Source organism: Sphingomonas rhizophila, assembly GCF_014396585.1.
Taxonomy (GTDB): domain Bacteria; phylum Pseudomonadota; class Alphaproteobacteria; order Sphingomonadales; family Sphingomonadaceae; genus Sphingomicrobium; species Sphingomicrobium rhizophilum.
Genome location: NZ_CP060717.1, coordinates 225,426 through 340,768 on the forward strand (window position 1 = coordinate 225,426; position 115,343 = coordinate 340,768).

Consider the following 115,343-nt stretch of genomic DNA (forward strand, 5'->3'; position numbering starts at 1 on the left):
CACGTTTCATTCGATTGGAGGGGCGCCGTTCTGGCTAGCGTGCGATCATTTTGTTTCTGGAATTGAAATTGTCGGGCCCAAGTGTGTGCGAGCGCGATTGGCCGGGGTCCGACCGATGGATGCAGCCGTCTATCTGGTCCGTCGGAAGCATCGGAGGATGCCCGACATCCGGGTCAGCGGGGTCGGCGGAAGTGACGTCCGCTTCCTGCGCAAGGATGCCGACCGGGTCGACTATCGCGTTCCGGCCGGTGGTGCCTTCGAGGTCAGATGGACGTAGCGACGGTCTTCGACTCCCGAAGCTTTGACAGGATCTGGTCCAGCTTGTCGTGGTTGTGGGGCTGCGCATGGCCATGGTCGCGCAGGTAGTAACGGTCGATTTCCTCGATCAGGACCCGACCCTTCTCTCCATGGAGATGAAGCAGCGCATCTACCTTCGCTTCGGTGCGGTCGTCATTTTCTTTCGAGGCCGGCGACCCGACGTAGAGGAAATAGGCGAGACCAACGACCTGCCACAGCAATTGCAGAAATTCTGACTGCCAATTCTCGAATGTGTCTCTAGCCATCTCGTTTAGATAGGCGACTGTCTCGGGCACCTGCCCGTGGCTTCGCGCGTCAGCGGCAAAGGCCTGCCACCCGAAATACCAATGAAGCACTAGGGAAATCGAGAAGAATCCGAGCGTGATCCAAGCGTAAGCGTACTTTCGCATGGCCAGTTCCTCTCTAGCGGTCGCCCTTGTCACCTTCCCCGCGGCTCGGCTTGGTCGCGGAGTCTCGCTTCTGGTCTTGAGCGGCGCTTCGGCCCACATCGTCGCTTTCGCTGAAGCGGCCCTCGTCGTCCCGCCGGATGTATCGTCTGTCAGTGCCAGTATCGATCAGTTCGCGAGGCATTTCTCTCTCCTTTCCGTAACGTAACGGCGCCCATCACGGGCGCGTTCCCAAGGTGCTGTGAATGTTTGCCGGAGACAGGCGCCGGCAGCGGGTCGGCGCCAGGCGCGAGATACGCCAATTGCGCTAGTCCCCGGGGCAAGATTCGTGAGGGTGGGAGAAATGGGGACATGGGATTACGAGCCAAGCTGCGCTTTTCATACGTTCCGAAGCTTGACCTGGCAGGGCGCGGGCGGCCGGAAGTGGTCGGATCTCAAGGAGCCCTCCGCAACCCATCCGCGTTATAGCCACATGGCAACAATCGAAGAGCTCCGTCGAAAAATGGAAAAGGCCGCACTCGCCTTGGATTTCGAAGAGGCAAAGCGATGCCGCGATCAAATCGCAATTTTGCGCGGTGGAGCGACGATCGACGACCTTGAGCAAGCCGATTTCAATGGGCTGGAAAGACAGAAGCCGGGCGCCATGGGATTAGGAACGAGCCAGCAGAAACTGAAACCCCCGCCAGGCTGGAAGCGACCCTCGAAGCCTGATCCGATGACAACAGGGCGATCCTTGCGAGGAAGGCGAACCAAACGATGAGGCCAACGCCGCGCCACCAAGTCGACATGCAGCGCATAGGGCAGGGGGCTTTGTCAGACCAAACGCGTCTCTGGGTAAGGATGGCGGTACGGGGAATTCGAAACGCTGCTTTCGCCGCTACTCGACAGTGACCTTGTCGTGGTCGACGGGAGCTAAAGAACTTTTTGAGGTTTCGCGTGTTGGTCAGCCGGGCTGGCGTCGAATTCGCCCCGACGAACAGGGAGATGGACTTGGCACAAACATCGCCGGCGAGACTTCGGGTTTTTCATCCCAAATGCACGCCGTCCTCCTCGCGGACGTGCTGCCGCGCGGCCTGCTGCCGAGCATGACCATTGCCAAGCCGGACGGCTGGGGCGATCGACGGCCGACAATGCCGGCCGGGTATTAGGTCGCGTCGAGGTGACATCGACTAGCGATTGGCATCCCTATTGCGGCGAAGCGCCAATTCCTCCCGACTGGCTCTGGCGGTGGAATTTCGACGTCGCGCTTTTGATGGTGCTCGGCGCGATCGGGCTTCGCGCGTGGCGCATTGCCGAAGAGAGTTCGCAGCGGCGCATGCTGCTCGGTGCGGCAGGCATCTGCCTGCTGCTTTTCATCTCACCCTTTTGCGCGCTGACCTCGGCGCTGTTTTCAGCGCGGGTCGCGCATCATGTGATCCTCGCGGCGGTGCTCGCGCCGCTGATCGTTCATGCCTTGCCAGCCGGTACGACCCGCTGGCCGGGCTCGCTCGCGGTGTGGACCGCGGTGCAGGCCATCGCCTTCTGGCTGTGGCATGCACCGGGATTTTACGCGGCAGCCCTGTCGAGCGACGTCATATACTGGCTGATGCAGGTTACGATCACGGGACGGCGGCCGGGTTCTGGGCGGCGCTGCGCCGGTCCGAACGGCTTCCGGGGATCGCTGCCTTGCTGGTCACGACCGTCCAGATGGGATTGCTTGGCGCGTTGATCACCTTTGCCGCAAACCCGCTTTACGCGCCACACTTCTCGGTGACGGCGCCGTGGGGGCTGAGCCCGCTTGAGGATCAGCAGATGGCCGGCCTTATCATGTGGGCGCCATCGGCCGGCCTTTATCTCGCCGCAGCCCTGTGGACGGCCGCGCGCTGGTTCGAGCGTGAGGAGCGCGGTGCCGCCACATGATCGAACGACTTCGCGCCTGGGCGGAAAGCTATACGAAACGCGGGCGCTACTCGCCGGTCGGCTTCCTGTTTCACTGGGTGATGGCGGCGCTCGTCCTGTTTCAACTCGGCTGGGGATTTTGGGCCGACTGGGTGATGCCCGGTGGCGACAAGCAGTTCGCCTACCAAGTGCACAGCGCGGCCGGTCTGCCCGTGCTGTTGCTGGCCATTGCGCGGATTTTCTGGAGGATGCTCGTCCCAAGTCCCTTCAATGATGCCGACCGGCAGGGACTGCAGACCAAGATCGCCCACACCACGGCCATCCTCTTCTATATCAGCTTCTTTTCCCTGCCTCTCAGCGGCTGGGTGATGTGGTCCTCTGTGGCTTCGGGCCCCCTATATGTTGCCGGCGTCATGCCTTGGCCGCAGTTGCCGCTCGGTGATCTCGCGCCAATGTCCCGGTTCGCGCTCCTCGACCTTGCCGAGGACATCCACGTCGCCTCCGTCATTCTGCTGCTCGTGCTTGTTCCGGCACATGTAGGGGCGGCCCTGAAGCACCACTTCTGGGATCGCCACGACGTGCTTCGCGGGATGCTTCCGGAGGTGGCTGACTGGACGGACACCCGAAAGGGCGGCGGAATAGGCTGCCAGCGCCCGAGCCTCGGCAGGAGTCAGAAGCTGGCTGATCCGAAGCATCGCCTCGCCGGGGTCGCTGCGCCTCTTGCCCAACCGCCACAGCCGCAGCTGCTCGGCGAGGTAGGGCGCGGGCTGCCCGACAAGGGGAGGGTTGCCGGCGCCGATGCCCTCGCCCCTGTCGCCGTGGCAGGCCGCGCATGCGGGCAAGCCCCGGCGGGATCGCCACGGTGATACAGGTCTACCGTTTGAGCCGGGGCAAGATTGCCGCCCTGCCAAGGAAGCGCCGAGTAATACACGGCGACAGCCTTGCGCTCGTCCCCAGTCAATCGCTGCGCGATCCAGGCCATCTGCGCGTGGCTGCGGCGCCCATCGGCATAAGCCTGCAGCTGTCGTTCGAGATAGCCGGCATCGAGGCCGGCCAATCGCGGTGTGCCGGCCCCGTTGCCCCGTCCGTCGAGACCATGACATGTCGTGCAGGCGTTAGGGGCGCTGGCGCCCGCGCCGCTCAGCGCGATGATGCGCCCGTCGCTGGAGAAGCGGTCGAGCGATGCCGTGTCGGCCTCGATGCAGCCGACGAGAAGGGCTGCCGAGGCCGCAAGGACGAGACTGCGCACCGGGAGGCAACTTCTCGTTCCCTTTTCTTGTTCCGCATCGTGCCCGTCGTCTTGTTGGCCGCATGCAAGCCGCCTCCCGCGCCCGGTGAGGCCTTGGCAGGGGCGGACCCGGCGAATGGAAAGGCGGTGATCGAACGCGTCGGATGCGGCGCTTGCCATGCTGTGCCCGGTGTGCGCTGGCCGCAAGGGAAAGCCGGGCCGGCGCTGGACGGCCTGTCCGGCCGGGCGCTGATTGCGGGCAAGCTTGCCAATCGACCGGATGTGCTTTCCGCCTATATCCGCGATGCACCGGCGATGGTGACGGGGTCCGCGATGCCGGCAATGCCGGTCAGCGAAGCCGAGGCGCGGGACATCGCCGCCTACCTTTACGAACAGGGGTCTGATTGATGTTTGAAGGCTGGCCGCCACCGGTACTCGACCCCGCGGGACCCTACGCCACGTCGGTCACCCTGTTGAGCTGGATCTTGTTCGCCCTCGGAGCGCTCGTGCTGCTGACCGTGCTCGTCGCGCTGTACCTGGCGTTGTTCGGGCGTCCTTCCGCGCAGGAAAGATTGGGCGGGAAGAAGATCATCTTGCTTGGCGGTGTGGCCTTTCCTCTCGTCGTGCTGACCACCTTGTTGATTTACGGGCTCGCGCTGACGCGGCACCTGTCCGAACCCGCCGGTGGCAATGAACTCAGGGTCCGCGTGACCGGCGAAATGTGGTGGTGGCGCGTGTCTTATCTCGACGACGGGGGCGGGAGATCGTCCACGACGCGAACGAACTTCATATCCCGGCCGGACGGCCGATCGTCCTCGAACTGGAATCCGGAGACGTCATCCACAGCCTGTGGGTGCCGCGCCTGTCGGGCAAGCTCGACATGATCCCGGGCCGCCGCAACCTGATGCGCATCCAGGCCGACGAGCCGGGCGTGTTTGGCGGACAATGCGCCGAATACTGCGGAGGACCCCACGCGCTGATGGGCTTCAGGGTGATCGCACACAGGCCCGCCCAATTTGAGCAGCTGATGCGGTTCCGGATGGCCCGACAATCGCCGGATCCAGCGCCGGCCGCACCGTCCGCTGGGGAAGCATTGTTCGAAAGCGCCGGGTGCTCGGCCTGCCATCGTGTCGCGGGCACGGCCGCGAATGGCCTTGCCGGACCCGACCTCACTCACGTCGGCAGCCGCCGATCCCTGGGGGCGGGTATCCTGCCGAACAACCGCGGGACCATAATGGGATGGATCGCCAACAGCCAAGCGATCAAGCCGAACAACCGGATGCCCGCCTACGCCAACCTGACGGCGCAACAATTGACCGACCTCGCGGCCTATCTCGAGACGCTTCAGTGACGTCGGAGACCGGCTTCGACCCCGCGCTGCTCGATCGCTTCCCCACCGCGGAAGCCCGGCCGGACGCTGAGGTCGAGGATCTGAAGCGGATCTGGGCGGCGCCCACCGGCTGGGCCCGGCTGACCATCGTCAACAACAACTATATCGGCCTGTGGTACGTCGCGGCGGCTTTCCTGTTCTTCCTGCTGGCGGGCGTTCTGGCGCTCGTCATTCGAACGCAATTGTCGCTGCCGCTGCTCGGCGTGCTGCCGCAGCAAACCTACAACCAGTTCTTCACCATGCACGGCACGGTGATGATGTTCCTGTTCGCGGTCCCGATCATGGAAGCGCTGGGCGTCATGTTGCTGCCGCAAATGCTCGCTGCCCGCGACCTGCCGTTTCCCCGGCTGTCGGCCTACGCATTCTGGGCCTATTTCGTCGGCGGACTTTGCTTTTTCGCCTCGCTGTTCTTCGGCCTCGCGCCGAACGGTGGCTGGTTCATGTACCCGCCACTGACCAGCACGACCTATTCGCCCGGAATCAACGCCGACTTCTGGCTGCTCGGCATTGGCTTTATCGAAATTTCCGCCATCGCCGGGGCGATCGAAATATTGGTCGGAATCCTGAAGACACGGGCGCCTGGGATGACGCTGGCGCGGATGCCCCTGTTCGCCTGGGCTATGCTGGTGTTCGCCGGCATGATCCTCATCGCCTTCCCGGCCGTCATCTTGGCGACTCTGCTGCTGGAACTCGAGCGGGCGCTCAACTGGCCGTTCTTCGACGCGGCTCGCGGCGGCGACCCGATGTTGTGGCAGCATCTGTTCTGGTTCTTCGGCCACCCGGAGGTCTACATTATCTTCCTGCCGGCGGCGGGTTTGGTTTCGATGATGGTCGCCACCCTCGCGAAGACGGAATTGGTCGGATACCAGCTCATCGTCCTCGCCCTGCTGGCAACGGGCTTCATCAGTTTCGGAGTGTGGGCGCATCACATGTTCGCGACGGGCATGCCGACCCTGTCGGTCGGTTTCTTTTCGGCGGCCAGCATGGCGGTCAGCATCCCCGCCGGAATCCAAGTTTTCAGCTGGATCGCGACGCTCGCGGTGGGCAAGCCAAAGTTCAACACGCCGACCCTGTTCGTGATCGGCGGACTCGTGACCTTCGTCATCGGGGCCTGACCGGGGTGATGGTCGCGATGGTACCGTTCGACTGGCAGGCGCACGACACCCACTTCATCGTCGCCCATCTTCATTATGTGCTGATCGGCGGGGCGGTGTTCCCGGTGTTCGCGGCCTTTTACTATTGGAGCGGCATGACGAGCAGCCGCGCCCTTTCCGAGCGGCTCGGCAGATGGGCCTTCTGGCTGATGTTCGTTGGGATGCAAGTCACCTTCCTGCCGATGCACCTCACCGGGCTGATGGGGATGCCGCGGCGGGTCTATACCTACCTGCCAGGGATGGCATGGGAATGGACCAACCTTCTTTCGACCATTGGCGCGTTCGTCTTGGCGTCCGGCGTCGCCCTTTTCCTGTTCGACCTGGCCCGCAATTTCCGTTTCACCACCGACGATGACGCGGGCAACCGATACGGCGGAGGCACGCTGGAATGGCTCCCGACCGGCCTCTATTCGACACGGAGCATTCCGGTCGTCCGCAGCCGCCATCCCCTGTGGGACAATCCGGAACTGGCGCGCGAAGTTGAAGAAGGGCGGCACTTGCTGCCCTACTCGGCGACCGGTCTTCGGGAAACGCTGATCACCAGCCCGGTCCGCGCCGAGCCGCAATATCTGCAGATCATGATGGGTCCGTCGATATGGCCCTTGCTCGGCGCAATGTTCACCGCCGGATTCTTCCTGTTGCTGACGGTCCAGGCCTATGCGGCGAGCCTCGCCTGCCTGCCGCTAGCCATCCTTTCGATCCTGAGGTGGCTGTGGGACACGGACCGCCCGGTCCCGGAGAGGACGGTCGATGTCGGTGCCGGCATCATGGTGCCAACCTATGTCACGGGTCCCAGCAGTCATGGCTGGTGGGCGACGATTTGCGTGCTGGTCGTGGCCGGGATGATCTTCCTGATGGCGATCTTCGGCTACCTTTTCCTGTACGGGATCCACCCCAGCTTCTGGGTCGTGCCGACGAACCGCTGGTGGGCGTGGATCGTCGTCGCGACGTATGGCGTCGGTGCGGTATCGACGCTCTACGGCCGGCGTTTGCTTCGTCGCGAGGGCTCTACGAACTGGAGCCCAACGGCCGCGGCGCTCTTCGCCTCAATCTTCATGGTCGCCGCGTTCGCCCTCGACTGGCGGAGCTGGCAGGGACAGGGCCTCGATCCCGAACTGACGGGGCAGGGCGCGATGTCGTACGCCATGTTGGCGCTCCAGTCACAGTTGTTGGCCGTCGCCGTCCTGATGGTCATCTACTTGGCGGCCCGGACGGCGCGAGGCCTGGTAACGCGGCCGCGGAACACGACCTTCGACGTCGTCAGCCTGTTCCTGCTATACAGTTGCTTCCAGGGCGCTGCGACGGCGCTCCTCATTCGCTATTTCCCGGCCGGCGGCTGATGCGGACGTGGCTGGCGTTGCTGGGCGGGCTACTCGTTTGGGCGGCGCACTTCTTCGCCGTCTACGGCGTGGCGAGCATCTATCCGGGCAGCGACCGGGCGCGCTGGCTGACCGTCGTCGTTACCTTGATGGCGCTCGGGGCACTTGCCATCCAGTATCGATTAGTCGCGGGCCGATTCCAGGTGGAGGCCCGTTCCGAACTTGACCACTGGTTTCGGGGCCTCGCCAATCTGGGCCTAGCGCTGGCGGCGATTGCCGTCCTTTATCAAGGCTTGCCGGCCCTGCTGTCCTGAAATTCAGCGCCAGCAACGCGATCCGTCAGACGGGCTCTGTCAGACCAAATGCACCTCTGAGTAAGGATTGCAGGGTAGGGCGTTGCCATGCCCCGTCGACGCAAAAGGTAAAGCGTCGGGCTTCGAACCCGAAGGTTGGGGTTCGAGCCCCTCGGAGCGGGCCACCCACATCTGCTATCGGTTTGCCTGGCGGTGATGCTGTACGTCAAATATCCGCTCAGCCTCAGGAACGTCGAAGACCTGCTGGCCGAGCGGGGCATCGACGTGAGCTACGAGACGGTCCGCCACTGGTGGAACAGGTTCGGCCCGATGTTCGCCGCGGACATCCGGCGGCAGCGGGTGAGCGCGATGCGCGGCATGCGCCAGTGGCGGTGGCACCTCGACGAGATGTACGTGAAGGTGAACGGCGAGATGCGCTACCTTTGGCGCGCCGTCGATCACGAGGGCGAGATCCTCGAGAGTTTCGTCACGAAGGAGCGGGACAAGGGTGCTGCGCTGAAGTTCATGAAGAAGGCGCTTAAGCGCTACGGCTCACCCGAGGCCATTACCACCGACGGTCTGCGCTCGTACAAGGCCGCCATGACCGAGCTCGGCACCCGGGATAAACAGGAGGTCGGACGCTGGGCCAACAACCGGGTCGAGAACAGTCACTTGAGCTTCCGAAGACGGGAGCGATCGATGCTCAGGTTCCGACGAATGAAGACCTTGCAGAAGTTCGCATCCGTCCACGCCAACATCCACAACCACTTCAACTCCGAACGTCACCTCGTCGATCGACAAACCTACAAGGCACTCCGCTCGGCCGCCCTGGCCGAGTGGCGGCAGCTTGCCGCCTAAAGCCGCGCCTCAAAGACCGGACTGCGTGCAATCGGAGAATTGTGCGACTTAGTCTGACAGCACCGCCACAGGCCCCTGATCGTTATCTGCCGTTTTCGGCAAACGCTTTGACGCATTGAGCATAATATTCGGACGAAGAATCCCGTCACCTTTCACTATGCTTGCCCGATGAGCCTTGCCGACCAGATTGCCGAGCGAACGCTTCCTGCCGGCCGGATCCGCGGAACCCGAAGCGAGGGGATCATGCGCTTCCTCGGAGTTCCGTATGCCGCGCCCCCAGTGGGCGAAAATCGCTTCAAGAAGCCACTGCCCGTCGAGTCGTGGGTCGGATATCGCGACGCCCGGGATCCCGGTCCAAGCGCTCCGCAGGTCATTCGCGACTTTCCCCGGCTGGACGTGAAATCGCTCGTCGGCGATGGCGGCGAACGCGGCGACGATTATCTGACACTGAATATCTGGGCGCCCCACGACGCCGAGGGCCTGCCGGTGATGGTCTTCATTCACGGCGGCGGTTACGTCGTCGGGAACAAGGATGCGCCGGTTCATGACGGCACCTCGTTCGCGCGCAACGGTGTGGTCAGCGTCGCCATCAACTATCGGCTGCACATCGACGGCTTCCTGCCGATCCCGGGCATCCCGACCAACCTTGGCCTACGCGATATGATCGCCGCGCTCGAATGGGTGCGCAGCAACATCGAGATCTTCGGCGGGGATCCCGCCAACGTCACCGTCTTCGGCGAATCCGCCGGCGCGATGGCGGTCGCCAACCTCATCGCCTCGCCACTGGCGGTCGGCCTGTTCCAGCGCGCCATCGTCCAGAGCGGCCATGGCTCGATGGTCCGGCCGATCCCGGTCGCGCGGCGCCTTGTCGCCAAGTTGGCCAGGATCCTGCGCATCCCCGACACCGCGGAGGGCTTCGCCTCCGTGCCGTTCGAGCGGGCGTGGAAGGCGATGGAGAAAGTGTCGAAGCCGTGGCCCGGCATCGACCTTCGCGACGACAGCGGCCTCGAGCCGGTCTACGGAATCAGCCGCTTCATCCCGGTCATCGGCGACGATGTCCTTCCCGACCATCCATTGAAAGCGCTGGGCAAGGGCGCGGGCAAGGACGTCGACCTGTTGATCGGCACCAACGCGCACGAGATGAACCTCTATTTCGTGCCCACGAAGGTGCGCGACCGGATCCCGGCATTCTTGGCCGGCTGGATGCTGGGCAAGTCCCATCCGCAGGCGCGCAAGGCGATGCAGGCCTATGGACTGGGCCAGAAAGGCCGCCGCCCGGGACAGGCGATGACCGACGCCATGTCCGACCTGGTCTTCCGCTGGCCGGCCCGGCAATTTGCCGCCGCGCACCAGGGGCGGACGCACATGTATGAGTTCGAGTGGCATTCGCCCGCGTGCAACGGCCAGCTTGGCGCCGCCCACGCGATGGAGATGCCGTTCGTGTTTAACACGCTGGCGACCGCGACGGGGCCGAAGGGCATTGCCGGCGAGGATCCGCCGCAGGACCTGGCTGACCGGGTCCACGCGACATGGATCGGTTTCGCCCGCGACGGTTCGCTGTCCTGGCCGGAATTCGACGCCGAGCACCGCCAGGTCCACCTGCTGGCTGCCGACAGGACCATCAGCGAGCCGGTCATGCCGGCGGCCGACTTCCTTCCGCGATAGGGGGACCTCCGATGTATCTCGACAAGTTCCGGCTCGACGGCCGCGTTGCCTTCGTGACCGGCGGGGCGCAGGGCATCGGCCTCGCCGTGGCCGAGGCGCTGGCGGAGGCGGGGGCGTCAGTCACCATCGGGGACCTGACGCAGGGCGCGCTGGACGGGGCCAAGGCGGCACTGTCGGACAAGGGCTACGACGTCGACGGCGTTCTGCTCGACGTCACCAATTCGCAGTCGGTCGACGAGGCTGCGGACGATCTCGTCGCCCGCCACGGCCGGGTCGACATCCTGGTCAACAACGCCGGCATCGCGCGCAGCGAAACGGCGGCGGAAAATGTTGCCGACGAACATTGGCTCAACGTCCTCGACGTCAATCTGAATGGCAGCTTCTGGTGCGCGCGCGCCTTCGGTCGCCACATGCTGAAGGCGGGTCGTGGAGCCATCGTCAATGTCGGGTCGATGTCAGGTTTCATCGTCAACCGGCCGCAGCCGCAAAGCTACTACAACGCCTCGAAGGCGGCGGTTCACCAGCTAACCAGGTCGCTGGCCGCCGAATGGGCGCTGCGCGGCGTGCGCGTCAATGCGGTTGCGCCGACCTATATCGCCACGCAGTTGAACGCCTTCGCCGACAAGACCAGCGAGATGTATCGGCGCTGGATCGACGGGACGCCGATGGGGCGGCTTGGCGAGAGCGAGGAGGTCGCATCGGTCGTCCTGTTCCTGGCCAGCGACGCGTCGAGCCTGATGACCGGGAGCATTGTCCTCGCCGACGGCGGCTATAGCTGCTGGTGAGCGATGGCGCGGCGGATCGCGTCCGCGGTGGCCGTCGTCCCCGCTTGGGTGGGATGGAACGGCGCGATGCCGCCATTGGTCCAGCCGCTGACCCACGGCTCCGCCGAGCACGCGTGATGCGCCGCTGCTAGCCCGTACATGTCGACGACCGCCGCCCGGGCGCGCCTAGCGGCTGCGGCGGTGACGGCGGCGAGCCGGTCGCCGACCCTGCGCATGGCCTGCGCTTCGGCCGCGGAGATCGACAATAAGGCGCAGGTCCCGGCGGGCGGAAGGATGGTCGGATAGGTCGCGACGACGATTCGGGCCGCCGGCGAACGTCGACGGATTGCGCCGAAAACCTCGCCGAGCTCGCGATCGAGACGCGCGAAGTCGCGATCCGCCCACGCCTTTGGCCCAACCCACAGGTGACGGACCAGCCAGCCATAGACCCCGGGCGATCGCCGGGATGCGAGCATCGACAGGTCGCCGATGTAGCCGATGTCGTTGCCACCGACTGTGATGGTCACAAGGCGAGTGGCCGGGCCGACGACCCGCACCTGCGGACCCTGGAACAGCTGTCCGCCGTGGTAAAGGTGGCTGGTCACGGCCCCACCGCAGCTCATATCGACAAGCGACAGCCTGGCGGCCCGCGCCAGCTTTTGCGGGTAACTGTCGATCGTGCGCGCACACATCAGCGGACTATTGTCCTGCAGCGCGCCGAGACCGGGTCCGGCCGCGAACGAGCTTCCCAGGGCGACATATTATGGAACGCCGGGCGGCGTGCGTTGCGCCTGCACGTAGACGAAGGCGGCGGCGATCGCTGCCAATCCGGCGGCCACGCCCGCGATCCCCAGGCACCCGGTCTTCCAACGGCGACGCGGCACGACGATTTCCTCGATGGACTGTTCCGTCGCCCATACTGGCCTTTGCCCGTAGCGAGACGTGTCGTGCGGATCGGCAAACTGATCGAACCGGCCGGCATAGCGAATTACCTATCGGATAGGTTACCTATCATATAGCTTTCCCCAATCAGCCCAAGTGACCGGAAGAGTCGCCACGGCCAGGGAAATCACTGAGAGGACGTCCAATGCACCGCACTTCGACCCTGCTGATCTCGGCCAGCCTGTTCGCGTTCGCCACGCCCGTCTTCGCGCAGGAAGCGGCGCCCGCGACGGACGCTTCGGCGGCGACTCAGGTTGCCGATGACGAGACCGGCTCGGTCGAAGTCGTCGTCACCGCCCGTAAGCGCGAGGAACAGTTGAAGGACGTCCCGATTGCCGCGACCGCGGTCACCGGCGATACGATCGAAAAGCGCGGCCTGACGTCGGTCAAGGAAGTTGCCGCGCTTACCCCCAGCCTCAACATCAACAGCGACGGCGCCGGCCGCGCCTTCGTCTCGATCCGCGGTGTCGGCACCACGCTGATCGACACAATCCAGCCAGGCGTCGGCATCTTCGTCGATGGCATTTACCAGCCGAACACGTCGTACCTCAACAACCCGCTGACCGACGTCGAGCGGGTCGAGGTGCTTCGCGGCCCCCAGGGCACGCTTTACGGCAAGAACACGTTGGGCGGCGCGATCAGCGTCATCACGCGCCAGCCGACCAACCAGTTCGAAGGCAAGGTCATCGGAAGCTTCGCCGGTCCCGACGATGCCTGGACGGCCGGTGCTTCGGTCAGCGGACCGATCATCGCCGACAAGTTGCAGGCGCGGATCTCCTTCACGCACCAGCAGCAGGACGGCTTCATCCGCAACACGCTGATCAACGAGGACCAGAACCCCCTTAATACGGACGCGCTGAGCGGCACTATCGTTGCTCGCCCGGCGGGCGATGTGAAGCTGACCATCAACGGCTATTACACCTGGCTGAAGGGCGGCTCGGTGCCGTACATCTTTGTCGACGGGCCCACCGACTACCGCGACGAAATCAGCGTCAACGCGAACAACTATCAGTATTTCAAATACCGCGGACTCAACGCGAAGCTGCAGGCTCCTCTTGGCGACACGACCGATGTCACGCTGATCGGCTCCTACGATCGGCGCGGGGTCACCACCGACAACGCAGATCCGGATTTCACGCCGTTCGACATCCTTCGCCAGGATGCGACCGACGATCTCAAGACCAGCGCCGCCGAATTACGCTTCGACAGCAAATGGTCCGACAAATTCTCGACGCTGGTGGGCTTTTACTACAGCCACGAAACACGCGTGAAGAACGGCCTGATCGTCGCCCGCGCCAACGTCCCGCCGTTCGGCGACATCACCCAGGTCGTCGCTTCGAACGACGATCGCAAGGGCGACGCCTATGCGGCCTTCGCCAACGCCTTCTTCAAGCCGAGCCCGGACCTCGAAATCGCGCTCGGCCTTCGTCTCGACCATGAAAAGCGCAAGTCGAACGGCGGAACGGGCGAAGCGCTTCTGTTCGGAAGCTTCGAAGTCGACGAGGTCGACCGCCCGGACCTGGTTCCCAACGACGAACTGACCATCAAGTCGACCAAGCTCCTCCCGAAGGCGACGGTGACCAAGTTCTGGAACGACCAGCTGATGAGCTACGTCTCGGTCGCCAAGGGCTATCGCGGCGGCGGCTTCAACGGCCCGGACGTTCCGGCGGCGATCCGCACCTTCAAGGGCGACAGCGCGTGGACGTACGAAGTGGGCGCGAAATACTCGTCGCTCGACCGCCGCGTGTCGCTGGCCGGTGCGCTCTTCTACAACGACTACAAGGATTACATCGGCCTCAACACCATCCTCGGACTCGACGTCGGGTTCACCACGATCGACCTCAACTCGGGCGACGTGAAGAGCTATGGCGTCGAGCTGGAAGGCGTGTTCCGCGCTACGCCGGAGTGGACGCTTAGCGGTGGCGGCTCGCTGATGCATGCCCGCCTGTCGAACACCGACATCTATACCGAAACCACGGGCCGGACACTGGCGTCGGACCGGCTATCGTTCCAGCCGGACTGGAATTTCAACCTGAACAGCAACTATGTCGTTCCGGTCGGCAACGGTTCGCTCGACTTCTACGCCGGCCTTGTCGGCAAGGGCAGCCGCATCCCGGCCAGCATCCGCCAGGAAATCGATGAGCCGGGCTTCCAAGGCAGTCACCCACCGCTGCGTCCGCTCAAGGCCTACGTGCTGGCGAACACGTCGCTGACTTACAAGATCGGCGATGTCGAGATCACCGGTTTCGTCAACAACGTCTTCAACACAAAGTATTTCGAAAGCTACATCGAGCGCACGACCCTGATCCTTGCCGGCCTGCCGAACAGCGACGTGGGCATCATCGGTGACAAGCGGCGTTACGGCATCCGCACCCGCGTCCGGTTCTAGTCCGATGATCGGCATCCCGGCGGTGTCGAACAGCCGAAAGCCGCTCCCGGTTGACCTGGTCGGTGCGCTTTCGGAGCGGTTCGGCGCCCGGTTCCAGATGGGTGAGGCCATTCGTCTGGAACATGGCAAGAGCGAGACCCATTTCGCGCCGATGCTGCCTGACGCGGTGGTGTTCGCGGAATCGACCGACGATGTGGTCGCGGTCGTCAACCTGTGCCGCGACGCGCGGGTGCCGATCATCCCGTTCGGCGCCGGTACCTCGGTCGAGGGCAATACGCTGGCGGTCCATGGCGGCGTGTCGCTCGACCTGTCGCGAATGATGCGGATCATCGCCGTCAACACCGAGGATTTCGACTGCGTGGTCGAGGCCGGCGTCCGCCGCGAGCAACTCAACGAATATCTCCGCGACCAGGGCCTGTTCTTCCCGATCGACCCCGGCGCGAACGCCACTCTTGGCGGCATGGCGTCCACCCGTGCATCAGGGACCAATGCGGTGCGGTACGGCACCATGCGCGACGCGGTGCTTGCCCTCACCGTGGTGACCGCCGACGGGCGGGTGATCCGCACCAGCCGGCGCGCACGCAAGTCTGCGGCGGGCTACGACCTAACCCGCCTGTTTGTCGGCTCGGAAGGCACGCTTGGCATCATCACCGAGGTCACGCTGCGCCTGCACGCCATCCCCGAAGCCATATCGGCGGCGACGTGCAGCTTCGAGACGATCGGCGGCGCGGTCGATACCGTCGTGCAATCGATCCAGCTCGGCATTCCGCTGGCCCGGGTCGAAATTCTCGACGACATGCAGATTCGCGCGGTCAACCGCTGGTCGAAAATGGACCTGCCGGAACTGACCACCCTGTTTTTCGAGTTCCACGGCAGCGAACGCTATGTCGAGGAGCAGGTTGAGACGGTCAAGGAATTGGCGGCGGCCAACGGCGGCGGCGAGTTCCGTTGGGCGCACCGCACCGAAGACCGCAATGCGCTGTGGAAGGCACGGCACGAGGCGTACTACGCCGCGGTCAACCTTCGCCCGGGCGCGATCGGCTGGGCGACCGACGTGTGCGTGCCGATGAGCCGCCTGGCCGAATGTATCGGCGAGACCAAGACGGACCTGGAGCGTAGCACGGTTCCGGCAACGATCCTGGGCCATGTCGGCGACGGCAATTTCCACGTCGTCTTCTCGATGGATCCGAATTCTTCCGCTGAACAGGACGAGGTGGCGACCATCAACCGCCGCCTCGTCGAGCGCGCGCTGGCGATGGACGGGACCTGCACCGGCGAGCACGGCATCGGCCTCGGCAAGCAGGAATATCTGGTCGAGGAACTGGGTGAGGCGGTCGACCTGATGCGGTCAATCAAGAAGGCGCTCGACCCACAAGGGCTGCTCAATCCCGGCAAGATTTTTCAGTGAGCCGGTCGCGGCACCTCGTTGATCCGGCTCTGGCGGGTTTGCTCGAGGCGTGGCCGACCGTGACCCTGACCGCCGAGAACCTGAGCGAGCTTCGCAACCGCGATCTTCCATTGCCGCCGGTCGAGGATTGTGGCGTGGACTGGGCCGAGGAGCAGGTTCCCGGACCGGACGGCGCGCCTGACGTTACGGTGCGGATTTACACCCCGCGCGACGGCAAGGGCCTGCGCGGCTGCATATTGCACATCCACGGCGGCGGTTTCGTTGGTGGATCGGTCCGCGAAATCGAGTTCCTCCATCGGCCGCTCGCGGCGGCGCTGGATTGCGTCATCGTCACCGTCGAATACCGGCTGGCGCCCGAGAGCCCTTTTCCGGGCGCCATCGAGGACTGCTATTCCGCGCTGGCGTGGACGCACCGCAACGCGGCCGGCCTTGGCATCGATCCGCGGCGTATCGGGGTCATGGGGGAGAGTGCGGGGGGAGGGCTCGCCGCGGCCCTGGCGCTACTGGCGCGGGACCGCGGCGAGTTTCCGCTCGCGTTTCAGCACCTCGTTTACCCCATGCTCGACGACCGGACCTGCGTTCGCGACGAGCATCCGTTCGCCGGCGAGTTCATCTGGCATCCGACCAACAACGCGTTCGGATGGTCGGCGCTCTTGGGACATGAGCCGGGCCGGGACGATGTCTCGCCCTATGCCGCCCCGGCGCGCGCGACCGACCTGTCGGAATTGCCGCCGAGCTATATCGCGACTGCGGCGCTCGACCTGTTCGTCGACGAGGACATCGATTACGCGCAGCAGCTGATCCGCGCCGGCGTGCCGACCGAATTCCACATCTGGCCGGGCGCCTATCATGGTTTCGACCTGATGCCGGGCGTCGCGGTCGCGGACGCCGCGCGTGCCTCCAGCGAGGCCGCGCTGCGCCGCTTTCTGGAGAAACAGCCATGAACGCCGACGCCTTGATCGTCGATGCCGCACCGGCACCGAGCATTGGTCGCTCGATCGCGCCGCTGCTGCTCATTTCCTTCGCCATCGCGATCGGCTTCTGCGCGATGCAGAGCTTTAGCATCATGGCGGAAAGCGCCAAGGCGGAACTGCAACTGTCCGATTACGCGCTGGCCTTTGTCCAGGGGTTCGGCAGCGCCATTCCGATGGTGTTGTTCTCGGTCCCAATCGGGATTCTCGTCGACCGTCACAACCGGGTGCGGCTGCTGATCGCGCTCGCGGCGATCTGGACGCTCGGGACGTTCGTCACCGCCATTTCGCCCAACGCGACGATCCTGTTCATCGGCCGGATGCTGACCGGCATCGGCACCACCGGTGCGTTGACCGCGGTGCTGTCGCTGTCGGCCGACCTGTGCCTTCCCGACCAGCGCGGTCGCGGGATGCTGATCAGCACGCTCGGCAAGACGATCGGCATGGCGGCGGGCTTCGCCGTCACCGGGGCGCTGATGACCATGTTCGCGGCCGCCGACGGCCCGCGCTGGTTCGGCGACATCTCGTCGTGGCGGGCCGCGCAATGGACTTTGGGCATCGCCAGTGCGGCGTGCATCCTGCCGCTGTTCCTGCTTCGGGAGCCGGCGCGGCACGAGGTCGAAGCTGGCCCGAATGCCCCGTTCGGGGTCGTGATGGGTGAGCTTTGGACTCGCCGGCGTTTCCTGATCCCGCTGTTCGTGGGCCAGGTCAGCGTCGTCATGGCCGATGCCGCCGCGGGCATCTGGGCCGCACCGGTGCTGGAGAGGGTCTACCAGCTGAAGCCAGGCGATTTCGGCGGCTGGTTGGGTGCCATCATCCTGTTCACCGGACTGTTCGGCGCGATCCTCGGCGGCCTGTTCGCCGACTGGGGGCAGAAGTCGGGCCGTCGCGGCGGCCTGTTGATCGGCGCCGTCATCGCGGCTGCCATCGGCACGCCCGCAGCGTTGTTCCCGATCATGTCGAGTGTTCCCGGCTTCGCCGTCCTGATCGGCGTGCTGATCCTGGCGGGCACGATCACCGGCCTCATCACTTCCGTCGCGCTGACGGTGATGCTTCCGAACGAGCTCCGTGGCCTGTCGATCGGCCTGTTCATCGCCATCGCCGGCCTGGTCGGCTTCGGGTTCGCGCCGACACTGGTAACGGTCGTCAGCTCGATCTTGGGCGGCGAGCAGCATCTGGCGCCCGCACTGTCCATTGTCGGGGTCGTTGTCAGCCTGATCTCGACGGTCGCCTTCTGGTTGGCGATGCGCAATGCGCCGCTTGCCATCGCGGACGAAGCTCACGAACCTATCTGACAGCTCTTGACCAGCTATCAGATAGGTGTCACAAGACTGCATCCTTTGGAGAGGATGCCACAAATGTCCGATTCGCAGTTCGCGCTGGTCGATGTGTCCCATGAGATGACGACGATCATTGGGTGCGGTGACGTGCCGGAGATCAAGCTGCCGATCGAGTCCGCGGTCATGCGCATCCAGTTGTCGACCTCCCCGCGGGTGCGGATCTGCGCCGAATTCGACCCTCATTGTCTTCCGGCCGAAGGACAGGGGCGCTTCGTGACCTTCGTCGTGATGCGCGCTGCGTTGCACCGGCTCTTCGGGTGGTCCCCGCCGATCACGACGGTGAGGAATTCCACCTGTCGCACGACCTCGTCGCCATCGCCGAGCGCATCTGGGACGCCGGTCCGACGCCAGGGGTTACGCAGACTTATCGCCTGGCCAAGAGCATCGAACTGCTGTGCGATATGGTCGGCGCGATCCAGCGGGGTTCGCTGATGCCGTACCACGACCAGGGATCGCTATCGCTCGGCGATGCCCGGCGGCTGCTGGAAGCGCGCAGGATGATCGATGAGGAGTGGGCGGAAAAGCTCACCCTTGGCCAGATCGCACGACGCTGCGGGCTCAATCGCACCAAGTTGTCGCGCGGTTTCCGCGAGCTCTATCATTGCTCGGTCAGCGAGGCGCTGGCCGACCGCCGGTTGCTCGAGGCGCGGCGTCAATTGCTTTCGACCGACCTTCCGATCGGGGTTATCGGGTACCGCAGCGGCTATTCGAACAATGCCAGCTTCACGAGGGCCTTCGGGCGCCGCTTCGGCGTCCCGCCCAGCGACTTCCGCAACGCAGCGCCGGTGGCGGCATGAACGACCCTGGAAGCATCGGTGGCAAGTCGCTGGTCAAGACCGCGATCGACGCGGTCAAGGCGCACATTCGCGACCATAACCTCCACGTCGGCGATCCGCTGCCGAGCGAAGGCTTTTTCGCCAAGGAGCTGGGCGTCAGCCGTGCGGTAATGCGTGAGGCGTTCGGGCCTTGGGCGCGCTGAAGCTGATCGACGTCGCCAACGGGCGCCGCGCGCGGGTCGGCGCGCTCGACGGATCGATCATCGCGGACTCGCTCGATCATGCGATCTCGACCGCCCAGATCGACGTCAAGGACGTGTGGGTCGTCCGGCGCACCATCGAGGTGGAGACGGCGGCGCTCGCTGCCCGTCACGCCACCGCGGAGCAGGCGGCGCGCATCGTCGACCTGGCCGACCGCATGAGCCGCGCCGACGAGCAGGATACCCACACCACCGAGGACGATATCGCCTTCCACCTCGCCATTGCCGAGGCCAGCGGCAACGCGCTGTTCCGCCAGATCGTCGTTTCGTTCGTGCCGCTGATGCGGGTCGCGGTGCCCAAGGCGTGGGCAACGCGCCGCACTCCTGAAGAGCGGGCCGACAGCCTCGATCGCCATCGCAAGCTTGCCCACGCCATCGCCGATCGCGATCCTGAAGCCGCACGCCACTGGATGAGCGCTCACTTCGACGAATCCATCGGAGCGTTGCTGGCAGATCGGGTTTAGCCTGCGATCCCTGCTCATCGGTGCATTCCGTCTGGCACCTCCGGAAACTTCGAGACCAGGTCGCACCAATCTCCGAATGGTCCTAGTCGCAACCGAGTGGCTCCGCGAAAGCACTGATCGGCGGCCCCGTCGCTGCGGTGCGGAAAGCGTCCAGACGCTGAGGGCGGTTCTTGCGGCGGGGCTGTCCTTCGTCAGCTCGGGGAGAGGTTCGGGGCGCAACCCCGACGCCGCACCGTCCAAGACGACCGGCGAGGAGCTGTCGAAGCCGGGTCAAAAGCGAAGAACGTCCCGACCCAGGCACGTCAACCGATACCATCGCATCTTCGGAGGTCAGGGCTTTCCAACGAGGGGTTGCGCAGCAAGGAAAAAGGCATCGCAATCGCGATGCCTTTCCCAGCCCGGCACTGTTCCAGCTCGCTAGGCGAGCTGCAAAAGATCCGGTGCGGTCCGGCGGCGACGCAGGCCCGCCCGATAGCCCGAATCCCAGGAGCATCATCGCCCACGTGCCGGGTTCCGGCACGGCTGCGACGGCAGCGGTGAACGTAATGTCATCAATCGCTTCGTTGAGGGTGCCCACGCCGTTGGCATTCCCAAAGGCGAACGTCGCGGAGTTGAAGACGACCCCGTCGATACCAATCCGCTGGTCGGCGATATTGTTCTGGTTGAACAGGACAAACGTGCTCGCGACCTGGGCCCCGTCCAGGAAAAGGGTCAGGATCGCGCGGTCGGAATTCCAATAGCAGTTTCCGGGCACGCAAGCCTCGTCGTTCCCAAAGGCGAGCGACAAGTCGGTCGAGAGGCCCGCGAAGACCATCTGGATGTAGCTCGCGCTGTCTGCGCCGGCCAGCAGGCCGCGTGTCCCGTTAACCTCGGAGCCGCTATAAACGTACGGCGATCCGCCGCCGATTGCCGAAAAGGATACGCCGCCCAAGGCATAGCCGTTGGCTTTCGAGCCTTGAGTTTCACTCTCGAAATTGATCGTCGTGGAGGCGGACGCAGCGCCACTGAATGACAGCAGCGCCGACGCCGCTACCAGAGCCTTAAGGCCGAATTTCATATTGAACCCCCCTATCACGCAACGAAGAACTGATTCGCCAGGGGTTAAACAGAAAATTAACGAGCCACCAGCCGTCTTAGGAAAGGTCGTGTCCCGCAACGGGAGCCGTCATTGGCGACGGGAGCCGAAGAACCTTTTGAGGTTTCGCGTGTTGGTCAGCCGGGCTGGCGTCGAATTCGCCCCGACGAGCAGGGGAGATGGACTTGGCGCACACATCGTCGGCGAGGCTTCGGGTCCTTCATCCCGTGCATGCCGTCCTCCTTGCGGGCATGCTGCCACTGTTCCTCGGCGCGCTGCTCGGGGACTGGGCATATTCCAATAATTTCGACGTCCAGTGGATCAACTTCGCCGCCTGGCTGAATGCGGGGGCGATGGTCTTTGCCGGTGGTGCGTTGCTGTGGGCAGGAGTCGATTTCCTGCGCAGGGACGTCGCGCGCGACGGCCGTTCGACGCTGTTCGTGCTGTCATTGGTGGCGACCTTCGTCATCGGCTTCGTCGCGGCGCTCCAGCACGCGAAGGACGCTGGCGCGACGATGCCCGGCGCGCTGATCTTTTCCGTCCTCACCCTGCTCCTTGCCGCCGTTTCGGTTTGGCTGGGCTTTTCCACCCTCCGCTCGGGAGCTGGCCGATGAACCGCCCGCAGCTTTTGGCCATCGCGGCAACGGCAATATGGCTTGCCGGCTGCGGCAGCGACCCCGCACCCACGCAGTACGGTCCCAACCCCGACCTGCCCCATCCCAGCCGCGGGCTGCTGCCGAGCATGACCATCGCCAAGCCGGAGGGCTGGGGCGATCGACGGCCGACAGTGCCGGCCGGGTATCAGGTCACGGCGATCGCAACCGACCTCAAGATTCCGCGGCAGACGCTGGTCCTTCCCAACGGCGACATCCTGGTCGCGGAGGGCAAGGGCGGCGGCGATGCCACCGTGAAGCGCCCGAAGGACATGATTGCCGGCTACCTCAAGAAGAAGGGCACCAGTTCGGTGAAGGGCGGCGATCGGTTGACCCTGCTCCGCGATTCTGACGGCGACGGCGTCTATGATGGGCGGACCGTTTTCGCGGAGAACCTCAACGCTCCCTACGGCCTGGCGTTGGTCGGCAATGAGCTCTACGTCGCCAACCAGGACGCGCTGGTCCGGTTCGACTACCGGCCCGGACAGACCCGGAGAAGTGGGCCGCCGGTGGTGGTCGCGAAGCTTCCCGCCGAGATCAATCACCACTGGACCAAGGCATTGGCGGCCAGTGCGGACGGTCGGACGTTGTTCGTCGGCATCGGGTCGAACAGCAACATCGGCGAGCGCGGCATGGCGGTCGAAGAAGAGCGCGCGATGGTCTGGCGGGTGGATGCGCGGACCGGGGCTCACCGGCGCTACGCGACCGGGCTGCGCAATCCGACGGCGCTCGCCATCCAGCCCGGAAGCAACCAGTTGTGGGCCGTCGTCAACGAGCGCGACGAGTTGGGGCCGAACCTTGTGCCTGACTATCTGACGTCCGTCAGGCAGGGCGCGTTCTACGGTTGGCCTTATGCCTATTGGGGTCCGAATCCCGACCGCCGCGTCCGGCCGTTCAAGGAGGACATGGTCGGGCAGGCCGTCCGGCCCGACTATTCCCTGCAGTCGCATACCGCGCCGCTGGGGCTGGCGTTCTCAGCGCCTGCCATGGGCGGCCCGTTCGCCGATGGCGTCTTCATCGGGCTGCACGGAAGCTGGAACCGCGAAAAGCCGGTCGGATACAAGGTCATCTTCGTGCCGTTCCGCGGCGGACGCCCGTCGGGGGCACCGGTCGACTTCGTGACCGGCTTTCAGGCCGACGGGAAGACGTTCGGCCGCCCGGTCGGAGTGACGGTCGATCCGCGCGGGGCGCTGATCGTCGCTGACGATCTGTCGAACACGATCTGGCGCGTGACGCCGACTTCGGCCCGCGCTGCCGAGCCGGCGGTCGCGTCGCGGTAACTTCGGCCAGCGCCCGGTATCTCCGTCACCACGTCCCGCCCAACGCCTTGAACAGGTCGATCTGGCGGTCGGCGAGGTCGGCTTCGACCGCGCTGAGCGCCGCTTGGCGCTCGGCGTAGGTGCGCTCTGCATCGAAGAGCGACAGGGCGTCGACCGTGCCCTCGCGCTGCTGGGCACGGACGATCCGGGCGGCGCGGGCGGCGGCGTCGTTGGCCTGGGCAAGGTCGCGGCGACGTTCGATCGTCCGGCGATAGGCGGACAGCGCTGTTTCGGTTTCCTGGAGCGAGCGTAGCACCGCCCCGTCGAACGCCGCCAGCGCACCGCGCGTATCGGCTTCCGCCCCGGCGACGCGGGCGCGGGCGAGGGCGTGATCCTGGAACGACCAGCTGATCAACGGGCCAAGCAACCATCCGATCGGCCCGCCGCTGAAGAGATTGCCAAGGCTGCCAGCGGTGGAACTGGCGGAGCCGCCAAGGCTGATGCGGGGGTATAGTTCGGCGGTGGCGACGCCGATGCGCGCGGTCGAGGCGGCAAGCCTCCGTTCGGCTGCGCGGACATCGGGGCGGCGCGCAATCAGTTGGGCCCCGTCGCCGACCGGGATGGGCCGGTCGAGCGACAGGGCGGCCGACCGGTCGCCCGCCGCGGCCGGGAGTTCCCGTGGCGGACGGCCGGTCAACAGGGCGAGGCGAAACAGCGCGGCCTCGCGCTGGGCCATCAACTGTGGAATCTGGGCGGCGCGCTCGTGACGGAGCGCGGCAATACGCGCGGTGTCGAGGTCGGTGGTCAGGCCGACCTCGGCGCGGCGACCGGCGACCCGTTCGCTGCCGGCGAGCAGGTCGACGATCTTCTGCGCGATCTGGATCTGGGCGGCGGCACCGGCGGCGTCCGCGTAAGCACGCGCGGTTTCGGCTGCGACCGCGATGCGGACGGCGCCAAGGTCGGCATCTGCGGCGGCAAGATCACCCCCTGCCGCCTCGATCCCACGGCCGATCCGTCCGAACAAGTCGACTTCATAGGATGCCGTGAGGCCGGCATCGAATCGCGCGCCCGTCCGGTCGTCGCCCGGCGCAACCTGGTCGGCTGGCGCGCGAGCGTAGCTGGCGCCGGCGCTGGCGCCGACATCGGGCAGGCGCTCGGTCTTTTGGGCGCGGAGCAGGGCTCGCGCCTTGTCGAGCCGTGCCACGGCTTCGCGGACGTCGGTGTTGTGGTTGAGCGCGTCGGTGACGAGGCCGTCGAGGACCGGGTCGTCGTAGAGCCGCCACCACTGGCCCTCGGCAGGCCTGGACGGATCGACCGCCGGTCCGACCGCCGCCACGAACGGCGCCGCGGCACTGGCCGTCTGCGGGGGCGCGACATAGTCGGGGCCGGCGGCGCAGGCGACGAGCGCAAGCGACGAGGCGGCCGTCATCAATATTGTTGGTTTCATGGGGGCTTCCTTATTCGGCCGGGACGAGCGCGGGGTCGGCAAGATCGTCGTCGCGGCGGCGGCCGAGGCGATCGCCGAGCGCACGGCAGGCGACGTAGAACATCGGCGTGAAGGCGAGCCCGAAGGCGGTCACCCCGATCATCCCGAAGAACACCGCGGTGCCGAGCGCCTGGCGAAGCTCCCATCCCGGGCCGCTCGCCAAGACCAGTGGCAGCACGCCGAGGATGAAGGCGAAGCTGGTCATCAGGATCGGGCGAAGCCGGTCGCGGGCGGCGGCGACTGCCGCGTCAATGGTCGACAGGCCGCGATCCTCCGCCTGCTTGGCGAATTCGACGATCAGGATGGCATTTTTCGCCGCCAGCGCGATGAGGACGATCAGGCCGACCTGGGTCAGGATGTTGTTGTCCAGCCCGCGCAGGTTCACGCCGGTCATTGCCGCCAGCAGCGTCATCGGCACGATCAGGATGATCGACAGCGGCAGCAGCAGGCTTTCGAATTGCGCCGCAAGGACGAGGAAGACGAATACTACCGACATGCCGAACACCAGCATGGCGATGTTACCCGCCGCCTTTTGCTGGAAAGCGATGCCAGTCCATTCGGTCGAGAAACCGGAGGGCAGGGCCGAGGCCAGCTTTTCCATCGTCCCGATCGCCTGGCCCGTCGACACGCCGGGTGCGGTTTCGCCGTCGACCTCGACCGCCGGGTAAAGGTTGTAGCGGGTGACGCGGTACGGTCCGGTCTTGTCGACGAAGGTCGCCAGCGCGCCGACCGGCACCATCGCACCGCTGTCCGAGCGGGTCTTCAGCTGGCCAATGTCGGCGGGGTCGTCACGCGACGCGGCTTCTGCCTGCGCGGTCACCCGGAAGGTGCGGCCGAGCAGGTTGAAATCGTTGACGTAGGCGGAGCCGAGATAGACCTGCAACGCCTCGAACACCCGCGCCGGGGGCACGCCCAGCATGTCGGCCTTGGCCCGGTCGATGTCGGCGTAGACGCGCGGCGTCGCGGTGTTGAACAGGGTGAACACGTTGGCGAGGCTGTTGTCCTGATGGGCCGCGCCGATCAGGCCACCGGTCGCCTGCTCCAGCGCCTGGTAACCGGCACCCCCGCGGTCCTGGACGATCATTCGATAGCCGCCGCCGTTGCCGATGCCCTGGATGACGGGCGGCGGGATGACGAACACCATCGCTTCGTCCATGTCGGCCAGCGCGGCGCGCATGTCGCTTTCGATATTCTGTTCGGTGCGGTCCGTGCCGGCGCGCTCGGCGAACGGCTTGAAGGTGACATAGGCCGCGCCGGCGTTGGACGCCTGCGTCCCCGATGCGCCGTCGAAGCCGCTGAACATCACCGCCGCCTCGACGCCAGGCACCTTCAGCAGCTTGCCGACTGCCTTCTTGAGCACCGCGTCGGTGCGCTCGATCGAGCTTCCCGGCGGCAACTGGATGGCGGCCAGCGCATAGCCCTGGTCCTGGGCCGGAACGAACCCGGCGGGAGTCGCCGCGAACAGGGCGACGGTCACCGCGATCAGGCCAGCGTAGATTCCGAAGCCGCGCCTGGTGGCGCCCGCCGCGCGGGCGACGAAGCGGCTGTAGGCCTCGCTCAACCGGCCGAAGGCGGTGTTGAAGCGGTCACCGGCGTTGCGGATGGTGCGCCCGAACGCGGTGGTCGGCACGTCCTCCGACTTGGGCTTCAGCAGGCGCGCGGCCAGCGCCGGCGACAGGGTCAGCGACATCAGCAGCGAGATGATCGTCGCCGCCGAGATGGTGACGGCGAACTGGCGATAGAATTCACCGGTAATGCCGGTGAGGAAGGTGGTCGGCACAAACACCGCGCACAAGACCAGGACGATCGCGACCAGCGCAGTCGACACTTCGTCCATCGACCGATGCGCCGCCTCGCGCGGGCTGAGGCCGTGTTCCAGGTTGCGCTCAACATTCTCGACCACGACGATCGCGTCGTCGACGACGATTCCGATCGCCAGCACCAGTCCAAACATCGACAGCGTGTTGAGGGAGTAGCCGAGCGCGAGCAGCACCGCGAAGCTTCCGACGAGCGACACCGGAATGGCGATGATCGGGATGATCGCCGCGCGCCAGCTTTGCAGGAAGACGAGGATGACCAGGACGACCAGCAGCATCGCCTCGAGCAGCGTTTCCTGCACCGCGGTCATGCTTTCGCTGATGAATTCGGTCGGGTTCCAGACGATGCGGTATTCCAGGCCCTTGGGGAAAGACTTGGCGGCGTCGGCCAGCTCGGCCTTGATCCCTTCGGCGGCGGCGAGCGCGTTGGTGCCCGGCCGTTGGCTGATCCCCATGATGATGGAATCGGTGCCCGACAGGTAGGCGTTGACGCCATAATCGTCGGCGCCGAGCTCGACCCGCGCGACATCGCGGAGGCGGGTGATGGCGGCGGTCGTGGGATCGGTTCGGATGACGATGTTGCCAAACTCGTCCGCGGTCTTGAAGCGGCCCTGCGTCTCGACGTTGAGCTGTTGCGCCGCGCCGGTGTCGTAGGGCGGCTGGCCAACCACGCCGGCGGCGACCTGGACGTTCTGCTGGCGCAGGGCCTGGACGATCTCACCGGCGGTGAGGCCCAGCGTGGAGGCGCGACCCGGGTCGATCCACACGCGCATCGCATAATCGCGTGCGCCGAAGATCTGCACGTCGCCGATGCCGTCGACGCGGGTCAGCCGGTCCTTGATCTGGGTCAGTGCGTAGTTGGAGACATAGCCGCGATCGAGCGAACCGTCGGGAGACAGGACGTTGACCGCCATCAGCCATGACGGCGAGGTCTTGCGAACGACGACGCCCTGGCGGCGCACTTCTTCCGGAAGCGCCGGTTCGGCCAGCGCCACGCGGTTCTGCACCAGCACCTGCGCGGTATCGAGGTCGGTGCCGAGCTTGAAGGTAACGGTGATTGTCACCCGCCCGTCGCCGGTCGATTGCGAGGACTGGTAAAGCATGTTGTCGACGCCGTTGATCTGCTGCTCGATCGGCGCGGCGACGGTGTCGGCGACGGTCTCCGCCGACGCGCCCGGATAGGCGGTGCTGACGGTGACGGTCGGCGGGACGACGTCGGGGAATTGCGAAACCGGCAGGCCGAAATAGGCGAAGGCCCCGACCAGGGTGATGATGATGGCGATCACCCCGGCGAAGATCGGCCGCCGGATGAAGAAATGACTGAAGCGCACGCGGCGTCTCCTGGATCTGGAATTAGTTCGCCGAGGCGAACGTCGCCTGCGACGCGGCAGGGGCCTGCGCCGGGGCGGCGCCCTGACCAGCGGCCGGATCGACGGTGATACGGGTCGGCTTGGCGTTGACCTTGGCACCCGGCATGGCGAACTGGACGCCCTGCACGATGACCCGGTCGGTCTTGCTAAGGCCGCTGCGGATGGCGCGGAGGCCGCCGACCAGCGGACCGGTCTCGACCGGCTTGGCCGCAACGGTGCCGTCCTTGCCGACCGTCAACACGATCTTGCGCGCCTGGTCGGTGCGGATCGCGGCGTCGGGCACCAGCAGGGCATTGACCGTCCCGCCATCGCCCAGCCGCATGTTGCCGAAAAGCCCGGGGGTCAGGAAATAGGTCGGGTTGGCGACGACGGCGCGGGCGCGGATCGTGCCCGACCCTTGCGTCAGCCCGTTATCGGTGAAGTCGAGCTTGCCGCGCCACTGATAACCGGCCTCGTCCTGCAAACGGATTTCGGCGGTCGGCGCGGTGCCGGCGCGGGTCGCGCGCGACGTTTTCAGGTAAAGCGACTCCGGCACGTCGAAGGTGAAGTAGATCGGATCGAGCGCGTTGATCGTGGTCAGCAGCGTGCCGCTGGCGTCGCCGGCCGACACGAGGTTGCCGCCGTCGATGCGCCGGTCGGAAATGCGGCCGCCGATTGGGGCGCGAACCCGGGTGAACTCGACATCGAGTGCGCGGGCGCGGACCCGGGCCTGGGCGGCCGCCAGCGCTGCACGCGTCGCCCGAACGCGGGCGGTCAGCCGGTCGACGTCGCTGCGGGACACCGCGCCCTCGTCCAGCAGGCGTTGGGCGCGACCGAGATCGGCCTGGGCCAGGGCAAGATCGCTCGATGCAGTCGCGACACCGGCCTGCGCTTCGGCCAGCGCCGCTGAGTAGGGGCGCGGGTCGATGGTGAACAACAATTGCCCGGCGCGGACGACGTCACCGTCTCGGAAGTGGATACCGGTGATCTGGCCGGACACGCGCGGGCGCACCTCGACCGAGCGGCTCGCCTCGAAGCGGCCGACATAATCGTCCCACTGGTTGATCGGGCGTTCGATCGGCTGGGCGACGCTGACCGTCGGCGGCGGGGCGGGGCCGCGGCGGCCGGTTCGTCGCCCAGCAGCTTCCAGCCGGCGACGGCCAGAAGAACGGGTGCCGCGACCAAGGCCGCGCGCTTCGCCGTCCGCTTTCGCGGGGCGTCGTCTGCGGTCACCGGATCGGCGTTGGCGTTGGTGAAGGTGGTGATCATGTTCATCGTGCAGTCCTGAGCTGGAGGCTGAGGGCGCGGATTCCTTCGACCATCAGTTCATATTGCTGGATCGAAAAGCCGGCCTTCAGGAATCGGGCGACGTCTTCGCCGGGGACGGTGAAGCCGTAATGCCAGGTGAGCAGGGCGACCTGCCGAAGCGTCTCGAGCCGCTTGCTGGCGAGCTTCGGGTTGGTGGTGCGGTTGGTCAGCCAGTTGACGAAGCGGCGAAGCCGGCCGGCCGGCCGAAGGGTCCACAGCGGGTCGCGCCGCGCGTCCCTGATGACCCCCCATTCGAGGGCGGAGAAGGCGGGCGCGAGATCCTTGATGGGCTTCGAAGCCGGTCCGACCGGGACGGCCAGCGACATGTCGATGGGGGCGAGGTAGGCCATGGCAAAGATCTCCCGCGCTCTGGACGAGCGTCTCCTGCGACCGCGGCGCCACGCCGACGGCCTCGCTGTTTGAAAGTCAGGACGGCCTGTTCCGGCGGACACCTGTCCGACGGTCGAGGGCAATCCGGGTTCTGGAAAAGTTACTGGCGGGCTTCTGGCTCGCGGTAAGTGATGGTCATTCGCCTGTTCCCCGTTGCTTCGCTCGAAAGCCCGCGGAAAGGCGGAACAGGCTTTCTATACCGCTTAGTACAAAGTGCCCCGCGGCAGGTCAATCGCTTTTTTATACCAATCGATAAAAAATTCTTGCGTGCGCTATTTGGACGGCCACATTGCAAGGCCGGTATCGACCAGACGATCAAGTTCTTCCTTCGTCGCGCCATTCCCGGCCTGCATCGAAATGCCCTGAATCAGCGCGAACAGCAGGCTCGTCAGTCCTTCGACGTCGGTGCCCGCGGGAAGATCGCCTTGGTCGAGTGCAAGTTGGAAGCGGTCGACGATCGCCTGGCGGACGACCTTGCCGCGCTTTAACACCTCGCTGCGGATACCCTGCGCTTCGGCGCCGCACTGCATGGAAGCGATGACGCCCATGCAGCCGTGGGGTTCGTTGCAACTGGTGGCGTTGTCGACGCTGCCGCGAAGGAATGACTCGGCGACCTCTCGCGCCGTCGGCTTCGACAGCGATGCGCCGACATATGTCAGCTTTTCCTGCTCGTAGAGGTCGAGGGCCTTTCGGAACAATTCTTCCTTGTTCCCGAAGGCCGCGTAGAGGCTGGGCCGGGTGATTCCCATGGCGTCGGTAAGGTCGGTCAGGGACGCGCCTTCATAACCCTTGCTCCAGAAGACGCGCAGCGCCTTGGCCAGGGCGGCGTCGACACAAAATTCCCGCGGCCGGCCGCGGGAAACCAGGGATTCGGGTTTATTCATATCGTTCGGTATAAAATGAGTCTTGGCGAAGTTCAAGCACGCAATTTCGGCGACATGCCAGGGGACGGCCGCTCACCCTCGACGTAAATCTGCAGAATCCGGTCAGTTTTGCATTTTTGCATCGCTCGCCGCCGTTTTGCGCCCATGGGTTGTGACGCCCTCAAAACTGACTAAGGGGTAGCCGCGCTCGGTACGGATTGCGCTGCCTTGCTGGTCGCTTGCGACCCTGCAAGGCGCCACGACATCTGGGAAGCCTGCCTCGATCGATGCGGTCGAGGGCCACCTTCCGTCTGACGCCAGCAAATGTTTGGAGTGACCCATCCCCATGAATGAAAAGATCGCGATCGTCGGCCTTGGTTATGTTGGCCTGCCGCTGGCCGTTGCACTGTCGAACAAGGCCGATGTCCTCGGTTTCGACGTCAACCCGCGCCGCGTCGAGGAACTGAAGAGCGGTTTCGACGGAACCAACGAGATCGCGGCCGACGTCCTTGCCAGCTCCTCCCTGCAGCTGACGAACGATGCCCAGGACCTCAAGGGGCGAAGCCTTTTCATCGTCACGGTGCCGACCCCGATCGACGACGCCAACCGTCCCGACTTCGGCGCTATCATGGCTGCCTGCAAGCTCGTCGGTCCGGCCCTGACGAAGGGGTCGGTCGTCGTGTTCGAAAGCACGGTCTATCCTGGCGTCACCGAGGACATTTGCGGACCGGCGCTGGAAGCATCGTCGGGCCTGGATTGCGGATCGGACTTCACGCTTGGCTACAGCCCGGAGCGGATCAATCCGGGCGACAAGGAGCATCCGCTCGAAAAGATCGTCAAGATCGTCGCCGCGCAGGACGACGCCACGTTGCAACGCCTGACCGCCGTCTACGGATCGATCATCACGGCGGGGCTCCACCAGGCGCCGTCGATCAAGGTCGCCGAAGCGGCCAAGGTGCTCGAAAATACCCAGCGCGACGTCAACATCGCGCTGATGAACGAAGTGTCCAAGATTTGCGACCTGGCCGGAATCCGATCGGGGACGTGCTGGCCGCTGCGGGCACCAAGTGGAACTTCCTCAAATTCTACCCGGGCCTGGTGGGTGGCCACTGCATCGGCGTCGATCCCTATTACCTGACCGCCAAGGCGGAGGAGATGGGCTATCACCCCGAAGTCATCCTGTCGGGTCGCCGGGTCAACGACAGCATGGGCGCCTATATCGCGCAGCGGCTCATCAAGCTTCTGTCCAAGCACGACAAACCGCTGAAGTCACTGCGTGTCGGCATCCTAGGCTTAACGTTCAAGGAGAACGTCCCCGACATTCGCAACAGCAAGGTCGTCGACATCTACCGCGAGTTGTCGTCGTTTGGATTGCAGCCGATCGTTCACGATCCCCATGCCAATCCCGGTGATGTCAAATCGGAATATGGTGTCGAATTGTCCACAATAGATAATTTTCTTAACCTCGACGCCCTAATACTCGCCGTCCCGCACTTAACTTATCAGAGCTTTGATGTTAGCGGATTTGCCAACATGATTGCCGAAAACGGCATCCTGATCGATGTTCGCAGCTCCATTCGTTCGGACCAGCTGCGAAACGACATCGATTATTGGAGCCTTTAATTTGGGCGAGTAAAGGTAATTTTAGCGCATCATGCAGAAACTTCGCGTCACCCCGATCGGCACCTGCAGAATCCATAATCCGCTTCGGCAGGCCTCGACGAAGTTTCCGATCGCGCTCGAGCGCGCGGGCATCTACGGTTTCACGCACACCAGTGGCGAAGCGCTTCAGATGCTCCGTTACCTGGCCGGTGAAAAGTCGTTCGACGAACGCGCCAAGGCCGTCATTTTCCGGCCGGACCGGGCCGAGGGTGCCGATTCCGCCCCGGCCGGCTGGACCCCTGCCGACCTGCAGATCGTCGAGATCAGTTCCGCCAAGAACATCAGCGTCGGTGAAGACAGCGTCCAGGTAAATTATCTTTACCGGCAGTTCGCGGACTTCTTCTCGAGCAGCGCGCGCACGCAGCAATATTGGTCGCTGGTCAAGCGTGGAGATCGCGCCGCCCTTCGCGACTTCCTGCGCGGCGAGGCGACGTACAATATCCTGAAGACCGACGATCGCGTCCTGTTGCTCAATCTCCGCATGGAGCAGCAGGACTTCGCGAGCATCAAGTCAGACATGGCGGAGATCGTCGAGCGGACCGGCCGCGACGCCGTCCTGTTCGTGACCCATGTTGACGCCAGGACCGCGGACGGCTCCTTCATCCCGGCGCGCAAGCGGGTCATCCAGTGGGTGAAACTCGCAGCGGGGCAGCTGGACGTGCCGTGCTTCGATCCGACGGCGGCCATGACCGACTTCGGCCAGGAACGCGCGCTGGAGCGCGGCGGGCTCGACCTCACCCATTTCACGCCTGCCTTCGCCGATCGGGTCTATGCGGAGATGCATCGCGAGCACATCGGCCAGCTGATGGAAAGCAAGCCCGGACTGGACCGCGAGAGCGAGGCGCTGGGCCGTCAGCAGATGCTCGCGGACAGCATCGATGCCCTGATGCGGTTCGACGATTTCATCGTCGGCACCCGGCGGCTGCACAGTGCTCTGCGCGCCGAGCCAGGCGCCGGCCCACTCCTCGAGTTGCGCGGCAAGGGGCTCGCGCACCTGGGCGATTTCGAAGGTGCGATCCGCGATCTCGAGCCGCTGGAGCAGGCGGCGAGCCTTTCCCCGGAAGGGCGGGTCGCGCTGGTCGAGGCCTACACCGCAACCGAGCAATGGCAGGCGGCGCTCGCGCTGGCGGAAATCCTTCTTGGTGACGAGTATGAGAATGCCGCCATCTATGCCTGCGCGGCGACGTCGGCCGAGCGGATTGGGCGGATCGACGCAGCCATCGGCTTCTGGAAGCAGGCTTTCCGCCTCGACCATTCGGACCTCAATGCGGCCCTTCATGCGCTGACCCTCCTGGCGCAGCTCGGCCGAAGCGACCAACTGGATACCTGGCGGGACGAGGTCCTGGAAAACAGCGTCGGCGGTTCGGACGGCGCGTTCGACCTAGCGCGATGGTCGGTCGATCACCGCGACGATGGCATGTTCGCAAAGGTGTTCCTGAGCCTTGCGTCGGCCGATGCGGACAGCGCGGAACGGCAACTCGAAACGGCGCTGTCCGTCGGCATGTTCGAGGCCAGCGCGGTCGGCGTCCGGTCGCTGTCGGAAAACCAGGTCGAACTTCCGGCGGCGACGAGGGCGCGGATTGCGGCGCTGGCGGGAGAGGCGTCGGCGGACCGGCTGGAAAAGGAGGACTTTGCGTCCGCCTACCTGCTTTCCAATGCGTCGGTGGCCCTCAAGCCCAATCGGGCCGCCAAGGTGACGCATCGGCGGGCCGAGCGTCATTATCGCGACCGAATCCGCGAGGCGTATCGCGCAGCCCGCTTCGAGGACGTCATCACGGCATGGCAAGACGCAGGCAACGCCCTGGTCCAGTTGGGCGACGCCGCCCGGCTTGCGGCGATGTCCTATCACAAGCTGGGGCAGAACGAGGAAGCGCTCGACCTGCTGCTCGGCATGAATGCGCGCCAGCCCGAGGACCCCGTGACGTTGCGGTGGATCGGGCGAACTTCGGCGCTGCTTGGCCGATTTGAGCTGGCCTATCCGAGCTACAGGGAATTGCTGGATTCGGCGGATCCGGCGGCCGAACGCTTCCGCGATGAAGCCGAACGCTTCTTTGCGGGGGCCGACCGCCGCGCCCTTCGCCTGCTCCGCGTGATGATGGTGGAAGGACAGCTTTCCGAAGCCTTGACGTTGATCGACGCCATCCGGCCTCACTTCACCGACACCGGCCGGCTGCAGGTTGAAATCGATCGTGTCGCGCGACTGCTGCGTCAGCGGCTGCGCGACGTGGAGTCCGGGCTTGCCGAGGAGGACGAACGCGAGCGGACGTTGGCGTTGCTCCTGCGCCTCGCGCCCGACGATCCCGCCATCCTTCGCCGCATGGCCCTGGAGTTCATGCGACAGCAGCGCTTCGAGGACGCAATCGCGCCGTGGACCCGGCTCAACCAGCTGGTGCCGGATACCGAATCCACCCTTCGCAACCTGGAGCGCTGCCGCGTTCTTGCGGCGCGTCAAAGCAAGCAACGTGCCGGCCAGTCGCCGGCGTTCGCGCAATAACCTCGCTGAAAGACCGGTAAGTCATGTACAAGAGTAACATCGCGTCTCTCGGCGGCACGTTCGATCCACCGGAATCGGGAGTACCCTCGTCGCCTGATGAAGCCGCCGCCTTCCTGGTTGCGATCGAGGGGGATGATGAATTCGACGCCTATTGGGCGTTGTTCGAGCAGATTTTCCCGCACGACGAATCCATCAGCCTTGCCCGGATCCGGCGTCTCATTCGCGCGAAATCCTATGCGAAGGCCATCGAACTGATCGACGGCCATGCGTTCAATGAAGACATTGATCCGCTCGCGCTGCAGACCAAGGCTGACCTGCTCTACGATGCCCGCGAGTTCGATCGATCGCATGCCGCGCACTGCCAGCTGATCGGTCACTTCCCGGAGCGAAGGGACATCACCGTCAACTATGCCAAGCGCCTCGTCGCCGACGGCTTCCTGACGCGCGCGTTCGACCTGCTCCAGCCGCTTGAAGGGACATTTGCCGCGGGCTCGAAGAGCGAAGCGTTGTGGATCAAGACATGCAGCACATTCGAGCTGCTGTGCGAGCTCGAGCAGCGGCGCCTCTCCGACGATGAGGACGCCCGGCTGATGGCGATGAAGCATGCCATCCTGTGGTTCGCAGACCGCGAGGTGCCCGCGGCCAACGCCCCGGGCCTTGGCCGGTTGAGCCTCATTACCGGCAGCCTTGGTCCGGGCGGCGCCGAGCGCCAGCTGACACGGGTCGCCATCGAACTTGAACGGGCCCGCAAGGCCGGCCGGACGATCGCGGATCACGAGCTATCGCGCCCGGTCGAGATCATCGTTCGCTCGCATGGCCCGGAAAAGCAGAACGACTTCTACCTGCGTGAAGTGCAGGCGGGCGGCGTGGAGCTAGTCCAGCTGAACGAGGCGACGCCGGTATCTTCTCGAATGCTGGGCGTCGAAAACGAGACGCTCAAGCTGCTGCTCGACTATCTTCCGCCAAGTGTGAACTACGGCGTCAAGCGCCTGTCGCAGCATTTGGTGAATTCGAAGACCGATACGGCGTCGGCCTGGCAGGATGGTGCCTGCCTGTTCGCCGGGCTCGCGGCGCTGGTTGCCGGCGTGCCGCATATCCAGCTGGCGATCCGCGGCCTTCCGCCGATCCTTCGCAAGCACATGTTCCGGCCGGAATATGAAGTGATGTACCGCGCCATGGCGCAAATCCCGGGCGTTACCTTCCTCAGCAACAACCGCGCTTCGGCGCGCGCCTATTCGGAATGGCTCGATATTCCCGTCGACCGCTTCGCGATCGTCTACAACGGGGTCGAGCCGATGCAGGTCCGCGGCACCGAGGAGTGCGAGCGCAAATGGGCCGGGTTCCTGGCCGCGACGTCCGATGCGACGCATACGATCGGGAGCGTCTTTCGGTTCGATACGGACAAGCAGCCCAATCTGTGGATCCGCTTCGCCGCGCGCTATCTCAAGGCCCACCCCAAGACGCGCATCGTCATGGTCGGGGCGGGCGTCTGCTCCCCGGCGCGATCAAGCTGGCGGAAGATCTCGGGATTGCCGACCGGATCCTGTTCACCGACCGGTCCAGCACGGTCGGCTACTGGGTGGCGAAGATGGACGTCTTCCTGCTTCTGTCGCGGTACGAAGGCCTGCCCAACGTGCTGATCGAAGCGCAGTATATGGGCGTCCGCGTGGTCACAACGCCGGCGGGCGGCGCCTCGGAATGCCTGATCAATGGCACGACGGGCTACGTGCTCGAGTGCTGTGAACAGCCGTGCCTCGATAATCTGGTGATGCGAGCCCATGAACTGGCGAACCGCGCCGGGGATCGCTCGCTGTTCGCGCTCGACGGCGCCGGCCGCCGCTTCCTCGACGAGAATTTCTCCATCCCGCAGATGCTGAAGAGCTTTGTGTCGTGCACGGCGTCCACTTGCGCGAGCGAGGCCGACCAGCTTCAATCGCAGGCCGCTTAGAGGGTTGCCCATGATTTGCCGTCTCGGCGCGCTCGCCGCGCTTTCCCTGATGATTGCGGGCTGCGTCATGCCGCGCGCGGGCAGCTCCTACAGCGAGGTGCAGGAGGCGTCGGCGCAAGGCCGAATCAACCTCGTCCCGGTCACGCCGTCGACCCTTCCCGCGGCGCCTGCCGCGACCGGCTCGTTCCCGGCAGAGTTCGTAGCCGCCGAACCGGTGGCGCAGGACGCGCTCGGACCGGGGGATACGGTCAACATCCGGGTCATCGAAGGTGGGACGCCGACCGTTTTCACGGCGAACAACGGTGACCTTGGCGAGATTCCGGTGGACGAGCGCGGACGTGTGTTCGTGCCGTTCGCCGGCAGTTTCCAGGCCGCCGACCGTACCGCGGCCGAGCTTCGCGTGGACATCGCCCGGCGATTGCGCACCGTCGTCCGCAACCCGCAGGTCGACGTCCGGCCGGTGAAGGTTCGAAGCCGCCTGGTGAGCGTCCAGGGCAATGCCGCCAAGGCTGGAACCTACCCGATCGAGCGCGGCCGCACGCGGCTCGGCGAACTGCTTGGTGAAGTCGCACCCGATCTCAAGACGCCGGAGATGATGGACGTCACCGTTCGCCGCGACGGTCGGGCAGGGACGGTGCGGATGGCCGATATCCTCGCCAATCCGTCCCTGGACATCGCGCTCAGGCCTGGCGATTCCATCGTTCTCAACGCCATCGTGCAGCAGGTGACGGTGCTCGGCGCCGCCGGGGCGCAGGGCCAGGTCCGGATCGAGCGCCGCGATTTCAGCGTGGCCGACGTGCTGGGGCAATCGCGTGGATTGAATGACGATGCGGCCGATCCGCGCGGCGTCTACCTTATCCGCGCGACCGGCCAAGGCACGCCGGTGGTCTACCAGTTCGAAATGCGTGACCCTCAAACCGTCGCCCTCGCGGGGCGCTTCCGCGTACGCGACAAGGATACGGTCTACATCTCCAACGCGCCGTTCACCCAGACGCGGAAGGCCCTCGGCGCCATCACCCAGTCGCTCGGCGGAATCCGTTCGGCGGTCACGGTCGTTCCGTAAATGCTCGATCGCGGCGCGATCTCCAAGGCGCACCACGGCCGGGGCCTGGCCGAATGGTGTCGGGTGCAGGTCGACCTGGTGCTTGCCCTCATCGAGCGGGACGTACGGTCGCGCTTCGGTGAAACGGGTGCCGGATACGGCCTGGCGTTCCTTGCCCCACTGGCCTGGATTGGCGCCACCTACCTCGCGTTCTGGCTCATCGGCCGGACGTCGCCGGTCTACGCCGACACCATCACCTTCATCATCTCCGGACTGATCCCCTATGCGCTGTTCCGCTATGCGGTGACGGCGGTCGGTCGTGCCCGTTCGCTGGCGCGGCCACTGATGATCTACCCGACCATCACCGAGGGGCATGTCGCGGCCGCCGCCGCCGTCCTCGAATTCGTCAACGGACTGGTGTTGCTGGGGATCGTCCTGGCGCTGAACTGGGTCGTCTTCGGCGACTTCGAAATGGCAGATCCGTTCGCGTTCCTGTGGGGTATGGTCCTTTGCTGGGCGCTGGGGGCAAGCTACGCCTACGCCCTGCTCAGCTTGTCGCGCATCAACAGCCGGATCCAGTCGATCGGCCTGGTGCTCATCCGGCCGACCTTCTTCCTGTCCGCCATCCTGTTCACTGCCAACGAACTGCCCGAACGGATCCTGGAGGTGCTTGGCTGGAATCCCTTGCTTCACGCCGTCGAGATCGCGCGTGACGGCATGCTATTCCACTATGAATCGCGCGTCGCCTCCGCCGGCTACGCGCTGGCGTGCGTCGCCGGACTGCTTTTGCTGGCGGTCGCCGCCAACGCCGCGCGGCGCGACTGATGTGGGGCTTCGTCAATTGCTCGCGCTACTTCCGCACGGGCGGCGCGCCGATGATCGTCCTCCACGACGCATCGCTGCGCGTCGACACGACGGAAAAGGTCGCCGTCCTCATCCGCGCCGGGCAGGGGAAGTCGACGATCATCCGGATGCTTGCCGGGCTCGAGATGCCCGACAGCGGCACCGTGCTGCGCGACGCCGGCGGCTGGCCGCTTGGCTATTCCGGCGGAATGAACGCCGAAATGACGGGTGAGGCGAACATCCGCACCCTTGCGAAATTCGCCGACGTCGACCCGCTGGAACTGTCGGCGTTCTGCTACGACTTTTCCGAGCTCGGCAGCGCCTATCACCAGCCGGTGAAAACCTATTCCTCGACGATGAAGGGACGACTGGGGATGGCCGCAAGTCTCGGCCTTCCGGCGCGGACCTACCTTGCCGACGACCGGCTGGTCAGCGGCGATGAGGCGTTCCGCGCCAAGGCCGGCGCCGCGCTGGCGGAACGGCTGCAAGACACCGGCCTCATCTTCGTCGCTTCCAATCCGCGGCAGGCGAAGGACGTCTGCGACCGATATTATGTGGTCAATGACGGCGCGTTCGTTGCCTGCGACGATTATGACCACGCCTGCGCGATGCTGGACGCCTCGCAGGTCGACGACGCGGGCAGCCCGCTCGACGCCGACATCCCGCTATTCGACTTGGTCTAGTGCGGCCCCTAATAGGATCAGACGATGAATGAAGACCGCATCCGTAACTGGCAGGAGCGACGCAAGTTCGCGGCCGAGGCCGCAGACCCGGTGGACGCGGCACCGTCGGCAGACGACAAGGAATCGGGACCCGAGAGCCGCCTTGACCAGGCGCGTCGCGAGATCGTCGAGCGACGGCGCCTGCGGTGGCGGTCGAACCTTCGGTTGCTCGCCCTGCTGGTCCTCGCGCCGATTGGCGCGATCATGCTTTACGTCGGCCTGGTCGCGACGCCGCTCCATGAGGGCGAAGCGGTCTTCACCGTGCAGACGAGCAGCAATTCGGGCGCCGCGGCCGGGCCCGGCCTGTTCACCGTGACGTCCGCCAACAGCAGCATCGCCGACGCGTTCAAGGTCCGCGCCTTCATCCTGTCACGGCCGATGCTTGATCATATGGAGAAGCGTCACGGCTTTCTCGACCATTTCGCCGGACCTGAAATGGATATGCTGACGCGGTACCGGGGGCCGTTCGGGCTCAACCGCGATCCGTTCAAATATTACCTCAAGCGCGTGTCGGTGATGGTCGACGTGCAGGAAGGCATCCTGCGCCTGCGGGTGGAGGCCCGCACCCCGCAGGACGCGATCCGCTTCGGCAACGGGATCCTGGCGGCGGCGGAGCGGCATGTGAACGCCGCCTCCGACAAGATCGGCGCCGACCAGGTCGAGGCGCTGACCCGCGACGTCCAGGATGCGGAGCGGCAGGTCGCAAGCTCGCGCCAGTCGTTCGCGGCGGTGCAGGCGCGGCGCGGCGACATCGCGCCGGAACAGACGGTCGCCGCGGTTTACCAGCTGATCAGTTCGCTCAACCTGCAACTGTCCGAAGCGCGGCGGCAACGCGATGCGCTCCGTGCGGAAGGGCTGGTTGACAGTCCGTTGCTGCCCGGGCTCGAGCAGCGCGTTCGCGACATCCAGGCGCAAATCGTCGAGCAGCGCGGTCGCCTGGCCAACCCGTCGGGCGGTTCGCTGTCGCGGACGCTTAGCGATTTCGAGGGCGCGTCCAGCCGCAAGGAAATCGCGCAGGCCCGCTGGCAGTCGACGCTCAACACGCTCCAGCAGGCATACCTCGACCTGATCCAGCAGCGCCGTTATTTCGTCCTCATCGTCGGCATGTCCGCCGACACTTTCGCCCGCGTGCGTGACGTGCCGTCGATCGCGGGGCCGATCCTGCTGTTCCTGGCGATCATCGCGCTCGTGACCCTGCTCGTGCGGCGTTACCGGACGGGCGAGATTTCCGCCGGGGCGCTTCGCGAGCGTTTGCCATGGTAGGCCTCGCCCGGCGCACCGACGACCTTGATCTGCCGATTGCCGCGCTGATCCGCGAAGAGCGCTGGTCGGATGCGTGCCGCCACTTCGAGCGCGACCTCGACCGAGAGGAGAAATTGCAGGCGGAGCAGCGACTGCCCTATGCCATCGCGCTGATCCGGTCGGGCCGGGTCAGTAGCGGAATGGCCGTCCTCGCCGAACTGCCGTTTTCGACCGAAGCCCGGTTGGCGCTCCGCCGCCATGTCATCCCGACCCTGATCCGCGACAAGCGGCTCGACCTTGCCCTGACCTTGACCGGGTGGATCGTCGATCATTCGCCGGAACCGGTCGAGGACCTTCGCCTGCGTGCCAGCCTTCTCGGCCGGCTTCGCCGTGGTGACGAGGCAATGGCCGACCTGGTTCGGTTGATCGAGTTCGATCCCACGGATGCGGTGGCGCAAACATCGCTGCTCCAGCTCTTCCTGCAATCCGACCGGGTCGAGGAAGCGGGGGCGCATGCCGCCACGCTTGGCGCGATGGTGCTTCGGCACGAACGGCTTTGCCTGATGGCGCTGCTGGCCCTGTCCCGGTCGGGCCGTCAGGACGCGGCGTTGGCGTTGGCCGGGCAGGCCGAAAACTTGTGGGACAACGACCCGGAGGTCGCCGCGGCGATTGCGCGGATCTACGTTGACGCCGGGCGGTCCGCCGCCGCCATCGACCTGGGTGAGCGGAGCCTGGCGATCGAACCCGACAACGGCCGGCTTCGCCAGTCGACCGGCGAGGCCTATCTGGCTGGCGAGCGTCCTGACCGCCTGGCCAAGGCCCTTGCGCATTTCAAGGAGGCCGCTCGCCTGCTTCCGCGGGATAGCGGCGCCCAGGCACAATATGGCGAAGCGCTGTTGCGCAGCGGGCAGGCGGCCGCGGCCATCGAGCCACTGGCATTAGCGTGCCGCCTGCGCACCGACCTTCCCAACGCGCGCGCCTTGCTTGCCCGCGCCTACAAGCAGGACGGCCGCCACGCCGACGCGGCCCGTGAGTTCAAGCGGCTGCTCGACCTGCAGCCCCAGTCGCAGCGTTGGCACCGCTTCGCCGCCGGCGCGCTTAGCCAGGCCGGCCACCGGAAGGAAGCGGCAGCACTGTTCGAGACCTTCACCGAGGCGCGGCGGCAACGGCTTCCGGATTCGTTCGAGGACGGGCTGCGCGCGTTGCAAGACGGTGTCGATGACATGGAGATCCCGCAGGCCCGGCTCGATTGGGCCTGGACCCTTCGCCGCGATCAGGGCTTGGACCGGGCCGAATGGGAACGCCGGGCGCGTTGGGGAAACCTTGCCGATCATTACATCCTCGACTGGCTCGAATGTCGCGATGCGCAGGTCCACGAAGCCATGGGGCGATTGGCAGACCTGACGGAAGCGGAACAGGTCCTCGCCACGGTCGACCTTTCGCGTGGCGCGATCCTCGCGTCGGCGCACATCGGCCCGATGTACGCCGGGCCATTGGCGCTGGAATTGCTGGGTGTCCGGTCACAATGGCTGGCGTCGACACCGAGTGTCGCCCGTACATCCTACGCCCGCTCGCTGATCTCGACCAGCGACCAGACCGGGGCGGAAGTCGCCCGCCAAGTGCTCCAGGGACTGCGCGAGGGCAACGCCATCGTCATCGCGGTCGACGGCGCGCTCAGCCTGTCGGCGCCGCGAACGACCTTTGAAGGACAGGAGATCACCTACTCCGACTTCGCGGCGCGCATGGCTCATCGCCAAAAGGTCCCGTCGCTCTTCGTCGCGCCGTACTGGAAGGAAGGCTCGATCCATTTCCTTCTGGAGCGGATGCCGGATCCCGGCGAGGGCGAAGCGGCAGATGATCATGCGGAGAGGTGGCGGACGGCCTATCTCTCATCGTTGCGGAATTACCTCGGGGGGGCGCCCGAAAACCTGCGGCTGAGCGGCGGCATCTGGCGGCATATTCGGTCGGCGGATCGGTCGAGCCAGCGGTGACCCCACTGCGAATCACGGTCTTCACCCGTTCCTACCCAAGCGCTGACGACCTTTACCAATATCCGTTCGTCCACCGGCGCGTGCTGGCTTATGCAGCGGCCGGGCATGAGGTGCAGGTCGTTCGGCCGTCGACCGAACCGGGCCTCACGGAGCACCGGTTCGACGGCGTTCGATGCCTGACCGGCGATGGACCCGCACTTGCCGGGGCGATCGCGAAGTTCGCCCCGGATGTCATCGCCGCACACGGGATCAGTGAGGTGCAGTGGCCAATCCTGACGGCTTCTGCAGGCACGGTCCCCGTCTGCAACTGGCTGCACGGGTCCGAAATCCCCGCCATTGCCCGTGGCAAGGCAGCGCTCGATCTGTCGGGAGACGCCCTGCTCGCTGCCCAGCGCGTGATCGAGGCTCGGTGCAGCTTCTGGCATGACCTGCTGGCGGCGGAGCGCGTGCGGCTATGCACGGTCTCGATGGCCGCTCGCGAAATGACCAGGCCGGACTGGGGGCATCGTGCCGATAGGCTCGCCGTGGTTCCGAACCCCATCGACACCGACCTGTTCGCCTTCGAGGAGAAAGGGCCGGACGATCGCTTCAACATCCTGATGATCAGGCCATTCGATTCCCGCGGCTACGGCAACGACATGGCGGTCGACGCCATTCGGCTTCTCGCCGGCCAGCCGGGCTTTTCCCGGCTCACCTTCACCATTGTCGGTGACGGTCCGCTGTTCGAGGAGACGCTTTCGCCGATCCGCGACCTGCCGAACGTTCGGGCTCATCGCGGCTTCCTGACGCAAAGTGAGATCGCGGCGCTCCATCGCCGGCATGGCATCTTTCTGGTGCCGACCAGGCTCGACACGCAAGGGGTATCGCGCGACGAGGCCATGTCGTCGGGACTGGTGCCGGTGACGAACGCAATCCCGGCAGTGCTGGAGTTTGCCGATGATGCGTGCGCCGCTCTTGCAGAGCCCGAGAGCCCCGCGTCGATTGCCGCTCAATTGTGGAGCCTGATCGACGACCCGGTTCTGTTCTGCGGCAAATCACGGGCGGCGGGCGCGCGGGTCCAGGCGCAGTCGTCCGCAGATCTCGTTATCCCGCGGGAACTGTCGCTGCTCGAGGACGCCTGCCGTGGCTGAGGACTTCCTGCCCGATGGAGTCGCGCCGCCCGACTTCTATATTGCCGCGATGGGGCGGTCGGGCAGTACGCTGCTCTGCAACTGGCTGAGCCGGCCCCCGAAGAAATGGTGTTCATCGAGCCGTCGTTCCTGTCCACCGTCAACACGCGGCTGCTGCGGACCCAGTTGGCCGATTTCGGGATGCCGGTTCCGGACGACGATTGGCAGGCTAAGGACCCGACCGCGACCTCACGATTCCGACGATTGATGGGGCCACGCCTTCGCGGTCGCCGGTGGGCCGTGAAGGAGGTGCTGTGCAGCGAACATGAAGCGGCCATTTCCGTCCTCCGACCGCCGAAGGTCATCATTTCCGTCCGCTCGATCGATGATGTCGCCTTGAGCTTCTTCGAAAAGCATCGGGTCCAGGACAATCTCGATCGATTCAGTGACGAGTGGGTCGTCGATTATTGCCAGCGCGAGGCGGCGGGCCTGGTCGACCTCCATGATTCGCTGGCCGCGCGAGGCATTCCGGCACTGGTCGTGCGCTACGAAGACTTCAGCTGCAGCGATGTTGCCAGGCGGTCGGTCGCCGATTTCACCGGCTGGCGAGGTCATGGGAAAACCGATGCGCATCTCGCCGCCATGGAACGCGGGTTCGAGGTCGAACGTCACGGAAGCTCGATTTCCGGGCGATCGATCCGGGCCGCCGACCGTCGGGTCGATCGTCATCACCTTGAGATGGCAGGGAATCTGCGGGAGCGCTGCCGCGTTTACCAATTAACTTTCGGTTATTAACCGTCTCAATACTTTGCCCGTAGATTAGTCGACTTCGTCTCGATCGGTCGGAAATCGGGCTACAGTTAACAACTTCGCAAGTTGCATCTTTGCAACGGGGACGTGGATTTTCTTCTTTTTACCTCCCGGCGGTGGATCAAGTCCGCCGTTGGAGTATTTCACCCCCAGAAGTAAAGCGAGGAGGAATTATGAATTTGCGTATTAGTTTGCTGGCGGCGGGTGCTGCCATGTGCCTCGCAACGCCGGCAATGGCGCGCGATGGCTCGCCGTACGTCGGCATCGAGGGCGGCGTCATGCTGCTTCGTGACGGCAACTACGAATATCAGGGAACCGACGGCTCGCTCGACGGCCCGTTCACCGTCGACCACAAGCTTGGCTTCGATGGCGACGTGATCGGCGGTTACGACTTCGGCATGTTCCGCGGTGAGCTCGAGCTTGGTTTCAAGCGCGCGGGCATCAAGGACGTCACGCTTCCCGACGCGTTCGATGCGTCGCTGGGTGACGGTGGCCGGGCGCGCAGCGTGTCGGCGATGGCCAACCTGCTGTTCGATTTCGGCGCTGATGACGCCACCAGCTTCTATGTCGGCGCTGGCGTCGGCGTCGCCCGTACGTCGTATCGCATCAATGCGCTGTCGCTCGGCGGCACCGACAGCAACCTTGCCTACCAGCTGATCACGGGCGTTCGCACGCCGATCACTCCGAACCTCGATGCGGGCCTGAAGTATCGCCTGTTCCGCAGCAAGTTCAACGTCGAGGAAGGCAGCGGCGAAGAGGCGCTCGGCAAGTGGCGTTCGCACTCGCTGCTCGCCAGCCTGATCTACAACTTCGGTGGCGCGGTCGCCGCTCCGCCGCCGCCGCCGCCGCCGCCGGCGGCGCCGGAAACGCAGACCTGCCCGGACGGGTCGGTCATCCTGACCACGGAAGTCTGCCCGGCGCCGCCGGCTCCGGAGCCCGCTCCGCCGCCGCCGCCCCGGTCACGGCCGGCGAACGCGGTCTCTAAAGGATCAAGTCGATCGACAAGGGAAGGGCGGGCCGATGGGTCCGCCCTTTTCCTTTGGCTGCCGTATTCAGAAGATGAAATCGCTGGCGACGAGGCTGTGAAGTCCGTCGACCTGGATGGCGACGTCCGCGACCAGGTCTCCATCGGTGTCGGCCCACAGCATCGTGTTGCCGCCGCTCTGGTCGTACCGCAGCTGTCCGGCGACTCCGGTGAAGCTTCCGGTCCCGATGAAGACGAAGTCCTGGATGCCGGCGACCGTTGAATCCGCGTCGGCCAGGTCCAGGCGGATCTTGTCGCCCTCTGCACGGCTGAAGTCGCGGATGATGTCCGCTGCGGCTTGCGTGGCACCACCGAAATCGCCTGCTCGAAACACGAACCGGTCGCTGCCGCTTCCCCCGCTGAGCTGGTCGGCACCGGCGCCGCCTTCGATCCAGTCGCTGCCCTCGCCGCCAAGGACGATGTCGTCACCAAGGCCACCGTACAGCTTGTCGTTGCCGACCAGGCCCGACAGGATGTTGGCGCCATCATTGCCCTTGATGACGTTGGCCAGCCCGTTGCCGGTACCGTCGATCGCGGACGAACCGAGCAGCGTCAGTTGTTCGAAGTAATCGCCGAGCGTGTAGCTGATCGAGGCATTAATCCGGTCGGTTCCTTCGCCCGCCAGCTCGGTCGCGCGATCGCCGGCGCTGTCGATTCCGTAGACGTCGTTGCCGGCCCCGCCGACCAGCGTGTCGTCCCCGCCGCCGCCGTCGAGCGTGTCATTGCCGGCCGCGCCTATGATCGTGTCGTTCCCGCCAAGGCCGTACAGCTTGTTGGACCCGCTGTTGCCCGTCATCGAATTGTCGAGCGCATTGCCCGATCCACTGATCGACAGGACGCCGCTCTGGACCAGGTTTTCGACGTTCGCCCGGAGTGTGTAGGCCACCGAGGCGACCGCGGTGTCGGTGCCTTCGCCCGCCACTTCGACCAGCGCGTCGCTGGAATGGTCGACGATATAGGTGTCGTCGCCCGTGCCGCCCAACATTGCGTCCGCATCCCGGCCGCCGTCCAGCGTGTCATTGCCGGCATATCCGTACAATCGGTCGACGCCGACACCGCCTTGCAGCACGTCTGCGTATGCCGTCGCCTGCAGCGTGTTGGCGCCGCTGTTGCCGACCACGGTGACGGCGTTGGTTAACAGGCGCGCGTCGACGTTGAGTGCCGTCGTTCCGGACAGGGCGGCCGTCGGCCCGGTCCCGGTGCCGACGACGATTTTCTCGATTCCTGTGTCGCCTGCGAACAGGGTCAATGTCCCCGGGGTCGTGGCGGAATAGCGAACTTCATCGATTCCGTCGGCACCGCTGTCGGCGATTTCCGCCGCGCCGTGCTCGCTCGCGCTGGCCATTAGATAGAGATCACTGCCTTCGCCGCCGTCCAGGAGGTCGACGCCCTCGCCGCCGCTAAGAACGTCATTCCCGGCCATTCCGGAGAGCCGATCTGCCCCGTCGAGGCCCGTCAGGCGGTTGCTGGCAAGATTGCCGGTGATCTGGTTGTCGGCGCTGTTCCCGGTCCCGTTGATGGCGTCGGTTCCGGTCAGGACGAGGTCGAATTCTCCCGCGCCGAGCGTCCGGCTGACGTTGCTTTCGATTGTCTGCGGATTGCCGGAGTAAAGAACGAAGCTGCTCGCCGTCAGGACCGTGCCGGGCGCGAGCAGCGCAATCCTGACCCCGCTGACGGTGCCAAGCCCATCGGCATCGTAGAAAAGTTCGCCGGTGGACGAATTGTACGAGATGCGGGTGTCGTTTGCGTAATATTCCCCGTCGAAGCGGAAGGTCGTGGGCGTGAGAACCCCGCCCGCCAGGCCAGTGAATACCGACGTGTCGAGATAGATCCGGTCGACCGCTTCGAAATCGGAAATCCTGTCGGCACTGTCGGCAAGACCGTTGAGATAGAAGCGATCCGCGCCCGCACCACCGGTCAGCAAGTCGAAGCCGCCGCCACCGATCAGACCGTCGTCACCGGCGTCGCCGTGGAGGGTGTCGGACCCTGCGCCGCCATTCAGCCAGTCATTGCCGTTCAGTCCGTTCAGCCAGTCGCTGGCGCTGCCGCCGACAAGGCTGTCGGCGCCGCCCGATCCCTGCACCGGGATCGCCGCCGTCGTGATAAGGTCCGACATATCGACGAAGTCGTTGACGCGGATCGTCATCTGACCCGCGGTCGTATCGACGATGAGATTGGTGCAAGGCTCGAACCAGTAGCTTTGTTCGAAGCGGATCGAAGTGACGGTCAGGGCGGAAAGGTCGATCTTGTCCGCGCCATGTTCGAAGTCGGCGATGGAATCGATGGCCGACGCGGTCGAATCGGATACCGCGGCGTAAACGAAATGGTCGCTGCCAGCGCCGCCACCAAGTGTATCGCCGCCACCAAGGCCGGCAATGACGTCGTTGCCGCCGCCGCCATCAAGGCTATCCGCGCCGCTTCCGCCCGACATCAGGTTCACCTGGTCGTTTCCGACGCCGCTGCCGCCGCGAAGGTTCTCGACATGGTCAGGCATGACGAAGGTCATCTGGTAATAGCCCGGAACGATTTCGATCGTATCCGTTCCACCGCCTTCGCTTTCGATGACCAGGTCATTACGGGCATCGACCCGATAGGTATCGTCGCCCGCCCCGCCCCACATGACGTCGCCGGCTTCCCCCGTGCCGACGGTTCCCGCGAGGCCGCCTTCAAGGATATCGTTCCCGGCGCTGCCGACCAGCAGGTCGAAGCCATCGCTTCCGCTGAGCGACGTGACGTCGCCGCCTGCGATGAGCACGTCGTCACCAAGCGTTCCTGCCGTCGTTCCGCCGGTCAGGATGACATCGGACAGCTTGATCGAACCGCTGATATTGACGGTCAGCGTTCCATTGGCGGTGACCGCCTGGAGGGTCAATCCCGACAGGGTCACCGATGTCGGCGCCAGCGAACGCAGGTCGATCTTGTCGGTGCCGCTGACGAAATCGGTGATCGAAACGGCGGCCCCGCCGGCGCTGTAGGTCGGAAGCACGAACGTGTCCCGGCCAGCGCCGCCGGTCAGGGTGTCGCCGCTGCCGCCGATCAGCACATCGTCGCCGTTCCCGCCGTCAAGCGTGTCGCCGGCAGCTGTCCCGATCAGCAGGTCATTGCCATCCTGGCCGCGAACCGCGCCGACCTGAACGCCATGGGTCCCGTCGTACACATCGCGCCCGCCACCAAGCTCCACGACACCCTTGATCGTCCCGGCGTTGAGGATGACGTCCTCACGCGCGGTCGTCGCGGCGGGGATGCTGCCAAGCTGGATCCGGCCGTTGATCTCGCCGCTGTTGTACAGCCAGACCGAATTGCCATTCACGGTGTAGCTGGTCTGGATCGCGATGTCCGCGGTGATCGTGCCGCTGTTGATGACCCGTTGCTGTTCGTGTGCGTAATAGAAGTAGATGCCGATGCTCTCGCGCCCCGCTTCGGTAGCGTCGGCGAAGATCGATCCGCTGTTGATGATGGTGCTGGCGTGCGTCGCAGATGACACCCCATAGGCGCCCCACGATCCGGTGGCCTGGATTATGCCGTCGTTGACGAGCGTGCCGCCATTCGCCGTATGGACGCCGACCGCGATGAAATTCGTCGACGTCGCGGAAATGGTGCCGATGTTTTGCCCTGGTGCGCCATAGGTCATGTAACCCGTGGCGATGACCTGGTCGGAACTTGCCTCGATCAGTCCGGCGTTCAGGAAGTTTTCGGCCGATCCGCCGAGCCCGACCCCGAACGCGTTGTAGGGCTTATCGACCATGTTGTAGAGGCCGTAGGTGTTGAACGCGGCCTTGTTGTCGGCAAGTTTGCCGGTCCCGGAAAAGGCGGCGCCGGTGATCGTCCCGTAATTTTCAAGCCTGCCGAAGGTGAAGCCGGCGATGGCGACCGCGCCGAGCTCACCTCCGTAGCTCTCCATCGTGCCGCGATTGATGACGCTTCCGGACGATCCGTAGTAACCCGCGATGATCGCCGAGCCGTCGGCCGAGATCCACTGCTCGGGTTCGAAGATCTCCAGCGTGCCGGTAAAATCGACGCCGCTGACAATGACGACGTTCTGGGTGAGCTCTGCGCCGGGGACACTTCCGGGGACCAGGGGGTCACCACCGTCGGCGACCGCGTCGAGACCGATCGCGTTCGTCGGGTCGCTGCCGAGGTTCGCTGCAACGCCGGACTGTACGTACAAGGTCGCGCCACCGGAGGTATATGTTGCAAAGCTGATTCCGCCGACGGATTTGTTCGCGCCCTTCACCCATGTGCCGGCGAGATCGACCGTCGCGGACGGGTCGCCGGAAAGGTACAGCGACGGGCCGCCGGTGAGCGCCATGATGTCACTGGCGTGGACGACCAGTCGTCCATTGGAGGCGAGGGCGATCTTCTCGAATCCCGAGACGCGACCGCTGGCTAGCGTGGCCGACAGGCTGAGTATCCGCCCGTCAGCGGGAAGCATGAGCGTGTCGAATCCGCCGCCGCCGTCAATACTCGCAAACCGGTAGTCGCCCAGTTCGACGATATCGTCGCCAATTCCCGCTTCCACGACGTCACCACCCGCCGTGCTGATCCGGTCGTTGCCGCCTTCACCGTAGATGCCGTCGTTCCCCGCACCGCCCGCAAGGAGGTCGTTCCCCCAACCGCCGATCAGGAGGTCGTTACCATCGCCACCGGACAGATCATCGTCGCCGCGGTCGGCCGTCACGACGTCGGTCGCCGAGCCGCCGATATAGCGGTCATTTCCCCAACCCAGTTCGGCGTCACCGATGTGGATTCCCGCACTATTGTCAAACAGGTCGTCGCCGTCACTGAGGTCGACGTAGCCGTCGATGAGGCCGGCGTTGACGATGGTGTCGTCGCCATAGCCCAGGAACACCTGCCCCTCGATCACGCCGGTGTCGGCGTTATCGACCCATTGTCTCGATTCCTGCGCGGTGATGGCTCCGCCGACGGAGTAGATCGCGACATCAGCACGAATGGTGCCGTGGTTCTCGATGACCACGGATTCCGATTGAAGGCTTTCCGAATAGATCGCGACCGAGGCGGCGTAGGGGTCGGTGGAATGCGCCTCGATTCGTCCGTAGTTCACCAGGTCGACGGCGGCAGGCGGGAAGCCCGGCACCTGGTAATGGCCGCGACCCAGGAAGACGGCGGTGGCGGTATTGCCTTCGGCAAGGATCGACCCGCTTGCGCTGTTGACGATCTCTCCGCCGTTCGCCGCGTAGATGGTGGTTGCGCCGGTGGCGCCGGCGGCCGCGATGATTCCCGAGTTGAACAGGTCGGCACCGCTCGACCAGTACGAGACCGCGAGCGCGTTGCTCGTGTCGGATAGTGCGTAGATCGATCCGCTGTTGGTCAAACCGGTGGCAAAGCTGCTGGTGACCGACAGCGCGTCGGCCACGCCGCCGCTGGAGTGGGCGACGATTGTTCCTGAATTGACGATCGACCCGAGGTTCATCACGCTCAAGACTTCGGCGCCCGCCGCAAAGTCGACCCAGATCGTGCCGGCATTCGACAAGACGTACGACGTGGCATTGGAATCGAAGTCGGCGTTGCCGAACATTCGCCCGAGCGTCGTCGAATAAAGCAACTGGCCGGCGGCGTTGCTGTACCCGCCCGAGATCGGCAATTCGGCGGTGACATTGGAGGCGGCGGTCGGCGCGTCGGGACTGGAGAACAATTTGGCCATGACGCGAACCCCCTTACAATCAGTCGCGACCGAGCAGACTGAACAGTCCGGATAGCAGTCAGACCAGAACCGCCAAAGTGAAAATCGGACGACGACGTCGGGACAATTCGAACGATACTCTTCGATATTTTCGTTGACTGGTTGCTCCCCGCAAAATTGCCCCGGCGAGGGATTGGCATTACCAAGCGGGCCACGGCGCCCCGGCGCTAGGCCCCAATCGACCCCATCTCGAGGCGCGCTGGTGAACGACGGTCTAATGTCCGTGCTCGACGAAAACAGCGACCGGTTGCTGCGCTATTTTCGCGCGCACGGGGCGGGGGAGGCTGCCGAGGATCTTCTGCAGGAATTGCGGGTGAAGGTCATGACGACACCGACCGGGCCGCTGGGCGCGCCGGTCAGCTACCTGTTCCGCGCCGCGACCAACCTCGTCATCGATCGGCGGCGGGCGGAAACACAGAGCCGCAAGCGCGACGATGCGTGGACGGACCTTGCCGACCTTCAGGAAGGCCGCTCGTCGCAGGCGCCAAGCCCCGAGCGCGTCATCGATAGCCGGCGAACCCTGGCGCTGGTCGAAGAGGGCTTGGCCGAACTGACGCCGCGGGCGCGAACAATCCTTCGCCGGCACCGTGTCGAGGGAGAAACCCAGCGCCGGATCGCCGCCGAACTTGGCATCAGCCAGAGCACCGTCGAGAGCGATCTTCGCGAGGCGTATCGCCTGCTGCACCGGATCAGGGAGCGCCTTGATGAGGAATAAGCGAGACGCCTCCGTCATCAGGGGCATGGAGAGCGCATGACGCAACACCCCGATCATTTGCTGGACGCCGCCGCAGGCTGGTTGGCCCGGACCAACGATCCCGAATTCGCGGATTGGGACGGGTTCATGGCCTGGTTGGAAGCCGATCCGGCCAATGCCGACGCCTATCACCAGCTGGCGGACAGCGAGGCCGAACTGCTTCCGGTGGTCGAGCGGCTGGCGCCCGCGCCGGAGCCCTTGTCCGCACCGGCCGTGGCGCGGCCGCGGCGGGGCTGGGCGATTGCGGCCGGCCTTGCCGCCCTGGGCGCGCTGGGCCTGACCGCGGTGCCGATCCTGTCGGGCAAGACCTACACCACCGCGCCCGGCGAGATGCGGACGATCGCGCTGGCTGACGGGGACGAGCTGGTGCTGAACGGCGGGACGCAAATCCACCTCGCCGGGCTCGACCGACGCGACATCCGCCTCGACCGCGGGCAGCTGATGTTAAAGCTTCACGGCCGGGACGAAGGTCCGGTCTCGGTCCGGGCCGGCGACCTGGAGGTCGTCGATGTCGGCACCGTCTTCGAAGTGTCGCGCGACGAGACGGCGACGCGCGTCCTTGTCAGCGAAGGCGAGGTCGTTGCCGATCCCGACGGCGCGCGCCTCCATCTTTCCCGGGGCGAGGGATTGACCGCCAGCGACGGCGAGACGGTGCTGAAGGCCGAGAAGGTGGCGATCGACGCGGCCGGGAGCTTCAGCCGCGGGCAGCTGACTTACATGGGCGACCCGATCGCCCGCGTCGCCGCCGACCTCAGCCGGTCGACGGGAATCGACTTTTCGACGACTCCCGCTATGGCGCAGCGGCCGTTCAGCGGCACCTTGTCGATTGCCGAGGTGCGCCGTGACCCAGCCTCGCTGGGTCCGCTGCTCGGCGTACCGGTCAAATCGTCCGGCCGCGGCTGGATCGTAGGGGAAGGGCCTTAGGGATTCGCACGCCGATCGCGGGCGCGGCATTTGCCGCGCTGATCCTTGTCCAAGCGCCCGCGTCCGCAAGACCGGTTCCGATTGATGCCCCGCGGGGCTCGGTCGGCGACGTCGCGTTCGCCATTGGCCGGCAAGGCGGCATCAGCGTCTCGATCCGCGACCCCCAGGTCCTGCGCCGGCCTACCCCAGCGGTCCGGGGGCGGATGGAGCCGGAAGCGGCGCTCCGCCAACTCGCGCGGCAAAGCGGACTCGACCTGCGCAAGGTCGGCGCGCGCTCGTACGTTCTGGTCGCAAAGGCCGCGCAAAAACCGCTGCGCCGCGCGCCCGTCGCACGGCGCATCCTCCCGGCACCGGTGGAGCCCGAAGAGGCTCCCCAGGAAGTCATCGTCACTGCCAGCAAGCGCGACACGCTATCGCAGCGCTTCGCCGGGCAATGGAGCCGGATCGACGGCGACGATCTGTCGCGTCACGGCGTCAGCGGCACCAATGCCATCGAGGCGCGGTCGGTCGGCTTTTCCTCGACCCACCTCGGTGCGGGCCGCAACAAGCTGTTCATTCGCGGTATCGCCGATTCCAGTTTCAGTGGTCCGACCCAGTCGCCCGTCGGCCAATATTTCGGCGACATGCGCACCGGCTACAGCGGGCCGGACCCCGACCTTCGACTGGTCGACATGGGCGGCGTCGAAATCCTCGAAGGGCCACAGGGAACGCTGTACGGATCGGGCGCGCTTGGCGGCATCGTCTTGTTGAAGCCCAACACGCCACGCCCGGGGCAATGGCAGGGCAGGGTCGCGACCGGTTTGTCCTCGACCCGGCACGGCGATTTCGGTTTCGACCTGTCGGGAATGGTCAACGCCCCGGTTGGCGAAGGCGCGGCGCTTCGGATCGTCGGATATCACGCGACCGAGGGTGGCTATATCGACAATTTGCTGACCGGCGAGAACGACGTCAACGGGCTGCGCATCGACGGCGGGCGGGCGACGTTTACCGCGGAACTGGTGCCCGACTGGCAGGTCGACGTCGCCGGTGTCGGCCAGCGGATCGAGGGCGATGACAGCCAGTACGCCGACGAGGGCGGGCTCGACCGCACGAGCCGGATGGAGCAACCGTTCGAGAGCGATTATGGCCTCGCCAGCCTGGTCGTTCGCAAGGACGGCGGGCCGCTCCGCTTCCGCTCGACGACCGGCGCCAGCTTCCAGGACGTGATCGAGAATTTCGATGCCTCGACCCCAGACACGGCACTAGGCCTTCGCCAGCGGAGCAAGGCGCGCGCGGTCAGTAACGAGACTCGCCTGTGGCGGCCGATGCGTGACGGCTTCAGCTGGCTCGTCGGATTCAGCACCATCGCCCACCGATATTCGGTCGCGCGTCAGTTCGTCGAAGACGGCACGGCCTCGGATTCTTCGGGTTTTGAGAACCGCGTGCGCGAAACGACTCTCTACGGCGAAGTCGGCGTCGCATTGACCGAGCGGGTCGAGGCCAGCGCCGGGCTTCGCTACACTACCTCGACCATCGAGGGGGAAGGGTCGAACCTCAGCCCGCTCGCCTTCGCCTCGCTCCGCCAGGAAGATGCCAAGCGCACCGAGAAGCGCCTGCTGCCCTCGGGCTCGCTGCTGGTTCGCCCGTTCGACGGTCTCGCCCTCTACGCCCGCTACCAGCAGGGCTTCCGCCCCGGCGGCCTGTCGATCGCCAACGATACCGTTCGCCTGTTCCGCAACGACTTGCTCGGCACGGCGGAGGCGGGGTTCCGTTTTGGCCGTCCGCGCAGCGACCGTGTCGATTTGCAGGGAAGCGTCACCTGGAGCCGATGGCGCGACATCCAGGCCGACTTCCTCGACGGATCTGGCCTGCCGGTGACCGACAATATCGGCGACGGACGGGTCGTGTCGGCGACGATCAACGGCGGCTTCAAGCTGTCGGACGAATGGCGCGTCGAGGCCGGCGCCGCGTGGAACGACGGCAAGGTGACCCAGCCGACGATGGAATATCGCGCGCTGGTCGAAAGCGTGCTCGCCTCGCCCGCCGGGACGATGCGGATCCCCAATATCGCCCGCGTCGTCGCCCGGGTCGGACTCGACTGGGCCCGCGGCCTTGGCGGCGGGCGGGCGATCGATGCCGAGCTCTACGCCCGCTACGTCGGACGGTCGCGGTTGGGCATCGGCCCGCACCTTGGTGAGGACCAGGGCGACTATGTCGACTCCGCGCTGTCGGTCCGATTGACCCAGCCAGGTTATGCCTTGTCGCTATCGGTCACCAACCTGACCGACGAGGTCGGCAACCGTTTCGCGTTCGGCGCTCCGGTTATCGAGGGTCCGAACCAGATCACGCCGCTCCGCCCGCGCACCCTGCGCATCGGGTTCGAACGCTCATTCTGAAAAATTCCCAAGGCGGGCCGCGAAGGTCTCCGTCTCGTGGTCATGAAAGGCGCTTTCCGTGGGGGGAGGGCCTGATCACGAGACGAAAAAAGGGATATCATGCGCCATCTGTTCCTGGCATCGACGTGCGTCGTTGCGCTTGCCACTCCGCTCCACGCCCAGACCCAGATCACCACGGCAACCACCGCCCCGGTCCGCTCTTCGACGGTGAAGGCGGGAACGCCTGACGACATCACCATCACCAGCACCGGGTCGATCACGACCAGCGGGCCGGTGGCGGTGACCATCGACAGCAACCACAAGGTCGTGAACCAGGGCAAGATCGTCATCGGCGGCGTCAACGGCGGAACCGGCATCCTTGCCAACGCGGGTGTCACCTCCGGCATCACCAACAGCGGCACGATTACCGTCGACGAAAATTACACGCCGACCGACAGCGACAATGACGGCGATCTCGACGGTCCGTTCGCGCTGGGCAACAACCGCTTCGGCATCCGCACGCTCGGCGCCTTCACCGGCAATGTCGTCAACAGCGGCACGATTACGATCGAAGGCAATGACAGCGCCGGCATCCTGCTCGGCGGCCCGCTGACCGGCAATTTCACCAACGACGGCACGATCAGTGTGCTGGGCAATAACGCGCTTGGTGTCGGCATCAATAACGTCACCGGCAATGTCCGCCTTGCCGGCACGATCACCGCACAAGGTCAGAACGCCACGGCGGTCCGTTCCGCTGGCGACGTCGCGGGGGCGATGGTGCTCCAGGGCAATATCTCTGCGACCGGCTATCGCTACACGACGCCGCCAACCGACCCCAGCAAGCTTGACGCCGACGACCTGATGCAGGGCGGCCCTGCCGTCTCGATCGAAGGCGATGTGACAAAGGGCATCATCGTGGCGATCCCGCCCAAGGACAACAGCACCAGCAACAACGACGAGGACAATGACGGGATCGAGGATTCCAAGGAAGGAAGCGCGGCGATCGTCTCTTACGGCTCCGCGGCGGCGCTTCGCATCGGCAACGCCAGCGAAGCAGTCACCATCGGCGCGACCGAAGGAACCGCGACCAATTTCGGCCTGATCGTCGACGGCGGCGTCGGCGGGCGCGGTGTCTATACCGGTGTCGATGCCAACGCACTGCAGATCGGTGGCATTGGCGGGTCGGTCAGCATCGCCAACGGCATCGGAGTCACTGGTAACATCCAGGCTGTTTCGCTCGACCGCGCCGCGACCGCAGTGCGCATCGGTGCGGGCGCATCGACTCCGGAACTGCGCAACGCCGGCACGATCAGCGCCACCAGCGGCGCCGTAGCAGCGTCGACCGCGACCGCGGTCCTGATCGACGTCGGCGGCAGCCTGCCCGTACTGCGCAACAGCAAGGAAATCAGCGCCAAGACCGGCGCCGAAGGCACCGCGACAGCGATCGTCGACAAGTCGGGAACGCTCGCCCTGATTGAGAACAGCGGCCTGATCAGCGCCAGCGGCGCGACCGCAACGTCGACCCGCAACGTCGCCATCGACCTGTCGGCCAACGTCGGCGGCGCCACCGTCAGGCAGACCGTCGTTGCGGCCAGCTTCGCGCCGCCATCGATCGTCGGCGACGTCAAGTTCGGCAGCGGGTCGGACCTGCTCGACGTGGCCGACGGCACGCTGACCGGCAACGTCACCTTCGGCGCGGGCGCCAACAAGTACCAGCTGTCGGGTGACGCGATCGCGAAGGGCAATGCCAGCTTCGGTTCGGGCGCCGATAGCGTATCGCTCGCCGGCACGTCGGCGCTGTCCGGCGCGATCGACTTCGGCGGCGGCGCGGACTCGCTCAGCATCGGCGGGACCAGCGCCTACAGTGGCCAGCTGACGAACGCGTCGGGCGCGTCGGTCGCGATTGCCGGCGGGACCTGGAACGCGGCCAAGGGCAACAGCATTGCCTCGCTCTCAGTCACCGGCGGCGGGACGATCGGCGTCGTGCTTGACCAGACGGCGGGCAGCAGCAGCACGATCAACGTGTCCGGCACCGCCAGCTTCGCCGACAATTCGAAGCTGCAACTTCGCGTCGCCAACGTCGCGCAGGCGGAAGGAAATTACCTGGTCCTGACGGCAGGATCGCTGGTCGGTGGCGACAAGCTTACGGCGTCCTCGACCACCCTGCCGTTCCTCTACAAGGGCAGCCTGACCCAGACCGGCAACCAGATTTCGGTCGCGATCTCGCGCAAGTCAGCGGCGGAACTGGGCCTCAACGCGTCGGAGACGGCCGCCTACAGCGCAATCTACGAAGCGCTCGGCACCGACGACGACATTGGCGACAGCTTCCTGGCGATCAACGAACAGGGCGAATTCCTGTCGACCATCCGCCAGATGCTGCCCGACCACGCCGGCGGGTCGTTCGAAGCGGTCACCGCGGGTGAACGGGCGGTCGCCCGAATGCTCGAAGATCCCGCCGCTCCCTACAAGGAAGTCGGCAACATGACCTACTGGGCGGGCCAGGTCGCCTGGGGCTCCGCCAAGAACCTCGGCTCGACCGCCGGCTTCAAGGTGGGCGGCTGGGGCGTGACGGCGGGTGCCGAGGTGAAGACCGCAGTCGGCCGGCTCGGTGCGTCGCTGGAATATCTTGCCGGCAAGAACAACGACCGGGAAACGGACAACGGCCTGACCAGCGACCAGCTCGGGGCCGTGGTTCACTGGCGTGTCCGCAAGGGCGGGTTCCAGGCGATGGCCCGGGGCAGCTGGAACCACCTCAGCTTCAAGGGCAACCGCTTCTTCAGCTCGGACTCCACCGGCACGGCGGTCGAACGCACGATCAAGTCGGAATGGAATGGCTCGCTCGTTTCCGCGACGGCTCACGCCTCGCAGCAATTGTGGGCCGGTTCATTCTACATCCGTCCGTCGGTCGGTGCCGACTATTACCGCCTGACCGAAGGCGCTCACCAGGAAAGCGGCGGCGGCACCGCGCTCGACCTGTCGGTCGATCGCCGCAAAAGCGACGAGTTTGCCGTCAACGGGCTGCTCGCCGCCGGGATCGAGTTCGGGCCGGCCAGTGAAGAGGATGGCTATTTCGCGCTCGAGGTCGAAGGCGGCCGTCGCCAGATCGTCGGCGGCAAGCTTGGCGTGACCGTTGCCCGCTTCGCCGATGGCGACGACTTCACGCTGACTCCCGAAGAGCGCGACAGCGGCTGGGTCGGCCGCCTGCGCGGCATCGGCGGCGGGTCGACGTGGAATGTCTCGGGCGAAGTCGGCGCTGAACAGCGCGATGACCGCGTCGCCCTGTCTGCTCGGATCGGCCTCACCCTCGGCCTATGATCCGGGCCGGCCGGCGTTCCCCTCTGATACCCGGGGACGCCGGCCGTTGCCGTTATGACAAGGGTTGAACCGGCCCGGACTATCCGCTAGGCGCGTTTCAGCGTTTTACTACGCTGTAACAAAGTTTAGTGGATGAACGATGCCGAACGTGACTGAGAAACTGCCGATCAATGACCTGGCGGGCGCCCTCGCACAGCTCGATTCGGCGAAGGATGTCGCAAGATTCCTCGATGATCTCTGCACGCCGACCGAACTCCGCGCGCTGGCGGAACGATGGGAGGTGGCTCGTCTTCTCGACCGCGGCGAGCTGACCTATCGCGAAATTCATGACGTGACCGGGGTCAGCACGACGACCATCGTGCGTGTTGCCCGCTTCCTTCGGCAAGAGACGAACGGTGGCTATCGGCTGCTGCTCGACCGGTTGGGGGCCAAGGCATGAGCCCTGACCGCAACCGGCTCCACCTCGCCATCCAGAAATCCGGTCGCTTGTCGGAACAGAGCCGCGACCTGCTGAAAGGCGCGGGTCTGAAGCTCAGCCAGAGCGGCAAGAACCATCTTGCCGCCCGCGCGGAGAATTTCCCGCTCGACCTGATGCTCGTTCGCGACGACGACATTCCGACTTTCGTCGCCGATGGCGTGTGCGAGCTCGGCATCGTCGGCCAGAATGTGCTGGAGGAATATGCACTCGGCCAGCCGGAGCGGCGGATCGAGGAGTTACTGCGCCTCGGGTTCGGCCGCTGCAGCCTGCGGATCGCCGGACCGGAAAGCGCAGACGAATTCGCCCTCGACCGGCTGCAGGGCCAGCGCATTGCCACCAGCTACCCGCGCCTTCTCGGCCGCTTCCTGGAACAGCGGGGGATCGACGCCGAGGTCGTGACGATGCGCGGCGCGGTCGAGTTGGCCCCGCGGCTCGGCATCGCCGGCTACATCTGCGACCTCGTTTCGACAGGCGCGACTCTGGAGGCCAATGGCCTGACCGCGCTGGCGGACGTGTTCGACAGCGAAGCGGTGCTGATCCGCACCCGCCGTCCGATCGACGGCGCGCACGCCGAAAAGGCAGACGCGTTGCTGACCCGCATCGAGGGAGTAATCGCAACCGCAGAGAGCAAATACATCGTCCTGAACGCGCCGGAGGAACGGCTGGCGGAAATCAGCGCCATCCTGCCGGGTGCAGAGGCCCCGACCGTGGTACCCCTGATCGGTCGGCCCGGTCATGTCGCGGTGCAGGCGGTGTGCCAGGAATCGGTGTTCTGGGAGACCCTGGAACGACTGAAAGCCGCCGGCGCCTCGGCGATCCTCGTCATGCCGATCGAAAAGATGATGCTGTGACGACCATCTTCGACTGGAACTCCGCAAGCGACGCCGAGCGCGTCGCCGCGCTGGCGAGGCCATGCGCTCGCGGCAACGCGGCACTGCTCGCGGACGTCGCCGCCATCGTCGAACGGGTGCGCGGTGGCGGATGGGACGCGCTAGTGGCCGAGGCCGAGCGGATTGACGGCGCAGCGCCGCAACTCGTCCCGGTTGCATCGTTCGCGGCCGAGGCGCGAAAGTGTCTTTCTGCGAATGCGGTCGAGGCGATGGAATTGGCCGCCCGCAACATTGAAACCTTCCACCGCGCAACGATGCCAGGCCCGGTATCGGTCGAGGTGATGCCGGGGCTTCGCGTTGAGAAGCAATGGCGCGCATTGTCGAGCGCCGGTCTTTACGTCCCTGGTGGGGCGGCACCCTTGTTTTCCACCCTGCTCATGCTGGCCATCCCGGCACAGGTCACAGGGGTCGAGCGGCTGACCGTGGTCACGCCGCCCCGGCCCGACGGCGGTCTCGACCCGGCGATCGCGCTGGCAGCGGATCTGTGCGGGATCGAGGCCATCTGGACCGTTGGCGGGGCGCAGGCGATTGCCGCGCTGGCGTTCGGGCGGGCGATATCGCGCCGGTGGACCGGGTCTGCGGGCCGGGCAATGCGTGGGTCGCGGCGGCCAAGGCGCTGGTCGCCTCTCTCCCCGGCGGTCCCGGCATCGACCTGCCGGCAGGTCCGAGCGAACTGATGGTCATTGCTGACGACAGCGCCAATCCGTCAACCGTCGCCGCCGACCTGCTGAGCCAGGCCGAACACGACCGGGACGCGCAGGTCTTGCTGGTCACGACGACCGCTGATCTCGGGCGATCGGTGGCCAGACAATTCGACCGGCAAGGCATCGCGATGGGCGGAACCTATGCGCCCCTGCGCATCATCGTCGCGGCCGATCTCGATCAGGCGGCGGCGATCGCCAACGCCTACGCGCCGGAGCATCTCAGCCTGGCGACGGACCAGGCCGACCGGTTGGTCCCGCTGATACGGTCCGCCGGCGCCATCTTCGTCGGGCACGAGGCCGCGGAGAGCTTTGGCGATTATCTCGCCGGGTCGAGCCATGTCCTCCCCACCGATGCGGCCGCGCGGTTCACCGGCGGCGTGTCGACGCTGACCTTCCTCAAGGCGGTCACGGTGCAGCGCATCGCCCCGTCGACGGCGGCTCGGCTCGCGGCCCCCGCGGCGGCCTTGGCCCGTCTCGAGGGCCTTGAGGCGCACGCCCGCGCGGCAGAAGCGAGGGCGGCATGACCATCGCGGAACGTCTCGGGCGGCCGGAAATCCTGGCGCTGCCGCCGTGCGACATCGCTGGCGCGCCGGTGGCCGGCACCGTTCGCCTCGATGCGAACGAAAATCCATTCCCTCCGCTGATCAGCGGTCAGGGCGGGGTCAACCGCTATCCCGAACCGCAACCCGCCGTGCTTCGCCAGCGGCTCGCGGATTTGTACGGCGTTGCGGCCTCACGACTGTGGGTGGCGCGGGGCAGCGACGACGCGATCGACCTGCTGATCCGGGCGTTCTGCACCGCGGGTCGCGACACTGTCGCCATCGTCGAGCCAACCTTCAGCGCCTATGCCCAGTTCGCGCGGGTGCAAGGCGCGCGCGTTGTGTCGGCGCGACTGACTGACGACCTGCGCTTCGATGCCAGCGCGGTGCTCGCCCTGGCGAAGGCCGAACGGCCCAAGATCCTTTTCCTGTGCACTCCCAACAATCCGACCGGGACGCCGGTTAGCGGGGACGAGGTGCGCGCCATCGCCGCCGCGCTGCCCGATACGCTGGTCGTGGCCGACGAAGCCTATGGCGAGTTTTCCAACGAACCGAGCGTTGCGGGGGATGTCGGCGTTATCCCGAACCTGGTCGTGCTCAAGACCCTGTCAAAGGCCTACGGGCTTGCTGGCGCGCGGATCGGCTGCGCGATCGCCGACGAATCGGTCATCGATTTTATCGCCCGGGTCGCGCCGCCCTATCCCTTGCCGACGCCCTCGATCCAGGCCGCGCTCGGCGCGCTGGGTCCGGAACGGATGCCGCTTCATGCCGACCGGATTGCTCGCCTGCTCGCCGATCGATCGCGCCTGGCGAACGCGCTTCGCGCTGCTCCCGATGTGAGAGGTGTTCGCGAGGGCGGCAATTTCCTGTTCCTCGACGTCGACGACCCGGCTGATCTTGCCCGGCGCATGGCCGCCGCTGCAGTGCGTGTCCGCTTCCGTCCGAAGGCGACGCCTGGCGGGGTGCGGGTAACGGTCGGGACTGACGCCGAGAATCGCGCGCTGCTAGCGGTGTTCGGAATTGGCGAACCGGGGAGGCCGGCCCGCCGGGCCGACCTTGTCCGCGACACGAAGGAAACGCGGATCGCGCTTTCGATCGACCTCGACCGCACCGAGCCGCGACGGATAGACACCGGCATTCCCTTTTACGACCACATGCTCGACCAGGTCGCGGCGCACGGCGGGTTCAGTCTCGTCCTCGCCTGCGAGGGCGATCTCGCCATCGATCCGCATCACAGCGTCGAGGATATCGCCATCGCGCTCGGCACCGCACTCCGCCAGGCGCTGGGCGACAAGCGCGGCATCGGCCGCTTCGGCTTCGCCTTGCCGATGGACGAGACGCGCGCCGAGGTGCTGGTCGACCTGTCGGGGCGGCCCTTTGCGCGCTTCGAGGGCGACTTCGCCACGGCGGCAGTTGGCGGCCTGCCCACCGAAATGGTGCCCCACGTCTTTCGTAGCATCGCCGACAGCCTGGGCGCAGCAATCCACGTCCGGGTCGAGGGCGACAACGACCACCACAAGGTCGAGGGATGCTTCAAGGCGTTCGGCCGCGCGCTGCGCAGCGGTCTGGCGCTCGAAGGGGACAGCAACGCCCTGCCGTCGACCAAGGGAATGTTGTGAGCACGCTAGGCATCCTCGACCTCGGCTACGGCAATACCGATTCGATCCGCCTCGCCTTCGCCCGGTTGGGGGTGGAAGCCGACCTCGTCAGCGACGTCGCATCGATCGAAGGTTCGGAGCGGCTGGTGCTGCCCGGCGTCGGCGCAGCCGGTTATGCCATGCAACAGCTTCGGGACCGGGCGCTGGTCGAGCCGCTTCGCCGAAGGACCCGACCGACGCTGGGCATCTGCCTTGGCATGCAGTTGATGTTCGAAGCCAGCGACGAAGGTGACACGGAATGTCTCGCGCTGGTTGGCGGACGGGTTCGAGCGATGGCATCCGCGCCCGGCGCGCCCGTGCCGCACATGGGATGGAGCAAGCTTGAAGTGTTGAGCGACCAGCTCGGCATCACCGACGGTGACTACGCCTATTTTGCGCATGGCTTCGCCTGCGACGACGGACCGGCAACCGCGGCCGCGACAGGCTATGGCGGGAAGCGGATTCCTGCCGCGTTGCGCCAAGGGCCCTTGTGGGGCGCGCAGTTCCACCCGGAGCGATCTTCCACGGCCGGCGCTGCCTTCCTTCGTGCGTTCCTGCAGTCATGATCCTGCTTCCCGCCATTGACCTCATCGGCGGTCGCTGCGTGCGGCTGGCACAGGGCGATTTTAGCCGCGAGACGAGCTATTCGGACGATCCGAGCGCGGCGCTCGATGCGTTCGCAGATGCGGGCGCGACCGAGGCGCACCTCGTCGACCTCGATGGAGCAAAGGCGGGCGCCCCTCGCCAGCATGACTTGCTCAATTACCTCGCGCGTCGAGCCGGCCTCAAGCTCCAGGTCGCAGGCGGCTTCCGGACGGCGGAGCAGGTCGGGGCCGCTCTGGACGCCGGCGTGCAGCGCGTCGTCATCGGCAGCCTGGCCGTGACTGACCCGGCGGCCTTCGCAGCGATGCTGGACCGGTTCGGTCCCGACCGGCTGACCCTGGCACTCGACGTCCGGGTCAGTGACGGCAAGGCGTTCGTGGCGACCCACGGCTGGACGGAGGGCACCGGGCAGGAACTGGCGGACACGCTGGCAGGCTTTCCGACCGTTCGTCACCTTCTGGTCACCGACATTGCCCGCGACGGGATGATGACCGGCCCGAACCTCGCGCTGATGCGAACCATCGCTCGCGACTTCCCGGCGGTCGAATTGCAGGCGTCCGGCGGCGTGTCCCGCCTCGCGGAGCTGGCCGACTTGCGAGCCGCGGGCGCCGCGCGGGCGATTGTCGGCAAGGCGATCTGGGAGGGGCGCTTCACCGTTGCCGAAGGGGTCAGCCATGCCCGCGGCTAGGATCATCCCCTGCCTCGACGTCGCCGATGGGCGCGTGGTCAAAGGCGTCCGGTTCCGCGATCATCGCGACGTCGGCGACATCGTCGATCACGCCCTGCGTTACCGGGACGAGGGTGCGGACGAGCTTGTCTTCTACGACATTACCGCCAGCGCCGACGGCCGGACGGTCGATACCGGGTGGATCCGTCAGGTCTCGGCGGTCATCGACGTACCCTTCTCTGTCGCGGGCGGGATCGGCGACGTGGAGACCGCACGGAGATGCTTGTCGGCCGGTGCGGACAAGATCAGCGTGAATTCACCGGCCCTGTCCCGGCCGGACTTGATCGCTGAGCTGGCCGAGGCCTTTGGCCGCCAATGCGTCGTGCTTGGCATCGACAGTTCGCGTGGCCTTGATGGGACGCTGACCGTCAAGCAATTCACCGGCCGTCCGGAGGCGACGCAATTGACGGGACGTTCGACCCTGGATTGGGCGGCGCAAGCCACGGCGCTGGGCGCGGGAGAGATCGTCCTCAACTGTATGGACCGCGATGGCGTCCGTGGCGGCTACGATCTCGAGCAGCTTTCCTCGCTGGTGGGCACCGTCGACGTCCCGGTGATCATATCGGGGGGCGCCGGATCCATGGCCAACTTCGCCGCCGCATTCCGGGCTGGTGCATCGGGTGCGCTCGCCGCCAGCGTATTTCACGACCAGCGAATCGCCATCCCGGCACTAAAGGACTTCCTGCAATCCGAAGGCATCGAGGTGCGCCGATGATCGACCCCAACCGTGTCGACTGGGCCAAGATGGACGGACTGGTTCCGGTCGTCGTCCAGCATTACGACACCGGCGAAGTGCGCATGCTCGGCTATATGAACCGGGACGCGCTGGACGCGACGATCGCCAGCGGGCTGGTCACCTTCTTTAGCCGCTCGCGCGGCGCATTGTGGCGCAAGGGCGAAACGAGCGGCAACTTGCTCGATCTCGTCGATATCCGCCTTGACTGCGACCGCGATGCGCTCCTGGTGCACGCTCGACCGCGAGGGCCGACTTGCCACACCGGGACCAACAGCTGCTTCGGCGACGATGCTGCGCCGCGGCTGGCTTTCCTGGCCGAGCTTCAGCAGGTTGTCGCCGGGCGCGCCGGCGCCCCGCCCGACGAAAGCTACACGGCCCGGCTGGTCAAGGCCGGGCTTGGGCGAATGGCGCAAAAAGTCGGCGAGGAGGGTGTCGAAGTTGCCCTATCGGCCGTGACGGGCAGCGAGGCGGACATGGTCGGCGAGGCGGCCGACCTGCTCTACCATTTGACGGTGCTGCTTCATGCACGGGGTCTGTCGCTGGACGAGGTCGGCGACGAATTGCGCCGTCGTCACTCGAAGGCGAGCGCCGCGACCGCCTGATCGTAAAGCTCCCGGCTGGCCGCGGCGATCACACGTCCGGCGGAGAAGTCCTCGCCGCCCCGCCAATCGCCGACATGGCCGCCGGCCCCCGGACGACCGGAACCACCGCGTCATAGTCATGGCGCTTAAGCCCGCTCTCGACGACGAGGTCGAGGTCGCCGGTCGCAATGCGCGCGTAACCCATGGCGTCGAGCCCGTAGCGAGTGACCCGCGTCCGTTCCCGGACCCGATGGAACGGGGCAGCTTCTTCACCGGAAAAAAGGAAGGGATCGGTCGTCGAAAGGCGAGCGTCGCCGAGAATTGTACAGCCACTTGTCCGCACGGCCTCGCCGTTGCGTACGGTGGTCCCGCCGACGGCGACCAGGGTCTCGTTTAGTTGTGGAAGATCGATCATCCCCGCGACATGGCGGCCGTCCTCCAGCATCCCGACCAGCGTTGCCCAGCTGGGCAGGCCGCAAATCAGGGCGCGGGTGCCGTCGACGGGATCGAGGCTCCATTCCATGACCGCACCCTGGCGCGTCCAGCCATATTCCTCTCCCCAGATGGCGTGGTCGGGATAGGCTTGCTGGATGATGGCGCGGAGTGCTCGTTCTGCCGCCCGGTCTGCCTCGGTGACCGGGTCGTAAGCAGAACCAGCGCCCTTGTCGTCCGCGCCCAGTCCCGCTGCGATCTCCTCGGCAATGACGCTCCGCGCAGCGGATCGAAGGCGGTCGAAAAAGTCGCGGTCCACGCACATGCTCCTCGGGAAGGCGTGACCGTCATAGCGCAAACGCCGCCGGCTGCGAGGCGCATTTCCTTTCCGCGGCGCTAACCAAATCTCAATCTGCGATACGCAAGGATGCAGCCCGCAAGACTGGAAGGGCGTAGGCATGTTCGAAAAGATTGCGCTGCTAGCGACTCTCGGAGTCGGAGTCGCTGGCGGCTACTTCCTCCCCAGGTCGCCAGCGCCGGAGCCGGCCTCCCCAGGCACCACCGAAGTCACGCTTAGCCGGTCAGGCGATGGCCATTTCTATGCCAACGCCGAGGTCAATGGAAAATCCGTCCGCTTCCTCGTCGACACCGGCGCAAGCGCGGTTGCGCTGAGCGAAAAGGACGCCGCGGCCGTCGGAATCAAGGTCGATCCGTCCGAATTCGAATATTTCGGCGACGGGGCGGCCGGGATGGTGCGGGGCAAGGAAGTCAGGCTGTCGAAAATGTCCGTCGACGGGATCGCCGAAGATAATGTCGATGCGGTCGTCGTGGCGAACGGTGATGTATCGCTGCTGGGAATGCCATTCCTCAATCGCCTTGACGAAGTGATCATCCGCAGGAGCGAAATGACTTTCCGCAAAGCCTCCTAAGCCGCCGCCGGCGCCGCCTTCCGCCGAGCCGGAACCGGTACCGACGCGGATTGCTTGCGGCTACTCGTTGCGATGCAGACCAGCATCCCCGCATTGATCGCGACGAGATAGTGGATGTGCGATAGCATGGGCACATATTCGAAATAGAAGTGGATGGTCGTTACGATGCTGGTCGCGGTCAGGCCAACCAACAACTCCGACCGTTCGCTCCAGTCGGTCCGCCGAAGGCCACGAAGTCCGATCAGCAAGATTGAGCCAAGGAGCAGAACGTAGCCAGCAAGCCCGATGACGCCCATCTCGGCAGTGATCAGGTAATAGGCATTATGGACTGGCGCCGAGCGTTCTGAATAATTCCAGGGAACGCCGGCTCTGTCGGAATATCCGCCGAGGTTGGCGGTCACGACATAACGGTTGGCACCGACCCCTAAAGGGTGGTCGGCAATGATCATCTGCGCAGCATGTTCGAATCTCTGTCTTTCGTCGACGCTGCTAGCTCTCGCGGCTTCCGGGCGCCGTTCGATCGCCAGGATCATGACTGGCGCGCTGACCGCAATGAGCATCGCCGTGATAGCAGCGGCGGTCGCTTTTCGACCCGTCCCCTTGTGCCATATCGAAAGAAACAAGGTGATCACGAGCCCCGCCCCGAACAGCCCGATGGTGGCGCGCGAACCTCCGGCAAAAACGACAACGACCTCGCTCAGAAGAATGACCAAGGCAGTCTTCGTGCGCCGTTTTGCAATTAAGAGCGCAAAGGCCGGGAACACGATAAACATCGTCAGCATGCCGAGTTGATTTTGGTGTCCAAAGCTTCCGCCCGCCTGGATGTCCCCGCCAAGAAATTGCGTGAGCGTCAGATACGCCTCATAGATCATCCCGGCCGCGTAACCGGCAAGAATACGGAAAGGAAATTCGGGCGAAGCACTCGAGGCGCGCAGGATTGCCACAAACATCAGGCACGAGCGCGCGAATTGCCAGATGTAGAAGATACTTGGAGTCGCGTCGGCGGCCGCAATGCTTGAAAGAAAGAAACTCGCCGCGATGATGGCGACGGCGACCTTGAGACGAACGGGTGACGGAACAGCCTTGGTGGCGCCTATTATTGCAATCGCCAGGGCGTCTACGAACGAAACCTCCAGACCTTTCACCGTCCCCGTCCATGCGGGCCAGGAGATCGGGGCTACGTAGAGATGTAGCGGATAGGTAATGAACGGGCTGAGCCCGATGACCACGCCGGCCCAAAGCAGGCGCTGTGGGCGATCCTTCAACGCATTCATCAGGACCGGAGTCATGATGAGCAGGGCAAGAAGAAAAATCCATTTCACGTCGAACGATACCTGTCTTGGCCAATGCGGTCCTGCGCTCGGTGAGATGAATCGAAACCGTAGACTTCGTCCACCTATTTCGACCGTCCGTTGGAATCGATGATCTCTGCGAAGAAGTCGCGGTACTTGGCGGCGATCACCGGCCAGCCGAATGCCTTCGCTCTTTCGACGCGCCCCGCGACAAGATCGCCGCCGTCGGCCAGCGCGCGAGTGAGTTGGGATACAATCCCTTCGATGGAATGAGGAGCGTAATAAGCCTGGTCTCCGAGGATCCACCGCGTCCGTGGCAGGTCGTAAACCACCGACGGAACGCCGCAGGCGAGCGCCTCGACGAAGACGTTGCCGAAGGATTCGTCGCGGGAAAGATGGAGAAATGCGTCGACCGATCGGTAGAGCGCCGGCATGTCGTCGGCATCGACCGAAATTCGCCGGTAGCGGCTTGGAAGGAGCTCGGCGGCCAGTGCTTCGATGTCGTTGCGCAAGGGGCCATCGCCGGCAACGACCAGAGTCGCATCGTCCAGGGCCGCCACTGCGCGAACACCGTCGGCGACATTCTTGCTCGGGATGAGCGCGCTCACCATCAGCACAATCTTTCCGGGCGGGAGGCCGAGCCTCTCGCGCTCAGGCGGACCCGGCCTGAAGCGGGTCAAGTCGGCACCGTTGGGAACCAGTGAGGTGCGATATTTGTCCCGGTTTCGTTCCTGATAATCGGGATTGATGCACACGAGGCCGTCGCAGTCGAACAGGCGATACTCCGCATCACGCGAATAGGCAGGCCAGTCGCCGTTCTGCGTGATGAACACGTGCGGCGGGCGCCCACCTCGAAGTGAACGGCGGCGCAGGACGAAATTGGTAAAGGGAAAGGCGCAGGTCGCCGTGATGTCGAAATCGCCCGGCCGGTACCGTGCCAGAAGGCCCGGGGCGAAGCTGGCTTCCTCCCACCCCGTTTCGCTACGGAGAAAAGGGAGCTTGGGGAGCCACTCCAGCCGTTCCCGCGGAATGCTCGGTACCTTAATGAAATTGTAGGGGCGATCGGGCAGGGCGGGGCCGGAACCGAACAGCGTGACCTCGTCGCCGCGCCGGGCCAGTTCGGACGCCACGGCGATAAAGGCGACTTCGGCGCCACGATGGACACGATGAAGGCCGGGAAGGGCGAAGGCGATCCTCACTTGAATAGCTCTACGGGTCCGGTTCTAAGAAGGCGACAGGGAATCATGGTGAATTGCGCGGAGCGGCCGCGAACGATCGTCCCCAAAGACTGAAGGCTGCTCACCACTTGCTCCGGACAATACCCCAATCGGCGATCAAGAAGCTGGGATGGACGACGATCACCTACGGGATCGTTCAGGCCATCCGGCTGTTCACCAACGTCGTCCTCGCGCGGCTACTGGCGCCGCAGCTGTTCGGCCTGATGGTCATCGTCAATACGATCCGGACCGGCGTTGCGCTGCTCTCCGACATCGGCATCAACCAGAATATCGTGTCCAATCCGAAGGGAGACACCCCCGACTTCCTCGACACCGCTTGGACGCTCCAGGTGATACGAGGGGTCTTCCTCGGAACGGTCTGCTTCCTGCTATCGAGCGCGGCTGCGCAATTCTTTCGGGCTCCCGAACTTCGCTACATCCTACCGGTCGCCGCGATGTTTTTTCTGTTCGGCGGCTTTTTCTCCACCGGCCACTCGCTCCTGCAGAAGCGGATGGAGATTAAGCGACTGAGCTATTTCGAAATCGGCGATGCAACGCTCAGCCTCGTCGTGCATGTCGTGCTGGCCCTCATCACGCCGACGATTTGGGCTTTGATCCTGGGGAGCGCCATCATGGCAGCATTCAGTATGCTGCTCAGTTTCCAGATGGTGCCCGGGCTACGCCACCGCGTTCTCATTCACCGCGAAAGTGCCCGCGAACTGATTCATTTCGGCAAATGGATTCTTTTCTCTTCGCTAATCTGGTTTGCTTCGATGAATTTTGACCGGCTTTATCTTGCCCGAGAAATTCCGCTCGCCTTGCTTGGCGTTTTTGGGATCGCGCGGACCTTGGCCGATACCGTAACGCAAGTTGCCGGTCGTGGCGGCAGCCTCCTCATTTTCCCGATGGTGTCCGCAATGCAGGCAGACGGCGCGGACGTTCGCCGCCGTCTTCGGCAATCGCGGCGGACGCTGCTGCTTCTCGCCGCGCCTGGCCTGGCGTTGTTCCTTTCGCTGTCCGACCTTGTCATCCGCCTGCTGTATGACCATCGCTATCAGGAGGCGGGCGTCCTGCTGCCAATCCTCCTGCTGGGCGTCTGGTTCGCCATCCTCAGCACAGTCAACGAGTCAATCCTGCTCGGCCTGCGCAAGCCAGCGACGACGGCATTCGCCAACCTTGCCAAGCTGCTGGTATACATCGTGGGCGTGCCGATAGCGTTCCACGCCTACGGCATTGTCGGCGCAGTCGCCTTCTTCAGTCTGGGCGAGGTCGCGAAATATGCAACGCTCTGGATCATTGGCCGCCGGCAGCATGTCGGCTTCATTCGCGACGACGTGTTATTGACCGGGCTGTTCCTGCTAGCGGCAGTCCTGTTCCGCGAAGTTGCCCATGTGATCGGCCTGACGGGTACGATCGCCGAGCTTTTCCCTTGGGTTCGGTTGCCCGGGGCCCTGTCATGAGCATCGCCAAGGACAGGCAAGCGGCGCAGGCGCACAAGCTCGGCATCGTTGTGATCGGGCGCAACGAGGGCGAGCGTCTGGCCCGCTGCCTGAAATCACTGGCACCGCTCGATGTGCCTATCGTCTACGCGGATTCCAGCTCGACCGACGATAGCGTGTCTCTGGCACGCGCGGCCGGCGTCACGGTGGTCCAATTGTCGGCGCGAGAGGTTCCGCTCAATGCGGCGCGCGGACGCAACGCCGGCTTCGAGGCCTTGCAGCGCCAAATGCCCGACGTCGCGTTCGTCCAGTTCATCGACGGTGACTGCCTAATCGAGGAAGGGTGGATCTCGACCGGGCTGGACCACCTTAGCGCCAATCCGAAAAGCGCAGTTGCATGCGGCCGCCGGCGAGAAGCGCAGCCCGACGCCTCTTTCTACAACCGACTGGCTGACGAGGAATGGGCGACACCGGTCGGGCGTGCGCAGGAATGTGGCGGCGATTCGATCATGCGGGTCGCGGCGCTCGATGAGGTTGGGCTGTTCGACCCCGGACTGACCGCCGGCGAAGAGCCTGAACTGTGCAGCCGGCTGCGCGGTGCGGGCTGGGAAATCTGGCGGCTCGATGCGGCGATGACCGTCCACGACATGGCGATGTTCCGGATCGGCCAGTGGTTTCGCCGCGCCCGGCGCAGCGGCTATGGCTACGCCCAGGCTTATCGGCGAACGCGCCGCTCAAACAGGCCATTGTACGGCGTTCAGCTGCGAAGCGCGGTCCTCTGGGCGGCATTACTGCCGGCGGCAACCATCATCCTCACGCTGGTCAGCGGTCGGATCGGCGCGTTGCTTCCCTTGCCGATCATCTATCTCATGCAGATCGCCCGGATGGCCGCGCATCGTGGCATTGGGTCGTTCGACTCTTGGCGCTATGCTGCGTTGATGTTGCTCTCCAAAGGGCCGGAATTGGTCGGTGCGATCGAGGGATTCGCCGGGGAAGCACGTCGAAAGCAGAGTGGGCAAGGGTCGTGACTGAGGGGGAATCGAAGGTGGGCGAAGGCGCACCCATTGCCTATGTCATGACGCATTATCCGCGCGTCGCATTGACCTATATTTCAGGTGAGATTGACGCGCTGGAAGCGCGAGGTCTGGCGATCCTGCCGTTCGCGATGAACGCGCCCGGCGCCGAGGATCTCGGGTCGGACGACCTCAGGCGGCGATCGGCCAAGACAATCTATCTCAAGTCGCAATGGCTCGCGGCCATCACCGCCTTGATCGCTCAATGGTTCCGTCATCCGATCCGCATGACCCGGCTGTGGGGGCAGGCGGTCAGTTCCGCACGCCTCGACCTCGGCCTGATGGTTCGGCGCATGGCGCACCTGGTCGAGGCTGCTCTGGTCGCGCGCGAATGCCGGCGACGCGGCGTTCGCCACCTGCACGCGCATTTCGGTCAGGCGCCGGCGACTCTTGCCTGGTTTGCTTGTGAGATGCTGCGCCAGGATCGCCGCATCGCGGCCGGATGGAGCTTCACCATCCACGGCTTCCAGGACTTTGTGGATGACGCCGTCGCGCGGCTGGACCTCAAGGCAGCGTCGGCCAACTTCATTGTCTGCGTTTCCGATTTCACTCGGTCACAACTATGCCGCGTTACCCCGCCGAGCTTCTGGGATCGCTACTTCGTCGTCCGCTGTGGCATCGATCTGGCCCAATTCCCTCCCCGAAAGGATTCTCCGCGGAACGCCAGCCCTGCGATACTAACCGTGGGCAGGCTCTCTCCGGAAAAAGGTCTTTCGATCCTCCTGCGTGCTGTCACGATCCTTCGCGATCGAGGCGTGGAAGCCAGACTTACGATAATCGGTGAGGGTTCGGAGCGCGACGCGCTGCGCAATGAAATCGAAGCTCTCGGTCTCGGAGAAAGGGCAGTCCTTGCCGGCGAGTTGCCTTCGGACAAGGTGGCACAGCATTTGCGAGACGCCGACATATTCTGTCTGCCCTCCTTCTCCGAGGGGCTTCCCATTTCAATTATGGAAGCCATGAGCGTCGGTGTCCCGGTGGTGGCGACCAACATTGCCGGCATCCCTGAACTAGCCATCAATGACCGGACTGCGCTGACAGTGCCCGCGAGTAACGCGTTACAGCTCGCAGAAGCGTTGGAACGGCTAATGACCGACAGGCAGCTGTCCGAAAGGCTGGTTGCTGCCGCCCGCCAAGAGGTTTTGCGGCGCCACGACCGTGAAACAAATGCTGACGCGATGCTCGCTTTGTTTCGGCAATGGTCCGCCATTGACGGACAAGTCCCACGGATGAAGCGGTGGACCGCCGATATGATTGACGTTGTTCACTCCGCCGCGCTCAAGGATGCGCGCCGATGAAGGTGCTGGTGACCGGCGCCGGCGGTTTCCTCGGGCAGGCGGTCGTTCGTGCCTGCACGGCGGCCGGGCACGAGGTCGTGGCCATGATCCGTCCGATGGGGCGCGATCCCTTTGCTGCACCAGTGACGGTCGTTCGCGGCGACCTCCGGCAGGTCGGTCCGTGGCGCACACAGCTTGATGGGGTCGAGGCGGTGATTCACTGCGCGGCTGCTACTGGTGGGACCTGGCGACGCAGTTCGCAGGGACCGTCGCCGCAACGGAAAACCTGCTTGCGGTGATACCCGCGACGGTGAAGCGTTTCGTCCACATCAGCAGCTTTTCGGTTTACGACTTTCGCGCGCTTGGCTTCGGTTCGACGTTGGACGAGCGCTCACCACCGGAGGCGCGGCCGGAGCAGCGCGATGCCTACACCTGGACGAAGATTGCCCAGGAACGGCTGGTTGCTGACCATTGCTCGGAGCGCGGCCTGTCACTGGCAGTGATCCGCCCCGGCGCGATCTACGGTCCGGGAAAGGATTGGGACTTCGGTCGTGCCCTGCGGATTGGGCCGTTCGACCTCATCCTCGCGCCGTTTAGTTCGATGCGGCTGACCCACGTCGAAAATTGCGCGGCGGCGATCGTGCGCGCACTCGATGCACCGATCGATGGCGTGTTCAATATCGTCGACGCGCAGGCGCCGAGCTATGGCGCTTATCATCGCCATTGCCGGCGTGCCGGCGCGCCGGCGGGGTTCGGCATTTATGTCCCGTGGCTTCTCGTCGCACTGGGCGGGCTATCGATCCGCGCCGTGAACCGATTGTTCTGCAAGGGCCGCGCCCGGCTTCCCGAACTGTTCGATTATCCGCGCCAGGTCGCGCGCTGGAAGCCGCTTCGCTACAGCAACAGAAGGGCGCGTGAGCAGCTTGGCTGGACGCCCGCTGTCGATCTTGACGCGGGGATTGCCGGGATGATCGGGATCCGACAGCCTGACCCGGCCGCCATCACTGCCGCAAAAACGACGACGCCATGACGCCCTTCGCCGCCTTCGACCGGATCAGGATTATCAACCTTGCCAGCCGGCCCGACCGCCGCCGCGAGATGCAAGGGGAACTGGCGCGAGTCGGCCTCGGCGACGACCCGCGGGTCGGCTTCTTCGACGCCGTCGCCTCGGACTCGGCGTCGCCGTGGCGCGCCAAGGGAGAGCGCGGCGTGTTCCTCAGTCACCTCGCAATCCTTCAGGAGGCCGCGAAATCCGGGGAAAGCGTCCTGATCCTCGAGGACGATGCCGACTTCACTCCCGCATTGGCGGACCTCCACGTCGATCCGGGCACCCAGATTTTCTACGGCGGGTATGACGCGACCTCGCCTGGCCCGCTCGTCGACAGCGACATCGTCGGCGCGCATTGCATGGGCTTCAGCCGCGACATCGTGCCGCTGCTCGTAGCCTTCCTGGAACCCTTGCAGGCGCACCATTCGCCTCCGCCAATCGACGGCGCTTACGTCTGGTATCGCCGCGCCCACCCGGAAACCCGCACGCAGTTCGCCGAACCCGTCGTGGCCGTTCAGCGCCCGTCGCGATCGGACATCGCCCACCCCAAGCAGATCGATCGCATCCCGGTCCTTCGCGCGCTGGCGCCGGTCGCGCGGCGGGCCAAGCGCTCGATCCTTCGCGGCGAGATCAGCTTCGGGCTACGCGAGGCGATCATGCTGGCGGCAGCGGGCGTCGCGATCGCGGTCGCAGTCGCGCTGCACCACCTTTAGCGGCCGGCGCGAAGCCAGTCGTCAGCACGTCCACGGCGAAGGCGGAGATACATCGGAATCTTCCAGAGCAGGTAAAACGGCAGGGTCGCCAGCGCCTTTGCCGACAGGAACCGGCGGCCGTGGATCGCCCAGACCAGCAGGATGAGGATGGTCGCGCTGAGCACCGCCGTGAATTGGACCCACACAGGCCACCACGCGGCCCCCAGTCCCAGCGTCAAAGCAGCGGCGAGCGCCAGCGCGGCAAGATCGAGCGCCATCAACAGCGTCAGCGGCGGCACCAGCATGTCCAGGCCGCGAACGAGCAAACCGGCGTTGCCGCGCCTTAGTCCCTCCAGGATCGTGGGTGGCCCCACGGCTCGCGCAAGGCGCAAGAACCCGCCTTCCCACCGCTCGCGCTGCTTGAGTGTCCCGTCGGCACCGCTCGGGTCGCTCCACACGATGGCCTCTTCGACCAAAACCGGCGGCGTTCCGGCCTTGGTCAGTTCCAGTCCCAGCTTGATATCTTCGACGATGTCAGCCGTCGCAAGCGGTGCTTCAGCGAAGATCGCCCAGGGCAGGGCCATGCCGGTGCCGGTGAGGTGAACTGACCCGGCCAGCCGCTGGAGACCGCGTTGCCGGACCAGGTTCTTCAGCATGAAGGCGAAGTTCGAAACCTGCACCATGGAGGGCAGGGCACGGCCCGGCTTGAGGAGATTGATGGTCTGGCCCGGCCGGCCACTGTCACCAACCCGCGCCACCAGCGCCACCAGCGAGGCGCGGTCGATGCTGCAATCGGCGTCGATGACGACGACCACATCCGGCCGCTGTGACTGCAATTCGACTTGGGCGCGTGCCAACGCGAAGCCTTTGCCCCGCCGCCCCGGTTCGTTGCGCTCGACGACGTGGACCCCGACTCTCCGCGCGATCGCGGCGGTTTCGTCGACGCAATTGTCGGCAATGACCAGGATATCGGCGATGCCTAGGGATGGCTCGCGAAGAGACGCCAAGGTCAATTCGATCGTCTTGGCCTCGTCGTGCGCCGGAACGACGATCACCGCGGAATAGGGCGTCGTGGCGTTCCGGACTTTTTGCGCCATCGGTGCCAGGCCGATAGCGACTTCCAACAGGAATACCGAGGTCACCAAGACGAATGGCGCAAGAAGAACAGCGATGAAGAAGGTCATCGTTCGATCGTTCTCTTAAAAGTGTTGCCGATTGGCACAGTCGAGCCCGGACCTGCGCACCGGCCTTGCGGCGTTAACGGCTTCAAATTAGGCTCCTGTTAAACCACTCACGTGGCAGCCGGACGGGACCACCTCATTTTGATAGCAGAAGCAGCGCTCAAGGATAGGATCGTCGGTCTCGGCCAGCGCGTGACCCTGTCCAGCTTGATCCTTTTCGCGGGCGTGGCAGCGTTGCTCGTGCCGACGCTGGTCGATGTCGCCCGCTTCAGCTGGACGACGGAGCAGGGAAGCCACGGCGCGCTGGTCCTGGCGTCCGGGCTTTGGCTGCTTCACCGTGAAAAGAAGGGCCTGCCTTCAGTGCCGATGACGGGCAATACCGGCCCGGTCTACGCCTTCATCGCAGTCGCGCTCCTGGTGTTCATCGCATCGCGCATCACCGGAATCCTCGAATTTTCGGCGCTGGCCATGTATGCTGCGTTGCTTGGGGCCTTGACGCTTTTCTGGGCCCGGCAACCATGCGCCGCCTCTGGTTCCCGTTGTTCTACCTGGCGCTATCGCTGCCACCCCCGGATTCGCTGGTGGCCACGATTACCCAACCCATCAAGATCGCCATTTCAGCGGTCGCGGTCGACCTGCTCTACGCGTTGGGTTATCCCGTCGCCAGCGCCGGGGTCACTATCCAGATCGCGCAGTTCGAGTTGCTGATCGCCGCGGCCTGCGCCGGCTTGAATTCGATCATCAGCCTCAGCGCCATCTGTCTACTCTACGCTTGGCTGCGGCATCAATCGAACGTCCGACACCTGCTGCTGCTCGGGCTCGCGGTCCTGCCGATCGCGGTATTCGCCAACTTCGTCCGAGTGCTGGTCCTCATCCTGATCACCTATTACCTTGGAGAAGCGGCGGCCCAGGGCTTCCTCCACGAATTTGCAGGGCTCGTTATGTTCAGCATCGCCTTGATAACGATCTTCGCGGTGGACGAAGCACTGCTTCGGTTCAGCAACCGTCGGACAACGCGAAAGGCGGCCGCGTGACTCGCTCCATTCCCGACACCGAACGCCCGAACCTCGAGCGGAGGCGATTGCTCGTCGGCCTGGGATTTCTGGGCGCAGCAGGCATCGCCGCAGCGCGCATGCCGAGCGAAAAGATCGATTATCTGGGCAAGAAGAAGCTTGAGGACATCATTCCCAAGCAGATCGGTAGTTGGAAGTTCGAGACGGCCAGCGGCCTGGTCATTCCGCCCGAGGACCAGCTGTCCAACGCGCTATACAGCCAGCTGCTGACGCGCGTGTACTCCAACGAGAAGGGCGCGCCGATCATGTTGCTCGTCGCGCAAAGCGGCAGCCAGACCGGCGTTCTCCAGATCCATCGTCCGGAAGTCTGTTACCCTGCGGGAGGATTCAGCCTGTCGCCGGTGACTTCGCTAAACATCGATGTCGGCGGTCGCACGCTGACGACGAACAACCTGCAGGCGGTCGGCGACCAGCGTGTCGAGCAAATCGTCTATTGGACCCGCATCGGCAATCATTTGCCGCCGAGCTGGGCGCAGCAACGCTGGGCCGTGGCTCGGGACAATCTGGCGGGGAAAATTCCCGATGCAATTCTGGTCAGGGTGTCCACGATCGACAATGATCGGGGAGCAGCCAACGCCATACTGGCAAACTTCACCCGTGACCTGTTGCAGTCGATGGCGCCGAACGACAGGAAAATACTGGTCGGGCCGGCCTGATCCTTACTGCTCGGCGTCGGGTCCCGGAGCGAACGGTTTCAGGTAGAATAAGACGAAGGCAACAGTGCCGGCGATCAGCAGGATTGCGATGACATCCTGGTCATTGTTGCCGAAATAGTTGGCGATCGCGAGACCAAGTCCGGCAACCAGATATTCCAGCAGGGAATCGCGAGGCTTTTCCTCGCTCGATCGCTGCAGGAACAGGACAACCAACCCCGCGAACAGTCCGACCGTGACCCAATCGTAGACAGTCTCCATTCGCCGAGCCCCCTTCGCTCCGTTCCAATTGCATCGCAAAGCTTATTGCGGCACATCTGTGTTTGCAAATGTAAGGGGAAGTTGAGTGCGCTATTCGGTCTTGTTGCTGACGGCAGCGGCGATTGTCGTGTCCGGTTGTGATCGTAAGGCCGAAGGCCAGACGGTCGCGGTCGTGAACGGCGAGGAAATCACCTCAGCTGAACTGAACGCCGAAATCAGCCTCGCCAACCTGCCGGCCGACGTTGACAAGAAGGCCGCTACGGCGCGTATCCTGCAAACCATGGTCGACCGCCGCCTGCTTGCGCAGCAGGCCAAGGCCGATGGCCTCGACAAAACGCCCGAGTTCCTGACGCGGCAGCGGCGCGCGACGGAAGACCTGCTGATCGGCATGGTCGCGCAACGGAAACTGAGCAGCACCAAGCTTCCGTCCCCCGACGAAGTCACCAAGCTCCAGCAGAGCCAGCCCGAGAAGTTCGCGAAGCGCGAGATTCTGACCCTCAGCCAGCTCGAATTCCCGACGCAAAAGGATCCCGCCGCTTTGCAGGCAATCAAGGATTCGCACTCCCTTGCCGACCTTGAGGCAGCGCTCAAGGCGCGCGGAGTGGAAGTAAGGCGGGGTACCCGGAAAATCAGCTCGGCAGACTTCCCGCATGACATTTATGTGCGTGTGTCGCAGTTGCCGCCGGGCGAACCCTTCCTGATCCCGGTTGGCAACCGCTCGGTCGCCAACGTCATCACCGCCCGCGAACCGGCGCCGCTGACGGATGAGCAAGCCAAGCCCGTCGCGGTCAACGTCCTGCGTCAGCAGAGCGGCGCGAAGATCATGGAAACGATGCTCAAGGACCTTCGGACCAAGGCGAAGATCGAATATAAGGAAGGTTTCGCACCGCCGGCCAAATAAGCCGGCGGAACGTCCGGGGGGTTAGTATCCGGCCGTGTAATATTTCCCGATGCCGTAGCCCTCGTTTATCATCCCGCCGCGATACTTGTTGAGGATCACGCCGGCGAGTTTCTCGGTGCCGAGCTGCGCCGTGGCGTCCTTTACTTCGCGGACGTTGGTCTTTCCTTCCTCGGCGACGAGGATGTAGCCGTCGAGCTTCTCCATCACGACCGCCGCGTCGTCATTGGCGAAGACCGGCGGCAAATCGACAATGAACAAGTCGCGCTCGCCCGACGCGCGCATCGCCTGGAACAGGGCTTGGGCCCGCGCTCCGGCGAGCAACTCGGCCGAGGCGGTGAGCTTTGGCCGCGTCGGGAGGATGACCAGGCGCTGATGGTCGAAGCGGTAGGCTTCCGGATGGGTGACTTCCGGCGATTCCTCCAGGAACTGCCGCATCGAACCATTCTCGATCCCGCACAGCGCACTGACCGATCCGCGGCGCAGATCGAGATCGAGCAGATAGGTCTGGTACTTCGGGTTGCGGCTGAGCGAGGCGGCCAGGTTGGCGGAAATAAAGCTCTTGCCGACCTGAGGGGTTGCGGAGACGACCCCGAACGTCCGCCAGTTCAGCTCCGAATGAAGCTCGATGATTTTCGAGCGGATGAGGTTGAAGCTGCGTGACCTCGGATCGACGCTGTCGAAACCGTAGATCCCCATCGACTTCAGGACTTCGGGATCCACCGATAGCGGCGTCGCCTGTTCGGGCGACGTCAGGACGGCGGATAGTGGACGTGAATCCTGAAACACTGTGGAATCCCCTGGTTCGGTCATGCGCGCGCGCGGCGCCACTGCCAGAATTTAAAGAAGCGGCCGATGCCGGGCCGTGCATCATATTCCAGCACCGGAACCAACCCGAGGACAGGGAGGCCCAGGCGCTCGATCTGGCTCGGGCTGCGCAGCGGCTTGAAGATGAACTCGGCACCCAGCGCCAGCAGCAGACCAAGGCCCAGGCCCGCCACCAGGCCACCGAGAATGAACAAGGGCCGGTTGGGCGACGTCGGCGTGTCCGGAAGATCAGGCGCATCGACGAGAGTCAGACGCTCGGCCCGCTGCTCGCCGGCCATACGCGCCGTGTTCTGCGCCTTGAGCAGTTCGGTGGCGATCGTGCGATATTGTTCGCGGAGGGTCGAAGCACGACTTTCCAATTGCATCGCCTGTTCCAGCACCACGGGCGCGCGCGCCGACCCTGCGGCTGCCGCACTGGCCCTGGAAAGCGCATCGCTGCGCTGGGCGCTGAGTTGCGCAATGGCCGCGTTGTTGGCCCGGATCTGTTCAGCGATGAGGTCGGAATTGGCCAGCTCGACCACCGGTTGACTGCGCAACTGACGAACCCGTTCCTCGGCCGCGATGACGTCCGGATGGGAGTCGCTGTAACGCGTCTTCAGCGATGAAAGCATGGCTTGGGCAGTTGCCAATTCCGATGTCTTTCCGCCGGTGCGGTTGGCCGCAAGAAGCTGGCGGTTCTGATTTTCGAGATTGGTGATCTGGGCGCTGTAGTTGCCGGTGTCGACCAGCGGCACCCCGCTTGATGCAAGCGCCGAACCATTGCGCGCCTTCAGCGTCGTGATGTTGTTTTCAATCTGCGAGATTTGCGATTGAAGTTTGGATGCCTGGTCTTCCAGGAACCGGACCGACAGCCGAGCCTGCTCTTCCATCGCATCACTGTCGATCTTCAGGAAGCTGCCGACAAAATTCTGAAGGACGGTCTGCGCCTTGCCGGGTTCTGGATAGTCGAACGTAAGCGTCACTGCGATGGCGTTGTCCGTGGCGGTGCCTCCGTCGAGGCTTCCGGACAAGGCACTGACCGAGGTTGCCGTCCGCATTTTTTCCACCACGACCGACAGCGGCTCGGACCGGCGCTCGACCGGGTAAAGATCGTACTGGTCAATGAGCGCTATCAGGTCCCCACGGCTGAGGACTCGTTCGCGAATAGCGGCGATGCGCTGCTCCACGCCGCCCGAAACCGGAGACTGAACGATATTGGACGGAAGATCCTGCGCCTGCACCAGCATGGTCGCCTTGGATCGATAAATGGTCGGCAATGTGTAAGCGGCCGCGATGCCGGCAATGAAGCACAGCAGCGTCGCCGCGATCACCACCCACTTCCGCTGCCAGATCATCGACGGCAAATGGTTGAAGAACCAGTTGGAGCCAGCTTCGCTCGACTGGACGCTAGCTTCCGTCATTGTTTGATGTCACCAATCCGATAGCGAAGGAAAATCAGGCCCGTCAGTTCCACCGGGACGTTGGGCCCATCGCGATAATATATGTCGCGAGCGCTGACATCGACACCGCCGGAAAACCTGTCCGAGAAACGACGGCTGTAGGCCGCACCTCCTGAAAGATAATTAACCCGGTAGTCGTCATCACCCCGGTAATGCGATGCTGCGGCGCGGGCGTCGATCGAATCATTTCGGCTCAGGCGCCGGCTATAGAAGAAGCTCGCTGTCGTGGCGCGGGTCGCGTTGGCTCCGATGGTCGTCTGCACATCGTGAGACAGCGCCCCACAGAAATTCTCGAACTCGGTCGACTTGCAAACCTGAACGTCTGCTGCAGGGCTGACGGACTTATCTCTGCCGGTCAGGGCCTTCCGGATCGAGTAGGATGCGCCGACCCCGAGCTTGATCCGCCAATTCTCGGCAAGGTCGCGGGATAGCGTTCCCAAGGCCGTGTAGACGTTGTTGCCGAGTCCCGGCGCCCTGTAGTCGGTGTCCTGTCCGATCAACCGAAGTCCAACGGTCGAACGTTCCGACAGGATACGGTCCCAGCTCGCCTGTGCCGAGATATTCCTGAAGCCCAGACCCGAAATGTCGTCCTCGTACCAGACTTTCTGCCCGGTCGCGGACATCGTCAAATTGTCGCGCTCGGTTACCCGCAGCGTGGTCCCCAAGTTCCCACCCAGGCGGTACGACCGCTGCCGGCTTCCGAACAGCGCCGGGTCAATGACGACGACCGGAGGAACGCCGGTCGTCGGATCCGGCGCCGGAAGATATCGCGTGCTGAGCAGGCTACCGAAGTCGACGCTGGCCTCGACACCTCCGAAAACGGTGACGCTCTCCGAAGCGCGATAGCTGTGCCTCACGTCAGCGCGGGCGAGCTGAGTGTTACTGGAGCCGTTCCGATTGGGATAAAAGCTGTTCTCGGCGAATGCGCTGAGCGACGTCGAACTGCGGTCGCCATCGATTGAATAAAAGCCGAGAATGGATGCGCGTCCGAAGATGCTGCCGTCCTCGTCGGTGCCTTGGGACGCATTGGTCGTGTAGCCCAGCGAACCTTGGAGATCGACGTATCCGTTCGCACGGTCTTTCGCCGCTTCCTGCGCCTGAAGCTCGCTGGCCGCATCCGCTTGTTGCGCCGTAGCGGCGGGCGCCATGGCGAGCAGACAGGCGCCGCCCAGGAAATGAAACGGCCGGAGCCCCAGTCTCGATGTCGTCATCACGGTACCACCATTGTGTCGCCGCTGTGAATGGTCGGAATGTCCGCGTCGCTCAGCGATCGCGTGTCGCCCTTCAGGGTAGCACCAATGCGCACCCTCAAGGTCTGGATGGCCTGACCCTGTTTGCGGATGATACGAATGCCGTTGACGTCGGCAAACTCGGTCGGGCCGCCGGCCATGCTGAGCGCTTCGAGGGCATTGACGTAACGGCCGGGCGTGAACGTGCCCGGCGAGCGGACCTTGCCGATCACCGAGAACTGGAAGCCGGACGCCTTTTTGACGGATACCGTCACTTGCGGGACCGGCCCGCGGTACTGCGGCTTCAATCCGGCAGTGATCCGGGCCTCGATCTCGGATGGAAGCCTTCCGGCAGCGGCGACCTGGCCGACCAGCGGATAGGCGATTGTCCCGTCCGGCAGGACGCTGACCTCACGCTGCAGCCGATCCTCTCCCCAGACCGAAATTTCCAGCTCGTCGCCGGGATTGACGCGGTAGGCCGGATCCGCCGACTGCGCTGCAGTCGGGGTTGAGAAGGCAAGCGCCAGCGGGATACAGGCCAGCGCCATTGCTCGGATGAACACCAAAATCTCTCCTCGAACGCGTCCGACCTTGGGACGATGATGAGAAGGGTAATGGAAAACCGGGCCCACTAATATAGTGTTTCGGGCACTTGGTATCCCAGAAATGTACAAAATGTTCGCCAACCGTTTGAAAAATGTCACGCTCGCGCTCGCACTTTGCTTCCTGCTCACGGGATGCGATCGCAAGGAAGCCAAGGTCCAGGCAGCGTTTGCCGAGTATCAGGCTGCGGCCAGTTCGGGGGACTTGGCCGCGGCCCGCGACGCGTTGCTTCGGCTGACGGCGATCGATGAAGACGTCGCGGATTATTGGGCCGAACTCGGTCGCGTCCAATTGGCGCTTGGGGCCTACCCGGACGCCTATTTCGCCTTGACTCGAGCGCTGGAACTTAACCGCAGCTCGCCCGACCTGCTGCGCATCCTCGCGCAGCTTTCGCTTCGCGCCGACCGGTTGGACCTGGCGGAGGACTACGCCGAGCAACTCGATCTCGTGGCGCCAGGGGACGTCGCCGTCCGACTGACCAAGGCCATGGTCGCACTTCGCCAGAACAACCTTGAGGAGGCGTCGGCCCAGTCGGCCGAGATCCTGAAGGCCGACCCGACCAACAGTGACGCCCGCCTGATCGAATCCCAGGTGCTGCAGCGTTCCGGAAGGCCGGCAGAGGCCATTGCGCTCCTCGAAAAGCAGGTCGCATTGAAGTCGGAGGATATCCCGGCGCATCGCGCACTTGCCGCCCTGTACGAAGAAGCCGACAATCTGAAGAAAAGCGCGGAACATCGGCGCCGCGTCTACGCCCTTCGACCGGACGCAGCGGAGGAAGGGGTTCGTGCAGTCGAAGCCTCCTTCCGGGCCGGCGACGTTGAATGGGCGCAAGAAGCATCGATCAAGCTTTTGGGGCCAAAAGTGCCGGCGGCGCAGGTGCGTGCAGTGCTCACGCTGTGGGAGGACGAGTGGTCCGGCGCGGAGCGTGTCCGGCTAGCGCGTCGTCTCGCACAAGCTGCCCCGGTTTCCCAAAAAGCGGAGTTTGCGCAGTTCCTGATCAGGACTGGGGCTCCAGCGGATGCTGCGTCCATCCTGGCTCCGATCGTCGGAACGACTGCCGATCGGCGAAATGTCCAGCATGCCGGCATTTACGCACATGCGTTGGTGGATATGGGCAAGGTGGAAGAGGCCCGGCGCTGGATCGACGAAGTACTCGCCATCGACCAGGACAATGTGGATGCCTTGCGTGCAACGGTGCGCCTTGATGTCCGCAGGAAGGATTTCGAGATCGCGATCAACGACGCCCAGAAGATCGTCACCCTGGTACCCGACTCCGCCGAAGATCGCCTGCTTCTGTCCCGCACTTATGCCGCAGCCGGCGATCGCCGGGAGGCGGAGCGGGTGCTGTGGCAGGCTTTCCATGATCTGCCCGGGGATCGCCACGTTTATGTTGCCTTGCAGCAATTTCTCATTGCGTCGGGTGACATTGATGGCAGGAAGCGTGTGGCAAGCGAATTTGCGGAACGGCGCCGCGCGTCAAACCTGAAGGACCTAATCTGATGGCGGCCGAACATCGACGGGTCGACACTGCAAGCCTCGCGGCACCAGAATCGTCGGTCGCGTCGACCCTCAGGTTCACGTCGAACATCGTTGGCCCGGCAATATTGATGGCGGACGTCATCTGCCTTGGCCTTAGCGCCGTCATGGCGCTGCTCCTCTATGACGCGATCTTCGACACGCCGGTCGTCCCGGCCGTGCACCGCTTCGCGCTTGTGGTGGTGTCGGTCAGTTTTCTCCTCCTCCGCTCATCCAAGCAGGCTTACCGGCAAACGCTGATGAACGGCTTGCAGGATTCGGGAGAAGCGGTGTTCGATGCCGCAGTCAGCGTCTTCCTGACGGCTGCCGTTGTCTGGCAGTTCGGCTTTATCGACGATTATTCGCGCGGCGTCAGCGTGTTGTACCTCTTCAGCCTGATCGCCACGATCATCGTTTCGCGGCCGATCCTCCGCTGGTTCCTGGCGAGCCAGGCGCGCCGCGGCGTTATCGGACAGCGCGTCGCATTCTACGGGTGCGATCCGATTTCGATCGCCACGATGCAGGCTCTGATGGAATCAAAGGATCTGGAGCATGTCCGGTTCGTCGGGGTCGCCGACGATCGTCCCAAGCATGCGGTGCCGGACAATCTCCGGATGATCGGGGGATATGAGCAACTCGCTGAATTGGCGCGCAAGGGGGAAGTGGACCAGGTCTTCATCAGCCTGCCCGACCTGGACAAGGCGCGTCTCCGCTCGATCGTCGACGGGCTCAGCCAGGTGGCGGTCGATATTTCGCTGATTCCGCCGCAGGCGATTGCCTATCACCCCGATTATCGGGCCAACCTGCTGGGCACGATTCCGGTCCTGACCCTTTGGCAACGGCCGTTCCGCGACATCAACCAGTTCGTGAAGCGCGGGGAAGACCTCGTCCTCGGTGGGCTCATGCTGCTCGCCGCGTTGCCAGTCATTGCGATTACGGCCCTGGCCATCCGCCTGACCACCCGCGGGCCGGTTTTCTTTGTCCAGCCCCGTGTCGGCTTCAATAACGAGGTGATCAACGTCATCAAGTTCCGGTCGATGTATGCCGACCGCAGTGACTTCAAGGGGCTTGCGACGACCACCGCCGACGATGACCGGATCACACCTGTTGGGAAGATCATCCGTCGACTGAGCATCGACGAACTCCCACAACTGTTCAATGTCATGCGCGGGGACATGTCGATCGTCGGTCCCCGGCCCCATGCGACCCACATGAAGGTTGGCGACCAATATTATGTCGACGCAGTGCGCGGCTACGCGGCCCGGCACCGGGTCAAGCCGGGCATCACCGGGCTTGCCCAGGTGCGCGGCCTTCGCGGCGAGATCCGCACGCTGGAGCGTGCGGAAATGCGCGTGAAGCTGGACAAGGAATATATCGAAAACTGGTCGGTGTGGTTCGACATCAAGATCATGTTCGCCACCGTCCGCGCGGTGTTCTTTGATTCCTATGCCTATTAGACGGCGCCACCGCTTTCTCGACGTCGACTTCGACATGATGACGATGGACGAGGTGTTGGGGTGGCTCGCGACCAGGGGTGCCGATGACCCGTTCGCGTTCGTCGTGACGCCCAATGTCGACCATCTTGTCCGGTTGCATTCGGGCAAACCGGAGGCGGGACCGCTCGCCAAGGCCTATCGCGAAGCGGCTCTTTGCGTCTGCGACAGCCGTGTCTTGCGGCGCTTGGCCGCCTGGCGCGGGGTCGAGTTGACGGTAGTCCCGGGCAGCGATCTCACGGCTGCATTGTTCCGCGCCGAAACGGGACTGGAAGGAAAGGTTGCCGTCGTCGGTGGGAATCGTCGGCTGCTGGAAACCTTGCGCGCGCAGTTCCCGCAACTTGATTTCGTCCAGCATATCCCGCCGATGGGCCTGGCGAAGAATGGCGCCGCGATCGAAGAGGCGGCTCGTTTCGTTGGCGAGGCGGGAAGCCGGTTGTCGTTCCTGGCGGTTGGCTCCCCGCAGCAGGAACTGGTCGCCATGCGCGCCGCGGCCATGCCGGGCGCTTGCGGTACCGCGCTGTGCATCGGCGCGTCACTGGAATTCCTGAGCGGCGACCAGCGTCGGGCGCCTGCTTGGATGAGGCGCGCAGGGGTCGAATGGCTGTTTCGGCTCCTGTCCGAGCCGAAGCGGATGTGGCGCCGCTATCTGGTCGAGGGGCCGAAGATTTTTGCGCTGGCCTGGCACTGGCGCGGCCCGAATGGACAGGCTGAAGCATGATGGTGAAGCGACCTAGCCGTCGTCACGTCGAGGTCGGGCTGGTGGCGCTGGCCGCCGCCGGGGCGATCGGCGGATTGGCCTATGCGGTGAGGGGCGGGTGGATTGGACGCGACCAGTCGACGACCACGGTGATGCTCGACAAGTTCGGCGGGAAGGGAGATCTGGCGCTTCCCAACATCAATCGACCGATCGCGCCGGAAGACGCGGTCAAGGTCAACGCCGAGCGGCCGTTCGAAGGCGGCGGCGACACGCCGGCTGCAAAATTCCTGACCGGCAAGGCGGGCAAGGAAGATGTCTCGCGCGCCATCGAGTGTCTTGCCCAGGCGGTCTATTACGAAGCGGGCAGCGAAAGCGCGGATGGTGCGCGTGCGGTCGCCCAGGTCGTGCTCAACCGGGTCCGGCATCCAGGCTTCCCGTCGAGCGTGTGCGGCACCGTTTACCAGGGATCGGAACGGGTCACGGGCTGCCAGTTCACCTTCACCTGTGACGGTTCGCTGCGTCGAATCCCGAGCCGCGCGGGCTGGGATCGGGCGCGCAAGATCGCGGCCGACGCGCTGGTGAAAGGCACGGTTTTCGCGCCAGTCGGGCATGCCACCCATTATCACGCCGACTATGTCGTGCCTTACTGGGCCGCGTCGCTTCGGAAGCAGGTGCAGATCGGCGCCCACATCTTCTATCGCTTGCCGGGGTCCTCGGCGGCCCCGACGCATTCAGCCAGCGCTACGCTCGCAAAGAGCCGCTGCCGCCATCCCCGACCGCTGCCGAGGTCGCCGCAGAAGCGATCAGCGTGGCGGTCGAAACGGTCGCACCGCCGCCGTTGCCCGATCCGCTCGCGGCAGCCGGGGGCGATGCCATTTTTACGTCCAAGGCCCCGCCGCTGATCGCCGACGAGTCCCGCGGCACGCTGATCGAGGGTGGGAGTTCGCTCGGAGGCCCGGTCGGTTGCATGACCGGCGGAAACGCCGCTCCATCGACAAGTGTGGCATCGGCGGGCGCCCCGGTCACGTCCGCCTGCTAGCGGGCAAAGAAAAGGGCGCCGCCGGAAGACCGGCAGCGCCCAATAGTGTCCACGTTGCCGTTTAGGCGATTTGCATCACAGTTCCGTTCGAACGACGACGGCGCATGCCGTACCCGATCGCACCAAAGCCGAGCAGCATCATTGCCCACGTGCCCGGCTCGGGGACCGGCGGCGCAGTGACGCCATTGTAGGTCATCTGTTTGATTTCAAAGAATGCGATCGGATTGTTGGTGACAATCGCGAAGCCATCGAACGTTCCGCCGGACAGCAACTTGTTGAGGTTGCTGCCGTCGGCCGCGTAGCTGCCCGCCAACGAGGTGTAGTTGGCAAGGTTGTTCGCATCCAAACCCGAACCGGTAGCCAGGTAGTAGACCGTCACCGTTCCTTCGCCCGTGAGCATCACCGACCATTTGAAATCGGTGAAGTCTTGGTCGGGGTTGATGATGAGGCTGTAGAAGTCCGGCGTGTTCGGAGTCACGTCGTTGATCTGCGCGAAGCCGGCACCGATATGAACGGTCGTGTTGGCCGTGAAGGTCACGTTGGCGATACCGTTATTATTCGGTGACGAACCATAGACCGTGGTGCCGTTTGAATCGATACCATAGATCTGGTTCGCCAGCGGTGTGCCGGTAGTGTTCGTCACGGTGACGGCGGCGACCGCCGGGTTGGCTAGTGCGACCGCGGCCGCTGCCCCTGCCAGGAGCGAGAACATTGCGCTACGCATGTAACTTCCCTTCCACGAAGAATGATGCCCCGCCCCAAAGCCCACGCTGCGACTCGGCGTTAAAAAAGCATTAACGCAACATAGATCAATTTGCGAGTCATATGTTTGACTGACTGGCGAAGTTGGCAGGCTGGAGGGTTGGCGAACGCCGCGTTGCAATAAGGCCGCGTTAACTAGCGCGGGAAAGGCCGAGCGGCCAAACAGCAGGTTAATTTGGTTAGTGGTATCTTAAGCTTGTGACCGCAGGTTCGGCCGGAAACGAGCTGAAGGGTCTACACATGATCGGAGAACAAGGCGCATTCAAGGTGCTCGCGCTGAGCATCAGCGCGGTCGTGCTGGTCGGTGCAATGTCGGGTAGCGACGCGAATTATTTCGCGCGGCTGGCGAAAGGCAAGGTGATCGGCAAGAACAGGACGACGACCACGACGTCGCCGACGCCCACGCCCACGCCCACGCCAACGCCCACGCCGACGCCGACACCGACGCCGACGACAACGACGACTTCCAATCTGACGTATCCCGAGTTGAGTTCGATTTCGTCGAACTTTGATGTCAATAGTGAACTGGTGCCATCCTGGGGCACGGGGCAGATCGCGGCATCCGGCGTCCCCGACGTTGTTGGCGCATTCCGCTTCATCTGCAACGCGGGGCAGCTGCTCGCCGACGACCCTATCGTTTATCCCGGCCAGCCGGGGCGATCGCACTTGCATCAATTCTTCGGGAACCTGGATGCGAACGCGCACTCCACCTACGCGTCGCTCCGCGCCTCGGGCAAAAGCACGTGCAATTCACCTTTGAACCGGTCCGCCTATTGGATGCCGGCGATGTTGGACGGTGTTGGTAATGCGGTTCGCCCGGACTGGGTGTCCGTCTACTACAAGCGCCGCCCCGCAAGCGATCCCAAATGCTCCCTGAGCAGCGGCGATCCGCAGGCAGAAGGCAACTGCATCTCGATTCCCAACGGGCTTCGCTACGTATTCGGGTTCGACATGATCTCCGGACAGTCGCCCACCGGTCAGGCCTATTTTGACTGTGACGGCCCGACCGCGAAATCGGGTCATTATGCGACGATAACCGAGGCGGCAGCGAACTGCCCGAGCGACCCCACACCTACCGGAGTCCGCAACAGGTTGGGCGCCGTCATCATGGCGCCCCCGTGCTGGGACGGGAAGAACCTCGACAGTCCCAACCACCGGGATCACATGGCCTATATGGTCCTGAATCATAACGTCGGCAAATGGATGTGCCCGTCAACGCACACCTATTTACTCCCGGCTTTTACGATGGGCGTTTGGTATACGGTGGACGCCAACACCAATAAGTGGCGCCTGTCATCGGATGACATGGTTCCGGGGGCGGCGCCCGGTTCCACGTTCCACGCCGATTGGTTCGGCGGGTGGGACAATACCATCCTCTCGATGTGGATCGACAATTGCATCAACAAGCTGCTGACCTGCTCGGGCGGCGACCTTGGCAATGGCAAGCAACTCCGGCAGTACGAAAACTTCGGTTACAATGCTTCACCAAGGCTGGTGCCAGTTGCTTAGGTCGGCGAACATTGCAGCCGCTCTCGCATTAGCCTTGGCCGCGTGCGGCGTCCGTGAGACACCGTCCGCGGCGAGCGCGGGACCGTCCGAGGCGACGCTGGCAGCCGAAGCCGCAGAGCGCCGTGCGAACATCGAGGCGACGAATAACAACCCGTCGATCGTCGATCGGTCGAAGGCTTCGGCTGCGATCCATCCCAAGATCAATACTCGTCGCGCCGAGCATGACGCGGGCAACCATATGTCGACTCATCGGCATTAGGATCAGCGGCATGATGAGGACGTCGCGGATTCGTTGGCCGCTGGTCAGCCGATGCCTTTGGCGCGACGACCGCGGCGCCTCGCTGCTTGTGACTGCGGTTGCCTTGCCGGTGATCGTCGCTGCGCTTGGCTTGGCCATCGATGTTTATCAGTGGACCGTCACGAAGCGTCAAATCCAGCAGAGCGCGGACGCAGCCGCCATTGCCGGTGCCTATGCCGCTGTTCAGGGGGCCGATGTTGACGAGGCCGTTTCCGACGCCGCAGCCCAATCCACCGATAGCGATCACGACGCCCTGGTATCGGCGACGATGTCGCCGCCCGGCCACGACGGCGATCCCTTCGCGGTCGGTGTTCACATCGAAAAGCCGGGCAGCCTATTCTTCACATCGCTGTTCTTGAGCAAGCCGATCGCGATCACGGCCGATGCGGTCGCGACCGTGAAGGAAACCAACGACTTTTGCGTGTATGGTCTGGGATCCGGAGAGGAGCCGGCGATCGAACTGCGGGTGAACTCGACGGTCGAAGCCGAATGCCAGCTGGCTTCCAACGCTGAAGGTCCCAATTCCGTGACAGCGGACCCTACGGCTACCCTGAAGGCCGCACGCTTGTTGACTTTCGGCGGCATTGCCGGCGGCGAACTGAGCAGTTCCAACGCCCGCCCGTTCGCCCTGCGGCAAAAAGACCCGATGCGAGAGCTTGTGATGCCCGACATCCCGACCTCCGGGTGCCCCAATGCGACCTACAACTCGGATGTTTCCGGCGTCTCGATCAAGCCGGGATGTTACGGGAACCTGATCATCAACGGCAACGTCAACCTGGAGCCCGGAAATTACGTCCTGAACCGCGGCAACCTGTTGGTTGGGCCCAATGCTTCGGTGAATTGTGACGGATGCACCATTTTCCTGACGACCGATATTCCGGGCGAGGACAATCGTTCCGTCGGCCGGGTCAAGGTCGAGGCCGGCGCAACGATCAATCTTACGGCGCCGCGCGACGGCGATTATTCGGGCGTGGTGATGTATCAGGATCGACGCGCGAGCAGCGACGACAAGGATCAGGAAAGCGAGATCGGCGCGTCATCGACGTCGCGTATCAACGGTATCGTCTACTTTCCCAACCGCCCTCTCAAGATTGCCGGCGATGGCTCGCGCACATTTGAATGTGCACGCTTATTGGGCCGGAGGCTCGTGTTCGAAGGCCGCGTCATCATTGCACGGGGCTGTACGTCCGATACCGGCAAGGTGGTGCTGAATGGCGCCGAAGTTCGTCTCGTCGGTTGATCAGGCCGGCGGTGGACAGGCGATGCCATCGCCGTCGTGGTCAAACTCCGCCTTATAGCCAGGCCGTCCTGCCAGGAGCGGTGCCTTTCCGGCTGCGACGACCTCTCCGCAATCCTTGAAGTCAAGCACCTCGCCCGATTGGCTTACCAAAGGGGGCGGGTCGGCCGTGGGTGACCGTTCGGTTTCGGGCGTCCGGTTCAGGTACCACCAAGTACCGCCGAACGTGGTGGCGCTGGCAACCAGAACGAGGGCGATGAAGCGCAGGTCCATAGGGGGAGCCTAACCGGCTTTGGCGACGAAGGCGACGCCGTTTCTTAGCCCGCCGGCTTCGCGAAGTAGGCGATCGTCGCGTCCAGTCCTTCGGACAGTTCGACCTTGGGTTCCCAGCCTAGGATGTCGCGGGCCTTGGTGATGTTGGGCTGGCGCTGGCGGGGGTCGTCGCTGGGCAGGGGCTCAAACGTTAGGGTCGACTTGTGGCCGGTCTTTTCGAGGACCTTTTCGGCCAGTTCCTTCATCGTGAATTCGTTGGGATTGCCGATGTTGATCGGGCCCGTCACCTCGTCCGGGGAACGCATCAAACGGACCAGCCCGTCGATCAGGTCGTCGACGTAGCAGAAGCTGCGGCTCTGTTCGCCGTCGCCGTAGATGGTAATCGGCTTTCCGGCGAGCGCCTGGACGATGAAGTTCGACACGACGCGGCCGTCCGCGGGGTGCATGCGCGGGCCATAGGTGTTGAAGATCCGCGCGACCTTGATGCCCAGGCCGTGCTGGCGGTGGTAGTCGAAGAACAGCGTTTCGGCGCAACGCTTGCCCTCGTCATAGCAGCTGCGGATGCCGATCGGGTTGACGTTGCCCCAATATTCCTCGGTCTGCGGATGAACCGACGGGTCGCCATAAACCTCGCTGGTCGAGGCCTGGAGGATCGGAACGCCGAGGCGCTTGGCAAGGCCCAGCATGTTGATCGCGCCGTGCACCGACGTCTTCGTCGTCTGCACCGGGTCGTGCTGATAGTGCACCGGCGAGGCGGGGCAGGCGAGGTTGTAGATTTCGTCCACCTCGATGAACAACGGGAACGTCACGTCGTGGCGGATCAACTCGAAATGGGGGTGGTCGAGCAGGTGGGCGATGTTGGCCTTGCTGCCGGTGAAGAAATTGTCGACGCAAATGACTTCGTGGCCGTCGGCCAGCAGGCGGTCGCACAAGTGGGAGCCGAGGAAACCAGCGCCGCCGGTGACGAGCGAACGCTTACGAATTTCATACTGCCGAACCATGAAAGCAAAACCCCTGTTGTTCCGCGACGAATGAGTAGAGCAATTCGGTTGCCGCGCAATGACGTTCGGCGGCGGCGTCTCGGCAGAGGACAGGCGCGCTTAAGATCGCTACGGTCCCGGGGATGGCGATTTACGAGATTGACGGCACGCGGCCGACCCTTCCCGACGATGGTTCCGCCTGGGTCGCGCCGAGCGCCGACGTGATCGGCGATGCCCGGCTGGGGCGTGAGGTCGGGATATGGTTTGGCGCGGTCGTCCGGGCCGACAACACGCCGATCATCATCGGCGAGCGCACGAACATCCAGGAAGGGGCGATGCTGCACAGCGACCCCGACGCGCCGCTCACCATCGGCAAGGGCGTGACGGTGGGGCACCACGCGATCCTCCACGGCTGCACCGTCGGCGACGATGCGCTGATCGGCATGGGCGCGATCCTGCTCAACCGCTCGGTGATCGGCGCTGGCTGCATCGTCGGCGCCGGCGCGCTGGTGACGGAAGGCAAGGAATTTCCGTCCGGCAGCCTGGTCGTCGGGTCACCGGCGCGAGCGGTTCGAACGCTCGAGGGGGGCACGATTGACATGCTGCGTGCCTCTGCCGCGTTGTACGTGGACAAGCAGCAGCAGTTCGCTCGCAAGTTGGTCCGGATCGACGAGGTGACGAATGACTGAATGTCCGAAGTGCCGTGGGCGGATGACGCAGGGATACCTGTTCCTTCCCGACACCGGCGGGCGGGTGAAGTGGCTGGATGGCACGCCCGGGTTCTGGAAGACGGTCATGGGGATCGGTGCCAAGTCGGCCGAACTCACGTCAAAGCGTTGCGGCGAATGTGGCTTCGTCGAATTCTACGTTGATACCGACGCCAAGCCGGTGAAGACGCTGCAGTCGATCGACGACGAGAATGAGCGGCTGCGTAACCTGGTGACCAAGCTGCAGGAGCGGGTGGCAAACCTGGAGACGATTGCCACCGATCCGGGCGAGCGCACCGCGCGGGCGATCGACGAGTTGCGGTCGTTGCCGGACGCTACTCCGAAGCCGACGAAAGATTAGGCGGTAACGATGCGGCCGTCGGCGATGGTCACCGGCCATCCCTGCAGCCGTGCGCCGACGCAGGGCCCGCCGACGCACCGGCCGCTGTCGATCTCGAACAGGGCGCCGTGCCAGTCGCACGCGATCAGCGAGCCGTCCTCGCTCAAATAGTCATCAAGTTTCTGGGCCAGCGGCAGGCCCATGTGCGGACAGCGGTCGACGTAGCCGAACACTGCGTCACCCTGCCGGACGATGAAGCCGTGGAAGCGGCCGGCCTTCATCTCAAGCACGAAATTGCGCGCGCTGCCGTTGGGGATGAGGTCGAGCGGACCGAGCGTGATCCCGGGCGGTGTCGCCGTCAGGCGGGTCAGGTCGGACTTCGGTTCGTCAGGCATCGACGACGGGCAGTACCCGCCCGGTAACGTGACCGAAGCCGATTGGCACTGCGCCGGGCGCGACGCATCGCGCCGCGAGGGTCAGTTCGTCGCCGTCCTCCAGGAAACTGCGGGTTTCGCCGGTCCCGATAGCGATCGGCGTCTTCCCGCCTTGCGAAATCTCCAGCAGCGAACCAAGCCCGCTTGGGCTCGCGGTCGACAGCGTGCCGGTGCCGATGAGGTCGCCAGGCTGGAGGTTGCAGCCGTTCGACGCGTGATGGGTCACGATTTGCGCCGCCGACCAGTACATCGCCGCCGCCGCCTCGCCCTCAGACAGCACCAGCGGCGGGAAGCCTTGCTGGCGCATCCGCTCCGTCACCAGCACGGCCTCGATCTGGATGCCGAGCGCGGCAGTGCCGGCATCGGGGTCCCGGAGGTAGGGCAGGGGATCCGGATCACCTTCGGGCCGCGGTGGCATGGCGCGCATGAAGGGGGCTAGCGCGTCGGGCGTCACGACCCACGGGCTGACACTGGTCAGGAAATTCTTGGCGAGGAAGGGGCCAAGCGGCTGGTATTCCCACGCCTGCAGGTCGCGCGCGGACCAGTCGTTGAGCAGGCAATAGCCGGCGATATGGCCGCGCGCCTCGGCGATCGGGATCGGCTGGCCGAGTTCGTTGCCGCGCCCGATCCAGATGCCGAGCTCCAGTTCGTAGTCGAGCCGGCGTGACGGGCCGTAGTCCGGCGTGTCGGCATTCGGCGGCTTGCGCTGACCTTTCGGCCGAATGACCGGTCCGCCCGACACGCGCACCGAACTGGCGCGGCCATGGTAGCCGATCGGCACATATTTGTAGTTCGGCAGCAACGGCTGGTCGGGGCGGAACTGCTTGCCGACATTGGTGGCGTGATGGATGCCGACGTAGAAATCGGTGTAGTCGCCGATCCGCGCCGGCAGGTGCATGGTGGCGTCCACGGCGTCGACCAGGTGCGATTCGACCTGGGGCCGCTGCGCCTCGCTCGACAGCAAGTCGGACAGCAGGCGGCGAAGCGCGCGGGCCTCGTCTGCCCCATGCGCGAACCAGTCGTTGAGTGTCGGCTGCGACAGGGCGCCGAGCCAGCGGTCGTCTACAAGTCCGGCCTCGGCCAGCGCGCGCAGGTCGAGGATCTTCTCCCCGATGGCGACGCCGATGCGCTGGTCCTTCGTCTCGGTCGAAAAGATGCCGAGTGGCAGGTTCTGGATGGGATAGAGCGGGTGGCCGTTGGCGCTGGCGACCCAGCTCTGGCGGGAAAGTGCGTGAGTTTCGTCGATCATTTGGGAAGGCTGGCCTTGGGGAAGTCGGCCCACGCCTGGTCATAGTCGGGCTGGGCTCGGTCGAGGGCGAAGCGCGTCGGGACGTAGGGCCAGCAGCTTTCGACCATGAACGCCATGGTCCCGTCGATCTTGACCGGCTTCAGCTCCGCCTCGCTCGCGCTTTTCCAGCTGGCGACGTCGGGGCCATGGCCGCTCATGATGTTGTGCAGCGAAAGCCCGCCGGGGCGGAAGCCGTCGGCCTTGGCGTCATATTCGCCATGGATCAGCCCCATCGCCTCGCTCATCACGTTGCGGTGGAACCACGGCGGGCGGAAGGTGTCTTCGCCGACCATCCAGCGCGGCGGGAAGATGACGAAGTCGGCGTTGGCGCGGCCGGGGGTGTCGCTGGGCGAGGTCAGGACGGTGAAGATCGACGGATCGGGATGGTCGAAGCTGATGCTGCCGATGGTATTGAACCGCGCCAATTCATACCGATAGGGCGCCAGCGTTCCGTGCCAAGCGACGACGTCGAGCGGCGAATGGTCGAGCGTCGTCGTCCACAGGCTGCCCATATATTTCTGGACGACCTCGTGGGGCGCATCGACGTCCTCGAACGCCGCGACCGGCGTTTCGAAATCGCGCGGATTGGCGAGGCCGTTGCTGCCGATCGGGCCAAGTTCGGGCAGGCGAAACAGTGCGCCATGGTTCTCGGCGACATAGCCGGACGACGGTTCGCTGACGTCGACGCGGAAGCGGACGCCCCGCGGGATGACCGCGATCCAGCCCGGCGCGACGGTCAGCCGGCCAAGCTCGGTGAAGACCTCCAGCGTGCCCGACTGGGGGATGATCAGTAGCTCACCGTCGGCGTTGACGAAAATGCGCCGGTCCATCGACCGCGAAGCGCTATAGAGATGGACCGCAACGCCTACCAGGTCGGCAGGGTCGCCATTGGCGAGCATCGTCACCAGCCCCTCGATGAAATCAGCGTCCGTGGGCAAGTCGGCCGGCGGATCCCAGCGCAGGCGATTGGGCGCAACCGGCTCCTCGATAATTCCCGGCGCGAACAGCTTGGCACCCTCGTAGCGCGTGAACGGGCGATGGTCGGCGGTTGGGCGCAGCCGATAAAGCCAGCTGCGCCGGTTCTCGTGCCGCGGCGCGGTGAACGCGGTCCCGCTCAACTGCTCGGCGTACAGGCCGAAGGCCGGCCGTTGCGGGCTGTTGCGACCTTGCGGCAGCGCGCCGGAAACGGCCTCGGTCGCGACATGAGTACCGAAACCGGGGATGTAGCGTTCGCTCACGCGTCGACCTTGATGACGCCGCGGCGGATCTGGTCGAGCTCGATGCTTTCGAACAGGGCCTGGAAATTGCCGTTGCCGAAACCCTCGTTGCCCTTGCGCTGGATGATCTCGAAGAAGATCGGTCCGAACAGGTTCTCGGTGAAGATCTGCAGCAAGATGCCGTCCTTTTCGACATCGCCATCGATCAGGATCCGGTTCTTGCGAAGCCGCTCGACGTCCTCGCCATGGCCGGGGACGCGCTTGTCGATCAGTTCGAAATAGGTCTCGATCGTGTCCTGCAGGCGGACGCCGCGCTCGCGCAGCTTCTCGACCGTTTCGTAGATGTTGCTGGTCGACAGGGCGAGGTGCTGGATGCCCTCGCCGCCATATTCGCGAAGGTACTCCTGGATCTGGCTATTGTCGTCCTGGCTTTCGTTGAGCGGGATGCGGATTGCCTTGTCGGGCGCGATCATCGCCTGGCTGAACAGGCCGGTCGCCTGGCCCTTGATGTCGAAATACTTCTGTTCCTCGAAGTTGAACAGCGTCTTGTAGAAGTCGGACCAAACCCGCATCTGCCCGCGCTGGACGTTGTGGGTCAGGTGGTCGAGCAGCTCGAGCCCGACATTGTTCCTGGCCTCGGCCTCTTCCCATCCATCGAACGCCGCCCAGTCAGCGTAGAGATCGGCGTTCTTGTCGATGAAATAGAGGTACGACCCGCCAATCCCCTTGATGACGGTGTCGTCTTCGTCGGTCAGCTCGGCGCCGTTCGACAGCGCCCAGTCGAGCGCCTGTTTCGGATTATCGACCCGAAAGGCCATCGCGCTGGCCGATGCGCCATGGGCATTGCGGAAGGCGGCGACGCGGCCATCGGCGTCGCGGTTGAGCATCAGGTTGATGCGACCCTGCTTGTAGCGGGTGATGTTCTTGGTTGGATGGCGGTGGGTCGGGACGAAGCCCAATTGTTCGAACTGCCGCGCCATCGCCTCGGGGTCGGGCGAAGTGAACTCGCAGAATTCGAAACCGTCGAGTCCAAGGGGGTTGTCCGCACTGACGCTCATGATCGCGTAGGCCTTTCGCGCAAGGAGGCTGGGTCGTGGCGCCCAAATGCGCGGCTAGGCGGGCTTTCGCAAGTCCTCGCGAAGCTCCCGTAGCTCCCACAGGTCGTTGCGGCTGTAGGGGAGCAGCGGTTCCAACGCCGCAAATCCGGCCTTGCCGATCGCGCGCTGCGCCGATTCCATTCGCTCGAACGTGTCGAGGAGGACATTATCGGGCGGCACCGGATGGCCGAGGAGCTTTTCCTCGGCGGTCACCACCAGACGCATGCTCGCGAGCAGATAGTCGCGGATGTGGTCGGCTTCGATCGGGGTGGATCGGCGCAGCAGCTGGGCGATCTGCCGCCCACTGGCGTCGTCGGGCAGCTCACCGCGTTCCAGCGCGTCGAGCGCGGCGCGGTGGTTGGCGCTTTCCTCGATCAGCCACCCGCGCGCCTCGTTCGAGCCGACGTGGAAGATGGCCATCAGCAGCAGCGGGGTCGCCACCAGCGCGCCCATCATCGCGATCAGCGGCTGGTCGGGAAACTGGTTGAACAGGGTGTGGACCAGCCCGGCGACCAGCAGGCCGGGGATGATCCACAGCGGGTTGAAGGTATAGTGCGCGGCCGCCCTGCGGTTCTGGCATTCGGCCAGTTCGTGGGCGATCGCGGCCATGGTCGCGCCGGTGACGCCGTGCATCAGTGCCGTGCCTAGCCCCCGGACCATCCACACCGTCGGCGCCAGGTCGTCGAAGCGCATCAGGTAGAGAATATTCTCGACCACCGAAAAACCGGCGCCGATCGAGAAACCCGAAATGACCGCATCGAGCTTGTAGCCGATGCGGTTGAGGTAGAAGAGCGTCAGGACGACCAGCGCCTTCAGTGATTCCTCGATCCATGGCGCGACGAAGCGGCTGTAGCCCGAAAAGCCGATCGGCAGGACGTCGATCAACTGGCCGCTGATCGGATAGGCGATGAGGGCGATGACGCCGCCGGCGAGCAGCAGGACCACAATCTCGGACAGGCTCATCAGCTTGAACACGTCGAGCCAGACGAACAGGGCAACCATCGCGAGCACCGGAACCAGCGCCACCGTCCAGTCGAGAAGCTCGATCATCACGCCAACCCTACATGATCTTGAGCGAGGCAAGGAATTCGGTGCGGCCGTCGATGTCCTTGTCGCCGAACCCGCGCGCGATGCCGAAGGAAAAGACCATCGGCAGGCGCAGCGCGACCGTGAATGCCAGGTCGACCTGCACCCCGGCATTGGCCAGTCGGTAACGGGTGCCGTCGGGCGCGCGGTTGAGCATGCCGCCAGCGAACAGGGCAGGGCGTGCGTAGGACAGGTAGAAAGCGGGTGTTCCCACTTCCTCGAAGCGGAGCGGCGGCAGGTTGATCTCGCCGGTCAGCTTGGCAAACCGACGCGCGGCGATCTGGTCGATCTCGAAACCCGGGAAGCTTTCGAACTCACGGTAGCGCTTTTCGGTCCGGTCATCGACATAGTTGTTGCGGAACGACCCGAAATAGAAGGCGCCGAGCGGGCTCGCACGATCGCCGCCGACCACGCCGGCGTGGGCGTAGATCCAAGCCGAGCTGTTGTTGATCGGCAGCGGCACGCCATAGTCGAGGCCGGCATAGACGTGCGGGAAAGTCTCGCCCTCGGCACGGTCCGCGCCGCCGACCAACCGGGCCGCGACGCCCTTTTCGTGATCGACGCCGCCGAGCGACTTGACCGTGTTGGTGTATTTCACCCCGGCTTCCGCGCTGAAGATGTTCTTGGGGCTGAGGATGTTCTGGGCGGCGGGCAACTGTTCAAGCCCGAAATAGGCGGCGGCGCTTCCGAACAGGTCGAGCTGGCGCGGCGGATCGTAGATCCTGGTCTTGTTGTAGCTGACGATGACCGCATCGCCCTTGCGGCTGCGTTTCACCGGTCCGGCAAGGTCGTAGACGTCGGCGTCGTTGTGCCAATAGCGCAGCGTCCAATCGAGCGTCTTGTACTTGATGTCGGCGTGCAGCCGGTCGTTGATTCCGCCGCCGCCGAACGGAGATACGCTGAAGGTCGCGCTCAACTGCCGGAATTGCAGCGGATCCTCGATGTTGAAGTAGTAACCGATCGTCGGCTTGCTGAGGTAGCCTTCGACGACCGGATAGGCGCCGGCCAGCTTCATCGCCCGGTTCGGCACATATTTCCCGCGAGCGGTGAGGATGGAGTCGAGGTCAACCTTGGCGGGGGAGCCGACCCCCCAGTCCTTGAGTTCGGGGTGTCGGCGGATGACCTCGCTGCCGAGGAACGCGACGTTGCCCAGGTCCTCGCGATGCTGCGGGGTGATGATCGACGGGCTAAGGCCCTGGCCGGTGTATTCCTGGACGAACAACGATCCGTCGGGGCGCGGCATCGGCCGGAAGAAGCCGGTCGAGGCGTTAGTCAGTGCCTCATATTTGCCGCTGGCGATGTCGAACCGGAAGACGTTGGAGACGCCGGTATAATAGCTGGTACCAACCAGCGATTTGCTGTCGGGGGCGAAGACGAAGCCTTCGGGTGTCGCCGGCGCCATGTCCAGCCGCGCGACCTCTTCGGGACCACCTCCATTCTTGAACTGGTCGAGCCGCCACACACGCACTGATTGCTTGCCGTCGACCTCACCAAACGATGCCGACACCATCGTCCCGTCGGGCGAGATATCGAGATCGAATGGAATCTCGCCATAGTCGAAGGTGTGGATCTGGTTGAAGCCGGCGTAGGGCGCGGGCAGGCGGACGATGGTCGCGTAGCCGTTCTGGTGGCGGATCCCCCACAGCGACTTGTCGGTGGGGTTGAGGACAAGATCGCCGATCCGCGCGTCGGTCAACAGCTTGCGCCGCTTGCCGGTGTCGACGTCGATCGCAAACAGGTCGCGGAAGGCGTGGTTGTCCTCGGTGTAATAAGCCGTCCGCGCCTCGGGATCGAATGCCAGACTGGTGACCCGGTAGAGCATCGACCCCTTGAGGTCTGCCAGATGCCGGAGCTTGCCGGTCGCGACCGAGACCGACCCGACATAGGCGATGACGCCGCTGTACTTGAATGCCCCGATCAGGCTGTCGGTTTTCGCGTCGTAATAAAGGCGCGACACGGACCCAAGGCCGCGCGGCGTGATGTGGCGCACCTCGGTCAGCGGATATTGGGCGAGGCCCTCCAGGTTCCGGCGCTGGAAGGCATGCTCCCACGCGATCCAGTCATCCCAGACATCGTCGAGGCCCTTGCCGTACGCGCGCCTGAACTGGGTGGCGTAGAAGCCAGCGCTGTCTTCGTCGCGGCGAAGCCATTGCAGCAGCCGTTCCGGGCCGTAGGTCAGGACGAGGTAAGAAACGAAGCGGCTGCCGTAGAGATAGTCGTTGACCCCGACCTGGAAGTCGATCGACGTGCCTTCGGATTCCAGGCCCAGGGGCGAATAGAATTTGGCGTTGTCGCGGACCATCGCGCGAAACACCATCTCGTCATAGCCGCCCTGCGCGCGGCCGAGCCCGCCGGCCATCCACGTCTCGAAGAAGACCGCGGTGCCCTCAAGCTGCCAGCGTGGCGCGTTGACGCGCGGCGTGACGAGGAAGTTGTAGAGGATCGATTCCGGATGCTCCTGGATCGGGGGCACCTTGCCAGCGAACAGCCTCCGCCAGAAGGCGTCGCGGCTGTTCCACACGTCCATCTGCGCGACGTGGGCAAGCTCGTGGTTCGACAAGGTGAAGAAGCGCTCGCCCGGGCTGAACGTCTCCATGGTCTGGCTGAGCGGCGCGACGTCGAGCAGTACAGCGTTGTTGGGGGATGAGCGCGCACCCGCGTTACCGTAATCGCCGAAGTCCTTGAGCAGGACGGTCATCGGGTCCCACGGCTTCCAATTGAACTTCTGCTCGTGCCAGCGCAGCGAATTTGTCAGCGACCGCGCGACGTAGGGCGTCAGGTAGGTCTGGACCGGGTCGAAATAGAGAAGCTTGAAGTCCCTCGTCTCGAGCGTCGACAGGTCGATGCCCGATGCGTTCGGCGGGACATGCTCGGGCAGTTCCCGTTTCGGCTCGGACGGCGTCGGCGGCGTGTCGTTGGCCGGCGGCGGGACAGGCCCGGGTTCGGTGACGGTGGTGGGCGGGTCGGGGGGCGGCGCGGTCGGCTGGGTCTGGGCGAGCGCGCCCGCCGACGTTCCGGCCAGCAGGATGGCAAAGGCACAGGCTGTCGCGGTTCTTCCGCGAGCAACGGGTCGAGTCATCGAGCCCCCAAAAAAACGGGGCCGCCCGAAAGCGGCCCGACCCCAAGCTACTACCGTCCGATGGCCCCGTGGCGCCCATCCGCTGAAGCGCGGCGGCGAACCCGGGATTGGCCATCATCGCCATGGCCCCGTTGACCGAGGCCAGCCGGGCTAGCGCCCGGCGTTGGTCGCCAGAGAGGCCAGCGCCGGTCCGTCCTGTGCCAGTCGGGCGAAGGCCGATGGGTTGCTGGTCATCTGCGAAAAGGCCTGCGCATTGCCCGCGACGCCCGCCAGCGCGCGCGGACTCATCTGGCCCGCGGAGGCAAGGTTGGCGGCCGCCGCGACGCTATTGAAAGCCTGGGCTGCCTTTGCCGCCGCGGCAAGATCGAGCGACTTGGCGCCGACCTGGCGAAGCGAGGGCGTATTGGCCATGCGCGACAGTGCGGCGGTATCCATCGCCTGGCGGAACATGCCGGCGTTGGTCGCAATTGCCTGGAGCGACGCGGCGTTGGCCGCCATCGACGGCAGCGCGCCGGCATCCGCCTTGATCGCCGCGGCCAGGCTGGCGTCCTTGGCGAGCGCGTTGAGGTCGGCCGCGCGGCCAGCCATGCCGGGCATGTTCGCTGCCTGCGCCGCGAACCCTGCCGGATCCTTGGCCCAGCGCGCGGAATGGCCACCGGCCATGATCGCCTGCGCGGCGGCCGCATGGGTCGACAATGCTCGATAGAACGCGGCGTGCTGGGCGACCGAGGCAAGGGCCTTGGGTTCCCGCGACAAGGCGTCGAGTGTGGCCGCATTGGTCGACATCAGCGACGCGAGTTGCGCCGAGGCCGCAGCATTAAGGCCAAGCTTGCTGATGGCTTCGGCCTGCTTGATCGCCGACTGCATCAGGCCGACGTTGCCGGCGATGCCCTTGAAGGCGGCGGCATGGTCCGCGATCGCCGCGAACAGGCCGGCGTCGGCCTTCAATCGTTGGATCGCGCCGGCGTCGGCAAGGAGCGAGGCCGCGAAGCGGTCGTCGCCCGAGCCTCGGGCGATGATGCGGGCGAGCAGGTCGGCGTCCATCGCCTTGGACAGGGCGCCAAGGTCGGCGGCGCGGCTCAGCATCTGGGACAAGGCCTGCGGGTGCCGGTCGGCCATGTAGCTGAACGTCTGTGCGTGGCCGGCGATGGCGGCGTACATCGCCGCGTTGCGCGGGGCCATGTCCTTCATCTGCGCCTGCGCGACGGCGGCGACCTTGGCCATTTCGGCGAAGGCGCGCGGGTCTTTCGATACCGCCTGGAAGGCGCCGGGATTGGCGGCGACGGCGGCCATCGCCGGACCGTTGTTCAACAGGGCGGCAAAACCCGGATCGCTGGCCATCGCCCGGAATTCCGGATTCTTGGTCAGCACCTCGAACGCGTCGGTCTGCATGAGCTGCGGGATCGACGTATCGCCCAGCGCCACGTCACCGGCGGCAACTTGCGAGGAAACGTAGCGGTCGGCCGGGGCGATGGTGCCCGCCGACGGACCAAGCGGAGGATAGACGCGACCGACGGCGTAGGCGCCGGCGGCAATGGCCAGTACAATGGCGGCGGACGCAAGATAACGACGTTGGTTCGATGCGGTAGCTTCCATGTCGAGATTCCCCACCTTCATTGAGATGGTTAATCTCGTTTAAGACTCCAAGTTAGTCAACGTAAACAGGAAATTAACAACGATATCCTTGGGATAGCGAGGGGTGAAAACGCCCTGTCGATGCCTGCCGGCGCCGACTCGATCATCAATCTGTCCCGGGCGCTGCCGAACGAAACCCAGGGCGGACGGCCCGCGTTGGGGGAGTAACGATGTACCGCAATTCCCTTAATTCCCGCGACCGGGCGGTGACGATCGGACTGGTCCTGGCGGTGCACGCGGGACTGGCGCTGGCGCTGCTCAACCTGTCGGGAACCGTTGATATCATCCCCCGCCAGCCCGACCTTGAGATCTTCGACATCACCGCCGATCCGCCGCCGCCGGAGCCGGTCGTCGACCTTGTCCAAAACGACGAAAAGGAAAAACCGAAGAAGGAAGAGGGCGCGGCGTCGGCGAAAAATATCGAAAGCAAGGCGACCCGGTAGCGCGGCCCAAGCCGCGCGTCGAGGTTCCGGCCAAGCCGCCGATTTCCTCGTCACCGACCCCCAACACCGGCGTTGATCCGACCCAGGGCGCGTCCGACGTAGTCGGCCCCGGCACCGGTGCGGGCGGCACGGGCACTGGCACCGGCAGCGGCGGATCGGGTAGTGGCAGCGGTGGCGGCGGCGGTGGAGGCAAGCCGACCGAAGTCAGCATCCTGCGCAAGGTCGACGGAAATGCCTACCCGCCGCCATCCGCTCGCGCTGGCCGCGCGGCGGGCGCATCTTCACCCGCCTTCGAATCTCGCCCGAGGGGCGGGTGGTCCAGTGCGACATCATGCGGTCGTTCGGCGACAGGAACGCCGACGACTGGACCTGCGCGCTGCTTCGTGACCGCGCGAGTTTCAAGCCGGCGACCGACGCCACCGGCAAGCCCATCGCCGCCTGGTTCGGCTACGTCCAGTCCGACCGGGAATTCTAGCGCGCGAGCAGGCGATAGCCCAAGCGGGAAGCTCGACCTTCATCCCGGCCTTGACCATCACCGGCTTGCCGCCGCGAAATTCGCGATAGGTTCCGGCCGCCTGTGCCGTGGTGAGTGTCGCCGTCACCGGCCTGGCGCTGAGGTTGAAAAGCCCGACGACCTGGTTTTTCCCCTGCGTCCGCACCCAGCTGAACAACTGCTTGGGCTGGTCATTGTCCAGCTTGACCATCCGCGCGCCCCATTGTCCGTTGCGAAGGGCGGGGTTGGCCTTGCGGAACGTGACAAGGTCGCGAAGCAACGGCCCCATCGCGCAGGCCTTGCCCTGCGACCAGTCGATTGGGTCGCGCTCGAAGAACTCCAGCCGCTTGGTGTTGCACGCCTCCATGCCGTTGTAGATCAGCGGCATTCCCTCGTTGGTGAAGGACAGCGCGGTCATCGCCGCCAGTGATGGTCCGAAATTCTCCTTCACGGACCCCTCCCACGAATTGCTGTCGTGGTTTTCGAGGTAGGTCATGCGCATCGCTTCACGCGGCCAGGCGGACTCGTTCTCGGCGTAATAGCCGTAGAGCGCGGTCGCATCGGCCTTGCCCTTGGCGATGTCCTTGACGCTGTTATGCCAGTCCCAGGCATAGACCGCATCGAACGCGTGGCGGGTCAGTTCCGGCGTTTTCCATTCGGCGAGCATGAAGACCGGGCGGATCTTCTCCAGCCGGGCCCGGGCCTTGTCCCAGAAATCGAGCGGAACGTAGCCGGCGACGTCGGCGCGGTAGCCGTCCACGCCCGCCTCGCGCACCCAATATTCCATGGCCTCGCCGACGTGTTCGCGGACGCCGGTCTTCGACCAGTCCAGGTCGATGATATCGGACCAGTCCCACCAGGGCGTCGGGCGGAAGTCGCCTTTCCAGTCTTTTTCGTACCAGTCGGGATGCTTGGTCGCGAGCGCATTGTCCCACGCCGTATGGTTGGCGACGAGGTCGAGGATGACGTGCATGCCCTGCGCGTGGGCGGCGTTCACGAAAGCCTTGAAGTCGGCGAGAGTCCCGAATTCCGGGTTCACCGCGTAATAGTCCTTCACCGAATAGGGCGAACCGAGCGTGCCCTTGCGGTTTTTCACGCCGATCGGGTGGATCGGCATCAGCCAGACGATGTCGACGCCCATCGCCTTCAGTCGCGGCAGCTGCGCCTGCGCGGCGCGGAAGGTGCCTTCCTTGGTGAACTGGCGCGTGTTGAGCTGGTAAAGGATCGCATTGTGCGACCAGGGCGCATTGTTGATCTGGCTGTAGGGCGTGGGCGCCCAATAGCCGGCAGGGGCGGGCGCGGCCGTCGCGGGGACGGCGGCGAGCGCGGCGGCGGCGGTCAACAGGGTGCGGATCATTGCGCCTTCTCCTCAACGCGAAGCATCGCCAGCGCGGCCAGCACCATCACGCCGGCTGCAAAGGCCATGGTGTAGATCGGCTGGTCGGGAAACAGCGCCTTCATGATCGACCCCATCACCGTCGCGACCAGCAATTGCGGCACGACCACGAACACGTTGAACAGGCCCATGAAGATGCCGAGCTTCTGCTGCGGCAGGTTCGAGGCGAGGATGGCGTAGGGCATGGCAAGGATCGACGCCCAGGCGATGCCGACGCCAATCTCGGCGATCAGCAGGTGCTGGGGGTCCTTGAACAGGAAGAAGCTGGCATATCCCGCGGCGCCGCACAGCAGGCCAGCGATGTGGGTCCGCACCTTGCCGATGCGCCGCGCGAGGAACGGCAGCAGCGTCAGCGCGGCGATGGCGGCGACACCGTTGTAGGTGGCGAATAGCACACCGACCCAATTGGCACCGTCCTGATAGGCGGCGCTGTCGGCGTCGGCCGAGCCGAAGAAATATTGGGCGACGACCGGCGTGGTGTTGATCCACATGATGAACAGCGCGGACCAGCTGAAGAACTGCGCCAGCGCCAGTTTCTTCATCAGCGGCGGCATGCCGGAAAAGTCGCCGACGATGCTGGACAGCATGTTGGATGACCGGCCGCCTTTGGCCATGGTGATCCCGGCGATCGAGGCGATGCCGTAGGCGATCAGTAGGCCGCCAAGCAGGTAGACCTCCTTTTCGAGCGCATAGATTTCGGTCACCGCGACGACGACTGCACCGGCGGCGATCCACAGGACGCTGCTGGTCAGCGACCGCGAGGCGAGGGCGCGCAGCGTCTGCCCGCCGTCGACCTCTTCGCCGCCGTCGGCAAAGGCGCGCACCTCGTCCGGCGAATATTCCCTGGTCGTCAGGATGGTCCACATGACCGCCGCGAACAGGGCGACGCCGCCGGCCCAGAAGCTGTATCGAACCGTGTCCGGGATCTGGCCGGGCGCGGCCTCGTTGGCGACGCCCCAATGGTCGAGCAGGTAGGGAAAGATCGACCCGACAACCGCGCCCGCGCCGATGAAGGCGGTCTGCACGGCATAGCCGGCGGTGTGCTGGTCCTTGGGCAGCATGTCGCCGACGAAGGCGCGAAACGGCTCCATCGACACGTTGAGGCTAGCATCGAGCATCCACAGCAGCAGCGCCGCCATCAGCAGCGCCCCGGACAGCGGCATCAGGATCAGCGACAGCGCGGCAAGGATCGCACCGGCGAGGAAATAGGGGCGGCGGCGGCCAAGACGGCCGAGCCAGGTGCGGTCGCTCATATGGCCGATGATCGGCTGGACCAGCAGGCCGGTCAGCGGCGCCGCAACCCACAGCGCGGGGAGGTCATCGAGCGACGAGCCGAGCGTCTGGAAAATGCGGCTCATGTTTGAGTTCTGGAGCGCGAAGCCGATCTGAATCCCGAAGAAGCCGAACGAGATATTCCACAAACCCGCCCATGACTGGCGGGGCTTTGCCGTACTGGCCATGCCGCTCTCCCTGACCGGGTCTGTCGCCCGTTGTCGCGGAAGCTGGCAGAGGGCGTCGGGATGCACAACCGCGCTGCATTCGTATGCACGCGGGGATAGCGCGCGCCTAGCTGCTCTGGCGGACGATCAGCTGGACCGGAAGCAGGACGTCCTGGGCCACTTGGCCGGCGATGGTGGCGATCAAGGTTTCCACCAGCGTTTCGCCGGCTAGCCGCGTGTCCTGTGCAATAGTGGTCAGCGACGGTTCGGCCATGCGCGAGGCGGCGAGGTTGTCGAAGCCGACCACGGCGACGTCGCCCGGAGTGGTCCGCCCGGCGACATGAAGCGCGCGCATGGCGCCGATGGCGGTAAGGTCGCTGGCGGCAAAGATGGCGTCGAAGGACAGGCCCTTGGTGATCAGTTCCTCGACCGCCTGCCGTCCGCTCTCCTCGGTCGGATCGGCGTCGATGCGAAGGGCCTCGTCAAAGGACATGCCGGCATCGGTGAGCGCCTGGCGAAAGCCGCGATACCGGTCGCGAAATTCCGGCGAATTGTCCGACGCCCCGCCAAGGAAGGCGATGCGGCGACGGCCGCGTTCGACGAGGTGGCGCGCGGCAAGCACGCCGCCCTGGACGTTATCCGACCCGATGGTGTTGCCGACTTGGCCGGATCCCGGCGCGCCCCAGCGAACGAAGTGCGTTCCCTGCCGGACAAGCTGCTCGAGCCGAGGGCGGGCGACGGTATAGTCGCCATAGCCAAGCAGGATGATCCCGTCGGCCTTGCGGCTGTCTTCGTAATCGACATGCCAGTCGCCCGACAGCTGCTGGAAGCTGATCAACAAGTCGAATCCCGCGCGCGCGCATGCACGAGTCATCGGCCCCAGCATGGCGAGGTAGAACGGGTTGATGAGGCTCTCGTCGGGGGTCGGGTCCTCGAAGAAGAGCAGCGCCAGCGTCCGCGAATGCTGTCGCCGAAGGCCCGACGCGTTCTTGTCGACCGTGTAGTGGAGCTGGCGGGCAGCGGCGAGGACGCGCTTGCGGGTCTCCTCGCTGACCGACGGATTACCCGACAGGGCGCGCGACACTGTCGGCTGCGATACGCCCGCGAGCGCCGCGATATCGAACGATGTTGGTCGGCGCTGCGACATGCGTGACGCGAAAACCCTTGCGTTGCCTTTGGGCCACGCCCGGCCCGTAACCACTTCGTACTGGAGGTGAATACGTATGTATAGCGGCGTCGGCTGGCTGACAGAAGCCGACAATCCCAGCATGGTGACACAAGACCGTAATAACGGCTGACGGCGCACGGGAAACGCGCCTCACGGAGGGGAAACATCATAATGACCAAGCTGTTTGAGCGCTCGCTCTTCACCACCACGGCCAGCCCGGTGGTCCTCGGCCTCGCGCTCGCCATGGCGACGCCCGCCTACGCGCAGGACACGCAGACCGCCGACGAACAGGCCGCCGCCGCTGCCGCCGCGGAAGCGTCCGCCGAAGCGCAGGCCGCCTCGGCCGAGGCGCAGGCCGCCAGCGCCGCAGCGCAGGACGCGAGCGAAGGCCAGGAAGTTATCGTTCAGGGCTTCCGCGCTTCGCTGCAGAACGCGGTGAACGCGAAGAAGCGGGAAGACCAGATCGTCGAATCGGTTAGTGCCGAAGACATCGGCAAGCTGCCGGACAACTCGATCGCGGAATCGATTGCCCGCCTGCCGGGCCTCGCCGCCCAGCGTACGCAAGGCCGCGCCAGCATCATCTCGATCCGCGGCTTCGGTCCGGACTTCTCGGTGACGACGCTAAATGGCCGCGAACAGACGACGACCAACGACAGCCGCTCGGTCGAGTTCGACCAGTTCCCGTCGGAAGTCATGAGCCAGGTGCTCATCTACAAGAGCCGGCGGCCGATCTCGTCCCGCAGGGCATGGTCGGGACGATCGACCTTCGCACCGTTCGCCCGCTCGACCAGCGCAAGAGCGTGCTCGCCGTCGGCGGCCGCGCCACCTATGTCGGCGACAAGCTGATGCCCGATGCGAAGAACAAGGGCTGGCGCGCGTTCGCGACCTACATCGACCAGTTTGCTGACGACACGGTCGGCATCGCCCTGTCGGCGAGCTACACGGACGAGCCATACCAGACCAAGGATTTCCAGGCCTGGGGTTTCGGTGGCTATGACGCCGACACCAAGAAGCCGGACGGCATCAAGCAGTGGTTCGAAGCCAGCTCGCTGAAGCGGCTCGGCCTCTCGGGCACGGTCCAGGCCAAGGTGTCCGACAACGTCATGATGACGTGGGACGCCTTCTATTCGAACTTCAAGGACTATGTGAACCAGCGCGGCATCGAATGGCCGGGCAACAATCTGGTCGGCACCGCGGAAGCCAACGGCCTGCTGACCGAAGGCACGTGGAACGACATCCACCCGATCATCGAAGGCTATGCCAACGACCGCAACGCCGATCTCTACTCTCTCGGCTGGAACACCAAGTGGGACGGTCACAACGGCTGGAAGGCCATGGCCGACGTCGCGTGGTCGCGCACCGACCGCACGGATCACCGCCTGGAATCGACGATCGGCACCGGTTACGCCGGCGCAGGTCCGAGCACGGACATCAGCTACGTTTGGGGCGACGAGGGTCCGGTGTTCAACCTGGACGGTCCGGTCGACTTCGGCGATCCGTCGCAGTTGGTCCTGACCGACACGCAAGGCTGGGGCTGGACCCGCGTGCAGGCCGGCTATGATGCGGTTCGCGAGACCCAGGACGACATCAAGCAGGCTCGTGCTGAACTCGAGCGCGAACTCGACGCGGGCTTCCTGAACTCGGTCAAGGCCGGCGTCAGCTTCGCCAATCGTTCGAAGGAACTGAAGGTCGCCGAAGGCTTCCTGGTTCCGGGCGGCACCGGCACCTGCCTGACGGGCAGCGGCACGGTCGCCAACACGCCGTGCGAAATCGCCATTCCTTCGGACGCGATCGTCGGTTCGTTCGATTTCATGCGTGGTATCGGACCGATCCTGGCCTACGATCCGCGCGACCTCGTTGCCAGCGGCACGCTGGTCTACGATCCGAACCTGTCGAACGACGTCCTGAAGCGCCCGTACAAGGTGACCGAAAAGGTCTGGACGCCGTATGTCATGGCAACGCTCAACGGCAATGCCGGCGACAGCGACCTCACCGGTAACATCGGCATCCAGGCGGTGCACACGTCGCAGTCCTCGGAAGGTTTCGCCTTCCCGAGCGGCGTTCAGACGAAGACCAAGGTCGGCACGAAGTATTGGGAATTCCTGCCCAGCATGAACCTGGCACTTCGCCGGCCGGACGGCCTCGTGTTCCGTCTCGCCGCGTCACGCCAGATGATGCGCGCCCGCCTGCCCGACATGTCGTCGAACCTCGATTATGGAACCGACATCACCGACGGCTTCATCATCAAGGGCAGCGGCGGCAACCCGTACATCAAGCCGTACATGGCGAACGCGATCGACTTCAACGTCGAGAAGTATTTCGGCAGCAAGGGCTACATCTCGCTGCAGACCTACTTCAAGAAGATCACCCGCTACATCGCCAAGGGCTCGATCGAATTCGACTACAGCGACCTGCCGCCGCCGTCGGGCATCCCGCCCATCAGCAACATCGGCCGGTTGACGACCTTCGCCAACACCAAGGGCGGCAAGCTGTACGGCTTCGAACTGGCCGGAACGCTTCCGTTCGAAGTGTTCACGCCCGCGCTCGATGGCTTCGGCGTGACCGGTGGCCTCAGCTATTCGAAGACCAAGGTTCGTGACTTCGACGGCAACTTCACGCCCATCCCGGGTTATTCGAAGTGGGTCGGGAACGTGACGGCCTTCTACGAAAAGTACGGCTTCAATGCCCGCGCCAGCATGCGCTACCGCGATGGCTTCCGGGGCGAGTTCCGCGACTACAAGGGCGACGATTCGCCGCAATACGTGCTCGACGAGATGATCTTCGACGCGCAGGTTGGCTACGACTTCCCGTCGTCGTCGACGCTCGGCGGACTGTCGGTCTATCTCCAGGGCCAGAACCTGACCAACGAACGGCTTGCGACGGTCGACCAGAACGGATCGACCAACGACACGGCGTTCCTGCGGTACCAGACGTTCGGGCGGCGCTTCGTGGCCGGCTTCACCTACAAGTTCGGCATGCGCGACCGTGCGGAACCGGTAACGGCCGTGGTGGCGCCTCCCCGCCGTTGCCGCAACCGGTGCAGACGCAGACCTGCGCCGACGGGACGGTGATCGAGGCATCCGGCGTGTGCCCGGTCGTCCCGCCGCCGGCACCGGCTCCGTCGGGCGAACGCGGACTGTAATTGACGGGGAGGGCCGGCGCCGGTTGCGCCGGCCCTTCTTCGAAATCCGGCGCAATATTGCCCGGGCCCCGGTTATCAGTACGGGATGAGTGTGACCAAGACGCCCTCCATCGTCATCGCCGGCGGCGGATCCGCCGGTTGGATGGCCGCCGCCGCCCTGTCACGTTTCCTGGGAAACGCGGGCAAGATCACGCTCATCGAATCCGAAGCGATCGGAACGGTCGGCGTCGGCGAAGCGACCATCCCGCAAATCCATCATTTCAATAACGCCCTCGGCATTCCTGAGGCCGAGTTCCTCGAACAGACCAACGCTACCTTCAAGTTGGGCATCGAGTTCGTTGGCTGGCGCGATGCGGGCCATTCCTATTTCCACGGCTTCGGCCTGCTCGGCCGGGCGGTCGGGATCCTGCCGTTCCGCGACCTGTGGTTGAAGGGCAGGTTCGACGGCAGCGCCGAGGAGCTCGGCATCTACAACTTCAACGACGTTGCCGCGCGCGCCGGCCGGATGATCGGCCTTGGCCATTCCCCAAGCTCCGTCCGCGACCTCGTCTACGCCTATCATTTCGACGCGACGCTTTATGCCGCCTTCCTCCGCCGCATGGCCGAGGGTCGCGGGGTCGTGCGGATGGACGCGATGATCGAGGCGGTCGAACGCGACGAGGAGAGTGGCGACATCACCGCGCTGCGCCTCGACGGCGACCGCCGCGTCGAAGGCGACTTCTTCATCGATTGCACCGGCTTCCGCTCGCTGCTTCTGGGCGGTGCGCTGGGCGTGCCGTTCGAGGACTGGTCCCGGTGGCTGCCATGCAATCGCGCGCTGGCCGTGCCGTGCGAGCGGGTCGATCCGCTGCATCCGTACACCCGCTCGACGGCGCGCTCCGCCGGCTGGCAATGGCGAATCCCGCTGCAGCATCGGACCGGCAATGGCCATGTCTATTGCGCCGACTTCATTTCGGACGACGAGGCGGCCGCGACATTGCTCGCCAACCTCGACGGCAAGGCGCAGGCCGATCCCCGCCCGATCCGCTTCACGACCGGCCGGCGCGCGCAGGCCTGGTCGCACAATTGCCTGGCGTTGGGCCTGGCGGCGGGATTCATGGAACCGCTGGAATCGACCAGCCTCCACCTGATCCAGACCGCAGTGTCGCGCTTCCTGAAACTGATCCCCTCGTCCAACCGCGAGCATCGCGTGCGCGACACGTTCAATCGCCAGGTGGCGACAGAATGGGAGCAGATCCGCGACTTCCTGGTGCTGCACTATACCGTCAACCAGCGCACCGGCGAGCCGTTCTGGGATTATTGCCGGAACATGGAGTTGCCGGACACGCTCGCCGCCAAAATCGGCATGTTCGAAGAATCGGGTGCGGTGCTGAAGGACGAGGGCGAACTATTCACCGAAGAAGGCTGGACCCAGGTGATGGTCGGCCAGGGCATCGAGCCGCAATCCTACTCCGCGCTGGCGCGAGGCATCGACGAGGGCGAGCTTCGCCAGTTCCTGTCGAGTCTGGCCGAAGCCTATCGCCAGCGCGCGCAAGCACTTCCGACCCATGCGCAATGGATCGACCATGTAATGAAGGGGAAAGCCGCATGATGGGATCAAGCACGAAGCGCATCATCGCGGGCCTTGCCCTTGGCGCCGCCGTTGCCGGGTTCCTCGTCAACGGCGCGCGTGCCCAGGGGCCGGCGCTTGGCGACGTCCGTAACCGCTTGCCGGAAGACGAAGTGATCTACTTCGTGCTGCCTGACCGGTTCGAGAATGGCGACGCGTCGAACGACCGCGGCGGGCTTGGCGGCGACCGGCTGCTGCATGGATATGACCCGGCCGCGAAGGGCTATTTCCACGGCGGCGACCTCAAGGGGCTGACCAAGCGGCTCGGCTATCTGCAGGGAATGGGGATCACCGCGGTCTGGCTGACCCCGATCTTCAAGAACAAGGCGATCCAGGGTCCCAAGGGACAGGAAAGCGCGGGTTATCACGGTTACTGGATCACCGATTTCACGACGGTCGATCCGCACCTTGGCACCGACGCTGACTTCAAGGCGCTGGTCGATGCCGCCCACGCGCGTGGGATGAAGGTCTACATGGACATCATCGCCAACCACACGGCGGACGTCATCCAGTTCAAGGGCTGCCCGATCCAGGCGTGCAAATATCGCAGCCTGGCCGACTATCCCTACCAGCGGCGGGGCGGCGTCAAGGGCAAGCCGATCAACCCGGGTTTCCTCGGCGATGCCGACAAGTCGGCGGCCAATTTCGCACGGCTAACCAACCCGAATTTCGCCTATGAGGTCGAAATCCCGGCGGCCGAGAAATCGATCAAGGTCCCGGCCTGGCTCAACGATCCGATCTACTACCACAACCGCGGCAACAGCGATTTTCGTGCCGAGGACTCGACTTACGGCGACTTCTCCGGCCTCGACGATCTGGCGACGGAGCATCCGCGCGTCGTGCAGGGCATGATCGACATCTACGCGGGCTGGATCGACCGCTTCGGCATCGACGGCTTCCGCGTCGATACGCAGCGCCACGTCAATCCGGAATTCTGGGCCGTGTTCGCGCCGGCGATCATCGCTCACGCCAAGAAGCGCGGCATCCCCAACTTCACCATCTTCGGGGAGAATTTCACCGACAAGATGGACCCGGGCTTCACCGCCGTTCGCACCCGTGACGACAAAATGCCGAACGTCCTCGACTTCCCGTTCGCGCGGGCCATGCAGGACACGGCGGGCGGCAAGAACAAGCTGGACGAACTGCTCGACCTATTCGGCAAAGACCCGCTGTACGAAGGCGGAGAGCGCACGGCGCGGTCGAACCCGACCTTCCTCGGCAACCACGACATGGGCCGCTTCGCCCAGTTCGTCCGGCGCAATAATCCGGGTGCCAGCGCGGCGGAACTGCAGGCGCGGGTCGAGCTTGGCCACGCGATGCTGCTGACACTGCGCGGCGTGCCGACCATCTATTACGGCGACGAGCAGGGCTTCATTTCCGACGGCGGCGACCAGGAAGCGCGCGAGGACATGTTCGGTTCGAAGACCGCGATCTACAACGACAATGTCCTGCTCGGCACCAGCGCGACGACGGCAACGCCGCGTTTTGACGTGGCCCATCCGACCTATCGCCTGATCGCCGAACTGGCCCGGGTCCGCGCAGCGACTCCGGCGCTTCGCCGCGGCACCCAGGTCTCGCGCTATGCCGAGTTGGACTCGCCGGGGCTGTTCGCGGCATCGCGCTTCGACCCGGCGACGGGAAGGGAAGTGCTGCTGGCGTTCAACACCTCGGACAAGCCGGTCAGCCGCAACGTCGCCGTCGAAATCCGCTCGTCCGCCTTCTCGGCGCTGGCCGGCCAATGTTCGCCCAAGGCGATCGCGCCGGGCAGCGTGTCCGTCTCCCTCCCGCCGTTCGGCTTCGCGGTGTGCGCCGCTCGATGAGCACGCAGACAACCCTTCGCCCGGACAGCCCGGCCTCGACCGCGGAGCCGTGGTGGAAGGGCGCGGTCATCTACCAACTTTATATCCGCAGCTTCGCGGATTCGAACGGCGACGGCATCGGCGACCTGGCCGGCGCGACCGCCCGGCTCGATCATATCGCCAGGCTGGGGTGCGACGGGGTGTGGGTGACGCCATTCTATACCTCGCCGATGAAAGACTTCGGTTACGACGTTGCCGACTATCAGGGTGTCGATCCGATCTTCGGCACGATCGACGATTTCGACGCCTTCGTCACCCGCGCCCATGCGCTGGGATTGAAGGTGCTGATCGACTTGGTGTTCAGCCATTCCAGCGACCAGCACCCTTGGTTTCGCGAAAGCCGGTCGAGCCGCCACAATTCAAAGGCGGACTGGTACGTGTGGGCCGATCCCAAGGCCGATGGTTCACCGCCCAACAACTGGCAGTCGGTGTTCGGCGGGCCGTCATGGACGTGGGATGCCCGCCGCGAGCAATACTACCACCACAATTTCCTGAAGGATCAGCCGCAGCTCAACGGCCATCATCCCGCGGTGCAGAAGGCGCTGCTCGATGCCGCGCGCTTCTGGCTCGACCGCGGCGTCGACGGGTTCCGGCTCGACGCGCTCAATTTCACGATGCACGATCCGGCGCTGACCGATAATCCGCCGGTCGCGAACCCGGAAAAGCGCACGCGCCCGTTCGATTTCCAGCATCACATCCACAACCAGAGCC

General features: G+C 64.8%; 97 protein-coding genes and 9 pseudogenes (2 of these 106 cut by a window edge). 71 read left to right on the plus strand and 35 right to left on the minus strand.

The annotated features are described in order from the left end of the window. Nucleotides 1-38, plus strand: the 3' end of a protein-coding gene (locus H9L12_RS01090) for a hypothetical protein (RefSeq protein ID WP_187542266.1). The gene continues 607 nt to the left of window position 1, outside the view; 38 of the gene's 645 nt are visible here — the last part of the coding sequence; its start codon lies off the left edge, out of view; it ends in the stop codon at nt 36-38. A 225-nt stretch (nt 39-263) separates the two neighbouring features. Here the strand turns inward: H9L12_RS01090 and H9L12_RS01095 are convergent, their stop codons facing one another. Both H9L12_RS01095 and H9L12_RS01100 read right to left on the minus strand, forming a co-directional pair. Beyond that, complete coding sequence (locus H9L12_RS01095) at nt 264-707, minus strand: DUF6766 family protein (RefSeq protein ID WP_187542267.1); 444 nt, start codon at nt 705-707, stop codon at nt 264-266. A gap of 13 nt (nt 708-720) precedes the next feature. Further along, nucleotides 721-888: a hypothetical protein gene (locus H9L12_RS01100; RefSeq protein WP_187542268.1), complete on the minus strand. Its 168-nt coding sequence runs from the start codon at nt 886-888 to the stop codon at nt 721-723. Between the two features lie 210 nt (nt 889-1,098). Between H9L12_RS01100 and H9L12_RS01105 the strand changes: the two genes are divergently transcribed. The 4 genes and pseudogenes from H9L12_RS01105 to H9L12_RS14305 form a co-directional block, all read left to right on the plus strand. Then, complete coding sequence (locus tag H9L12_RS01105) at nt 1,099-1,464, plus strand: UvrB/UvrC motif-containing protein (protein WP_343060432.1); 366 nt, start codon at nt 1,099-1,101, stop codon at nt 1,462-1,464. A 399-nt stretch (nt 1,465-1,863) separates the two neighbouring features. After that, complete coding sequence (locus H9L12_RS13235) at nt 1,864-2,412, plus strand: cytochrome c oxidase assembly protein (protein ID WP_246450477.1); 549 nt, start codon at nt 1,864-1,866, stop codon at nt 2,410-2,412. Further along, entirely contained in the window at nt 2,370-2,603 is a 234-nt protein-coding gene (locus tag H9L12_RS13240) for a cytochrome c oxidase assembly protein (protein WP_246450478.1), read from the plus strand. Before H9L12_RS13235 ends, H9L12_RS13240 begins: the two co-directional genes overlap by 43 nt. An 80-nt stretch (nt 2,604-2,683) precedes the next feature. Then, a pseudogene (locus tag H9L12_RS14305) lies at nt 2,684-3,121 on the plus strand (cytochrome b); the annotation flags it as partial. A 159-nt stretch (nt 3,122-3,280) separates the two neighbouring features. Here the strand turns inward: H9L12_RS14305 and H9L12_RS14525 are convergent. Then, nucleotides 3,281-3,493 (minus strand): annotated as a pseudogene (locus H9L12_RS14525) (c-type cytochrome); the annotation flags it as partial. A 20-nt stretch (nt 3,494-3,513) separates the two neighbouring features. Continuing rightward, a pseudogene (locus H9L12_RS14315) lies at nt 3,514-3,990 on the minus strand (c-type cytochrome); the annotation flags it as partial. A gap of 12 nt (nt 3,991-4,002) precedes the next feature. Between H9L12_RS14315 and H9L12_RS14320 the strand changes: the two are divergent. The 7 genes and pseudogenes from H9L12_RS14320 to H9L12_RS01155 all read left to right on the plus strand — a co-directional run bounded on the left by H9L12_RS14320 (nt 4,003) and on the right by H9L12_RS01155 (nt 11,274). After that, complete coding sequence (locus H9L12_RS14320) at nt 4,003-4,218, plus strand: c-type cytochrome (protein WP_425506790.1); 216 nt, start codon at nt 4,003-4,005, stop codon at nt 4,216-4,218. Nucleotides 4,219-4,534: 316 nt separating this feature from the next. Continuing rightward, nucleotides 4,535-5,161 (plus strand): c-type cytochrome, encoded by a 627-nt coding sequence (locus H9L12_RS01130; RefSeq protein ID WP_343060434.1) that lies wholly within the window; start codon nt 4,535-4,537, stop codon nt 5,159-5,161. Continuing rightward, nucleotides 5,050-7,694, plus strand: a pseudogene (locus tag H9L12_RS01135) (cbb3-type cytochrome c oxidase subunit I). The gene H9L12_RS01130 and the pseudogene H9L12_RS01135 overlap by 112 nt, the downstream one beginning before the upstream one ends. Beyond that, nucleotides 7,694-7,987, plus strand: coding sequence for a hypothetical protein (locus tag H9L12_RS01140; RefSeq protein ID WP_187542269.1), 294 nt, complete (start codon nt 7,694-7,696; stop codon nt 7,985-7,987). The pseudogene H9L12_RS01135 and the gene H9L12_RS01140 overlap by 1 nt, the downstream one beginning before the upstream one ends. Nucleotides 7,988-8,182: 195 nt before the next feature. Then, the gene (locus H9L12_RS01145; protein ID WP_187542270.1) at nt 8,183-8,824 is read left to right on the plus strand and encodes an IS6 family transposase; all 642 of its coding nucleotides are present in this window, start codon (nt 8,183-8,185) and stop codon (nt 8,822-8,824) included. A gap of 168 nt (nt 8,825-8,992) precedes the next feature. After that, on the plus strand, nt 8,993-10,489 hold the full coding sequence (locus H9L12_RS01150) for a carboxylesterase/lipase family protein (protein WP_187542271.1): 1,497 nt from the start codon (nt 8,993-8,995) through the stop codon (nt 10,487-10,489). Nucleotides 10,490-10,500: 11 nt separating this feature from the next. Next, nucleotides 10,501-11,274: an SDR family NAD(P)-dependent oxidoreductase gene (locus H9L12_RS01155; RefSeq protein WP_187542272.1), complete on the plus strand. Its 774-nt coding sequence runs from the start codon at nt 10,501-10,503 to the stop codon at nt 11,272-11,274. Here the strand turns inward: H9L12_RS01155 and H9L12_RS01160 are convergent. Together H9L12_RS01160 and H9L12_RS13840 are read right to left on the minus strand one after the other, a co-directional pair. After that, a complete protein-coding gene (locus H9L12_RS01160; RefSeq protein WP_187543106.1) occupies nt 11,259-12,005 on the minus strand; it encodes an SGNH/GDSL hydrolase family protein in 747 nt (248 codons plus the stop codon). The two genes, H9L12_RS01155 and H9L12_RS01160, sit on opposite strands and share 16 nt — an antisense overlap. 9 nt (nt 12,006-12,014) lie before the next feature. Then, the gene (locus H9L12_RS13840; RefSeq protein ID WP_281399789.1) at nt 12,015-12,137 is read right to left on the minus strand and encodes a hypothetical protein; all 123 of its coding nucleotides are present in this window, start codon (nt 12,135-12,137) and stop codon (nt 12,015-12,017) included. A gap of 203 nt (nt 12,138-12,340) precedes the next feature. Between H9L12_RS13840 and H9L12_RS01165 the strand changes: the two genes are divergently transcribed. The 7 genes from H9L12_RS01165 to H9L12_RS01190 all read left to right on the plus strand — a co-directional run bounded on the left by H9L12_RS01165 (nt 12,341) and on the right by H9L12_RS01190 (nt 19,803). Further along, entirely contained in the window at nt 12,341-14,584 is a 2,244-nt protein-coding gene (locus H9L12_RS01165; protein WP_187542273.1) for a TonB-dependent receptor, read from the plus strand. Between the two features lie 7 nt (nt 14,585-14,591). Further along, nucleotides 14,592-15,992 (plus strand): FAD-linked oxidase C-terminal domain-containing protein, encoded by a 1,401-nt coding sequence (locus tag H9L12_RS01170; RefSeq protein ID WP_425506831.1) that lies wholly within the window; start codon nt 14,592-14,594, stop codon nt 15,990-15,992. Further along, nucleotides 15,989-16,936 carry an alpha/beta hydrolase gene (locus H9L12_RS01175; protein ID WP_187542275.1) on the plus strand — a complete coding sequence of 316 codons (948 nt, stop codon included), beginning with the start codon at nt 15,989-15,991 and terminating at the stop codon, nt 16,934-16,936. Before H9L12_RS01170 ends, H9L12_RS01175 begins: the two co-directional genes overlap by 4 nt. Beyond that, nucleotides 16,933-18,258 (plus strand): MFS transporter, encoded by a 1,326-nt coding sequence (locus tag H9L12_RS01180; RefSeq protein ID WP_187542276.1) that lies wholly within the window; start codon nt 16,933-16,935, stop codon nt 18,256-18,258. The genes H9L12_RS01175 and H9L12_RS01180 overlap by 4 nt, the downstream gene beginning before the upstream one ends. 302 nt (nt 18,259-18,560) lie before the next feature. Continuing rightward, nucleotides 18,561-19,100, plus strand: a complete 540-nt coding sequence (locus H9L12_RS01185) for a helix-turn-helix transcriptional regulator (protein WP_187542277.1) — start codon at nt 18,561-18,563, stop codon at nt 19,098-19,100. After that, nucleotides 19,097-19,282, plus strand: coding sequence for a GntR family transcriptional regulator (locus tag H9L12_RS13245; protein WP_246450484.1), 186 nt, complete (start codon nt 19,097-19,099; stop codon nt 19,280-19,282). The genes H9L12_RS01185 and H9L12_RS13245 overlap by 4 nt, the downstream gene beginning before the upstream one ends. Continuing rightward, nucleotides 19,270-19,803, plus strand: coding sequence for a FadR/GntR family transcriptional regulator (locus tag H9L12_RS01190; protein ID WP_246450486.1), 534 nt, complete (start codon nt 19,270-19,272; stop codon nt 19,801-19,803). Before H9L12_RS13245 ends, H9L12_RS01190 begins: the two co-directional genes overlap by 13 nt. Nucleotides 19,804-19,885: 82 nt before the next feature. On the opposite strand, the gene H9L12_RS13250 is transcribed toward H9L12_RS01190, so the two are convergent. Next, nucleotides 19,886-20,860: a PEP-CTERM sorting domain-containing protein gene (locus tag H9L12_RS13250; RefSeq protein WP_246450487.1), complete on the minus strand. Its 975-nt coding sequence runs from the start codon at nt 20,858-20,860 to the stop codon at nt 19,886-19,888. A gap of 203 nt (nt 20,861-21,063) precedes the next feature. Between H9L12_RS13250 and H9L12_RS01200 the strand changes: the two genes are divergently transcribed. Further along, entirely contained in the window at nt 21,064-21,492 is a 429-nt protein-coding gene (locus H9L12_RS01200) for a DUF2231 domain-containing protein (RefSeq protein ID WP_246450489.1), read from the plus strand. Then, the gene (locus H9L12_RS01205; protein WP_187542279.1) at nt 21,489-22,811 is read left to right on the plus strand and encodes a PQQ-dependent sugar dehydrogenase; all 1,323 of its coding nucleotides are present in this window, start codon (nt 21,489-21,491) and stop codon (nt 22,809-22,811) included. Before H9L12_RS01200 ends, H9L12_RS01205 begins: the two co-directional genes overlap by 4 nt. Nucleotides 22,812-22,836: 25 nt before the next feature. On the opposite strand, the gene H9L12_RS01210 is transcribed toward H9L12_RS01205, so the two are convergent. The 5 genes and pseudogenes from H9L12_RS01210 to H9L12_RS01230 form a co-directional block, all read right to left on the minus strand. Then, entirely contained in the window at nt 22,837-24,237 is a 1,401-nt protein-coding gene (locus H9L12_RS01210; protein WP_187542280.1) for an efflux transporter outer membrane subunit, read from the minus strand. Nucleotides 24,238-24,247: 10 nt separating this feature from the next. Continuing rightward, nucleotides 24,248-27,424, minus strand: a complete 3,177-nt coding sequence (locus H9L12_RS01215; protein WP_187542281.1) for an efflux RND transporter permease subunit — start codon at nt 27,422-27,424, stop codon at nt 24,248-24,250. A gap of 22 nt (nt 27,425-27,446) precedes the next feature. Next, nucleotides 27,447-28,717 (minus strand): annotated as a pseudogene (locus H9L12_RS01220) (efflux RND transporter periplasmic adaptor subunit). After that, nucleotides 28,714-29,100: a hypothetical protein gene (locus H9L12_RS01225; protein WP_187542282.1), complete on the minus strand. Its 387-nt coding sequence runs from the start codon at nt 29,098-29,100 to the stop codon at nt 28,714-28,716. The pseudogene H9L12_RS01220 and the gene H9L12_RS01225 overlap by 4 nt, the downstream one beginning before the upstream one ends. A gap of 312 nt (nt 29,101-29,412) precedes the next feature. Continuing rightward, nucleotides 29,413-30,024, minus strand: coding sequence for a TetR/AcrR family transcriptional regulator (locus H9L12_RS01230; RefSeq protein ID WP_187542283.1), 612 nt, complete (start codon nt 30,022-30,024; stop codon nt 29,413-29,415). Nucleotides 30,025-30,349: 325 nt separating this feature from the next. Here H9L12_RS01230 and H9L12_RS13095 point away from each other — a divergent pair, with 325 nt between their 5' ends. The 13 genes and pseudogenes from H9L12_RS13095 to H9L12_RS13260 all read left to right on the plus strand — a co-directional run. After that, complete coding sequence (locus H9L12_RS13095) at nt 30,350-31,141, plus strand: nucleotide sugar dehydrogenase (RefSeq protein ID WP_223177133.1); 792 nt, start codon at nt 30,350-30,352, stop codon at nt 31,139-31,141. Beyond that, complete coding sequence (locus tag H9L12_RS13100) at nt 31,102-31,626, plus strand: UDP binding domain-containing protein (protein ID WP_223177134.1); 525 nt, start codon at nt 31,102-31,104, stop codon at nt 31,624-31,626. Before H9L12_RS13095 ends, H9L12_RS13100 begins: the two co-directional genes overlap by 40 nt. A gap of 31 nt (nt 31,627-31,657) precedes the next feature. After that, complete coding sequence (locus H9L12_RS01240; protein WP_187542284.1) at nt 31,658-34,159, plus strand: hypothetical protein; 2,502 nt, start codon at nt 31,658-31,660, stop codon at nt 34,157-34,159. A 23-nt stretch (nt 34,160-34,182) separates the two neighbouring features. Further along, nucleotides 34,183-35,799 carry a hypothetical protein gene (locus tag H9L12_RS13255; protein WP_246450491.1) on the plus strand — a complete coding sequence of 539 codons (1,617 nt, stop codon included), beginning with the start codon at nt 34,183-34,185 and terminating at the stop codon, nt 35,797-35,799. Continuing rightward, nucleotides 35,703-36,107 carry a glycosyltransferase gene (locus tag H9L12_RS01245; protein ID WP_246450763.1) on the plus strand — a complete coding sequence of 135 codons (405 nt, stop codon included), beginning with the start codon at nt 35,703-35,705 and terminating at the stop codon, nt 36,105-36,107. The genes H9L12_RS13255 and H9L12_RS01245 overlap by 97 nt, the downstream gene beginning before the upstream one ends. Before the next feature lie 10 nt (nt 36,108-36,117). After that, the gene (locus H9L12_RS01250) at nt 36,118-37,170 is read left to right on the plus strand and encodes a polysaccharide biosynthesis/export family protein (RefSeq protein WP_187542286.1); all 1,053 of its coding nucleotides are present in this window, start codon (nt 36,118-36,120) and stop codon (nt 37,168-37,170) included. Next, the gene (locus H9L12_RS01255) at nt 37,171-37,974 is read left to right on the plus strand and encodes an ABC transporter permease (protein ID WP_187542287.1); all 804 of its coding nucleotides are present in this window, start codon (nt 37,171-37,173) and stop codon (nt 37,972-37,974) included. Next, nucleotides 37,974-38,675, plus strand: coding sequence for an ATP-binding cassette domain-containing protein (locus H9L12_RS01260; protein ID WP_187542288.1), 702 nt, complete (start codon nt 37,974-37,976; stop codon nt 38,673-38,675). Before H9L12_RS01255 ends, H9L12_RS01260 begins: the two co-directional genes overlap by 1 nt. Nucleotides 38,676-38,699: 24 nt before the next feature. Further along, the gene (locus H9L12_RS01265) at nt 38,700-39,977 is read left to right on the plus strand and encodes a hypothetical protein (RefSeq protein WP_187542289.1); all 1,278 of its coding nucleotides are present in this window, start codon (nt 38,700-38,702) and stop codon (nt 39,975-39,977) included. Continuing rightward, a complete protein-coding gene (locus H9L12_RS01270) occupies nt 39,971-41,947 on the plus strand; it encodes a Vi polysaccharide transport protein VexE (RefSeq protein ID WP_187542290.1) in 1,977 nt (658 codons plus the stop codon). Before H9L12_RS01265 ends, H9L12_RS01270 begins: the two co-directional genes overlap by 7 nt. Further along, on the plus strand, nt 41,944-43,077 hold the full coding sequence (locus H9L12_RS01275; RefSeq protein ID WP_187542291.1) for a glycosyltransferase family 4 protein: 1,134 nt from the start codon (nt 41,944-41,946) through the stop codon (nt 43,075-43,077). The genes H9L12_RS01270 and H9L12_RS01275 overlap by 4 nt, the downstream gene beginning before the upstream one ends. Nucleotides 43,078-43,182: 105 nt before the next feature. Then, entirely contained in the window at nt 43,183-43,851 is a 669-nt protein-coding gene (locus H9L12_RS01280) for a hypothetical protein (protein ID WP_187542292.1), read from the plus strand. A 248-nt stretch (nt 43,852-44,099) separates the two neighbouring features. After that, nucleotides 44,100-44,618, plus strand: a pseudogene (locus H9L12_RS13260) (outer membrane protein); the annotation flags it as partial. A 300-nt stretch (nt 44,619-44,918) separates the two neighbouring features. Here the strand turns inward: H9L12_RS13260 and H9L12_RS01285 are convergent. Further along, nucleotides 44,919-50,552, minus strand: a complete 5,634-nt coding sequence (locus tag H9L12_RS01285) for a M10 family metallopeptidase C-terminal domain-containing protein (RefSeq protein ID WP_187542293.1) — start codon at nt 50,550-50,552, stop codon at nt 44,919-44,921. A 241-nt stretch (nt 50,553-50,793) separates the two neighbouring features. On the opposite strand from H9L12_RS01285, the gene H9L12_RS01290 reads away from it, so the two are divergent. From H9L12_RS01290 to hisIE, 12 genes and pseudogenes are all read left to right on the plus strand, one after another. Further along, the gene (locus H9L12_RS01290) at nt 50,794-51,306 is read left to right on the plus strand and encodes an RNA polymerase sigma factor (RefSeq protein ID WP_246450492.1); all 513 of its coding nucleotides are present in this window, start codon (nt 50,794-50,796) and stop codon (nt 51,304-51,306) included. 36 nt (nt 51,307-51,342) lie between these two features. After that, nucleotides 51,343-52,269, plus strand: a complete 927-nt coding sequence (locus H9L12_RS01295) for a FecR family protein (protein WP_187542294.1) — start codon at nt 51,343-51,345, stop codon at nt 52,267-52,269. 203 nt (nt 52,270-52,472) lie between these two features. Next, nucleotides 52,473-54,644 carry a TonB-dependent receptor gene (locus tag H9L12_RS01300; protein ID WP_187542295.1) on the plus strand — a complete coding sequence of 724 codons (2,172 nt, stop codon included), beginning with the start codon at nt 52,473-52,475 and terminating at the stop codon, nt 54,642-54,644. Between the two features lie 99 nt (nt 54,645-54,743). Continuing rightward, entirely contained in the window at nt 54,744-57,938 is a 3,195-nt protein-coding gene (locus H9L12_RS01305; protein WP_187542296.1) for an autotransporter outer membrane beta-barrel domain-containing protein, read from the plus strand. Between the two features lie 148 nt (nt 57,939-58,086). Further along, entirely contained in the window at nt 58,087-58,377 is a 291-nt protein-coding gene (locus H9L12_RS01310) for a YerC/YecD family TrpR-related protein (RefSeq protein ID WP_223177135.1), read from the plus strand. Then, nucleotides 58,374-59,267: an ATP phosphoribosyltransferase gene (gene hisG / locus H9L12_RS01315; RefSeq protein WP_187542298.1), complete on the plus strand. Its 894-nt coding sequence runs from the start codon at nt 58,374-58,376 to the stop codon at nt 59,265-59,267. Before H9L12_RS01310 ends, hisG begins: the two co-directional genes overlap by 4 nt. Nucleotides 59,268-59,383: 116 nt before the next feature. After that, nucleotides 59,384-60,534, plus strand: a pseudogene (gene hisD, locus H9L12_RS13270) (histidinol dehydrogenase). Beyond that, on the plus strand, nt 60,531-62,168 hold the full coding sequence (hisC, locus tag H9L12_RS13115; protein ID WP_223177138.1) for a histidinol-phosphate transaminase: 1,638 nt from the start codon (nt 60,531-60,533) through the stop codon (nt 62,166-62,168). The pseudogene hisD and the gene hisC overlap by 4 nt, the downstream one beginning before the upstream one ends. Then, on the plus strand, nt 62,165-62,752 hold the full coding sequence (gene hisH, locus H9L12_RS01330; RefSeq protein ID WP_187542299.1) for an imidazole glycerol phosphate synthase subunit HisH: 588 nt from the start codon (nt 62,165-62,167) through the stop codon (nt 62,750-62,752). The genes hisC and hisH overlap by 4 nt, the downstream gene beginning before the upstream one ends. After that, nucleotides 62,749-63,477 carry a 1-(5-phosphoribosyl)-5-[(5-phosphoribosylamino)methylideneamino]imidazole-4-carboxamide isomerase gene (locus H9L12_RS01335; RefSeq protein ID WP_187542300.1) on the plus strand — a complete coding sequence of 243 codons (729 nt, stop codon included), beginning with the start codon at nt 62,749-62,751 and terminating at the stop codon, nt 63,475-63,477. Before hisH ends, H9L12_RS01335 begins: the two co-directional genes overlap by 4 nt. Continuing rightward, a complete protein-coding gene (gene hisF, locus H9L12_RS01340) occupies nt 63,464-64,231 on the plus strand; it encodes an imidazole glycerol phosphate synthase subunit HisF (protein ID WP_187542301.1) in 768 nt (255 codons plus the stop codon). Before H9L12_RS01335 ends, hisF begins: the two co-directional genes overlap by 14 nt. Beyond that, nucleotides 64,228-64,854 (plus strand): bifunctional phosphoribosyl-AMP cyclohydrolase/phosphoribosyl-ATP diphosphatase HisIE, encoded by a 627-nt coding sequence (hisIE, locus tag H9L12_RS01345; RefSeq protein WP_187542302.1) that lies wholly within the window; start codon nt 64,228-64,230, stop codon nt 64,852-64,854. Before hisF ends, hisIE begins: the two co-directional genes overlap by 4 nt. 28 nt (nt 64,855-64,882) lie before the next feature. Here hisIE and H9L12_RS01350 read toward each other — a convergent pair whose 3' ends face one another. Further along, a complete protein-coding gene (locus H9L12_RS01350) occupies nt 64,883-65,584 on the minus strand; it encodes an inositol monophosphatase family protein (protein WP_187542303.1) in 702 nt (233 codons plus the stop codon). A gap of 139 nt (nt 65,585-65,723) precedes the next feature. On the opposite strand from H9L12_RS01350, the gene H9L12_RS01355 reads away from it, so the two are divergent. Continuing rightward, nucleotides 65,724-66,194 carry a retropepsin-like aspartic protease family protein gene (locus H9L12_RS01355; RefSeq protein ID WP_187542304.1) on the plus strand — a complete coding sequence of 157 codons (471 nt, stop codon included), beginning with the start codon at nt 65,724-65,726 and terminating at the stop codon, nt 66,192-66,194. Here the strand turns inward: H9L12_RS01355 and H9L12_RS01360 are convergent. Next, nucleotides 66,191-67,516: an O-antigen ligase family protein gene (locus H9L12_RS01360; protein WP_187542305.1), complete on the minus strand. Its 1,326-nt coding sequence runs from the start codon at nt 67,514-67,516 to the stop codon at nt 66,191-66,193. The two genes, H9L12_RS01355 and H9L12_RS01360, sit on opposite strands and share 4 nt — an antisense overlap. 74 nt (nt 67,517-67,590) lie before the next feature. Beyond that, on the minus strand, nt 67,591-68,685 hold the full coding sequence (locus H9L12_RS01365; protein WP_187542306.1) for a glycosyltransferase family 4 protein: 1,095 nt from the start codon (nt 68,683-68,685) through the stop codon (nt 67,591-67,593). A 107-nt stretch (nt 68,686-68,792) separates the two neighbouring features. Here H9L12_RS01365 and H9L12_RS01370 point away from each other — a divergent pair, with 107 nt between their 5' ends. From H9L12_RS01370 to H9L12_RS01395, 5 genes and pseudogenes are all read left to right on the plus strand, one after another. Continuing rightward, a complete protein-coding gene (locus H9L12_RS01370) occupies nt 68,793-70,163 on the plus strand; it encodes an oligosaccharide flippase family protein (RefSeq protein WP_246450493.1) in 1,371 nt (456 codons plus the stop codon). Then, the gene (locus H9L12_RS01375; RefSeq protein WP_187542308.1) at nt 70,160-71,170 is read left to right on the plus strand and encodes a glycosyltransferase family 2 protein; all 1,011 of its coding nucleotides are present in this window, start codon (nt 70,160-70,162) and stop codon (nt 71,168-71,170) included. Before H9L12_RS01370 ends, H9L12_RS01375 begins: the two co-directional genes overlap by 4 nt. Next, nucleotides 71,167-72,510 carry a glycosyltransferase family 4 protein gene (locus H9L12_RS01380; protein WP_187542309.1) on the plus strand — a complete coding sequence of 448 codons (1,344 nt, stop codon included), beginning with the start codon at nt 71,167-71,169 and terminating at the stop codon, nt 72,508-72,510. The genes H9L12_RS01375 and H9L12_RS01380 overlap by 4 nt, the downstream gene beginning before the upstream one ends. Beyond that, nucleotides 72,507-73,519 (plus strand): annotated as a pseudogene (locus tag H9L12_RS01390) (NAD-dependent epimerase/dehydratase family protein). Before H9L12_RS01380 ends, H9L12_RS01390 begins: the two are co-directional and overlap by 4 nt. Further along, nucleotides 73,516-74,250, plus strand: coding sequence for a glycosyltransferase family 25 protein (locus tag H9L12_RS01395; RefSeq protein WP_187542312.1), 735 nt, complete (start codon nt 73,516-73,518; stop codon nt 74,248-74,250). Before H9L12_RS01390 ends, H9L12_RS01395 begins: the two are co-directional and overlap by 4 nt. Here H9L12_RS01395 and H9L12_RS01400 read toward each other — a convergent pair. Beyond that, nucleotides 74,247-75,413 (minus strand): glycosyltransferase family 2 protein, encoded by a 1,167-nt coding sequence (locus H9L12_RS01400; protein WP_187542313.1) that lies wholly within the window; start codon nt 75,411-75,413, stop codon nt 74,247-74,249. The genes H9L12_RS01395 and H9L12_RS01400 overlap by 4 nt on opposite strands. A gap of 237 nt (nt 75,414-75,650) precedes the next feature. Here H9L12_RS01400 and H9L12_RS14530 point away from each other — a divergent pair. The 3 genes and pseudogenes from H9L12_RS14530 to epsI all read left to right on the plus strand — a co-directional run. Continuing rightward, nucleotides 75,651-75,803, plus strand: a pseudogene (locus H9L12_RS14530) (exosortase V); the annotation flags it as partial. A gap of 110 nt (nt 75,804-75,913) precedes the next feature. Continuing rightward, nucleotides 75,914-76,444 carry an exosortase gene (xrt, locus tag H9L12_RS13275; RefSeq protein ID WP_484592929.1) on the plus strand — a complete coding sequence of 177 codons (531 nt, stop codon included), beginning with the start codon at nt 75,914-75,916 and terminating at the stop codon, nt 76,442-76,444. After that, nucleotides 76,441-77,139: an exosortase-associated protein EpsI, V-type gene (gene epsI / locus H9L12_RS01415; RefSeq protein WP_187542316.1), complete on the plus strand. Its 699-nt coding sequence runs from the start codon at nt 76,441-76,443 to the stop codon at nt 77,137-77,139. Before xrt ends, epsI begins: the two co-directional genes overlap by 4 nt. A 3-nt stretch (nt 77,140-77,142) precedes the next feature. On the opposite strand, the gene H9L12_RS01420 is transcribed toward epsI, so the two are convergent. Further along, complete coding sequence (locus H9L12_RS01420; RefSeq protein ID WP_187542317.1) at nt 77,143-77,397, minus strand: XrtV sorting system accessory protein; 255 nt, start codon at nt 77,395-77,397, stop codon at nt 77,143-77,145. An 85-nt stretch (nt 77,398-77,482) separates the two neighbouring features. On the opposite strand from H9L12_RS01420, the gene H9L12_RS01425 reads away from it, so the two are divergent. Further along, entirely contained in the window at nt 77,483-78,298 is an 816-nt protein-coding gene (locus H9L12_RS01425) for a peptidyl-prolyl cis-trans isomerase (protein WP_187542318.1), read from the plus strand. Between the two features lie 21 nt (nt 78,299-78,319). Here H9L12_RS01425 and H9L12_RS01430 read toward each other — a convergent pair whose 3' ends face one another. The 4 genes from H9L12_RS01430 to H9L12_RS01445 all read right to left on the minus strand — a co-directional run bounded on the left by H9L12_RS01430 (nt 78,320) and on the right by H9L12_RS01445 (nt 82,354). After that, the gene (locus H9L12_RS01430; RefSeq protein ID WP_187542319.1) at nt 78,320-79,084 is read right to left on the minus strand and encodes a CpsD/CapB family tyrosine-protein kinase; all 765 of its coding nucleotides are present in this window, start codon (nt 79,082-79,084) and stop codon (nt 78,320-78,322) included. Between the two features lie 20 nt (nt 79,085-79,104). Further along, complete coding sequence (locus tag H9L12_RS01435; protein WP_187542320.1) at nt 79,105-80,457, minus strand: GumC family protein; 1,353 nt, start codon at nt 80,455-80,457, stop codon at nt 79,105-79,107. Between the two features lie 62 nt (nt 80,458-80,519). Continuing rightward, a complete protein-coding gene (locus tag H9L12_RS01440) occupies nt 80,520-81,776 on the minus strand; it encodes a hypothetical protein (protein WP_187542321.1) in 1,257 nt (418 codons plus the stop codon). Then, nucleotides 81,773-82,354 carry a polysaccharide biosynthesis/export family protein gene (locus H9L12_RS01445; RefSeq protein WP_246450494.1) on the minus strand — a complete coding sequence of 194 codons (582 nt, stop codon included), beginning with the start codon at nt 82,352-82,354 and terminating at the stop codon, nt 81,773-81,775. Before H9L12_RS01445 ends, H9L12_RS01440 begins: the two co-directional genes overlap by 4 nt. Nucleotides 82,355-82,457: 103 nt before the next feature. Between H9L12_RS01445 and H9L12_RS01450 the strand changes: the two genes are divergently transcribed. The 4 genes from H9L12_RS01450 to H9L12_RS14325 are packed head-to-tail and all read left to right on the plus strand — an operon-like array spanning nt 82,458 to nt 87,004. Beyond that, nucleotides 82,458-83,894 (plus strand): tetratricopeptide repeat protein, encoded by a 1,437-nt coding sequence (locus H9L12_RS01450; protein ID WP_187542322.1) that lies wholly within the window; start codon nt 82,458-82,460, stop codon nt 83,892-83,894. Then, entirely contained in the window at nt 83,894-85,366 is a 1,473-nt protein-coding gene (locus H9L12_RS01455) for an undecaprenyl-phosphate glucose phosphotransferase (RefSeq protein ID WP_187542323.1), read from the plus strand. Before H9L12_RS01450 ends, H9L12_RS01455 begins: the two co-directional genes overlap by 1 nt. A gap of 34 nt (nt 85,367-85,400) precedes the next feature. Further along, nucleotides 85,401-86,123 (plus strand): WecB/TagA/CpsF family glycosyltransferase, encoded by a 723-nt coding sequence (locus H9L12_RS01460; RefSeq protein ID WP_246450495.1) that lies wholly within the window; start codon nt 85,401-85,403, stop codon nt 86,121-86,123. Further along, nucleotides 86,123-87,004: a cell wall hydrolase gene (locus H9L12_RS14325; protein ID WP_425506791.1), complete on the plus strand. Its 882-nt coding sequence runs from the start codon at nt 86,123-86,125 to the stop codon at nt 87,002-87,004. The genes H9L12_RS01460 and H9L12_RS14325 overlap by 1 nt, the downstream gene beginning before the upstream one ends. 198 nt (nt 87,005-87,202) lie before the next feature. Here the strand turns inward: H9L12_RS14325 and H9L12_RS13285 are convergent, their stop codons facing one another. Further along, complete coding sequence (locus tag H9L12_RS13285) at nt 87,203-87,865, minus strand: PEPxxWA-CTERM sorting domain-containing protein (protein ID WP_246450496.1); 663 nt, start codon at nt 87,863-87,865, stop codon at nt 87,203-87,205. A gap of 278 nt (nt 87,866-88,143) precedes the next feature. Here H9L12_RS13285 and H9L12_RS01475 point away from each other — a divergent pair, with 278 nt between their 5' ends. Continuing rightward, nucleotides 88,144-89,412 (plus strand): DUF1996 domain-containing protein, encoded by a 1,269-nt coding sequence (locus H9L12_RS01475; RefSeq protein WP_187542326.1) that lies wholly within the window; start codon nt 88,144-88,146, stop codon nt 89,410-89,412. A 269-nt stretch (nt 89,413-89,681) separates the two neighbouring features. Continuing rightward, nucleotides 89,682-90,950 (plus strand): pilus assembly protein TadG-related protein, encoded by a 1,269-nt coding sequence (locus tag H9L12_RS01480; protein WP_187542327.1) that lies wholly within the window; start codon nt 89,682-89,684, stop codon nt 90,948-90,950. On the opposite strand, the gene H9L12_RS01485 is transcribed toward H9L12_RS01480, so the two are convergent. Both H9L12_RS01485 and H9L12_RS01490 read right to left on the minus strand, forming a co-directional pair. Then, on the minus strand, nt 90,951-91,220 hold the full coding sequence (locus H9L12_RS01485) for an excalibur calcium-binding domain-containing protein (RefSeq protein ID WP_187542328.1): 270 nt from the start codon (nt 91,218-91,220) through the stop codon (nt 90,951-90,953). It abuts the gene before it with no gap. A gap of 44 nt (nt 91,221-91,264) precedes the next feature. Then, the gene (locus tag H9L12_RS01490) at nt 91,265-92,221 is read right to left on the minus strand and encodes a UDP-glucuronic acid decarboxylase family protein (protein WP_187542329.1); all 957 of its coding nucleotides are present in this window, start codon (nt 92,219-92,221) and stop codon (nt 91,265-91,267) included. A 122-nt stretch (nt 92,222-92,343) separates the two neighbouring features. Between H9L12_RS01490 and H9L12_RS01495 the strand changes: the two genes are divergently transcribed. Continuing rightward, nucleotides 92,344-92,889 carry a gamma carbonic anhydrase family protein gene (locus H9L12_RS01495; RefSeq protein WP_187542330.1) on the plus strand — a complete coding sequence of 182 codons (546 nt, stop codon included), beginning with the start codon at nt 92,344-92,346 and terminating at the stop codon, nt 92,887-92,889. A gap of 22 nt (nt 92,890-92,911) precedes the next feature. Next, nucleotides 92,912-93,268, plus strand: coding sequence for a hypothetical protein (locus H9L12_RS01500; RefSeq protein WP_187542331.1), 357 nt, complete (start codon nt 92,912-92,914; stop codon nt 93,266-93,268). On the opposite strand, the gene H9L12_RS01505 is transcribed toward H9L12_RS01500, so the two are convergent. From H9L12_RS01505 to H9L12_RS01535, 7 genes are all read right to left on the minus strand, one after another. Then, a complete protein-coding gene (locus tag H9L12_RS01505; protein WP_187542332.1) occupies nt 93,265-93,642 on the minus strand; it encodes a Rieske (2Fe-2S) protein in 378 nt (125 codons plus the stop codon). The genes H9L12_RS01500 and H9L12_RS01505 overlap by 4 nt on opposite strands. Continuing rightward, nucleotides 93,635-94,930 (minus strand): fumarylacetoacetase, encoded by a 1,296-nt coding sequence (gene fahA, locus H9L12_RS01510; RefSeq protein WP_187542333.1) that lies wholly within the window; start codon nt 94,928-94,930, stop codon nt 93,635-93,637. Before fahA ends, H9L12_RS01505 begins: the two co-directional genes overlap by 8 nt. Then, nucleotides 94,927-96,207, minus strand: coding sequence for a homogentisate 1,2-dioxygenase (gene hmgA / locus H9L12_RS01515; RefSeq protein ID WP_187542334.1), 1,281 nt, complete (start codon nt 96,205-96,207; stop codon nt 94,927-94,929). Before hmgA ends, fahA begins: the two co-directional genes overlap by 4 nt. After that, complete coding sequence (gene hppD / locus H9L12_RS01520; protein WP_187542335.1) at nt 96,204-97,244, minus strand: 4-hydroxyphenylpyruvate dioxygenase; 1,041 nt, start codon at nt 97,242-97,244, stop codon at nt 96,204-96,206. Before hppD ends, hmgA begins: the two co-directional genes overlap by 4 nt. A 54-nt stretch (nt 97,245-97,298) precedes the next feature. After that, the gene (locus tag H9L12_RS01525; RefSeq protein WP_187542336.1) at nt 97,299-98,333 is read right to left on the minus strand and encodes a PrsW family glutamic-type intramembrane protease; all 1,035 of its coding nucleotides are present in this window, start codon (nt 98,331-98,333) and stop codon (nt 97,299-97,301) included. Nucleotides 98,334-98,343: 10 nt separating this feature from the next. Further along, the gene (locus tag H9L12_RS01530) at nt 98,344-101,448 is read right to left on the minus strand and encodes a TolB family protein (RefSeq protein ID WP_187542337.1); all 3,105 of its coding nucleotides are present in this window, start codon (nt 101,446-101,448) and stop codon (nt 98,344-98,346) included. A 150-nt stretch (nt 101,449-101,598) separates the two neighbouring features. Then, complete coding sequence (locus H9L12_RS01535; RefSeq protein WP_187542338.1) at nt 101,599-103,044, minus strand: hypothetical protein; 1,446 nt, start codon at nt 103,042-103,044, stop codon at nt 101,599-101,601. 209 nt (nt 103,045-103,253) lie between these two features. On the opposite strand from H9L12_RS01535, the gene H9L12_RS01540 reads away from it, so the two are divergent. Both H9L12_RS01540 and H9L12_RS14330 read left to right on the plus strand, forming a co-directional pair. After that, entirely contained in the window at nt 103,254-103,526 is a 273-nt protein-coding gene (locus H9L12_RS01540; RefSeq protein ID WP_187542339.1) for a hypothetical protein, read from the plus strand. 313 nt (nt 103,527-103,839) lie between these two features. Further along, complete coding sequence (locus H9L12_RS14330) at nt 103,840-104,001, plus strand: hypothetical protein (protein WP_425506792.1); 162 nt, start codon at nt 103,840-103,842, stop codon at nt 103,999-104,001. Here the strand turns inward: H9L12_RS14330 and H9L12_RS01550 are convergent. The 3 genes from H9L12_RS01550 to H9L12_RS01560 all read right to left on the minus strand — a co-directional run bounded on the left by H9L12_RS01550 (nt 103,925) and on the right by H9L12_RS01560 (nt 108,001). Then, nucleotides 103,925-105,376: an alpha-amylase family glycosyl hydrolase gene (locus H9L12_RS01550; RefSeq protein ID WP_187542340.1), complete on the minus strand. Its 1,452-nt coding sequence runs from the start codon at nt 105,374-105,376 to the stop codon at nt 103,925-103,927. The genes H9L12_RS14330 and H9L12_RS01550 overlap by 77 nt on opposite strands. Next, entirely contained in the window at nt 105,373-106,875 is a 1,503-nt protein-coding gene (locus H9L12_RS01555; RefSeq protein WP_187542341.1) for an MFS transporter, read from the minus strand. Before H9L12_RS01555 ends, H9L12_RS01550 begins: the two co-directional genes overlap by 4 nt. Nucleotides 106,876-106,981: 106 nt before the next feature. Then, the gene (locus H9L12_RS01560; protein ID WP_187542342.1) at nt 106,982-108,001 is read right to left on the minus strand and encodes a LacI family DNA-binding transcriptional regulator; all 1,020 of its coding nucleotides are present in this window, start codon (nt 107,999-108,001) and stop codon (nt 106,982-106,984) included. 192 nt (nt 108,002-108,193) lie between these two features. On the opposite strand from H9L12_RS01560, the gene H9L12_RS01565 reads away from it, so the two are divergent. From H9L12_RS01565 to H9L12_RS01585, 5 genes are all read left to right on the plus strand, one after another. Further along, nucleotides 108,194-108,868, plus strand: a complete 675-nt coding sequence (locus H9L12_RS01565; RefSeq protein ID WP_187542343.1) for a TonB-dependent receptor plug domain-containing protein — start codon at nt 108,194-108,196, stop codon at nt 108,866-108,868. After that, nucleotides 108,769-111,093, plus strand: a complete 2,325-nt coding sequence (locus tag H9L12_RS01570; RefSeq protein WP_187542344.1) for a TonB-dependent receptor — start codon at nt 108,769-108,771, stop codon at nt 111,091-111,093. Before H9L12_RS01565 ends, H9L12_RS01570 begins: the two co-directional genes overlap by 100 nt. 156 nt (nt 111,094-111,249) lie before the next feature. Further along, entirely contained in the window at nt 111,250-112,755 is a 1,506-nt protein-coding gene (locus tag H9L12_RS01575; protein ID WP_187542345.1) for a tryptophan halogenase family protein, read from the plus strand. Further along, the gene (locus tag H9L12_RS01580) at nt 112,752-114,593 is read left to right on the plus strand and encodes an alpha-amylase family glycosyl hydrolase (protein WP_246450497.1); all 1,842 of its coding nucleotides are present in this window, start codon (nt 112,752-112,754) and stop codon (nt 114,591-114,593) included. The genes H9L12_RS01575 and H9L12_RS01580 overlap by 4 nt, the downstream gene beginning before the upstream one ends. Next, nucleotides 114,590-115,343, plus strand: the start of a protein-coding gene (locus H9L12_RS01585; RefSeq protein WP_187542346.1) for an alpha-amylase family glycosyl hydrolase. 866 nt of this gene lie beyond the right edge of the window; the window shows 754 of its 1,620 coding nt (coding positions 1-754); its start codon is at nt 114,590-114,592; its stop codon lies beyond the right edge, outside the window. The genes H9L12_RS01580 and H9L12_RS01585 overlap by 4 nt, the downstream gene beginning before the upstream one ends.

What these genes read in the sequence shown, in the direction of transcription:
- H9L12_RS01165 (WP_187542273.1), top strand. Translation starts at nt 12,341, where the DNA reads ATGCACCGCACTTCGACCCTGCTGATCTCGGCCAGCCTGTTCGCGTTC.
- H9L12_RS01140 (WP_187542269.1), top strand. Translation starts at nt 7,694, where the DNA reads ATGCGGACGTGGCTGGCGTTGCTGGGCGGGCTACTCGTTTGGGCGGCG.
- H9L12_RS01210 (WP_187542280.1), bottom strand. Translation starts at nt 24,237, where the DNA reads ATGAAACCAACAATATTGATGACGGCCGCCTCGTCGCTTGCGCTCGTC.
- H9L12_RS01460 (WP_246450495.1), top strand. Translation starts at nt 85,401, where the DNA reads ATGATGACGATGGACGAGGTGTTGGGGTGGCTCGCGACCAGGGGTGCC.
- hisG (WP_187542298.1), top strand. Translation starts at nt 58,374, where the DNA reads ATGAGCCCTGACCGCAACCGGCTCCACCTCGCCATCCAGAAATCCGGT.
- H9L12_RS01500 (WP_187542331.1), top strand. Translation starts at nt 92,912, where the DNA reads ATGACGCAGGGATACCTGTTCCTTCCCGACACCGGCGGGCGGGTGAAG.
- H9L12_RS01260 (WP_187542288.1), top strand. Translation starts at nt 37,974, where the DNA reads ATGTGGGGCTTCGTCAATTGCTCGCGCTACTTCCGCACGGGCGGCGCG.
- H9L12_RS01420 (WP_187542317.1), bottom strand. Translation starts at nt 77,397, where the DNA reads ATGGAGACTGTCTACGATTGGGTCACGGTCGGACTGTTCGCGGGGTTG.
- H9L12_RS13245 (WP_246450484.1), top strand. Translation starts at nt 19,097, where the DNA reads ATGAACGACCCTGGAAGCATCGGTGGCAAGTCGCTGGTCAAGACCGCG.
- H9L12_RS01295 (WP_187542294.1), top strand. Translation starts at nt 51,343, where the DNA reads ATGACGCAACACCCCGATCATTTGCTGGACGCCGCCGCAGGCTGGTTG.
- H9L12_RS01095 (WP_187542267.1), bottom strand. Translation starts at nt 707, where the DNA reads ATGCGAAAGTACGCTTACGCTTGGATCACGCTCGGATTCTTCTCGATT.
- H9L12_RS01255 (WP_187542287.1), top strand. Translation starts at nt 37,171, where the DNA reads ATGCTCGATCGCGGCGCGATCTCCAAGGCGCACCACGGCCGGGGCCTG.
- H9L12_RS01145 (WP_187542270.1), top strand. Translation starts at nt 8,183, where the DNA reads ATGCTGTACGTCAAATATCCGCTCAGCCTCAGGAACGTCGAAGACCTG.
- H9L12_RS01550 (WP_187542340.1), bottom strand. Translation starts at nt 105,376, where the DNA reads ATGATCCGCACCCTGTTGACCGCCGCCGCCGCGCTCGCCGCCGTCCCC.
- H9L12_RS01455 (WP_187542323.1), top strand. Translation starts at nt 83,894, where the DNA reads ATGGCGGCCGAACATCGACGGGTCGACACTGCAAGCCTCGCGGCACCA.
- H9L12_RS01270 (WP_187542290.1), top strand. Translation starts at nt 39,971, where the DNA reads ATGGTAGGCCTCGCCCGGCGCACCGACGACCTTGATCTGCCGATTGCC.
- H9L12_RS14325 (WP_425506791.1), top strand. Translation starts at nt 86,123, where the DNA reads ATGGTGAAGCGACCTAGCCGTCGTCACGTCGAGGTCGGGCTGGTGGCG.
- H9L12_RS01480 (WP_187542327.1), top strand. Translation starts at nt 89,682, where the DNA reads ATGATGAGGACGTCGCGGATTCGTTGGCCGCTGGTCAGCCGATGCCTT.
- H9L12_RS01490 (WP_187542329.1), bottom strand. Translation starts at nt 92,221, where the DNA reads ATGGTTCGGCAGTATGAAATTCGTAAGCGTTCGCTCGTCACCGGCGGC.
- H9L12_RS01450 (WP_187542322.1), top strand. Translation starts at nt 82,458, where the DNA reads ATGTACAAAATGTTCGCCAACCGTTTGAAAAATGTCACGCTCGCGCTC.
- H9L12_RS01530 (WP_187542337.1), bottom strand. Translation starts at nt 101,448, where the DNA reads ATGACTCGACCCGTTGCTCGCGGAAGAACCGCGACAGCCTGTGCCTTT.
- H9L12_RS01535 (WP_187542338.1), bottom strand. Translation starts at nt 103,044, where the DNA reads ATGGAAGCTACCGCATCGAACCAACGTCGTTATCTTGCGTCCGCCGCC.
- H9L12_RS01230 (WP_187542283.1), bottom strand. Translation starts at nt 30,024, where the DNA reads ATGAATAAACCCGAATCCCTGGTTTCCCGCGGCCGGCCGCGGGAATTT.
- H9L12_RS01300 (WP_187542295.1), top strand. Translation starts at nt 52,473, where the DNA reads ATGGAGCCGGAAGCGGCGCTCCGCCAACTCGCGCGGCAAAGCGGACTC.
- H9L12_RS01155 (WP_187542272.1), top strand. Translation starts at nt 10,501, where the DNA reads ATGTATCTCGACAAGTTCCGGCTCGACGGCCGCGTTGCCTTCGTGACC.
- H9L12_RS01250 (WP_187542286.1), top strand. Translation starts at nt 36,118, where the DNA reads ATGATTTGCCGTCTCGGCGCGCTCGCCGCGCTTTCCCTGATGATTGCG.
- H9L12_RS01285 (WP_187542293.1), bottom strand. Translation starts at nt 50,552, where the DNA reads ATGGCCAAATTGTTCTCCAGTCCCGACGCGCCGACCGCCGCCTCCAAT.
- H9L12_RS01495 (WP_187542330.1), top strand. Translation starts at nt 92,344, where the DNA reads ATGGCGATTTACGAGATTGACGGCACGCGGCCGACCCTTCCCGACGAT.
- H9L12_RS01560 (WP_187542342.1), bottom strand. Translation starts at nt 108,001, where the DNA reads ATGTCGCAGCGCCGACCAACATCGTTCGATATCGCGGCGCTCGCGGGC.
- H9L12_RS13095 (WP_223177133.1), top strand. Translation starts at nt 30,350, where the DNA reads ATGAATGAAAAGATCGCGATCGTCGGCCTTGGTTATGTTGGCCTGCCG.
- H9L12_RS01205 (WP_187542279.1), top strand. Translation starts at nt 21,489, where the DNA reads ATGAACCGCCCGCAGCTTTTGGCCATCGCGGCAACGGCAATATGGCTT.
- H9L12_RS01475 (WP_187542326.1), top strand. Translation starts at nt 88,144, where the DNA reads ATGATCGGAGAACAAGGCGCATTCAAGGTGCTCGCGCTGAGCATCAGC.
- hisF (WP_187542301.1), top strand. Translation starts at nt 63,464, where the DNA reads ATGCCCGCGGCTAGGATCATCCCCTGCCTCGACGTCGCCGATGGGCGC.
- H9L12_RS01150 (WP_187542271.1), top strand. Translation starts at nt 8,993, where the DNA reads ATGAGCCTTGCCGACCAGATTGCCGAGCGAACGCTTCCTGCCGGCCGG.
- H9L12_RS13255 (WP_246450491.1), top strand. Translation starts at nt 34,183, where the DNA reads ATGTACAAGAGTAACATCGCGTCTCTCGGCGGCACGTTCGATCCACCG.
- H9L12_RS01575 (WP_187542345.1), top strand. Translation starts at nt 111,250, where the DNA reads ATGAGTGTGACCAAGACGCCCTCCATCGTCATCGCCGGCGGCGGATCC.
- H9L12_RS01485 (WP_187542328.1), bottom strand. Translation starts at nt 91,220, where the DNA reads ATGGACCTGCGCTTCATCGCCCTCGTTCTGGTTGCCAGCGCCACCACG.
- H9L12_RS01225 (WP_187542282.1), bottom strand. Translation starts at nt 29,100, where the DNA reads ATGGCCTACCTCGCCCCCATCGACATGTCGCTGGCCGTCCCGGTCGGA.
- H9L12_RS01565 (WP_187542343.1), top strand. Translation starts at nt 108,194, where the DNA reads ATGACCAAGCTGTTTGAGCGCTCGCTCTTCACCACCACGGCCAGCCCG.
- H9L12_RS01240 (WP_187542284.1), top strand. Translation starts at nt 31,658, where the DNA reads ATGCAGAAACTTCGCGTCACCCCGATCGGCACCTGCAGAATCCATAAT.
- H9L12_RS01280 (WP_187542292.1), top strand. Translation starts at nt 43,183, where the DNA reads ATGGTGTTCATCGAGCCGTCGTTCCTGTCCACCGTCAACACGCGGCTG.
- H9L12_RS01305 (WP_187542296.1), top strand. Translation starts at nt 54,744, where the DNA reads ATGCGCCATCTGTTCCTGGCATCGACGTGCGTCGTTGCGCTTGCCACT.
- H9L12_RS01555 (WP_187542341.1), bottom strand. Translation starts at nt 106,875, where the DNA reads ATGGCCAGTACGGCAAAGCCCCGCCAGTCATGGGCGGGTTTGTGGAAT.
- H9L12_RS01100 (WP_187542268.1), bottom strand. Translation starts at nt 888, where the DNA reads ATGCCTCGCGAACTGATCGATACTGGCACTGACAGACGATACATCCGG.
- H9L12_RS13285 (WP_246450496.1), bottom strand. Translation starts at nt 87,865, where the DNA reads ATGCGTAGCGCAATGTTCTCGCTCCTGGCAGGGGCAGCGGCCGCGGTC.
- H9L12_RS01580 (WP_246450497.1), top strand. Translation starts at nt 112,752, where the DNA reads ATGATGGGATCAAGCACGAAGCGCATCATCGCGGGCCTTGCCCTTGGC.
- fahA (WP_187542333.1), bottom strand. Translation starts at nt 94,930, where the DNA reads ATGATCGACGAAACTCACGCACTTTCCCGCCAGAGCTGGGTCGCCAGC.
- H9L12_RS01525 (WP_187542336.1), bottom strand. Translation starts at nt 98,333, where the DNA reads ATGATCGAGCTTCTCGACTGGACGGTGGCGCTGGTTCCGGTGCTCGCG.
- H9L12_RS13250 (WP_246450487.1), bottom strand. Translation starts at nt 20,860, where the DNA reads ATGAAATTCGGCCTTAAGGCTCTGGTAGCGGCGTCGGCGCTGCTGTCA.
- H9L12_RS01375 (WP_187542308.1), top strand. Translation starts at nt 70,160, where the DNA reads ATGAGCATCGCCAAGGACAGGCAAGCGGCGCAGGCGCACAAGCTCGGC.
- hisIE (WP_187542302.1), top strand. Translation starts at nt 64,228, where the DNA reads ATGATCGACCCCAACCGTGTCGACTGGGCCAAGATGGACGGACTGGTT.
- H9L12_RS01265 (WP_187542289.1), top strand. Translation starts at nt 38,700, where the DNA reads ATGAATGAAGACCGCATCCGTAACTGGCAGGAGCGACGCAAGTTCGCG.
- H9L12_RS01435 (WP_187542320.1), bottom strand. Translation starts at nt 80,457, where the DNA reads ATGATCTGGCAGCGGAAGTGGGTGGTGATCGCGGCGACGCTGCTGTGC.
- hppD (WP_187542335.1), bottom strand. Translation starts at nt 97,244, where the DNA reads ATGAGCGTCAGTGCGGACAACCCCCTTGGACTCGACGGTTTCGAATTC.
- H9L12_RS01180 (WP_187542276.1), top strand. Translation starts at nt 16,933, where the DNA reads ATGAACGCCGACGCCTTGATCGTCGATGCCGCACCGGCACCGAGCATT.
- H9L12_RS01570 (WP_187542344.1), top strand. Translation starts at nt 108,769, where the DNA reads ATGGTCGGGACGATCGACCTTCGCACCGTTCGCCCGCTCGACCAGCGC.
- hisC (WP_223177138.1), top strand. Translation starts at nt 60,531, where the DNA reads ATGACCATCGCGGAACGTCTCGGGCGGCCGGAAATCCTGGCGCTGCCG.
- H9L12_RS01505 (WP_187542332.1), bottom strand. Translation starts at nt 93,642, where the DNA reads ATGCCTGACGAACCGAAGTCCGACCTGACCCGCCTGACGGCGACACCG.
- H9L12_RS01395 (WP_187542312.1), top strand. Translation starts at nt 73,516, where the DNA reads ATGACGCCCTTCGCCGCCTTCGACCGGATCAGGATTATCAACCTTGCC.
- H9L12_RS01355 (WP_187542304.1), top strand. Translation starts at nt 65,724, where the DNA reads ATGTTCGAAAAGATTGCGCTGCTAGCGACTCTCGGAGTCGGAGTCGCT.
- H9L12_RS01540 (WP_187542339.1), top strand. Translation starts at nt 103,254, where the DNA reads ATGTACCGCAATTCCCTTAATTCCCGCGACCGGGCGGTGACGATCGGA.
- H9L12_RS01335 (WP_187542300.1), top strand. Translation starts at nt 62,749, where the DNA reads ATGATCCTGCTTCCCGCCATTGACCTCATCGGCGGTCGCTGCGTGCGG.
- H9L12_RS01400 (WP_187542313.1), bottom strand. Translation starts at nt 75,413, where the DNA reads ATGACCTTCTTCATCGCTGTTCTTCTTGCGCCATTCGTCTTGGTGACC.